Genomic DNA, 92,460 nt, shown 5'->3' on the forward strand with positions numbered 1-92,460 from the left:
GTACTGGATTAGGATGCAGGCTTGCTGTGGCCTCTGAATTGAGCTAGGTACCGTCTGTCATCCTGAGCAAAGCGAAGGACCTTCTCACTGCTGAACGAACCGTTGAGACAAGGGAAGGTCCTTCGCTTTGCTCAGGATGACGGGGTTAAGAAAAGGAAGAAAGTAGTTGTTTGCTCGTATAGCGGCCGAAACCCACAAGGCGGCGGGCTTGTTACCTTTGCCGCGCTCCAATTCCGCTGCCCTTGTCTCTGCTCCAGCCCGTTCACAACATCGCCGAAATCTGCGCCCGGCACGGCATTACCGATGTGGTTTTGTCGCCGGGGTCGCGCTCGGCACCGCTTACCATCGCCTTTGCCCGTCACCCCGGCTTGCGCGTGCGGGTGGTGCCCGATGAGCGGGCTGCGGCCTTCATTGCCCTCGGCATTGCGCAGGCGCAACGGCGGGCCGTGGCGCTGGTGTGCACCTCCGGCACAGCCGGCCTGAACTACGCGCCGGCCGTGGCCGAAGCCTATTTCCAGCACGTGCCGCTGGTGCTTTTCACCGCCGACCGCCCACCCGAATGGATTGACCAGCTCGACGGCCAGACCATTCGGCAAACCGATTTGTACGGCGGCCACGCCAAGGGCGCGTTCGAGTTTCCCGCCGACCTCTCCCACCCCGATGCCCGCTGGCACGCCGCCCGGCTGGTATCGGAAGCCATAAACCTGGCCGAGCAGTTTCCGGCCGGTCCGGTGCAAGTGAACGTGCCGTTGCGCGAACCGTTTTACCCGTCGGCCGGCGAAGAAATTCGGTACGACGACGTGCGGATTTTCCGCGAAACCGGTAGCAGTCCGCAACTTCTCCCTGCCGAGTTGAACGCGCTTCGTCAGCAACTGCGCGAGACGCGCCGCGCCTTGGTGGTAGCTGGCCAGCACCCCGCCGATGAGTCGTTGCTGTTGGCGTTGCGCCAGTTGGCCTCGGCTTACCAGATTCCGGTAGTCGGCGACCTGATTGCCAATGTGCACTTGCCCGTAGGTCCCGATTACGACATCCGGACTGCTCCGCTGGGCCGGCAGGACGTGTTTATGGCCGTGCCCGAAGTTGGTCTGAAAGAAGCCATGCGGCCTGAGCTGCTCATCACCTTCGGCCAGTCCTTGATATCGAAGGCGCTGAAAAACTACCTGCGCGAGTACGGCCCCAAACAGCACTGGCACGTGCAGCCCGCCGGGCCGGTGGCCGACACGTTTAAGTCGCTGACCCGCGTGATTCGCATGGAGCCGGCCGCGTTTTTCGAGGCCATGCAGGGTACTACAATACCGGAAGCCGCAGAGCCCGTTACGAACGCGAAGGCCAGTAAACAAGCGCCTAAAACGCAGCTGCGCCTTACCTGGCAAGGCCCCGGCTCGGCCCGCGACGAAGCAGCCGCGCCCAAAGATGCCTTTACCACGCCCTGGCAACGGGCCGAAGGCTGGGCCACGGAATTCCTGGCCGATTTCCTGAAGACGCCCGAGCAGCCGTTCAACGAATTTACGGCCACGCACCGCGCCCTGCGGCAGGTGCCCAACCGAGCCGCACTGCACCTGGCCAACAGCATGGCTGTGCGCTACGCCAACATCTTGGGCGTGCAGCCCGGCCGCGCCATTGAGGTGTTTGCCAACCGCGGCACCAGCGGCATCGATGGCTGCAACTCCACGGCCGTGGGCGCCGCCCTAGCCCAGCCCGAGCGCCCGGTGGTGCTGCTTACCGGCGACGTGGCGTTTTTCTACGACCGGAACGGCTTCTGGCACAACTACCCCACGCCCAACCTGCGCGTTATTCTGCTGAACAACCACGCCGGCGGCATTTTCCGGCTGATTGAAGGCCCCCGGCAACAGCCCGAACTGGAAGAGTTCTTTGAAACGCGCCAGCAGCTGACAGCCGAGAATACCGCCCGCGACTTCAACCTGCGCTACTTCCGCGCCCGCACGTTTGCCGAGCTGGATACGGTGCTACCGGCTTTCTTTGCACCCGCAAACCGCGGCAACGCGGCCTTGTTGGAAATTACCACCGACTCGGCCACCAACGCCGCTTTCTTCGAACAATACCGCGCCGCCGTGCGCACGTCTTTTTCCTCTTGAACCACCTCAGCGAACCTCTATCAGAAGACACTTGCAAGAGTTTCCACTAAGGTCCGCTGAGCTCAACCCCTCCTATATGTCCCAAGCCAACTGGACGCCCATCAAGGAATTCAAGGAGATACTTTTCTCCGAGTTCGAGGGCATTGCCAAAATCTCGATTAACCGCCCGCAGGTGCACAACGCCTTCACCCCGCTTACGGTGCAGGAAATGATTGAGGCCATGGATATCTGCCGCAACCGCACCGATATCGGCGTTATCATTCTCACCGGCGAAGGCGGCCGGGCCTTCTGCTCGGGCGGCGACCAGAGCGTACGCGGCCACGGCGGTTACGTGGGCGAGGATACCGTGCCCCGCCTGAACGTGCTGGATTTGCAGAAGCAGATTCGCTCCATTCCGAAGCCCGTGGTGGCCATGGTGGCCGGCTGGGCCATTGGGGGCGGCCACGTGCTGCACGTGGTGTGCGACCTGACCATTGCCGCTGACAACGCCCGTTTCGGCCAAACCGGACCGAATGTGGGTTCTTTCGACGGTGGCTTTGGGGCTTCGTACCTAGCGCGCATTGTGGGCCAGAAGAAGGCCCGCGAAATTTGGTACCTCTGCGACCAGTACGACGCGGAAGAAGCCCGCGAAATGGGTTTGGTAAACAAAGTAGTACCGCTGGAGAAACTAGAGGAAACTACTTTGGCCTGGTGCCGCAAAATTCTACAGAAAAGCCCGCTGGCGCTGCGCATGCTCAAGTCGTCGTTTAACGCTGAGCTGGACGGGCAGGCGGGTATTCAGGAGTTGGCCGGCAATGCCACGTTGCTGTACTACCTCTCGGAGGAAGCTAAAGAAGGCCGCAATGCTTTCATCGAAAAGCGTCAGCCGGACTTCTCGAAATTCCCCAAGTTCCCGTAACCAGTACTGCACTTTGCATCCGACCAAAGCCCGCACAACGTTGTTGTGCGGGCTTTGCTTTTTGGACTCCTGTTATCTGATTAAAACAGGAAAACAGTTCAAATCAGCCACTTTTCAAATGCTGCATCCAACCATCAATCATCTATCTATCACCCCTTCATGTGATTGTAGAATAGGCGGAAGAAATAAAACTTTGCATTGCTAACGAGCGGCTGCCTGAAGCCAAAGGCAACTGCCAAGTGGCGGCCCGTCCTGGTTTCACGTCTGCGTCACATTATTCTACACCCCGGCCATGCAAATACCACCCTACGACGACGTAACTGAGTTTTTGGAGCTCTTCGGCGGCCCCATAGCCATGGTAAGTGCCATTGCCTTTAGCACGGGCGTGGCATACCGCTGGAAGGAAGAGCGGCACGCAAGCACGCGCAAGCACATGGTGCCGGTGTTATACTGGGCACCGCTCTTTCTGATGACCTGCATGGTTATGCACTGCCTTCGAAACGCTTACGATTCCGTTACGCTCATTTCGGCAGGCAAAGCCACCTTCCAGTTCTATCATTATTCGCTGCAGCTGTTTGGAGCCGTGTTGTTCTACCAAGCCTATTTGCTATTGCAGCAGTGCCGCAAATACGTGCAGGGCCAAACCCGATTTAGCTTCGGGCTGTACCGCGCAATGTTCCTGGTTTTCGCAACGACATTCCCCACTTGGTTTTTCACGCCCATCGGAATTGTGCCCAGTGTGGTTTTAATCATTATGCTGCCTGTATCGTTACTGGTGCACAAATCGGCCTTCGCCGTTACCTTGCCCGTACCGCCGATGCAAGGGGAGCTTTCCGCCGAAGCCATGCTTGCTGAAACCGCCTGAGCGCAAATAGCTACCATCGGGTCTATGCATAAAAGAGGAGCCGGCAGCGGCTCCTCTTCGCGTTTAACACTTCGGGTCAGCTTATTCAGGTGGGCTACTGCGCCGCCCGCGCTGTAGCTTGCAGGGATGCTAAGCCGGTTGTTACTGAGTGCCGCCAGCGTGGCACTGCCATGGGTTATTACTGTCGGTTGTGTAGCAGCCGATTAGGTAGGTAGCAGTGCCCGGGTTCGACGAGGGCGGGTGATTTTCCGTATCGGGTATGTTCGTGCAGTTCCGTTATTTCCGGTTGTATGCCCATGACGCCCATTCGCCTCACGCAGCTTCTCCACGCGGGGCAGTTCCTGCTGCAAGCCCTGCTCATGGCGGGGCTGGTGCTCTGGACGGGCCGCGGACTGGGCAAGGCGGGGCCGGCACCTTCTTTGGGCCCTTACGTGGTGCTGACGGGGCTGCTGGTTGTGCTGGTGGGCAGCAGCCTTTACGCGTTGTCGCGCTACCTGCGGCCCGATTTACGCCGGCCCATCCGCGAAAACCGGCGGGTGTACAGGTGTCGGCAGCTGCTTCACAACAGCCTGCTGGGTTTGCTGAGTTTGCCGCCGCTTTTGCTCTACCAGCTTAGTGCCGAGGCGCTGCATTTATTCTACTTCGGGTTGCTATGTGCAAGCTTGGCTGCTTTAAGTTGGCCTACGCACAGCCGCTACCAACGCTGGCTGCTCTCCTGAAGCCAATGTGCCCGCTGCATCCTTTCTTTACCGCAGCCGGTATCAGATACCGTTCCACCTAGCTTCTCTGCATGCCCGCCCTCCAACTTCCCGACGCGCTGCTCCTCAACGGCCGGCGCTATGCTTACGCCGACCTGCAACAATACCCCGGCCACGCCGGCGGCGAAATCAACGGCTACGAGGCGCGCGTACTGGACTTTTGCCGGCAGTGGCTAAACGGGGCGCAGGAGTTCGTTCTTACCACCTCGGGCTCCACAGGCACCCCGCAAGCCATTACGCTGAAGCGCAGCCAGCTTACAGCCAGCGCCCAGCGCACCGTTGATTACCTGGGGCTGGGTCCCGGTCACCGCGTACTGGTTTGCCTGAATTGCGAGTTTATCGGGGGACTGATGATGCTGGTGCGCGCCTTCGAACACCAGATGCACGTGACCATAGTGGAGCCCGTAGCCGACCCATTTGCCCTGCTACCGCCCGACCTCGATTTCGACTTTGCCTCCTTTGTGCCGTTGCAGTTGCGGGCGGTGCTCGAGCAGGGCCACGCACCGCGGCTGGAAAGCATGAAGGCCATTCTCATTGGTGGTGCGCCTCTCGACCGTACGCTTTCGCAGGCCGTTCAAACCCTGGCGGTGCCACTGTACCACACCTACGGCATGACGGAAACCTGCTCCCACGTGGCCCTGCGCCGCCTGAATGGGCCCCAGGCTTCCGAGTATTACCGCCTGCTGCCTGGCCTGCACGCCGAGCAGGACGCGCGCGGCTGCCTGGCCCTGCGCGGCGACGTAACCCGGCAGGAGCTGGTGCAAACCAACGACCTCGTGCAGTTTCTGGATAACGACCACAGCCAGTTTCAATGGCTGGGCCGCGCCGATTTCATCATCAACTCAGGCGGCGTGAAGGTGCCCGCCGAAAAGGTGGAGCTGGTGCTGGAGGTAGCCCTGGCCGAGCTGAACCTCAACGGCCGACGCGCTTTCGTAACTGGCCTGCCCGACGAGCGACTGGGCCAGCAGGTAGCGGCTGTGGTGGAGGGCGAACCGCTGCCCGCCGAAGACGAACGGCAGCTTCTGGCGCTGCTCCGCGAACGACTAGGGCGCTACGAAATGCCACGGGCACTCCATTACGCGCCGCAGTTTGCGCAAACGGCCTCGGGTAAACTAGACCGCCGCCTTACGTTGCAGGCCTTGGGATTGTAGCAATTCCCAGCGCCAGTTGCGGCTTTCTCACTCGAAATGGCTGTGCTACCAGCCGACGAAGGGTAAAAGAGTTGGGATGATACCGCGCTGGCGCCACGGACTGGCCGCCCTGCCCTTATCATCCTGGATCGGCAGTGTTCAGATGCGTCGATGGCCATTTTAAACCTTGGATGCCACCGAATGGAATGCACAGGGGCCCAAAGGCGGCGCAAGTACCTCGTACTTGAGGCCCAGGTTTAGCGTGGGTTGAAGTGTGCGGCTTTGTACCTTAGCGGTTCCACTTGCCTCTTTCCCGTTAATGAATAAAATATATTTACGCCCCGCCGCAGCTGCCCTGCTGCTGGCCTCGGGCCTGAGTGGTTGCGCCGGTTCGGCGGCCACTACCACCACTACACCGTCGTCGGATACGGCCGCGGCTACCAAAGAAACCATTGGCGACACGCGTGCTCCGCAAACGCCGGCTCCGGCCGGTACGCTCACGGCCGCTCCGGCCGAAACGCCTACCGAAGCCGGGTTTCAGGTAGTAAGCGAGCAGTTTGCCGATTTGCGCATGCTGCGCTACCAGGTACCAGGTTTCGAAACTCTGACGCCTAAGCAAAAAGAGCTGCTGTACTACCTCTACGAGGCCGGCCTAAGCGGCCGCGACATCAGCTACGACCAGAATTACCGCCACAACCTGCGCGTGCGCCGCACCCTGGAAGCCCTCTGGGAAGCCAACCAGGAGCGCCGTTCCGCCACCACCAACACGCAGCAGGTGGATCAGGCGCAGAAGTTTAACGTGTACGCCAAACGTTTCTGGTTCTCGAACGGCCTACACCACCACTACAGCACCCGCAAGTTCGTGCCCGAATGCTCGCGTGAGTATTTCGCCGAGCTGGTACGCGCCGTGGATGCCAGCACCCTGCCCCTGCTGCCGAACGAAACCGTGGATCAGTTCCTGACCACCATGACGCCCGTTATCTTCGATCCGACCCTGGACGCCAAGCGCGTGAACCAGGAAGCCGGACAGGATTTGGTGAAGACCTCGGCTAATAACTTCTACCAAAACCTCACCCAAAAGGAAGTAGAAGATTACTACGCCAAAAAAATCGACAAAAAAGACCTCACGCCCATTTCCTACGGCCTGAACTCGCGCTTGGTGAAAGACAAGTCGGGCAAGATTGTGGAGCAAACTTGGAAAGTGGGCGGGCTTTACGGCAAGAGCATTACCCAGATTGTGTACTGGCTGGGCAAGGCCGTGGACGTGGCCGAAACCCCCGAGCAAAAACTGGCCCTGCAGCGCCTGATTAAATACTACAGCACCGGCGACCTGAAGGTGTGGGACGATTACAACATTGCCTGGGTACGCGACACCAAGTCGCGCACCGACGTGGTGAACGGCTTCATTGAAGTGTACGGCGACCCGCTGGGCTACCGTGCCTCCTACGAGTCGGTGGTGTCGTTCAAGGACCTGGAAGCCACCAAGCGCATCAAGGCCATCGGCGACCAGGCGCAGTGGTTCGAGGACAATTCGCCCATTTTGCCCAAGCACAAGAAAAAGAACGTGGTGGGCATCACGGCCAAGGTGATTACCGTGGTGGGCGAATCGGGCGACGCGGCTCCGGCCACGCCCATCGGCATTAACCTGCCCAACGCTACCTGGATTCGCAAGGAACACGGTTCGAAATCGGTGAACCTGGGCAACATTGTGGAAGCCTACGACCAGGCCAACGCCGGAGGTTCGCTCGACGAGTTTGCTTTCAGCGACGAAGAAAAACAGCGTGCCCGACAGTTCAGCTCGCTCGCCGGCAAGCTGCACACCGACATGCACGAGGTTATTGGCCATGCTTCGGGCCAGATTAACCCTGGCGTGGGCACCACCAAGGAAACCCTGAAAAGCTACGCGTCGGCCATTGAAGAAGGCCGCGCCGACTTGGTGGCGCTGTACTACGTGATGGACCCCAAACTGGTGCAAATGGGCGTGATGCCGAGCCTGGAAGTGGGCAAAACCGAGTACGACGGCTACATCCGCAACGGCCTGATGGTGCAGCTCACGCGCCTGCCGCTGGGCGAAACCGTGGAAGAGTCGCACATGCGCAACCGCCAAATGGTGGCCAAGTGGGCGTACGAGAAGGGTCAGAAGGACAAAGTGATTGAGAAGGTAACCCGCGACGGCAAAACCTTCTTCAAAATCAACGATTACGAAAAGTTGCGTGCCTTATTTGGCCAGCTGCTGCGCGAAACCCAGCGCATTACCAGTGAGGGCGACTACAACGGGGCCAAAAACCTCATCGAAACCTACGGCGTGAAAGTTGACCCGGTGCTGCACAAGGAAGTTTTGGCTCGCTACCAGAAGCTAAACATTGCGCCCTACCAAGGCTTTATTCAGCCGCGCCTGGTGCCGGTGGAAGCCAACGGCAAAATTACCGACGTGAAGCTGGAATATCCCACCGATTTTGCCCAGCAGATGCTGGAGTACGGGCGTAAGTATTCCTTCCTGCCAAACGTAAACTAGGTTTTTGTACTTTCGGCACTGAAAAGGCCGGCTGCACTTCGGATGCGGCCGGCCTTTTTGCTTTCTTCATACCCCGACTCTTTTCCTGCTTGTATGAAAAACCTCTCCACTTCTTTCTTTCTGCTGCTGCTGGTGGCTTTTGCGGCGCCGGCGGCGCACGCCCAAACCACCCCCACCCGCAACCTGGCGCAGCCCTCGCCCGAAACCGTGCGCTACGAATACTGCGAGGTGCGCGTAGCCGGCAAAAACGTATTTGCCGACTTCGGCTACGGCCCCGAGAAGTTGGGCGGCGGCGAGTTATCGAAGTTGGAAGTGGGCAAGCTGCAGGTGTTTGCCACGCCCATCAGCGCCCTGAACTACATGGGTTCTTTGGGCTGGGAGGTTATTCAGGTGTTCCAAGACCCCACCGCCTCCAACGACAAACGCTCCCTCACCGTGGGCGACCGGTATTACGTGATGCGCCGGCCGCGCTCGGCCACCGGCGTTACGGTAACGCGGCCTTAATCCGGTTTTACACACAGCTCAAACGCTCCGCATCGGTTTCGAAGCGGAGCGTTTTCTATTTATGCAGTTCTGTCTGCTTACTGTTTAGGAGCGAAATCTGCCCGGCGCAGGCCTTTTTGCGAAAACAGCCGCTCGTGGCCGCGCACCACCTTATACAAGTCGCCAAGGAACAGCTTTACCCGTCCGTAAAACACAACTCCGCTGATGTCGTCTTCCAGCTTATCCTCGACCAACAGGGCCTGGCGGTAGCCACCGCCAGCTCCTACTCCCAGCCAGCGAAATACCCGCATGTGCCCGCCTACGGTGGGCTCAATCAGCCAAATATTGCGCTTAGGCGAGCGGTACACCGATCCATCGGGGCTTTCGTAGCGGTGGTAATAGCGCCCAAACCCGACTTGCACGGGCGTGCTCAGCTCCCAGCGCGGGGTGCCCAAAAATACGTACTCCCCGTACAGCGCGGCGTAACGAAACCGCACCCGGTTTAGCGCCTCAGCCGGCACAGTAGGCGGTAGCGGGGCGTTGACGGGCACAGCGCTGCCCAGGAAATACAGGCCCAGACCGGTGCGTACTCGACCGCGCCATTCCACGGCTAGTTTCACGCCGTTAATACCTACCAGTTGGTTTTGTAGCAATGAATACCGTTGATCAAACTGAAACACCACGCGGCGGTGCGCCTGCCGCACCCGGCTGGAATCGGGCGGTGCGGGTATGGCATTGGCTGGCCAGCTGGCGGCGGTTAACCCGGCCAAAACGCAACTGCAAAAGAGCTTCTTTCCACTAGCCATTCGGAAGCAAATAACAGTACGAATAGTCTATACGCCGGAAAACAGTAAATGAGCTGGTACAGCAACCCGCGGTTATCGAGTTCCAAAAGTACTCCTTTGGTTGGCTGCCCGCAGCGCGCGGTGCCTGTGCCCAAGTACAGGGCCGCACCGGACGTACGCTTGGCTCGAAAATTTTGTTGGTTCACCCCTAGCGGTTACCGGTTCACCGCTATTTCCGGTTGACCGGGCGCTTCGGCCGCGTAGTTTTGAGCAGTATCAATCCTTGCTCCTGCTCGCCGATGGCTGCCCTGCTAACCCCCGATTTCCTGTTTAGCGTGGCCAACACGGCCGTGCTGCCGGCTTGGTTGCTGCTGGCCGCCGCGCCGCGCTGGCGCGTAACCAAGCTGCTGGTGCGCAGCGGCGCTTTACCCCTGCTGCTGGCTGCTGCTTACGCGGCGCTGTTGGTGGTGCACTACCTCGGGCCGCACGCTTCCGAGGGCGGTTTCAGCTCCCTGACCGAGGTGGCGGCGCTATTCCGCAGCCCGTGGGCGCTTACCGCCGGTTGGGTGCATTACTTGTGCTTTGACTTGCTGTTGGGCATTTGGGAAGTGCGCGACGCCGAACGCCGCGGCTTGCCGCATATGCTGCTGCTGCCCGCCCTGCTACTCACGTTTCTGGTGGGGCCCATCGGCCTGCTACTCTACGCTGGCCTGCGCCGGTTTCGGCCGGCCCCGGAGCCCGTTGCCAGTGCCTGATTGGCTTGTTGTCTGCTTTCGTTTTGGTTGTTTTTCACCGCTGAGTCATGAAAACGTCCTTTGCTTTTGCTTCCGAAAACGCTTCGCTGACCGCCGATTCCAACTCGTTCTTACGCCCCACCTGGTTGCGTGTACTGCACGGCTGCAACCCGGCCCTGGCCTGGGCCGGCTGGCTGAACGTGGCCATAATGGTGCTGGCGCTGCTGCTGTGGCCCATCGACGAGCGCACCGTAACCGGCCTGAACGTGTGGATCAAGCCCGCCAAGTTTGGGGCCTCCGGCGTGCTTTACCTCTGGACGCTGGCCTGGCTGCTGGCCGATTTGCCGGCCGCCGTGCAGCGGCAGGTGCGTTGGCTTAGCATTGGCGTGGGAATAAGCATGGCGGTGGAAATCCTATGCATTGCCGTGCAGGCGGCCCGCGGCACCACCTCGCACTTCAACATCGGCTCGGCTTTCGATGGCCTGTTGTTCGCCGTTATGGGCTGGTTTATCATGCTGAACACCATTATGCTGGTATGGGCCTTGTGGCTGACGCTGCGGCACCGGCCGTTCGGTTCGGCAGCCTGGGTGTGGGGCATTAGGCTGGGGCTGCTGTTGTTTTTGGTGGGCAGTGCCGTGGGCGGAAGCATGATCAGTAACATGGGCCATACCGTAGGGGCCGCCGACGGCGGCCCCGGCCTGCCCGTACTGGGCTGGAGTACCCGCCACGGCGACCTGCGCGCTGCTCACTTTCTGGGCCTGCATGCCCTGCAAGCTTTGCCGCTTTTTGCGCTGGGCCTGATGCGCGTGGCGCCGCGTTTGCGCCCAGCGTCACAAACCGCCGCTATGTGGGCCTTCGCGCTGCTGTACACCGGTGCGGTAGGTGGGCTGTACTGGCACGCGTTAAGCGGCTTGCCACTGCTGTCGCGCTAACCACATTGCTCGTTCTCCTTCGTTGTGCTATGCAAACGGTTCATTCTCTCCAGCAGTCCTTGCCCGCCGGCAGTCAGCTTCCCCTGGCCTTTTCAGGGGCCGATTTTACCGACGCGTACAGCATTGAGCTGCCACCCGACGCCCCTACCGATGCCAGTACGTTAACCCACGCTTTACTGGGGCAGGCGCCGGGCTGGGTTAGGCAGCTCATGCGCTTGCGCGATACGCTCGTACGGCCTTTGGGCTTGTATACTTTCCCCGGCGGACAGCAACCACCTGCTGTACTTGCCGTGCTTGAGCCGGGCATGCGGTTCGGGCCGTTTCGGGTATTTGACGTAAGGCCCGGCGAAGTGCTGCTCGGCGAGAACGACAAGCACCTGGACTTCCGGGTATCGGTGTTTGTGCAGCCGGGTGCCGCCGGCACCGAGGCCGTGGTTTCCACGGCTGTGCGCTACAATAACAGGTTCGGAAGGTTGTATTTTGCACTGGTTCGCCCATTTCACCAACTGGTGGTGCCGGCCATGCTGCGCCACGGCCGCCGGCAGTTGGCCGCTGCTGCCCCGGCCCGGTAACCGTTTTCTTCCCTACCCGTTTCCGCGGCCCGCTGCATGAACGACCGTCGCTTTCCCCTGCTGGGAATTCCGCTGCTGAGTTTGCTCATCATCCTGCTGGGCGGCGGCCGCCCCTTGGAAACGTGGCCCGGTTTCGCGCTCGACTGGGCGGTGTCGCTGCTGTTTACCACGGTGCTGTGGCTGGGCAACATTGCCCTGTGGGAGCTGCTGCTGCGCCGGTGGCCGCGGGTGGAGGATACCACGCGGCGGCTATGGTGGCTGGCCTTTAGCAGCCTGCTTTATACCAGTGTGGCCTCGGTGGCGCTGCGCGGCGTGTTGTATCTGCTGTTGCCCCCATATTTCTCGATGGAGCCGGCGGCTTTGGCGCAGCAAATCAAGTTCAACCTGATTCCCACCTGCTTCGTACAGCTGGTGTACGAAAGCCGGCACTTTTTCCGGCAATGGACGCTGAACGTGCGCCGCGCCGAGCAGCTTCAGAATGCCCACGAGCGCGCCCAGCTGGAAGCCTTGCAACAGCAGCTAGATCCGCATTTCCTGTTTAATAACCTGAACACGCTTTCGGCCCTCATCGAGCCCGGCAACGAGCCCGCCCAGCAGTTCGTGGATCAGTTTGCCGACGTGTACCGCTACGTGCTGCTGAGCCACAACCGGCCCACGGTGCCGCTGCGCGAAGAGCTGACCTTTGTGGATGCTTATGTGGCCCTACATAAAGCCCGCCTGCGCAACAACCTACAGGTACACATTTCAGTACCGCCCGACGTGCTCGATGCCCACATTGCGCCGCTAAGCGTGCAGCTGCTCATCGAAAACGCGCTGAAGCACAACGAAGCCTCGCGTCAGCACCCGCTGGAAGTGCGCGTAACGGCCACCGCCGGCTGGCTAACAGTGCAGAATGTGCGCCGTGCCCGCGCCGCAGGCTTTGCCGCCGGCACCGGCACAGGCCTGCGCAACATTCGGGAGCGGTACGCGCTGCTGGGAAGCGTGCCCCCCGAAATTCAGCAAACCGCCGAGCAGTTCACGGTGCGGCTGCCGCTGCTGCCGGCCCGCACCGAAGCAGCGGTTTCGCAGGCGTGAGTAGTTTGCAGCCGATGAAAACTGTTCCGTTGGTGATTATAGGCAGTGCCCGCCAGCCCGGCGACACGCACGCCTGGGTGGCGCGGGCCCTTGCCGGCATCGACCACCGCACGCTCGACCTGCACGACTACGTGCTCTACCCCTATAATTACGCCGAACAATACCCCGCCGATGACGCGTTTCCGCGCCTGATTCAACAGCTGCTCGAACACGAGGTACTTGTGCTGGCGACGCCCGTGTACTGGTACGCCATGAGCGCACCCATGAAGGTGTTCTTCGACCGCTTTACCGAGCTTACCAGCATCTACAAAACCGTTGGCAAGCAGCTGAAAGGCAAGCGCGTGCTGCTCCTTGCCGTGGGCTCCGACCGCGACCTGCCCCTGGGCTTCGAAGTGCCGTTTGCCTCTACGGCACGCTACTTTGGCATGGACTACCGCGGCTGCCTTTACCTTTCCATTAAACACCCACCTGCCCCAGACTTGCTCTCGGCTGCCGTGGCAGATTTCACCCGCAAACTGACCGATTAGCGCCGAAGCGGCTCGTATCGGTTCTGCCTGCTGCGCGTTTTCTAATTCGCTTTACCCCCGCCATGAAGGTCCTGTTGCTCGAAGATGAATACCCTGCGGCTGAACGGTTGCAGCGGCTCTTGGCCCAGGCCGCACCCGAGGCTCAGGTGGTAGCGCACCACGACACCGTAGCCGCTACCGTAGCCTGGCTTCAAACCAACCCTGCCCCCGACCTCATTCTGGCCGATATTCACCTCGCCGACGGCTTGAGCCTTGATGTGTTCGACCAGCTGGTGGTGAACAGCCCGGTGGTTTTTACCACCGCCTACGATGCCTACGCCTTACGTGCCTTCAAGGCCAATAGCGTAGATTATTTGCTTAAGCCCGTAAAGCTGGCGGAGTTACAGGCCGCGCTGCAAAAGCTGCGGCAGTGGCGCAGCCCCACCCCTGCCGCTTCAGAAGTTGCCCAGCGTTTAGAGCGGTTGCTCGACGGCCTTACCGAGCTGCCCGGCCGCCCCACCAAAACGCGGTTCTTAGTTCGCCACGGCGAACAGCTCCTGCCTGTACTTACCACCGACGTGGCCTGGTTTCAGAGCCGCAACGAAACCGTAACCCTGGTTACCCACGCCGGGCAGCGGTACCTAGTGGAATATACCTTGGAGCAACTGGAACAGCTTCTCGACCCCAAGCATTTTTTTCGCCTGAACCGGCAGTTTCTGGCGCAATTAGCGGCCGTGCAGCGTCTGCACCCGTGGTTTAATGGTAAACTGAAGCTGGATCTAATACCTGCGCCTGCGGAAGAAGTCCTTGTAAGCCGGGAAAAAGCCGCGGCCGTTAAAAGCTGGCTGGAAGGCTGACAACCGAGTGTTTACCTTATTGCCTATTGTTGTGCTATGCCCAAGACGTACTTCTTTTTGCTTTTTGGTGGCGTGTTCTTCAGCTGCCAGTCTCAGCCACCCGCCCCGGAGAAACCTGAAGTGACTTCTAGGCCCTTCCGCCTAGCGGGCAGTTGGGTTCAGCATAACAAAAGCATGTTTACCGTGGTCGAAATCGATTCCGACTCGAATGGCACTTACACCTTATTCCTCGATTACCGCCAAGAAATTCCGGAGTACTGGAAGCCCGGTGACGTTCCTTACTCCCTATACAAATCTCCCATACAGGTAAGAGTACCTGAGCCCAATCGTGTGCAGATCTATACCCAGCACTTTCGCTTCGACTATTACCTAGATGGCGACACGCTCCAGGAATTCGATAAAATGGGTCTGCAGAAAAAATTGGTTCGGATTGAGCCTTATAATTAACTACTGTTACGCAGTGCCTGCACGCAAGCGCGGGGGACGCAAACTTTCAGTTCGCGCTACACTCCGCTGCGTAACAGCACAAATTAAGTAGAGCGGCAGCCTCTGAAATACGGCTACCCATTCTCAGTCAATGCCGCTAGGTAAGCCGGCACCTGGCTCAGCGCTGTCACTTGGTGAAACGAAACACCTTCCAGCTGTTCTTCCGACACCCGTTCCATGGCCCACGTAGTGTGAAAGGGCACGTACACGGCGCGGGCGCCCAGCCGAGCAACGGGCAGGATGTCGGATTTTAGCGAATTGCCGATCATCACGAACTCTTCGGGCTGCACTTGGTAGCGGCGCAGGATCCGGCGGTAGGTTTCCTCGTTTTTCTCGCTCACAATTTCCACGTAGTCGAAGTAGTCGCCGAGGCCGGAACGCGCCAACTTGCTTTCCTGGTCGAATAGGTCGCCTTTGGTGAGCAGCATCAGCGGCTGGCCGCGTTCTTTCAGCGTTTCCAATACCTGTTCTACTTGCGGGAGCGGCTCGATGGGGAAGCTCAGCAGGCGTTTGCCCTGGTCGAGGATGTGCTGAATTTCGGTGCCGGTTACGCTGCCGGCCGTGAGCTGAATGACCGTCTCGATCATGGAAAGCATAAACGACTTGGCGCCGTAGCCGAACAGGTGCATGTTGTGTTGCTGCACCTGGTAGAACTGCTGCTCCAGCGTGCGGGCGTCGGCGTAGTGCGTGAGCAGGGCGTAGAGGTCGGCCTCGGCCTGGTCGAAGTGCGGCTGGTTGGGCCACAGGGTGTCGTCGGCGTCGAAGGCAATGAGGGCGGGCGCGGGCATGGTGGCGGTTGGTTGCAGCGGCTGTTTCGGGCGTAGCGGAAAGTAGTTTCGGCGCCCAAAACCCGGCCGAAGTTACGACCTTTGCCGGCCCATGAAGCAGCTGATTGACCTATCTACCTGGAACCGCCGCGAGCATTTCGAGTTCTTTTCCGGCTTCGACGAGCCCATTTACGGCCTGACAGCCGAGGTAGACGGCGCCCGCGCCTATACCCGGGCGAAGGAGTTGAACCTGCCCTTTTTTCAGCTGTACCTGCACGCCACGCTCCGGGCCGTGAACCAGGTGGAGGCGCTGCGCTACCGCATCGAAGACGGCGCGGTGTACTGCTATGACCGGATCAACGTATCGGCCACGCTCACCCGCCCCGATAACACCTTCGCCTTTTCCTTTATTCCCTTCACCGAATCGTTAGCCGATTTCGGCGAAGGACTGCGCGCCGAAATAGAAGCCGTGAATCAGTCCACCGGCTTGCGCCTAAACGAAAACGCGGCCCGCACCGACGTCATTCACTTCTCGGCCATTCCCTGGATTGCGTTTACCAGCCTCAGCCACGCCCGCCATTTTCAGCGCCCCGACAGCGTGCCCAAGATTTCGGTGGGCCGCTACCGCCGTCAGGGCAATACCCTGCTCATGCCCATATCGGTGCACGTGCACCACGGCCTAGCCGATGGCTACCACGTAGGTTTGTTTCTGGAGGCTTTGCAACAGGCGCTGGATTCGCCTGCGTAAGAGCCTTTACTTGACCGGTTGCTCCTGCACGTAAGCCTGCACCACCGGCAGCAGTAGCGGCAGGGAAGCTTCGATGTAGGCGTGCTCCTCGGGCGTCCAGTGGCGCGGGTGACCGAACACGCAGGGCTGGAGAATGCCCCAAAGCTGGCCTTCCGCATCGGTAATGTGTGCGTGCACCAGCGCCCGGTGCCCAAAAGTGCGCCGTTCAAATTCGCGGTTTAATACCTCGGGGCCGGCGGCTTCCACATCTTCCACATACACCGAAGGCTGGGCCGCCAGCGCCGCCCGAAACAACGGGTCTTGCTGGGGCAGTTCGCCGGTGTCGTCCTGCCAATCGTGACGCGGATCGGGAATGGCTTCGTCGAGGCGCCAAACGAGGGCAATACGGCCGCGGCCTCGCGCCGGGTCGCGCACGTAGAGGAAGCAGCGGTCGGCGCGCAGGTTGTGGCCGATGTGGGCCAAGGCTTCGGTGAGGGCGACTTCGGGCTCCTGGCGCGCAGTCAGGGACGTTTGGAGGTCAGATAGGTCGGGAGCAAACATGGCGGCGGTAAATTGGGTAAACCGAGTACGCGGTGTACCCTTGGCATGTTCGAGCGTCGCCCCAATCCGGCTTATCTGGCACCCGCCAGGAAAACAACCTCAGCCAAACATTCTGCTCAGCACGCCGCCGGTAGCCAAGCCAATGGCGGCCCCGACCACCAACTCCGCTACCGTGTGGCGCCCGAGCACCAAGCGAGAGGCAGCAATTAGCCCGGCCGCGCTTAACGCCACGATACCCCAGCCGGGATGCATTAGGTACACGGCGCTGGCCAGAAAAAACGACCACGCAGCGTGCAGGGAAACTTTCAGGTAGAAATTAACGGCAAAGCAGGCCACCAGCATTAGGCAAACCAGCCCCATGCCGTTGCGCAGCGCGGCGGCTGTAGGCAGTACCACTGTTAGTGCGGTGGCCGTGGCCAACAAGCCAATCAGGCGCGGGTAAAACGAACGGCGCTGCTCCCGCACCGACACGTCGAAATTGCTGTAGGCCCCCGTGCGCGTTTGGCGGTAGTTCCACAGCGCAATGGGCAAAATCACCCCGATAACTACACCACCGGCTATCCAAGTGGCCGTGCGGGCATCAAGCAGGTAGAAGGTCATTATCACCACAAACACGACTGCGGTGAGCAGCGGGTGCCCCAGCCCGGAAACCCAAGCGGCCAGGCGCAGCAGCGTTGCGTTGGTAGTGCGTAGCATGTGCTGATGTATTTATTAAGGCCCAGATTTACAATTGGGTACCAACGGTGGCCATAGGCCCCGGTAAAAGCCGCTACCGTTCCAGCCAGGCGCGAAAGGTTGATACCCGCTCCCGGCTCACCAGCACGTCGCCCTCGGGGGCAGCGGGTTGGAGCACGGTTTTCAGGCGGGAATTGGTGTAGTGAATAATGTCCTGAATGGCATCGTGGTGCACGAGGTAGGCACGGTTGAGGCGGAAGAACTGGCGCGGGTCGAGCAGCTTTTCCAGCTGCTCCAGGGTTTGATCGAGCACGAAGCGGCGGTTTTCCCGCGTCTGCACAAAGGTGGCTTTTTCGAGGCTGAAGAAGTAGCTGATCTGATCCACGGGAATCACTTTCAGGTGCTCCCCTACTTTCACCACAAACTGCTTTTTGTACTGGTTTTGCTGCGGCTGCAACTGTTGCAGCACCTGCGTCAGCAGGGCCGCATCGAAAGCCGGCGCGGCACTTGGGGCAGCGCTGTTACCGCGCAGGGCCTGTAGTTTTTGCAAGGCGGCAGCCAGCTCGTCCTCGTCGATGGGCTTGAGCAGGTAATCGATGCTGTTCACCTTGAAAGCGCGCAGGGCGTACCGGTCGTAGGCGGTGGTGAAAATTACCGGGCAGCGTACCGTGGTGCGCTCAAACACCTCGAAGCTGAGGCCGTCGGCGAGGTGAATGTCCAGAAACAGCACATCGGGCGGCACGGCGGCGTTTTCCAGCATTGCCACGGCGGCTTCTACCGAATCGGCGGTGGCACGCACCTCCACGGGTGGTTGCTGGCGGCGCAGCATATCGGCCAGGCGCTTGGCGGCCAGAGGTTCGTCTTCAACGATGAAGGCGGTCATGTTAAAGCGGTGTGGTTGGACTAGGGCAATGAGCAAATGAAAGGGCTGGCACTCGGCATCGGCCGATCGGTTTTGAGCCTCGAACCGGCTTAAGTTGTCAGCTCCAGCATGGGCAAGGTTACCACAAATTCCTGGTCGTGGGGTGCGGCCTGCACTGGCTCGCGGGTGAGGTGGCGGTAGCGGGCCGTTAGGTTAGCCAAGCCAATGCCGGGCGAGTCGCCGGGGGCCACACGGCGCGGGCGCAACGTGTTGCTCACGCGCAGCTGCCGGGTGGTTTCGTCTAGCTCAATGCGCAGGTGCAGGGGCTGTTCGGGGCTGGCGGCGTTGTGTTTGAGGGCGTTTTCAAGCAGCAGCTGCAGGCTCAGGGGCGGCACCACCACTTGCGGCGGCACCTCGTGGGGAGCGGGCATCTGCACTTTCAAGGCGTCGCCGTAGCGAATGCGCTGCAGAAAAAGGTACGATTCGGCAAAGGCCAGCTCATCGGCCAACGGCACCACGTCGCGGCCGCGGGCATCCAGCACGTAACGGTACACCAGCGAGAGTTGCCGAATGAAGCGCACCGCCTGCTTGGGCTCCTCTTCCACCAAGGAAGTCAGGGCGTTCAGGGCATTGAACATGAAGTGCGGATCGAGCTGCTGGCGTAGGGTTTCGGCTTCGGCCTGGGCCATTTCCTTTTGCAGCCGCTCGTTGCTCACCAAAGCCTCGCGCCAACCCAGCAGGAAGGCCCGGCTGTGCATGGCCAAGGAACAAATGACAGTGATGCTTAGGGGCAGCATAAAATTCCGCCAAACCCCGGTCGACAGCAGCACCCCGGGACCTTTACCGCTCAGAACAATTAGAATGAAGGCATTGATGAGCACAATAACCGCCAACGACCCGCCCAACGACACCAGCAGCGTTAGCACCAGCCGCTTCATCGGCTCGCGCTTCCAGTTGGCGTATTTGTCCAGCCAGTTCACGGCGTAACCGTTGGTTAGCCACAGGCCCATTGAGTAGGCGAAGGTGATGCCGAAGTTGATGGCTAGGTGGCGAGGGTCGCCCCAACAGTCGCTGCAGGTGAAACCCGTAATGGCCATCGACAAAACCATGATGGTCAGCAGCAGCCGCACCCAGCGGCGGCCGTCTTGCCGCGACCACCGCCGAACCGACGGAACAACTGGCTCGTGTCCGTCGGTAACGGTGTGCGGCCGGGTTCGAAATAGAGTAGACATGCTAGGAGGCTGATTAAACGGCTGAACCAGCCAGTGGCCGGGCGGGTGCGCGGCGCAACGCGTAGTACAAGATAAAGCTTACCCCCAATGCGGTGCCCACCATGGAAGGCAGAAACTGGCTGTAGGGCTGGTATTGCGCCAGCACGGTTCCGGTGAAAGCCGACACCAGCGCAAAGTACGAGCTGATCATCTTCCAGATGTGGTCGTAGAGCCAGAGCTTGCGGCGCCACAGCGGCACGAAAGCAAAGCGCGCCAAATCGTAAATCGTTAGCGCAATCAGGAAGCCAAGCGAGGAATAAATTACTACCGGCGACCAAACCAGGTCAATTAAGTGCAAGGTGAGCAGAAAGCCGATGCTGCCCAGCAGAAACACCGCGGAAAACGCGGCATCGGCGTGGGTGGGGCCGGTGGTGCGCGTACGCATCACCCGGTAACCCGACCACGCCTGGTACACCGTTAGCATCACCACAATGGCCAGAAACGGCCGAAAGTTGAATACCGCCAACCCCAGCACGGCCGTGGCCAGCACCACCGTCAGCACCCGCAGAAACCACCGCCCGAAGCGGATGTGCCGAGCCCCGCCGTGGCGGCTGAACATGGGTACCAGCCCCAGCAGCAACCCCACGCTGCCGAAGAGGATGTGGAGGCCAATATTGAGGTGGTGCAGCAGTTCCATTACGCAAGGTAGAAAGCGGAAAAAGAGCGGCCGCCGCTGCTACTGAGCCAGCGGCGGCCGTCGGAAGTAAGGCTATTTAGCAGCGGTCTGCGCAGCCGTCTTTTCGTAAGCAGCCAAACGGCTTATGGCCTGTTTTTCGCCCCAATTCGGGCTCAACGCGGTTGCCGGTTTGAAGGCCGCAAAGCGGGCTTTGGCTTGCTCGTACAAGGGCTTGGCAGCCTCGGGCCCACCGCCGAACATCTTGGGGGTGTAGTACACGTTATTAGCCTGCACGAGGTAAGCACGGGGGTTGGCGGGGTTGGCTTTTTTGGCTTGTTCTACCATCTCAGCACTCAGGCCAGAATACTTCATGGAGCGGGCCATGGGCGAAATGCCCAAGCGGGCCTGGTGGATGTAGGCCTGCAACGTCATCAACTCCGATTCGTCGCCGCGCAGCTTGCGGGCCTGCGCCAGGGCTGCTTCGGCTTGGTCGAGGTATTTGTCCTTCACGTCTCCTTCTTCCTTGCTCTGGAAGGTGGTAATCAGCAGCGCGTAAGCTTGGTAGTAGCGGGGCAGCCAGTCGGCGGGGGCTACGGCGGCAGCGCGCTCCAGCTTGCCCGAAATTTCCTTGAGCTGGGCGGGGTCGCCGGTGCGCATCAGGTCGGTAATGGTGGCGGCCAGCATGTCGGTGTAGCCTTCCGGAGCAGCTTGCGCAGCGGCCGGGGCAGGTACTTTTTGTTGGGCCGAAGCCGAGGTGAACGAGGCAGCAACTAGGGCAAGCAGGAGCAGTTGGGTTTTCATGGTCAGCAAGTGAAGAAGTGTGAAGTAGCGGTTGAGTGAGTCAAAGGTGCCGCAATGGGGCAGCGGCTGAAACTTTCTGTTACCGAAGCGTCGGATGAGGCAGATGAACTGTGGGCGGTGCTGGTTTGGACGTTTGGCGCGGTGCCCGGTTTCTGGCGGAGGCCCGCTGAACTAGGGGCATCAGTAGCCAAGCTTTCGAGGTTTGAGAGGCTCAGCAGGAAGGTCTTTTTGCTTTGGACGACTTTCCGGAAAGGCCCATTAATCCGGTGCCGTTTCGGTATCAGCGGGGCGCTTTTTGTTGATGGAAATCAGCAGGCCGACGAACAGCATGCGCGGGGCCGATGGTGTTACAGCCACGCCTTGGAAGAGCCCATTAGAGTCGGGAGTATTGGCGTAGCGGTAGCCGAACACGTTGTTGCGGCCCAATACGTTGGAGCACGACACGTGCACGATGGTCAGGTTTTTCCGGATGGTGGTGAGGTAGCTCAGGTTCAAACTCAGCTCCTGGAAGCTGGGCGTGCGGCCCAGGTTGTAGCCTTCGCGGTTGGGGTCGTTGAAAGCGCGGGGCGAGCCGTAGCTGAAGGTGCCGCCTACCTGCGTGTGCAGCTTGCTGATCCAGTATTTCCCCACTACCGAGAGGTTGTGGCGCGAGGCGAAGGGGGGCACGGCCAGCACCGGGTCGGTGCGCTGCTGGCGGCGGGTATCCACGAGGCCGTAGCTCACCCAGTAGTCGGTTTTCTTGAAGGTTTTTTTGTCACGCCAAAACACGTCGACCCCGCGGGCATAGCCGCTGCCGGTGCTCTGGTAATGCGTGGGGTTGAAGGGCGCATCGGCGGCAAAGCGCGTCAGGTGCGCGTAGTCCTTGTAGTAGGCTTCGGCGCGCAGGGTACGGTCGTTTTTGCTGTGCTGGTAAGTGAGCAGGTAGTGCGTGGCCCGCTCGAAGCGCAGGCTTTGGGCGTAGTGCGCCACGCGCAGCAAATCGTTGGCGGGCGTTTGGTAGAACAGACCGTAGGCGGCCGAAACCTGCGTGCCTTCGGCCAGCTGGTAGGCCAGGGCCAAACGCGGCGCGGCATTCCATCGGCCCAACACACCCGAGTACTCGGCGCGGGCGCCCACGCGGGCCACCAGCTCATTCGACAGCGAGATGTCCGACTCGGCGAAGGCCGAAGCACGCTGCTCCTCAAAGCCGGGGCGCTGCATGTCGGCTTCGGGCGAAGCCTGGTAGCGCATGCGGTAGCTCTGCAACAGGCCTTCGGTGCCCAGCTTCAGGTTCCAGTGGGCTCCGGCTGAGTCGTTGGTGAGTACCACGCGGCCCACCACGCTTTGCTCCAGTTCGCGCAGGTACTGCACATCGGGCCGAATGGTTTGGTCGTCGCGGGTGCCGGCCACGCCGGTTTGCAGGCTCCAGCCGCGCTTGAGGGGGCTGCGGAACGAGGCATTTACGTACTCGTTGTGGCTGCTAAGGGCCACCGGCCGGCGCCCACCTTCAAAGCTGGGGTCGGGTTGACTGAGGGCCATTTCCTGCCGCGTGAAAGCCCCGTAAATTTTCAGCATGCCCAGCTCGCCGGTGCGTTGGCGTAAGGCCACCGACCCGCCCGCGCTCTGCGGCGCCACCTGCCAGCCCCAGCTTTGCGGCACCAGTCGGTAGTAAGGCTGCAGGTTAAGGTAATCGCCGGTTACGGCCACCGAGCTGCGCTCAAACCGCTGCTGGTGCGAAAGGCTCAGGCCCACCGAGAGCAACGAAATGCCGGTTTGGGTTTCGGGCGCCAGGTCCGTCGAGTTCAGCCCCACTACGGCCGACAACGCCTGCCCGTACTCGGCCGAATACCCGCCGGTACTGAACACGGTGCCTTTGAAGAGCATGGGCGAAAAACGCCCCCGCGCCGGCACGCCCGACACGCTGGAATTGTACGGGCTCTGCAAGGGCAGGCCGTCGAGGTACTGCTTGGTTTCGCCGGCCGCGCCGCCACGCACAAACAGCTTGCCTTCTTCGCCGTTGCGCGAGGTGCCGGGCAAGGTGTTCAGCGCGCCCGCCACGTCGGCCAGGGCGCCGGCCGTGGTTACAATATCCAGCGGCTTGAGCACGGTGCTGCGCTTTTCGTCGCTGGCCTCGAATGCGCCCGAAGTGATGGTAACCGAGCCGAGCTGGTTGCGCACCGGTTTCAGCACCAGCGCCAGGCGTTTGGCGGTGCCATCCAGCACTATAGCTTGTTCCTGCTGCTCGTAGCCCATGAGCGTTACCAGCAGCGGCAGCGTGCCGGCTTTGCGGGTGCTGAAGCGGAAGCGCCCGAGCGAATCGGTGGTGGCACCATCGAAGGTGGTTTTCAGGAACACGTTGGCGCCGGGCAGCGGCTGGCCGCCGGCGTCGCGCACGGTGCCGCTGAGGGTAGTGGCCGCCGCGGTGGTTTGGGCCGATGCGTGCAGCAGCGCGGCGGTTAGCAGGCAGAGCAGGAGTAGCAAGCGTTTCATGGGGTAGCAGCTAAGTGACGACCCGAAGGTGGCCGGCTACCGGGCCCGCAAAAACTAAAGGTTACCGAAGCGTCGGATGGAGGGGATGAAGTGTAGGCGGGCGGACCTGAGCGAAAAGCGCTTCTGGCAGGTTTGTGCTTTTGGCGCCTGCGCATGTTTCCGCAATCAGTCGGCTCATTGAGCATTGTCTCAAGCCAAAATACCGGGCACGCGTTAGGGCTACCCAGAGTCAAACGCAAGCCGTTGCCGACCAACTCTAGCGCTATTGGCAGAACTAATTAGGCCCATGATCCGACAGCTGCTTGTCTTTAGCTCATCCGTGGGCTATGGCTAAAAACTTCTGTACTTAGTTTACTCTCAGGCCGATACCAAAAAACTTAAAACACAGACGCTTAGATGAGTATTCAAATAACCATTTTAATAACTATTCCAAGCTCAACCATAACAATGCATAGTTGGGGGCGTACCAATGCGACGTCTTCGGTATCGAATCCGACTCTTTTCTCCCACGCTCCGCCCCGCTTGGCCGGCGTTCATTTACTGCATCTGTATGCCGCATCCAGAAAACCAACCGTCCCAGCAGCCGCCTCGTGCCGAGGTAGTGGTGCCGGTAATTGCCGAGCAATTACGGGTGGAAAAAGAACGGGTAGAAACGGGCAAAGTGCGCGTTTCCAAACAGGTACACGAGGAGTACCAGGTAGTAGAAATGCCCTTGGTGCACGAGGAACTGAACGTGGAGCACGTGCCCATCAATCAATACGTGGAAACTCCGCCCCCACCGGTGCGCTACGAGGGCACCACCATGATTATGCCGGTGCTGCGCGAAGTACTGGTGGTGGAAAAACGCCTGCTGCTGGTGGAAGAAGTCCGCATCAGCCGGCGCGAAGTAACCACCCATACCGCCGAGCAGGTAACCCTACGCCACGAACAAATCAACACCGAACACCTGACGAAAGCCCAGCCGGGGGCCCCTAACGGCCCCACGACATCTACCCAGGCCTAGTCGTTTTACTCTCCTATTCCCAACCACCCACAACCAAAAAAGCCATGAATCAGACCGTAGTAGGAATGTTCGAAAGCGCCGCCCAGGCGCAACAAGCCGCCCAGCAACTTGCCGCTGCCGGCTTTGGAATGGAACACGTGGACGTATCGTCCAATAGCAATAGCAGCACCACCGGCAGCCTGAGCAACACCGCCAGCCAAGCCGCCCGCCCCGACCGCGACCCGTCGGATTACCGCAACAGCAGCGGCACTGCTACCGAAGGCGTAGCCGACGCTGCCGGCCGTACCGGTGACAGCATCGGTAACTTCTTCAGCAACCTGTTTGGCGGCTCCGATAGCGAAGACGCCCGCCGCTACTCGCACGTGGCCCGTAACTCGGGCTCTATTGTAACCGTGCACTGCCATTCGGCCGAAAACGCCCACCAGGCAGCGGCTATTCTGGACCGCGCCGGTGCCGTTGATGTAGACGAACGCGCTCAGCAAACTGGCTACGCCAGCAACAACTGGACGGGCAACAAGCTGAATACCGGTGACCAAAAAGGGCAGCAAGGCACGTCGGCCCAGGTAATCGAGGAAAACCTGCAGGTAGGCAAGCGCGTGGAGCAAACGGGCGGTGCGCGCCTGCGCAGCCGTATTGTGGAGCGCCCCGTGGAAGAGCACGTACGCTTGCGCGAAGAGCACGTAACCGTGCAGCGTAACCCCGTGAACCGCCCCGCAACCGAAGCTGATTTTAAAACCTTCAAGGAAGGCCAGATCGAAGTAACGGAATCGGCTGAGCGTGCCGTAGTGGGCAAAGAAGCCCGCGTGGTGGAAGAAGTTACGCTGGGCAAAGAAGTGACCGAGCGCGACGAAACCATTCGCGACACGGTGCGCAAAACCGAAGTAGACGTGGAGCGCATGGAAGGCCGTAACACAACGCGCCCCGACGGTACCACCAACCCCAACGACACGACCCGCAGCCGCTAACCCGGCGCCTAATTTTGCCTTCGGGCAGTTTGAACAGCGGCAACCGGCTAACCGGTTGCCGCTGTTCTGTTTACGGGTGTGGTGTTGAATTTAAGTCCAAGACTATTGTGTTATCAAACGGCTAACGTTAGTCCCGCACTGCAACGTTTGGCAGGCTTGCCGTGCCTTTGCGTTTCTTTGCTGCGCCGGGCCATTGCGGCAGGTAACGCCCCGGTGACCTTCCGCGTACGTGGTTAAAGCATTGCCTGCGTAGCCGAAGCCGTTCCTTTGGGTTCGACGTTTCTCCCGGTTTCGTTGTTTCCCCGGCAACGCCGCCGGATTTCTTCTGCCTCCCACCCCATCGTTCTAGTGTATCTTCATCACGTAGCCACTTACCTGCCCACTGCCGTTGTTTCCAACGACCATTTCACCCGCCGCAACGGCCTTTCCTCGGAGTGGATTGTTGAGCGCACCGGCATTCGGGAACGACGCCGGGCGGCCGCGGGCGAAAACACCAACACCATGGCCATCCTAGCCGCTCAGCGGGTTCTGGAGCAGGCTGCCGGTATCGACACGGCCGAAATCGACCTCATTATCGGGGCTACCTATACCCCGCACGATACCATTGTAACGCTGGCCCACGCCGTGCAGCACGCGCTGGGCGTGGCCGATATTCCGGTGGTGAGCATTTCCTCGGCCTGCTCCTCGTTGCTGAACGCAGTGGAAATTGTGCAGGGGTATTTTGCCATGGGAAAAGCCCGGCGGGCCCTGGTAATCACCTCCGAGCACAACACAGCCTACAACAACGAAGACGACACCGTAGCCGGCCACCTCTGGGGCGACGGCGCTGCGGCGCTGCTGTTCACCCCGGAGCGCCTCACCCCTACCGATTTGCGCGTGGTGGACGTAATTACCGGCGGTGCGGCCACTATGGGCAAAGCCACCACGGCCGTAACCCTGCAGCCGCTGAACCGGAGCATCATCATGCCCCACGGCCGCGACGTTTTTCAGTACGCCTGCCAGTACATGGCCCGTGTAACGGAGCAAATTCTCACCCGCCACCAACTCACGGTGCAGGATGTAACCTGGCTGATTCCGCATCAGGCCAATGGCCGCATCAGCGACAACGTGATGCGCGCCACCGGCCTGCCACCCGAACGCCTTGTGTCGAACGTGGAAGTACTGGGCAACACCGGTTGCGCCGGGGCCGCCATCGGGCTGGCCGATACCCTGCCTAAACTGGAGCCCGGCAACCGGGTAGTGGTAACCGTGTTCGGCGGCGGGTACTCGTATGGCGCAATGCTGCTGGTGCGCGAATAGGCGTTTCCGCAGAGCTTGGAATCCGGCTTTAACCAGTGAAGAATTGTTGGTTACTCTGAACCTATGGCCCGGGGCACGGTAGCAAGTAGTGGCTTCTGTTGAAACCCTGTTCAACCGGCACAGGTAAGGTTAAGCAAACCTAGCAGCCAGCGCGTTATGCAAAGCCCAGCCGATTCACCCAACCCGGAACCTACCGAAACCGATACCGCACGCCGGGACTTTATCCGAAAGCTTTCCGTGGGGTTGGGTGCCACACTCGTAGGCTCCACCGGCTTGCTGCAGCCGATTTCGCTGCTGGCGAATTCAGAAGCTGGTCCGACTGGCTTGGCGGCCTTGCAGCAGGGCCGAAAACTGGGCGTGGCCTTGGTGGGCCTGGGCAAATACAGCACCGGCCAGCTCGCGCCGGCACTTCAGCAGACCCAGCTTTGCCGCCTCGCGGGCATAGTTACCGGCACCCCCGCCAAAGCCAAGCAGTGGCAGCGGCAGTACAACTTGCCGGCTACCAGCGTGTACGACTACAAAACCATGGACCGTATGGCCGATAACCCGGCCATCGACATTGTGTACATCGTGCTGCCGAACGCCTTGCACGCCGAGTACACCATTCGGGCTCTGGAAGCGGGCAAGCACGTTATCTGCGAGAAGCCCATGGCCACCTCCGTTGCCGATTGCCGACGCATGCTGGCGGCAGCGCAAAAAGCCGGCAAACAGCTCAGCATCGGTTACCGCCTGCACTTCGAGCCGCACCACCACGAAATGATGCGCCTGGGCCAGCAGCAGGTATTCGGGCAGGTAAAGCAACTGGTAGCCGACAACGGTTTTCGCTTCGGCAACGATACGCCCTGGCGCGTAAACAAAGAGCTTAGCGGTGGCGGTCCGCTGCAGGATTTAGGTATTTACTGCGTGCAGGGCGTGGTGTACACCAAAGGCCAGGTACCGGTGTCGGTAACGGCGAAATACGGCCCGAAACCGGCCGGTAACCTGTTCAAAGAAGTGGAAGCTGCCATGAGCTGGCAGATGCAGTTTGCCGACGGCTCGGTGGCCGACTGCCGCACCAGCTACGCCGAAAACCTGAGCAGCCGCCTGCGCGCCGAAGCCGCTCGTGGCTGGATGGAGCTGCAGCCTGCTTTCGGCTACGGCGGCCTGCGCGGCAGCACCAGCCAGGGGCCCATGAACATCCAGAACGTAAACCAGCAGGCCCGCCAAATGGACGACTTCGCCGACTGCGTGCTCAACAACAAGCCCACCCGCGTACCCGGCGAAATGGGCTTGCGCGATGTGCAGCTCATCGAAGCCATTTACCGCGCCGCCAACACCGGCCAGAAGGTTTCGACCACCGATGTAAAGGCAGTGCTCGACAAAACATTGGGCAAGTAACTGGCCCAATACTGCATTCCCGAAAACCAACAGCTTCTGCCAAGCCGGCGCGTAGCGTACTTTTGCCGACCTACCCATACTCCGTGCCCGTGACGCTTACCTGGACCTGCAAGCCCTTCGACCACCTCGCCTTATCCGAACTGTACGCCCTGCTTCAGCTGCGCAGCGAAGTGTTTGTGGTGGAGCAAACCTGCCCCTTCCAAGACATCGATGGGCAAGACCAACCTGCCCTGCACCTGCTGGGCCACACGCCCGCCGGCGAGCTAGCCGCCTACGCCCGCCTGTTCGGGCCCGGGCAGTGTTACGACGAAGTTAGCATTGGCCGGGTGGTAGTTTCGCCCAAGTATCGGCGCTACGGGCTGGGCCAGGCACTTATGCGCGAGGCCATTGCCGCTTGCGAGCAGCAATACGGCCCACAGCCCATCAAAATTGGGGCGCAACAATACCTAACGCGGTTCTACCAGGGTTTTGGCTTCGAGCAGTGCAGCGACATGTACCTCGAAGACGGCATTCCGCACATTTACATGCGCCGCGCCTAGTTTAACGGCAGCGTAATCAAGAACTCGGTGCCTACCCCTTCGGCCGACTGCACGGTGAGCGTGCCGCCGTGGCCGCTGCTCACAATGTCGTGGCTCAGCGACAGGCCCAGGCCGGTGCCCTCGCCCACGGGCTTGGTGGTGAAAAAAGGCTGAAAGATCTTCGCCTTTACGGCGTCGGGAATACCGGTGCCGTTGTCGCGTACGCGTATTTCCACCGCGTCTTTCAGGCGGCGCGTGCTCACGTTCACTTCCGGCTGATACCCCGATTCCCCGTTCTGCAGCTGGCGTTGGCGCACGGCGTATAGGGCGTTGGTACACAGGTTCAGTAGCACGCGGCCCAGGTCGGGAGCCACCACCGCCACGGGCTGCAGGGAGTTATCGAAATCGGTGCCGCGCAGGGCGCTGAACGCAGGGTCGGTGAGTTGCAGGCCCTGGTAGGCGAGGTCCAGGTTTTCTTGGGCCAGGACATTCAGGTCGGTGGCTTCTCGCTCGGCCGTGCCGGTTCGCGAATGTTCCAGCATGCCCTTAATAATGGCCGTGGCCCGCTGCCCATGCTGGCTGATGTTGAGTAGGTTTTGCTTGAGTCCGTCCAGAATTTCGCGCTCCAGTTTTCCGTCGCGCGCCAAGCGTTGCGCCCCGTTTATCTCGTCGATCAAATCGGTGCTGACGGCCGCAAACTGCTTCACGAAGCCCAACGGGTTTTGTAGCTCGTGGGCCACGCCGGCCGTCAGCTCACCTAAAAACGCCATTTTTTCGCGCTGCACCAGCTGAAACTGCGTGCTTTTGAGCTCAGCCAACGAGGCCTCCAAAGCCGCGTTAACCTGCTGTTGCTGCCGGTCGTGGCGCACGAGCAAAGCCACCAGCAACAGCAGCGCCAGTACCCCGGCCACCAGGGCATAGGTGCGGTAGCGGGTTTTCAGCGCCGCCTGCTCGGCTTCGGCCTGCTGGGCGCGCTGCCGCTCGCGGTAGTCGATGCTTTGCAGGCGCATCACCTTTTCCTGCCCGAACAGAGTGTCCTTCATGGCCAGCACCAGGCTTTGGTATTTCAGGGCGCTGTCGGGCGGTCCGCTGGCCTTGAAGTTCTGCGTGAGCAGGGTACTGGCGTTCAGCACGCCGCGCAAAAAGCCGTTGTTTTGGCCGGCCTGGCACCCCAGCCGGGCATAGTAGGTGCTGGAATCGGGCTGGCCGAGCTGCTGGTAAAGCGTGGCCAGGCCCACGTAGGCAAAGTTGGCGCTGCGCTGGTGCTTGAGCGCGCGCGACTCAGCAATGCTGCGCCGGTAATAGTCGCGGGCTTCGGCGAAGCGGCCTTGCTTGCGTGCTACCTGGCCCAGGCCGTACAATATGTAGTTGGTTGAAGCATTCAGCCGCTTGGCCAGGGCATATGCCCGTTCCTGGTAGTAACTGGCCGAGTCAAGCTGATTGAACAGATCATAGCCCAGCCCGATGTTGCTGAGCTCAATAACAATGCGTCGCTCGTCGCCCAGCTCCTCGCCAATGCGCAGGGCCTGGAAGTAGTACGCCAGTCCTTGGCGCTTATCGCGCAGGTACACGTAAATGATGCCAATGCTGCGCAGGTTCTGTGCCTGCAGCGCCCGGTCGTTCATGGCCGTGGCCAGGCGCAACGACTCCTGAAACAGCTCCAAGGCGCGGGTCAGGTTGCTTTCGCGCAGGGCCGCACCCAGGCGGTTCAGCGCTTCGCCCTCGCCGTGGCGGTAGCCCGTACGCTGCGCCAGTGCCAGGGCCCGCCGGGCGTAAGCCTCGGCCGAGTCGGTGCGCAGGGCCCAATACTGGTCGCTGATGCGGCACAGCAACAGCACCCGACTGGTATCGGGTTGTGGCTGCTGCTCCTCCAGCAGCAGCTTATCCAGTGTGGACTGCTGGGCTGCGGCTCGGTGAGCTATACCGCTCAGCAGAAATATCAGCACCGGCAGCAACAGCGGGCGTAACCAAGCGGGCATGCAAAGAGAAATCAAAGACTCAGCAAACAAATACTAGACCCCGCACGGGAGGGGTTGGTTCGTTTGAACCCGTGAATATCGTTTGAATTCTATTCATTATCATCTTTCACCGATTTCCTCCCGTTAAGCAACCGTTTTTAAAGCCAATTCAGGGCAAAGCTTAACATTATCGAAATACACGTGGCCTTACCAGCACCTGAGAACCTGCCGGAAAACCCGCTACCACAAAAAAGCCCCGGCCGGAAGAGGCTGGGGCTTTCAAATCGGCCGGGATTGATTCTCCGGCACATTGGTTTGGACTACTCGCTACGGTCGCGCAGTTTCTTCTTTTCTTCCTTGGCGGCCTTCTTTTCCTGAGGCGTCTTGGTGGGCTCCTTCTTTTTTTCCTTGCGGGCGTCTTGGGCTTTTGCCATGGGTATGCGGTAGTAAGGTGAATGAACGTGGTATTAACGCAGCGCGCCAAACTGGTGTTGTGCAGCCGCAGCGGCACGGCAAGTAAGAAAATTCTGGCCTGACGTCCATGGTATCTGGCAGCCGGGTTGAGGCTTTGGTAAAATCCTGTAACTTTCCTGGGTAGCCCTACCGTAGTAAATGCGCCGGGCGGCGGCTTAGTGCCAGCACCATGGCCCCGGGCGTAAAGCCCGCTTAAACGGCGCCCGCAGCGCCCGTTCCCGGTGGACCCGCATCCTGTGGCGGGTCAGTAGCAAGTGCCTCACTTTCCTATTGCCCGGTCCCGGCCCAGCGCCGCGCTTTGGGCTGAAGCTCCTTCCTCCCACTTCCAGCACCGCGTTCCATGGTTCACGAACCCCACTCCGTCATTGGCCTGTTTTCCGACCCCAACACGGCCCAAGCCGCCGCCCGGCAACTCACCCAAAACGGCTTTGCCACCGACCACGTGGACGTGTCGGACCACGATACCGTAACCACCGAAAACCCTACCGGAGAATTTCCCGAGAACGACTCGCTTCACCATTTTATGCGTGTGATGTTCACCAGCGACAACAACGCCAAGCTGGACGCCGAAACTACGCACCGTGGCGGAGTGGTTTCGGTTCATCTGAAAACCCACGAGGAGGCCGTAAGGGCCCGCGAGCTGCTAAGCCAGCACGGCGCCGTGCGCATTCACGAGCTGGGCATTGGCGACCGGCTGTAAGCGCCGCCCGCGCCACATCTAAATTACCCTAGTCGAGCCCGGCTGGGAGCAAGTATGTGCCAGAAAAGCGCCGGCCGTGAGCCGGCGCTTTTTGCGTGTAAAAAGGCCGCTGCTGCAGCCCTAGGGAGCATTAATCAAAGGTGTAATTCCATAAAATTGATATTAAATGTAATTTTACTTTTTGCCCGGCGGCGCCCACCACGCCGGGTTCAGCAACTGCTTCTTTACCAGCTTTCTGCCGCATTATGGCTGATTACGTGAACCCGGTCGACTACCAGAAACTGTTCCGGGCGCTGCCCGATAATTTTTTGCTCATCGCGCCGAACGCGGAAGCCACCATCGTCGACAACACCGATGCCCACGTGGCCGTGTCGCTGAAAAGCCGGGAGGAAGTGGTAGGCAAGCCGTTTTTCGAGGCCTATCCGTCGGCCGACAAAAACGAGAGCGAGGTAATTCGCACCTCGCACGAGTACGTGCGGCAACACCTCGCGCCGCACACCATGCCCCTGATTCGGTACGACCTGGAAATGCCGGCCGCCCAGGGCGGTGGCTTCGAGGAAATGTACTGGCAGGCCACTCACTACCCTGTGCTCGACGAGGCCGGTCAACTGCAGTACATTTTGCAGCGCACCCGCAACGTAACCGAGCAATACCGCGCCGACCAGCAGCGCCTCGCCATTCAGCAGGAATTAACCGAGAGCCAGGAACGCATGCGCTTTGTGCTGGAGTCGCTGCCGGTGCTGATCTGGACCGCCCAGCCCAATGGCGAACGGGACTATTTCAATCCACGCTGGCTACAGTTCACGGGCCGCACCATGGAGCAGTCGTTGGGCCAACGCTGGACCGAAGACATTCACCCCGACGACCGCGCCCGCGTGCTGCAAACCTGGCAGGCCTGCATTGCCTCGGGTACCACCTACCAGGTAGAATACCGGCTGCGCCGCCACGACGGCCAGTACCGCTGGCTGCTGGTGCGCGGCATTCCGCGTCTGCACCCCGATGGCCACGTATCCATGTGGGTAGGCGGCGCCACCGACATTCACGACACCAAGCGCATGGTGCAGGAGCTGCTGGAAGCCAACGAAGCCCAGGCAGCAGTTACCGAGCAGGCCTACCAGGCATATTTGCTGGTGGAAAGCCAGCGCGAAACGCTGCACACCTTGCTCATGGATGCCCCGGCCATGATTTGCATCCTGCGCGGGCCCGAACACCGCTTCGACCTGGTGAACCCGCGCTACCAAAGCCTTTTCCCTCACCGGCAGCTGGAAGGCCGCACCGTAGCCGAAGCCCTGCCCGAAGTAGTGGGACAAGGTTTTATAGAGGTGCTCGACAAGGTGTACAACACCGGCGAAACCTTCTTTGGCAACGAGATGGAGCTGCGGCTAGAGCGTGATGCCAGCGGCGAGTTGCGCCCCACTTACTTCAACTTCACTTACCAGCAGTTCCGCGAGGGCAATGCCGTAGCCGGCATTCTGGTGTTTGCTTTTGATGTAACCGATTTGGTGAAAGCCCGCAAGGCCTTAGGCGGCCTGGGGTAACAATGCGCCACATTCCCTCTCTGTTTCTCGCATTGCTACACGTTATTCCTGCCGCCTCGTTTTTATGGACATAACCAGCCTCGATTTTCAGCAGGGGCGCATTAAGCTGGTGCTGTTCAAATCGCGCCTGCGCTCCGTGCTATACGGCGTGCGCGAAGCCGATGCGGACCTGTTCTCGCTTCCGCACAACCCAATCGGTCAGTGGTTGTACACGGTGGTAATGCCACGCTACAGCGCCCATGCCGAAGCGCGGGAGCTGGAGCGCGCCCTGCAGCGTATGCTGGATACCGGCCGTGACCTAGCCGCGCAGTACGCCCGCGGCCAGCTGGAAGAAGCCCGCGCCGGCCTCGAACGCATTGATGGCCACGCTGCGCAAGTTGAGCTGCTGCTGCAGCAACTGAGCCGCCGCGCCGCTTAACCTAGCCTTCCCTTTGCCAAAACGCCCCGGCTGTGGTTACAGTCGGGGCGTTTGCTTGCGCTTCCGAAGCCAGAGCCCTTTGCCCAGGCATACGGCAAGGTTAGCGGTAGTTGGGGTTCTGGATGAATTCCGATTTGTTCACCACCGCATCGAGCTGGCGCTGCGGAATGGGCCGCACTTTGTGGTGCTCCTGAATGTTGGGCCCGGCTTCGGGGTTAAAGCGGCGCACGCGGTCAAGGAGCTTATCAGTGCGCTTGAGGTCGAACCAGCGGAGCTGCTCGCCGGCCAGCTCGCGGGCCCGCTCGTCGAGAATGAAGTCCAAAGTCATGTCGGCGGGCGTTACTACCATTTGGGCTTCCTTGCCGGGAATAGCGGCGCGGCGGCGCACTACGTTTACCAGCTCAGCGGCTTTTACGGTATTACCCAGGCGTAGCTCGGCTTCGGCGGCCATCAGGTACACGTCGGCCAGCCGAATTACGTAGGCGTCGCGGGAGCTTTGTTCCTCGGCCACGGTGGCGCGGGTAGGGTCCTCAAACTTCTTGAGGCACACGTAGTGCAGCCGGTCGCCGCTTACGGTGCCGTTCGGGCGGTATACCTTGCTCAGGTCCCAAATGCGGTATTTTCTGGTAGCTTCCAGGGCATCGGGAAATTCCTTCTTGGTGGCCAGAATGGCGGTGTCGCCCACGGCCAGGCGGCCGGCCACGGCGGTATTGGCTTTCCACACGGTGCGGAACGAGGCGTCGTAACGGGAGTCCTTGGTTTCGTCGAAGAGGTTCAGCAGAAACAGCGAAGGCATGTAGCGGTTGAACGGGCGGCCGTTGGCAATGTCGCGGATCATGCCGGGCTGATCGTCGTACTTCATCAGCCACAGCAAGTGGCCGTTGTTGCCGCCGCGCGGGTGCCCGTCGGGGTACAGGGTGGCGTCTACCCGGTCGTTCAGGCTTAGGTCGCGGGAGTAGTTCACGGCCCACACGATTTCCTTATTCTCCAGGTTGGTCATCGACCACAAATCGGCGTAGCGCGGCACCAGCGAAAGACCGTAGCTGGTGGTTACCCGCTGGGCCAGCGTGGCAGCCTGCTGGTAATTGCCGCGGGTAAGGTGAATTTTAGCCAGGAAAGCCTCGGCGGCGGGCTTGGTAGCGCGGCCGTAGTTGCCGGTGGTAGCCGGCAGGTTAGCCACGGCAAAATCGAGGTCCTCAATAATCTGCTGGTAGAACGTGGCCACGGGTGTGCGGTTGGCAGTGGTAGGCACGCCCTGCAGCGGATCGGTGGGCTCGGTAGTGAAGTGCACACTGCCCCAGGTTTCCACAATGTGCCAGTAGTAAAAAGCGCGTAGGAAGCGCAGCTCGCCTTCGCGGGTTTTCTTGAGCGCATCGCTCAGGCCCGACTGCGGTACGCCTTTAATACCGGCGTTGCAGAGGTTCACGGCGGCGTACAGCTTGCCCCAGAGCACCTCCATGGCGCGCGAGTTGGACTGCAGGTTGTTGTTGTAATCGGTTAGCTCGGGGTTTACGTCGCCGGCCCCGCGCAGCCACAGGTCGGTGCCCAGTTCAGAGGCGCTGAAACCGTCTTCCTTGCCGTACCACCAGCGGTTGTAGGAGTAGGCGGCATTCACCAGGGTTTCGAAGCCGGCCGGCGTGGTGTACACGCCGGCCGGCGTAAGGCCCGAGGGGTTGTTTTCTTCCAGTTGCTTATCGCACGAAGGCAGCAGCAGGCTGAGGGCGCCGGCGGCCAGCAGGAGTTTAAACGAGGAGTATTTCATGACAGATCCGATTCGGTTGAGCGTGAGGAAAGGCGGCCTTAAAAGCCCAGGTTAATGCCCACGGTAACGACCCGCGGAATGGGGTTCGACAGGGGTGCGTTGCCGGTGCGCAGGCCGGTAGCGGCCGTGGTAGACGTGGTGAGCGTGCGCTCGGGCGAGGAGCTGGCGGCCGCGGCGCCCCGTTCGGGGTCGTAGTCGTGGATGTGGCTGAGGGTGACGAGGTTTTTGCCCTGCACGTAAATGCGGGCCGAGGCCACGGCCAGCTTGTCCATCCAGGCCTGGGGAAGGTTGTAGCCCAGCGTTACGGCGCGCAGCTTCACGTACGAGCCGTCGCGGTACGAGAGCGTGCTGAAGTACGGCAGGCTGGTTTTCGACACGCTCGCGTCGGGGCGCGGGTAGGCGTTGGTGGGGTTTTCGGGCGTCCAGTAATCCTGCTTCGAGCTGTTCTCAATGCCCTGCGGGTCCCAAATCTGGTCGTACTCGTAGTTGATCATCTGGCCGTAGCGGGCAAACACCTGCGCCGACAGGTCGAAGCCTTTGTAGCTGACATCGGTGCTGAAGCTGCTGCTCCACTTGGGCACGGCCGAACCCACGATAACGCGGTCGTCGGTGGCGGTGATTTTGCCGTCGCCGTTCTGGTCCTTCACCTTAATCTGGCCGGGTTTCTGACCGAAGGCACGGGCCGCGTCGGCTTCGTCGGCCTGCCAGATGCCGATTTTCTCGTAGTCGTAGAACACGCGCGTGGGCTGCCCGATAAACCAGCCGTTGTTGATGTCGTCGACGCCGTTGCTGAGGGCCAGAATCTTCTCCTGGTTTTTGTACCAGGTAAGGCCCACGTTCCACTTCAGGTCGCCGTTGTCTACGGCCAGCGCGTTCAGGCCCACTTCAATGCCGCGGTTGCGGGTTTCGCCCACGTTGCGGGTAATAAAGCCCACGCCCGCCGTCATCGGCAAAAAGGCATCGAGCAGCAGCTTGTCGGCCAGGGTATTGTACACGTCCACGGTACCCGAAAGGCGGTTCTGCAACAGGCCGAAGTCCAGGCCCAGGTTGGCCGTGCGCGAGGTTTCCCACTGCAGGTTGGGGTTGCCCAGGCGGCTGCTGAAAGCGTAGCCGGCAGCCCCGGTTTCCCCGAACGCAAACGGAATTTTAGTCAGCAACGACTGCGACGCGTAGGGCACGATATCGTAGTTGCCGGCCAAACCGTAGGACGCGCGCAGCTTCAGGTCGCTCAGACCGGGCACGTCGCGCATAAAGCCTTCGTCGATAACGCGCCAGGCCACGGCGGCCGAGGGGAAGAACGCCCAGCGGTTTTCGGGCAGCTTGGAGGAGCCGTCTTCGCGGCCCGTGAGCGTGAGCAGGTAGCGGCTTTTGTAGCCGTATTGCACCCGCCCGGTAAACGAGACCAGGCCGCTTTCCTGAAAGGCACTGCCGATAACCACTTGCTGGTTGGCGTTGCCGAGGGCGTAAAACGACTGGTAATTCAGCAACTGGTTTGCACCCTGGGCCCGGCTGGCCTCCGAGGTAAAGGTGAGCAGCGAGGTAACGCCGGTAACGCTGAGCGAATGGTCGCCGAAGTTTTTCTGGTAGTTGAGGATGTTTTCCCAGCTCCAGTTGGTGTCGAACTGCGTGCCGTACGCCGACAGCGGCACTGAGCCGGCGCGGTCCACGGTATTCGAGCCGAAGAACGTGCCGTTGCGGCCGTTGATGAGGGTGAGGCCCACGTTGGAACGCAGGTTCAGGCTGGGCAACAGCTGGTAGCTGGCGTAGGCCGTGAGAAAGGTGCGAATGGTACGCGTGTTGTTCACGTAGTTGCCTTTCTCCTCATCCGACAATGGGTTGATGTCTTTGCCGTTGTTGGGAAACACCATCACGTTGCCGTTGGCATCGAAGGGTGCGCCCAACGGGTCGATTTTGTTGGCAATGTTGAGCGGGTCGCGGCGCACGTTCTGGTTGTAATAGGTCAGCTGGTTTTGCGAGCCTATTTTCAGCTTGGGCGTAACGGCGTGCTCCAGGTTAAAGCGCGTGGAATATCGGTTAAGGTCGTCGAGGCGCAGGTTGCCCTTCTCGTTGTACAAGTCGGCCGAAACGTAAAACGTGGTTTTGTCGCCGCCGCCGGCCACGCTAACCTGGTGCTCCTGCTGCATGCCTTTGCGCAGGAACAGATCAGGCCACACGTAACCTTCGCCCTTGCCAATGGCATCGAGCTGCTGCGGCGTGAAAATCTTGCTGTCGTCGGCCGGTCCGGTCCAGAGGCCGGAGGCCCGGTTGGCTTCGCGTTTTTGGGCTACGTAACCGGCCGCGTCATTCACCAGCGGGTAGTAAACCACGTCGGTTTGCCCGATGTAGGAATTCACCGATACCCGCGTTTTGCCCGAAGCGCCCTTTTTCGTGTTCACGATGATAACGCCGTTGGCGCCGCGCGAGCCGTAAATGGCCGTGGAAGCGGCGTCCTTCAGCACTTCCATCGACTGAATGTCGTTGGGGTTGATGTCCTGAATGGAATTGTACTGCACACCGTCCACGATGAACAACGGGCCGTTATTGGCCGTGAGGGAGCGGTTGCCCCGCACCGTAATGTTCACGCCCGACGAAGCCGAGCCGCTGCTGCGCGTGATGTCGACGCCCGGCAAGCGCCCTTGCAAGGTTTCCATCACGTTGCCGGCCGGCACCTTCTTCAGGTCCTCCTCTTTCACCGACACGATGGCCCCGGTTACGTCGCTCTTTTTCACCGTGCCGTACCCAATAACCACCACCTCGTCGAGGGCTTTTTGGTCGGGGCGCAAACCCACACTGATTGCGCTTTTTAAGCCGGCGCTTACGGTTTCGGGCAGGTACCCCACGTAGCTGAACACCAAAGTCGCGTCGCCTTCGGGTACGTTTAGCGAGAAGCTGCCGCTTTCGTTGGTTACGGTACCAATGCTAGTGCCCTTCAGCACGACGTTTACGCCCGGCAGGGCTTCCCCGGTGGCGCTGTCCTGCACCTTGCCGGTCAGCGTTCGAGTTTGTTGCGCCTCGGCCAGCGTGGCCGTACAGGCCAGGGTGGCCGTCAGGAGTATGCCGTGTTTCATGGAAAAGAATTTGACTTTTTTATAGGAAGCCCGACCGGAGCCTCGCGGCCTTGCATCAGCCAAGGTGTTGGTAAATCCGGCATAGCATAGTAATTCGGCCATATTTTTTGCGCAATCGTTGCCGGGAACGTTGCCGGGAACTGACGTAACACAACCCGCTGATTATCAGAAAATGGACTCAACCACTTTGACTATAAATACCGCAGACGATATTCTGCCTCCCCGCTCGGGTGGAATTGCACGTTAAGCAGGCCGCGAAGGTCCCCCTTGGTTTCGCGGGTTACGTATGCAGCGCTACCCCACCCGCGTACGACTCTGCACTCAACCGCTGGCTTTACCTTTGCCGCTCATTCGCTCTACTCGCATGCGTTTTTTCCGTCTGCTGCTCACCGTGGGCAGCTTTACCACCGTATCGGCCGCCCTGGCTCCCGCTTTTGCCCAGTCGTCGGCCGCTGGCTTTACGCCCGATAAAAAAGTAGTGAAGGCGCTGGAGCACGTGCGCCCCGCCGATTTTAAGGCCCATATTCAGTACTTGGCCGATGACAAGCTGCTGGGCCGCCTGCCCGGTACGCCAGGCTACCAAATGGCCGTGGATTACGTGAGCCAGCAGCTGAAAGCGTTTGGCGTGCAGCCGGCCGGCGAAAACGGCACCTACGTGCAGAAAGTACGCCTGCGCCGCGCCTTTGTAAAGCCCGAAACCACCCTAAGCCTGCGCGACGCCCAGGGCCAGACGCTGCCGCTGGCGGCCGGCAAGGAATACGGCGTGTACCCCAATCCCGAAACGGCCAGCCAGCGCGTGGAAGCACCGCTGGTATTTGCCGGCTACGGCATTAGTGCCCCCGAGCTGGGGTACGACGACTACGCCGGCCTCGATGTGAAGGGCAAAATTGTGGTGGTGATAGGCGGGGCGCCGCGCCCGTTCCCGTCCACCGTTTCGGCGGCCAGCCAAAGTGCCGTGGCGGTGCTGCAAAACGCCTTGCATCACGGCGCCACGGGGGTAGTTATGGCTGCTACAAAGCCCACGGCCGGCATGCCCAACCTGAAGCGCGGGGCTTACAGCGTGCTGGGTGCCGATGGCAAAGTGGCCGCCTCGCGCAGCTACGTGCCGGGCGCGCAGCTTAAGCTGTTCGGCAACGTAAACGCCGCCACCCTGCACACGCTTTTGCGCGCGGCCGGCACCGATACCTCCCAGGTTTTTGCGGCCCTGCGCGGCGGCAAACCGGCTTCGGTGGCGTTGCGCCACACGGTTAGCGCCGCCGTGGAGTCGCGCTACGAAGACTTCGATTCCTACAACGTGGTGGGCAAGCTCACCGGCTCCGATGCCAAGCTGCGCGACGAGTACGTGGTTCACTCGGCCCACCTTGACCACCTCGGCGTTAGCACCCCGGTGCAGGGCGACTCCATTTACAACGGCGCCCACGACAACGCCTCGGGCGTGGCCTCGGTGCTGGAAATTGCGCGGGTGTACTCGCGGCTGAAAAAGATGCCGGCCCGCTCAATGCTGTTCGTGCTGCAAACCGGCGAGGAATTGGGCCTGCTCGGCTCAGCGTACTTCGCGGCGCAGCCCACGGTGCCCAAGCAGAGCATTGTGGCCAACGTGAACACCGACATGCCCACCATCATTGCGCCGCTGCTCTCGGTGGTGCCGCTGGGCGCGCAGCACTCCACGCTGGACGAGCCGGTGAACCGCGCCGCCGCTTACCTGAACCTGACCGTAGAAGCCGACCCCGAGCCCGAGCAAAACCGCTTCATCCGCTCCGACCAATACAGCTTCGTAACGCAGGGTATTCCGGCCTTGCACATCAAATACGGCAACAAAACCGCCGACGGCAAGAACGACCTGGCCAAGACCGTGCAGGCCTGGCGCGCCCTCACCTACCACAAACCGCAGGACGACATTAACGGCACCTTCGATTTTGAAGCTGGCAAGAAGTACGTGCAGCTGAACTTCCTGATCGGCTACCAAGTGGCCCAGAACCCGCAGCGCCCCACGTGGAAACCCGGCGACTTTTTTGGCGGGCGGTATGGGGCGAAGTAGGCCTGGTTTTTTAGCAATTTAAAAGCGCCTCTAGAACGCCTTGCTGAGCTTATCAAAGCATCTCAATCTTATTATCTGGCACACGGCAAAGTAGCAGAGATGCTTTGATAAAATGACGCAATATCAAGCCAAACTCTACACTACATACTAGGCCAACTCTTATGAGCAAATTTAAAACACCCAAAAATACATTCTATGTAAAATCAATACCAACTTTAATCTATTTTCTATTCTTTATAACAACAAGCCTGTTCGTGTTAATTAAATTAACACAAGTTATAAAGCAAAAAGATCCTCCAATACCAAGTATAACAGTAAGAATAACAAGCCTAGTACTTTTTGCTGATTCAACAGGCGAGGACATGGCACAAGCGACCTTTTCGGCCCAGCTTATAAATAACTATGATCGAGAATTAAACCTAACTCTTAAACACAATGAGTTCGAAAAATCTACTTGCAAAGGATTTGCACTTATATCAAGCGACAAAAAAGATACCATAGATTTATTGGTCAGGAGAACAGCTCAGACAGTAAATATAAGATCCAACAAGAAAGCATACATAAATTTTAACACTTCAAATTATTCATTGTTTAAAAACTTGAAAAACAATAAAATTAACACAAAATATTATTTAACAAAAGCTCTGAATGAATATAAATTCATATATTGCACACCCAGTAATATCAATTTCAATATTATCAGCATAAAACAAGACAGTATACGCATTTTTTGGCGAGAACATTAAAGTCAATTTTAAGAGTTTATCCATATTTTACAACCTACAATTCACTTGGAATTCTGATTTCTGCTTCAGTAAATTCATTATTAGCACTTGAACCCGTCCAAGAAGCCAGTTCGCGGCGGTGCTCGGCGTATACGGTATCCAAAATAGCCTTATCCGGCCGCGTCCCCAGCGTAATGCGCGTACCCTTTTCCCGGGCGTAGGGGTTCAGCACCTCGGCGCGGCGGCGGTAACTGCTGAAGTGGGCGGCTAGGCTGTCGGGCTCGTCGTCGACGATAATGATGTTTTGGAAGGATTGCCGGGGCGGAAACCAGAACAGGAAGCTGCCGTTCATGCTGGCCGCGTGGGGTATGTTGCGGTGGCGGTTGAAGTAGTTCACGGCGCTGGCCTGGCCGTAGTTGGCGCAGAGAATGAGGGTGCGGGCGCGAGTAGAATCGGGCAAGGACTGGTACACGGCGTAGGTTTTGTCGGCCATTTCCTGCCAGCCCACCATATCGGCGTAGTCCTGGGGTAAGGGGTGCAGCTGGCCGTCTTCCCAGCGGGTAATGCCGAGGTCTGCGTGCCGCTTGCTGAATTCCTCCATGTAGGCCGGCGGGTAGAGCGTGAAAAAGAACGGTGCCAGGGGTAGAATTACCAACACGGGTAGGGCCAACAACATGGGTTTCAGGAATGGAGCAATCCGCCAGCGGCTCAGCTGCTGCTCCAGCCACGCGGCCCCAAAGGCAAACAGAATGGGGTAATAGCCGAGCGCGTAATAGCTTTTGCCGTGCAGCACGGTAAGAATGAGCAGCCCCGCCAGCCACAAAAAGCCCAGGCTGCGGTAGGGCCGAAATGGACGGTACAGCAACAAAGCCAGCAGTCCCGGCACCCACACCCACAAAGCCGGAAAGCACATCAGCAGCTGGTCTTTCCAGAAATCGGCCAGCGACACATTCACCAGCTGCGACTCCTCCAGCTTGCGCATGTGCTGCAGGAACGGCACGCCGTGCGTAAGCTGCCACAAGGCACTGGGTAGAAACAGCAGCAGCGCAACGGCTACGCCGCCCCAAAAATGCTTGTGGGTAAACACGCGGCGCTGCTCCGTAAGCAGCAGCCCGACGCCAAGAGCAGCAATGAAAAAGAACGTGGTGTACTTGTTCAGCAGGCTCAGCCCCAAACAAGCGCCGATGTAGTACCACCACTTCGGCTGCGGCTGCTGGATGAAGCGCAGCAACAGGTAGCAAGTCAGCGTGAAACCGAAAACTTCGAGCGAGTTGGGTTGAAACAGGAAGTTCAGCCGCGAGTAGCCCGATACTATGTACACCACGCAGGCCAGCGCCTGCCCAAACCAGCCCGCGCCCAACCGCGCGGCAGCCCGCCCCACCACATAAACCGTGAGGGCACCCCACAAAAACGGCCAGAACTTCACCCAGAAATACCCGCCGCCCAGCAGGTGCGTGAGCCAGGCCTGCACGGCTATCAGCGGGGGCACTTCCAGGTAGCCCCAGGCGAGGTGTCGGCCTTGTTCGAGGTAGAGGTATTCGTCGCGGTGCAGCTCGTAGGCCGCGCTGGCCAACACAAAACCCGAGACAAATTTCAGAACCGAAAACAGCAGGGGAATCGGCGTGGGAGTGCGGCGCAAGAAAAGCAAAATAAGCGGACCGGAATTTTAGGTTGAGTTCAGCCCATTACCATTCGGCAGGCTATGCACAAAGCCCTTCAATTGCTCGCCCAATGTGCAGCTCACCACTCCGGCAGGCGCACGGCATCCAGCCAGGGCTGCAGCACGGCGGGCTTCTGAAACAGATGAATAAACAGCACCCGCTCCTCGCCTACCAGCCGCCACACCTCGGCGTAAAAATCCTCCAGCGCATACAGCTGTAGCCGACAGCCGTGCTCGGCGCGGTCGGCCAAATGGTGGCCGGTACGCAGCAGGTATTCGGTTTGCTGGCCGAGGGGCAGTTGAGTGAAAGAGGCGAAGTTCATGCGTGAGAGCCGACGTGCTGGGCGTCGGACTTCGAAGTTACGAAAACCGGCTGGCAGGTGCAGGTGCGTTTTGCTGGTTGGCGCCTCGTTATTCAACTATGCAGATGCAAGCGGCAGCAGGCCGGGCTTTCTTTTGTAACCTTTGCGCCCCAAGCTCATCGGTTTCTCCCTTTCTTCGCTGATGCCCACGTTTCGTTTTCCGCACCCTTTGGTGCTGCTGTTTGCCTTTATTCTGCTGGCCGTGGGCTTAAGCTACGTACTGCCGGCCGGCCGCTTCGACCGCCGCCTCGACGCCGCTACCGGCCGCGAAGTGGTGGTGCCCGGCTCTTACAAGCAGGTAGCGCCCACGCCGGTGTCGCCACTGGCGGCCCTTACGGCCATTCCCAAAGGCCTGCAAGACGCCGCCGACGTGATTTTCCTGGTGTTTCTGGCCGGTGGCGCGTTTACCGTGGTAGACCAAACCGGGGCCCTGCGGCGCGGCGTCGATTGGCTGCTGGCGAAACTCAGCGGCCGCGAAGCCTTGGTTATTCCGGTGGTGGCGCTGCTGTTTGCCACCATGGGCGCGCTCGAAAACATGCAGGAAGAAATCGTGCCGTTGGTGCCGGTGTTGCTGGTGCTCATGCGGCGCATGCGCTACCCCGTAATTACAGCGGCAGCCGTAAGTATTGGGTCCGCCGCTGTGGGTGCAGCATTCAGCCCACTGAACCCGTTTCAGGTGGGCATTGCTCAAAAACTGGCCGGCTTGCCGCTGCTGTCGGGCGCCGGTTTTCGGCTGGTTTTTCTGGCGTTGGCTCTGCTCATCTGGATTGGCGGCACCGTGCGCTACGCCCTCAAACACCGCGAAACCGCGCCGCTAATTGCTGATTCTCCCATAGAGGCTGAGGCCGACGCGGCCGGGCACGAAACTGGGCGCCGGCATGGCTTGGTACTGGCGCTGCTGTTCGTAACCTTTGCCGTTTTCACTTACGGCGTACTGAACCTGGGCTGGGATTTCAGCCAGATGGCAGCGCTGTTTTTGGGCCTGGGCATTGCCGCTGGTCTCGTGGGCGGGTTAGGCCTTACCGGCACGGCCGAGGGATTTATCACCGGCTTCCGCGACATGGCCTTTTCGGCCGTACTCATCGGGTTTGCCCGCGCCATTTTTGTGGTACTCGAACAAGGCCAGATCGTGGATACCGTGGTGAACGGGCTTTCGGCGCCGCTGGCGCATTTGCCCGTGGTGCTGTCGGCGCTGGGCATGCTGGGCGTGCACACGGCCCTGCACATACCCGTGCCTAGTGTGAGCGGACAGGCCGTGCTAACCATGCCCATTCTCACGCCGCTGTCGGATTTACTGGGCCTTTCGCGTCAGGTTACTGTGCTGGCCTTCCAGTACGGCGCCGGCCTCTGCGAACTGCTAACGCCCACCAATGGTGCCCTCATGGCCATAGTAGCGGCCTGCGGCGTGCGTTTCGACCAGTGGTGGAAATTCGCGCTGCCGCTTTACCTGATGCTGCTGGGTTTGGCCGTGGTGGCCATTGTGCTGGGTATTGCCCTCGGCGTGTAGCAAACCCCTATTTTCAGTCTGCAGCTAGAACCAGTTCCCCTCCTCAGATGAGGAGGGGAACTAGCTGCTAACCTTGGATTCTGGTTACGCGCTGCACCTTGGGTAGCAGCGCGTAAGTAACCCCTTAGCCCCGTCGCAGCTCGTCGGCTTCAAACACTTGCGGCACCTTTTTCTTGCGCACCACCATCTGGTAACGGGCGCGGTGGCCGCTTTCGTCCCAGAAAATATCCGACACCACTCCGCGCAAACGCGGCTGGCCCGGCTCCCACTGCACGGCTTCCACGGCGTCGCCGAAGCCGAACGGGGGCCGCTCGATGGGCCGGAACAGCTCGGGCCGCACCAGGTAGTTGCGCTCATCGTAGCGCAGGGTAATCCAGTCCTCGTCTTCGCTTATCTTCTCGAACACCTTGTCCAGCGGCTCCACCCACTCAAACGAGCGGCGGTTGGCGGGGTGAATGTAGGTATAACCGTAATCGGGTGACCAGCCGTAAAGGCCGTATTGCAGCATGGGACGGGGCACAGGCAACGAAGCTTGGGTATGGGTTGAAAACACCTAAACCGGCAGGTGAGTTCGGCCGCGAAAGTAGCACGGTTGGGCTGCCGGGCCAGTTTCCGCCGCGAGCTGAACGTTTCGGCAAGGGGAAATTGCGGGGTTATTCCACCCCATACTTTACTGCTCGAATTCGGTTAACCCGAAGTTTTAGCTTCCGGTGAGCATGTTACAAGCTCGACAACCCCGGCACTGAAAACGCAGTTAAATAACCCGTGCAGCCGCTTGCACCCCGTTTACTTCTTGCATGCCCACCACTACCAAAGCCCCGCGCCGTAAATCGGCTGCGGCGCCCGTGGCCGCCCTTTCCGCTGGAATGGGCGCCATTCTGCATTCTAATGGCACCACGTTTCGCGTATGGGCCCCGCACGCTACTGCCGTGGCGGTGGTCGGACCCTTTAACGACTGGAACCCGCAGCTGAACCCGCTCCAGGCCGAAGAAAACGGCTATTGGGCTGCCGATGTGCCCGGCTTACCGGCCGGCACCGAGTATAAATTCTGGCTGAAAACCGAGGCCGGCCACGAGCTAACCCGCCACGACCCCTACGCCCGCGAAGTCACCCACTCGAACGGCAACTCCGTGGTCCACAACCCGTCTTTCGATTGGGAAGACGACCAGTTTCAGATGCCTGCGTGGAACGAACTGGTTATTTACGAGCTGCACGTGGGCACCTTCCACGCCCCCGACCCCGAGCGGCCCGGCACGTTTCTGGACGTTATCGACAAGCTGCCTTATCTGCAGGACCTGGGCATCAACTGCATTGAGGTGATGCCAGCCACCGAGTTTCCCGGCAGCCGCTCCTGGGGCTACAACCCGGCCCACCCGTTCGCCCTCGAAACCGATTACGGCGGGCCCGTAGCCTTCAAGCAACTCGTGAAAGCCGCCCACCGGCACGGCATTGCGGTGGTGCTGGATGTAGTGTACAACCACTTCGGCCCCGGCGACCTGGATTTGTGGCAGTTCGACGGCTGGCACGAAAACGACGGCGGCGGGATTTACTTCTACAACGACTGGCGCGCCGAAACGCCCTGGGGCTTTAACCGCCCCGATTACGGCCGCGAGGAAGTGCGCCGCTACATCCGCGACAACGCCCTGATGTGGCTCGACGAGTTCCGTGTGGACGGCCTGCGTGCCGACGCCATTGCCCACGTGCGCAACGTGGACGGCTCCACCGACCCCACCCGCGACCTGCCCGAAGGCTGGGCGCTGATGAAGTGGATCAACGAGGAAATCCGGGAACGGATGCCCTGGAAAATCACCATTGCCGAAGACCTGCTCGGCAATGAGTTCATTACCAAGGCACCCGAAGACGGCGGCCAGGGCTTTGCCGCGCAATGGGACGCCGCTTTCGTGCACCCCGTGCGCGAGGCCCTCACCACGCCACACGACGCCGACCGTTCCATGGCCGCCGTGGCCGCAGCGGTGCAGCTCGCCTACAACGCCGACGCGTTTCAGCGCGTCATTTACACCGAGTCGCACGACGAAGTGGCCAACGGCAAATCGCGCGTGCCAGAGGAAATCATGCCCGGCGACGCGGCCCACTGGTTTCCGAAAAAACGCGCCACGCTGGGCGCCGCGCTGGTGTTTACCGCGCCCGGCATCCCCATGCTTTTTCAGGGCCAGGAGTTCCTCACTAACGGCTTCTTCTCCGATGAACAGGCCCTCGATTGGGCCGGCGCCGAGCAGCACGGCGGCCTCGTACACCTCTACCGCGACCTGATTGCCCTGCGCCGCAACCTGCACGGCCACACCCGCGGCTTGCTGGGCCAGCACACGCGAATTCTGCACCAGAACGACGAGCAGAAAGTACTGGCCTACCAACGCTGGGCCGACGGCGACGGCGGCCCCGGCGACACGGTGGTGGTGCTCCTGAACTTCGCCGACCAGGCCCACGAGGCCTACCGCTTTGGGCTGCCCGCTGCCGGTCACTGGCGCGTGCGCTTTAACAGCGACTGGCAGGGCTACGCTCACGACTTCGGCAACTTCGAAAGCGTGGATACCGAGGCCCAGGAAGGCGAGTACGACGATTTGCCGTTTCACGGAGTCGTTGGCATGGCGCCGTATTCGGTTTTAATTCTGTCGCAGGAGCCTGGTTAAACGCGCTTGCAGAGGCTCGTGGCGTTTTCGCTTGAGTTGCTGAACGCTCAGCCTACCTCCGGGAAAACCTCGGCGCACCTCAGCGAGAAATGCCGCCGGGGCCTATATCTTGCCGATGCCTCGCTAAACCCGCCCTGCATGCAATTACCCACCTCCTCACCCGATACCGTTGCCTCCGATGCTTTGCTCGTTGAAGTTGCCTGGGAAGTCTGCAATCAGGTAGGCGGTATCTATACCGTTATTCGCTCCAAGGTGCCCGCCACCGTAGCCGGCTGGGGCGAGCGGTACTGTCTGCTTGGCCCGTATTTTCCGCAGGCAGCTCAAGCCGAGTTCGAGCCCTTCACCGATACCCAGATTGCCGCCGGCCGCGACCCAATAGCCCGCGCCGTACGCCAACTCCGCCAGCAGGGCTACGAGGTGCACTACGGGCAGTGGTTGGTAACGGGCAAGCCCCGCGTGGCGCTGCTGTCCCCGTTTCAGGCATATCCGCGCCTGGGCCAACTGAAAACCGATCTGTGGCAGGACCACGGCATCCCCTCGCCCGACCACGACGATTTGCTGCACCAGGTCATTGCCTTTGGGCACCTGGCCAAGGTTTTCGTGCAGGCCGTGGCCACCGAAACCGCCGCCGCCGAGCAGCCGCTGCAAACGCTGGCACACTTTCACGAGTGGATGACGGGCGCCGCCATTCCGGCCCTGCGCCGCGAGCAAACCACGGCGCGCATCGTGTTTACCACCCACGCCACGCTGCTGGGCCGCTACCTGGCCATGAACGACGCCAGCTTCTACGAAAACCTACTGCACGTAAATTGGGAGCAGGAAGCGCGGCACTTCAACATTGAAACGGCCGTGCGCATGGAGCGCGCCGCCGCCCACGGCGCCCACGTGTTTACCACCGTGAGCGAGCTAACCGTGCGCGAGTGCATGTATCTGCTCGACCGCATCCCCGATGCCGTGCTGCCCAACGGCCTGAACATTGAGCGGTTTGTGGCCCTGCACGAGTTCCAGAACCTACACCAGCAGTACAAGGCCAAGATTCACGAGTTCGTGATGGCGCACTTCTTCCAGTCGTACTCCTTCGACTTGGATCAGACACTGTACCTCTTCACCTCGGGCCGCTACGAGTACCACAACAAAGGCTTCGATTTAACCTTAGAAGCCCTGGCCCGCCTGAATTACCGCATTCAACAAAGCGGCATGGAAGGCCAGGTGGTGATGTTTTTCATTACCAAACGGCCCTACCACAGCATTAACCCCGACGTGCTGCAAAGCCGGGCCATGCTGGACGAAGTACAGGACACCTGCCGCGCCATCGAGCAGCAGTTGGGCGAGCGGCTGTTCTATAAAGCCGCCAGCAGCACCAGCTACCAGCTCCCCGACCTCACCGACCTGGTGGACGACTACTGGAAGCTGCGCTACCGCCGCACGCTGCAAAGCTGGAAAACCTCGCGCCTGCCGCCGGTCATTACCCACAACCTCGTTGACGACGCGAACGACGAAATCCTGGGCTTTGTGCGCCGCGCCAACCTGGTGAACAACCGCCACGACCGCGTGAAAATCGTGTACCACCCCGATTTTGTGTCCAGCACCTCACCCCTATTTGGCCTCGATTACGGCCAGTTCGTGCGCGGCTGCCACCTGGGCGTGTTCCCCTCCTACTACGAGCCGTGGGGCTACACCCCGCTGGAATGCGTGGCCCGCGGCGTACCCGCCGTTACCTCCGACCTGTCTGGCTTTGGCGACTACGTGCAGCAAAACGTACCCGACCACGAGCAGAAGGGCATTTTTGTGGTGCAGCGTCAGGAAAAGAGCTTCGATGAATCGGCGGAGGAGCTGACCAATATGCTCTGGCAGTTTGTCATTCAAAACCGCCGCGAACGTATTACCCAGCGCAACCAGGTAGAAAGCTCCTCCGAGCAATTTGACTGGCGCCACCTGCGTCAGCACTACGACCGCGCCTACGCCTTGGCGCTGGAGCGCGACGCAGTTTCGGTTAAATAAATCCCGTTAACGCAGCGGGCCCCGCGAGCAGCACCGGCTACCATGCCGGTGCTGCTCGCGGGGCCCGCGTTGGTAATTCAGCCGCCGCTTAGTTGGGGCGAATTACCTGGTCGATGACGTGAACCACGCCGTTTGTGGCCAATATGTTGGCCGCCGTGATGTTAGCCGCCGTGCCGCTGGCCCCGCGCACGGTAAAGCCAGTACCGGCCGCCGCAATCGTTACGTTACCACCGAGCGTAGCCACCGTACCCGGCGCTAAATCCGTGGAGAATACCCGGCCTGTACCAATTACGTGGCGCGAGAGAATGGCCGTCAGGTCGGCATCCGATACCGAGCTAAGCTGGGCATTGCCCAACAAAGCGCGGAATGCTGCATCGGTGGGGGCAAAAACCGTTACGTTACCCGTTTGCGAGGCAGCTGCGGTTAGGATTGGCGCTGCTGCGGGCCGCTGCAGGGCCTGAAGTAGCAGGGTGAATTCGGGGTTGGTGCTAGCCGAAGCGCGGGCCGTTACAATTTGCGCGATGCTCTGCGAAGGCGGCATCAGCACGCGGTCGATGACGTGTACCACCCCGTTGCTGGCGTCCACATCGGCAGTGGTTACGCGGGTGTTGCCGTTGATGAACACTCCGCCTGCGGCGGGCTTGCTCACGTAAATGTTGTTGTTGGGCGCAGCAGCCTGCGTGGTGTAGGCCTGGGCGCGCAAATCGGCAGCTTTCACGTCGCCGGCCGTTACGTGGTAGAGCAGAATGTTTCGCAGCGTGGCAATATCGGCCGTGTTGGTAATGGCCGTGATATTTTGGGCGTTGTTAAACGGAGCCGGCAACTGGCTAAAAGCATCGTTGGTGGGGGCAAACACAGTCAGTTGGGTGGTGCCGCTCAAGGTGGTGACCAAATCAGCCTTCTGCACGGCTGCTACCAGCGTCGAGAGGTTGGCGTTGCCCTGAGCAAGTTGCACGATGTTCTGCTGGGTCGGCTGCGCCACCGATTCATCGTCGTCGTTGCAGGCCGTCAGGCCCAAGCCGGCCACTAACGCGCAGACTGTCAGGGCCCGGCTTACCATTCGTGAAAAAAGGTTTGCGGATGCTTTCATTGTTTAACTTTTTGGTGTGAAACATTAAACAACCCTATTACCCTAAACTTTGCCGAAAGTTTTTAAAACGGTGCATATTTGTTGGATGCACCCCCGCTTACTTGCCGTCTTTGCCGTCATTCTTTTGACTTGGTCCGCTACGGCGCACGAGTTTTGGCTGGCTCCCATTCGCTTCGTGGTGGCGCCGGGCAGCCGGGTGTACCTCGGCCGCTGGGTAGGGCTGGACTTTGCCGGCAAACGGTGGCCCGGTAACAGCCAGCGGGTAGAGCACTTGTTGCATTTCGAACCCGGCGGCCAGCGCACCGATCTTACGTCCGCCGCCACCCAGACCGACTCGCTGCAAACCACCGTGGTCCTGGAGCGCGCCGGCACGCACTTACTGGCCCTGGGTACCACCGACGCCTTCATCAGCATGAGTGGCCCGGAGTTTACCGCCTACCTCCGGCAGGAAGGACTGGAAGACGTGCTGTACCTGCGCACCCGGCGCAAGCAGCAAGACAAGCCCGCCAAAGAGGCCTACCGCCGTTGCGCCAAAACCCTTCTGCAAGCCGGGGCCGTTTCTAAAACCGATACCACTTGGCGTACTCGTGTGGGTCACCCGCTCGAAATAGTGCCCGAGCAAAATCCCTACACCCTGCCCGTGGGCGGCTCGCTCACGGTGCGCGTGTTCGATGCGGGCGTACCGGCCAACCGGCAGCTGGTGCAAGCCTGGGTACGGCCGCTGGATGGCAGCCCCACACAAAAATTGCAGCTGCACACAAACATTAATGGGCGGGTCCTGTTACGCCTTTCCAAACCCGCTACGGTATTGCTGGCGGCGGTTAGAATGGTGCCCCACCCGGTGCCGGCCACCGCAGATTGGCAAAGTACTTGGGCGTCGCTTACGTTTGCCTTTACGGGGCAAATCAGGTAGTTTTAGCGTAAGTCCGTGCAACTACTGAAAAGCTTTGCGGGCCTTTCCTTCCCGAATTGAAAAACTTTTTTTTCTTTACCTTCGCATCTCGCCCATCCGACTGAACTTGCCTGGCATGAAGTACTCCATCGATAAAAAAGAAAACTACACGATCATCACGATTGACGAGAAAAAGCTCGACACGACTGTTGCGCCTGACTTGAAATCGGAGTTCGTGAAGCTGAATGCAGAAGGCATCAACAACCTGATCTTGGATCTACAGAATGTGAAGTACACCGACTCGTCGGGCCTGAGCTCCATTCTGATTGCCAACCGCCTCTGCAACTCCACTGGCGGCCTGCTGGTTCTCACCGGCTTGCAAGACCACGTGATGAAGCTCATCACCATTTCCAAGCTCGAATCGGTACTGCACATTCTGCCCACCGTGGAAGAAGGCATCGACCGCATTTTCCTGCACGCCATCGAGCGTGACTTGACGAGCAAAGAGTAACAAACAGCCAGGCCGCGGTTTCCGCGCCAGTAGCCGTTGGCCGTCAGTATTCCCTACTGACGGCCAACGGCTAACTTTTTTGCGTTGGGCCGCACAGTAGTCCGGCTTCGGCTGGGTTGCTTGCGTACACCGACGAACGCCGCGCCTTTTCCTTCTCCCCTGTTTCCCGCTTTCTGCCGTTTCGTGGAATTTGAGCTAAAAATTCTGGGCAGCGCATCGGCCACCCCCATGCTTGGGCGCCACCACACGGCGCAGGTGTTAACCGTGGGCCGGCAGCAGTATTTAATTGACTGCGGCGAAAGCACGCAGGAGCGGCTGATCGAGCACCGAATCCGTTTCGGCCGCATCGACCACATTTTTATTTCACACCTGCACGGCGACCATTTCTTCGGCCTGTTTGGCTTGCTGGGCACGTTGCACCTGCAGGGCCGCACCGAGCCCTTGCGCTTGTTTGGTCCCGCTGGCCTTGATGAAATCCTCACCACGCAGCTGCGCTGCTCCGGCACGCCACTCTCCTTCGACGTACAGTTCACGCGGGTAGACACCACCCAGCACGCCCTGGTACACGAAGACAAGTACGTGAGCGTACACACGCTGCCCATGCGGCACCGCATTCCGTGCTGCGGCTACCTGTTTCGGGAAAAGCCCGGCCGCCCTCGCCTGATAAAGGAAAAGCTGCCAGCAGGTCTTACCCCCGAGCAGCTTCAAACCTTGGCGCGGGGCGAAGACCTGCGCGACGAGTTGGGCCACGTGCACCTGCGCCACCTCGACGTAACCGAGCCGCCTCCGGCCCCTCGCAGCTACGCTTACTGCTCCGACACCCTGTATACCGAAACTCTGGCCGACCTGGTGCGCGGCGTGAGCCTGCTGTACCACGAGTGTACCTTTCTGCATGAAATGCTGGAACGCGCCGTGCAAACCGGCCATTCCACGGCAAGGCAAGCCGGTCAGCTGGCCCGTTTAGCCGGCGTGCAGCAGCTGCTGATCGGCCATTTCTCATCGCGCTACCGCGACTTGCAGCCGCTGCTGGATGAGGCCCGGCAGGAATTCACCGAAACAAATCTGGCTCTGGAAGGTCTGTCGGTCGGGCTTTAATTGCCCGCGGCTAATATCTTTCGCCCTGCCCCGGCCACCCGCACGGCCGGGCAGTATTTCTCTTGCATGGACCTTACTACGCCCAACGCGCGCTTCGCCCATAAAAAGCAACAGCTCTACCTGGTACTGAGCGCCATTTTCATTGTGAATGCGCTGCTGGCCGAAATCATCGGCGTCAAGATTTTCTCCGTCGATGAGCTGATGGGCCTACCCGGCAACCTCACGGCAGGCGTGCTCATTTGGCCGGTGGTGTTCGTAACCACTGATATTCTGAACGAGTACTTCGGCCGGGCCGGCGTTATCCGGGTAAGCCTGCTTACGGCCGGGCTTATTTCGTATGCCTTTGTGGTTATTCTGGCCACCACGGAGCTGCCTCCGGCTGCTTTCTGGCTCGATGTGAACAAAGTGGATGCGCAAGGCCGCCCGTTCGATATTGAGTTTGCCTACCGCAGCATCTTCCGCCAGGGGCTGGGCATTATCATCGGCTCGTTGGTGGCATTTTTAGTCGGTCAGATTTTGGATGCTACGGTGTTTCAGGCCCTGCGCCGGGTAACGGGCAGCCGCCTGATCTGGCTGCGTGCCACCGGCTCCACACTCGTTTCGCAGCTCGTGGACTCGTTTGTGGTGTTGTTTGTGGCGTTCTACTTGTTCGGCAACTGGTCGTTTGATCAGGTGCTGAGCGTGGCCAACACCAATTACTGGTATAAATTCGCCGCTGCTATTCTGCTCACGCCGGTGCTCTACCTCGCCCACGCGCTCATTGATCGGTACCTCGGGCAAGAGGAAACCGTGGAGCTGCAGCAAGAAGCGGCGGCTGATGTAAGCGTGTAAGCCTTTTCTCTATTTCTCTCTGCTTATTTTTTGGTTTTCTGATGAAAAAGCTACTCATCAGTTTTTCCCTGTTGTTACTAAGCACCTTGGCTTCCCACACGGCCCAAGCCCAGATGACAGTTTCGACTCCGGGTGGCAATGTAACTTTACCTAACACTCGTCCTGCGGCACCCCAAATGCCCATGATGATGCACCAGGCCATCGTTCAGACAGGCACTTGTGTACTCACCGATAGTTCTCGTGTGAGTGGTAGCATTGACTTTGAGGCCGATGACGATGGCAACCTTCAGTTAAAAGTAAAAACCAGCGACGGGCAAAAGCTCAAGTACGCGTACACGCAGATGGCTTATTTGTTGATGAACAAGGGCCGCTACATTCCAGTGACCGACAACTCGCCGGAAGCCTTTGCAACCTTTGCCAGAGTACACACCTGGGGCAAATTACAGGCCGTGCAAAGCGGGAACACGCTCCTGGTTCGGCAGCAGGGCACCACCTCTTGGGTAGCGGTACCGGCCGAGGGCGGCCCGTTTGAAAACCTAAAGAAATTGCGCGCCGCGGTTGGCCCAATGGTAGCAGATCAGCCCGCCTACGCGGCCGCCCTGGCCGACGGCCGCATCACGCATAACAACCTGCTGCAGTTCATCAAATCCTACAACGCTTACGTAACGAAGCAGCCTTAACTACACCTAATGTCCCGCATCCTCACCGGCATTCAGAGCACCGGCCGCCCGCATTTGGGCAACCTGCTCGGCGCCATTTTGCCCGCCATCGAGCTGTCGAAAAGCAGCACCAACGACTCGTTGCTGTTCATTGCCGATCTGCACTCGCTTACCCAAGTGCGCGACGCCGAAGCGCTGCGTCACAACACTTACTCGGTGGCCGCGGCCTGGCTGGCCTGCGGCTTCGACACCGACAAGAACCTGTTCTACCGGCAGTCCGATGTGCCCCAGGTAACCGAGCTGGCGTGGTACCTCTCGTGCTTCACGCCGTTCCCGATGCTGGCCAACGCGCACTCGTTCAAGGACAAATCGGATCGGTTGGCGGACGTTAATGCGGGGCTGTTTACCTACCCGGTGCTCATGGCGGCCGACATTCTGCTCTACGACGCCGACGTGGTGCCCGTGGGCAAAGACCAGATTCAGCATCTGGAAATTACCCGCGACATAGCCTCCGCGTTCAACAACCGCTATGGCGAAACCTTTGTGCTGCCCCAGGCCCGCGTGGATGAGCAGCTGATGACCGTGCCCGGCCTCGACGGGCAAAAGATGAGCAAGAGCTACGGCAACATCATCGATATTTTCCTCGACGATAAAGCCCTGCTCAAAAACATCAAGCTCATCGTATCGGACAGCACGCCGCTGGAAGCGCCCAAAAACCCCGATACCGACACCACTTTCAAGCTGTTCTCGCTGCTGGCCTCGCCCGCCGAGGTGGAAGAAATGCGCCAGAACTACCTGAATGGCGGTTATGGTTACGGCCACGCCAAGCAGGCTTTGTTTGAGGTAATCCGTACGCGCTTCGCTCAGGAGCGGGAGCAGTTCAACTACTTCATGACCAACCTGCCCGAAATAGATGCCCGCCTGGCCGAAGGTGCCCGCAAAGCCCAAGCGTATGGCACCACGGTACTCAACAAAGTGCGCGAAAAAGTGGGCTACTCGCCCCGGTAGGCACTGGTAAAGCAAAAAGGCAGGGCCGCCGGCGTATTGGCACGCCGGCGGCCCTGCCTTTTTGCTTTACACTGGTTAGCTCGATATGCTCTCGAAGCCGCCGCGCTGCTCGTTACGGAAACTGAAGCCGACTTTGCTGCCGCGGCTCACCTGCTGGTTCTCCACCTTTTGCTTCACGCTGATTTTCTGAATGTCCTGAATCGGCGGCGCTATCAGGTCATTGTTCACGGCCGCAATCATGGCGCTTTCCACAAAAATGCGCATTGCCTCGTGGGTTACGGGGTCGTTGGCCATGTCGTGGTTGGGCATTTCCAGCTGCTTCACCCCCTCGATGAAATAGTGGTTGTCGATGTTAATTAACAGACGACCAACCAGGTAGCCCGGGTCGTTCATGCGCTGGTACTTGATACTGTCGGCCATGAAGTTGTAGGCCATGATATGCCCGAAAAAACGCCGCCGGAAGTCGTCCTGCACGAACTTGGTGTTGAAAAGCGGGAAGTCGTCGGGAAAGGTGATGATGTTCGAGTGCATCACAAACACCAGCAAGTCACCCGAAAACTTGATGTGAAACTCCAGCTCGTTAATGGGCCGGTACTCGATGAGCACACTTGAATCGAGCGGCGAGAGGCGGCGCGTGAGCTCCACCACCAGTTCCTGCGACACCTTGCGCAGGCAATCGAACGTGGCCTCGGTGTTGCGGAATATGGCTTGCTTCGCCGAGGATTTTTGCTTCAGACCCTCAAAAATGATGTCGAGCTTATCCTCCGGCTCCGGCATATGCGCGCCGTCGGTGTTGGGCTCCGGTGAATTATAGGGTTCTGAGGCTTTGTTATTTACGGAACCCTGGCTCCCCTCGGCCTGCTTGGCGGCTTTGGGTTTGCGGGTTGTTTTGGGCTTGGCCGGCTTGGCCCCGGCCTCGGTTTGTTCCGCTGCACCCGTGTTTGCAGCCGCGGTGGGCTGTTCCGAAGGTTGCGAAGCGGCTATGGTCCAGGAAGTGCTGTCGTCTGCCATGCAAAAGGGCCCGGCAGGGCCGTTAGAATACCAACGTATTGAAAGGCCACAGGGCTCCGAAAAAGTAGATTTCGGTACCAGCGGCAGCCTAATGGTACGCAGCTTTAATCAGCCGTGGTTGAGTTTTCGCTAGAAAAGCTGTTCCTGTCTGCGAATTGACCTGATTCCTCGCCCAACGCCGGCGGCGACCCCAGCCGGGAAACCGCAGGCCATTGCGGGCTCCGGAACGCCACTGTGCGCAAACCCGGATGCGGGAAATCCGCACCCGGGGGCAGCAGCATTGCCGCCGCGGCGACCTGACTCAGCGCCTCGCCGGCGGTGCGCACTGCCCCGGCCGGCACGCTCAGCTGCTCCAACTCGATTAGCAGGTTCTCGCCGCTGATTTCGGCAATGCGGGCGGCCAGCAAATCCTCTAAAGCGACTCGGTTCTGCACGCGGCGGCCGTTGGTCTGAAACCGTGCGTCCAGGGCCCATTCGGTTCGATCCAGAGCCTTGCACAACTCCTGAAACTGCCGATCGGACCCCACGGCTAGCACGAGCTGGCGGCCGTCGGCGGCGCGGTACACGGTGCCATACGGCACGATGCTGGGGTGGCCCGAACCGAGGGGCTGCGGGTCGTGGCCGGTGACGAGGTAGGTGCTGGCTTGGTTGGCCAAGGAAGCCAAAGCTGCCTCGTGCAGCGACACGTGCACCTGCGCGCCCCGGCCGGTTCGCTCGCGGCGGTACAGCGCCGTTAAAATGCCTTCTTTGAGCTGGTGCGCGGCGAGCAAATCCATGAGGGCCACGGGCATTTTCAGCGGACCGCTTTTTGGCAGGCCGTTGAGGTGCATGAAACCGGTTTCGGCTTGAAGCACGGCATCGTAGCCGGCGCGCGGGGTGTGGGGGCCGTAGCCTGTTATCTGGCCGTAAATCAGGCGCGGGTTGTGGTTGCTGAGGGTAGCGTAGTCCATGCCTAGTCGCTCGGCGTCGCCGGGTTTGTAGCTGACCAGTACGATATCAGCCATAGCCACCAAGCGGTGCACGGCGGCCCGACCGGCTTCGGTGCGTAAATCGGCCACAACAGACTGCTTACCCCAATTGGCGCAGGCGAAGTACGCCGACACGTTGCCCTCCGTCGGTTCGGCAGGCGTTTTCCAGCTGCGCGTTACGTCGCCGCCGGGTGCCTCTACTTTGATTACCTGGGCACCCAGTTCAGCTAAAAACTGGCCTACTTGCGGCCCGGCCAGTACACTGGCCAGCTCTACCACCCGCAAACCTTGCAGCGGCAAATCATCGTCGGCAGCGGCGTTGGATTCAGACATAATACACTTACTCAGAAAAGAAATTTCAGCGACTGGTGTTGATTAAACGGGCTTTTTTCGGCTCCAACCCTACGACGGAATCAGCAGCAGCCTTACGCTTAAACACCGACAGGATTTTGACGCCGCCAGCCCTGATGCTGTACACTTCCCGCCCCACACTATCGGCGTAGGATTGCGGATGCCAGCGGTAGCCCGTGAGGAAGTAACGGTGGTTGTTGCTTTTGCGAGTTACCGGCTGCAGCCTTTCGCGCTCGGCAGCCGGCAAAACAAAAATATTGTTGCTGACCGGGGTTAGAAACGGGGCGGCTACGGGGATGCGCGGGCTTGCATCGTGCGCAGCAATCCACTCCAACCCTTGCCGGTAAGCCAGGCCCCAATAGTCGCGCTCAAACTGCTGTTCCACTACCGCAGCGGGGAGAAAGCTGAAGTATACGTTTTGGTAAGGGTGCATTTGCACCATGCGTACCGCGGTGCGCACGGTTTCGGCTGCCATCAGCACCAAGACGGCCAGCGCAAACCACCGCCCCTTTGCGGGCTGACGGGTAGCCTGCCACAGTGCGTGCAGGCCCCTGCCCGCCCACAGCAGGAAAGCAGGGTACACAAAATACAAGTGCCGCCAGCCGTCGTAGAGCGAGGGGCGCAAGGCCAGCACAAACACCAGCGGCCCCAGCAGCCACAGCAGCAGCAGCGCATCGAGGCGGCCGGCTGGCGTACGCAGCACCCCTAAGCCCGTCCGAACCAAGTGCCGCAGGCCGGCGGCCAAGCCCAGCAGCGCAGCTAATGTGTAGGGCAGCGGCGTGGTAATGCTCAGCCATACGAAAACGTAGTGCCAGGGCAGTTGATTGGCCGGCACAAAGCGCCCGAAATAGAGGTTGGCGTGGGGCCAGGCGTAGGAGCGTAGCCCTTCACTGGCTTGTGCCAGATCAGACCAAGCGGCCGTCCATAGGTAAGGCCAGCCGGCTACTGCAAAAGCTAACGCCGCGGCCAGGTATAGCAAAAACAACCACCCCCACCCCCACCGCGGCCGGAGGCTACCGGTTTCGCGCTGAGCCAGGGCAGCCTCCAGCGCCAGTCCGATAGCCGTTAGCAACAGCAACTGCAGCCCTTGGGCACGCAAGTCGATGGCGGCGGCTGTGGTAATGGCGTGCAGAATAGCGCGCTGCCAACTGGGACGGCGTAGTAACTCAACCAGCGTGTACATGGCCAAAGCGTATAGAGCCATGAATACAAGGTCTTTGCCGTTGTAAAACGCCTCGGCAAACAGGCGGGGCGACAACACCAACATCCCCGCTGCAATCAAAGCTAGCCGCCAGTTTGCGAAGCGTACCCAGGCCAAGCGGTACAATGCCCACACGCCCAGCATAAACACTAGAAACACGCACAGGTGACGCCAGAAGTAGAATGCACGCGAATCGTGGGCGCCTAGCACCTGACCCGAAACCGTGACCAGCATTTCGAACAGGGCGCCGTGGTCACGGTCTTTGTAGGTAGCCAACGCGGGCACCCAGGCCGGATTTAATGACGGGTTCTGCGCCATGGAAGCGGGCAGCAGGCGCTGAGCCACGTACTTCAGGTTCACGAGGCCGTTCAGGTGGTTGTTCACCTCATCCCACGACATGCCATAGTCGCGGTGCAGCCCCAAGCCCAACGCCAGCAATGCGCCGAAAAACAAGGCAACTGCCATGCGCTGGTTACGCCCCGCGCGTTGTGGGGCGCGTGCAGAAGTATCGGGAGCCGAAAGAGCCTCGGGAGGTTTCACGCCGGAAGGTAGCGCCAAAGGCTTTTACTGACGTTTTCCGCTTGAAGAACCAGTCCGTTTATCGAAGTCCCATCAACATCCTTTTAAAACCCTCTTGCGGTTAGCTTTGCTTTATGACGACTCCCATCCAAACCGGCTTGCTGGCCTACGGCATGTCGGGCCAGATTTTTCAGGCGCCGTTTTTATCCGCGCACCCCGGGTTTACCCTGCGGGCAGTGGTGGAACGCAGCCAGAAACGCGTGCAGCAGCGTTACCCCGAGGTTAGCAGTTACGACACTGTAGACGCGCTATTGGCCGATTCGGACATAGAACTGGTGGTGGTGAACACCCCCAACGATACCCACGTGGCCTTAGCCCGGCAAGCCCTGCAAGCCGGAAAGCACGTGCTGCTCGAAAAGCCCGTGGCCACCAACGTGGCCGAAGCCGAAAGCCTGTGGCAGCTGGCGCGTTCGGTAAACCGGCAGATTTTCGCCTACCAAAACCGCCGCTGGGACTCCGACTTTCAGCTGGTTCGGCAAGTGGTGGAAAGTGGGCAACTGGGCCCACTGGTAGAAGTTACGTTCCGATTCGACCGCTACAAGCTGCCGCTGCACCACAAGGTGTTCAAGGAAACGCCCGGCCTGCCCGGCAGCGGCTTGCTCTTCGACTTAGGCCCGCACATTATCGACCAAGCCCTGAGTTTATTTGGTCGGCCGCAACACTCGCGCCTTACATTGGGCAGCTTCCGGCCCGGCTCGCAGGTCAACGATTACTTTCAGCTGCAGCTGCTGTACCCCAAAGGCCCGCTGGTAACGCTGGTTTCGGGGCTTGTTATTGCGCAGCCATTGCCCTCGTTTGTGCTGCACGGCACGCAGGGCAGCTTCAGCAAGACGCGGGCCGATGTGCAGGAGGCCCAACTCGGGGAAGGCATGTCGCCGCTGGATGCGGCCTATGGCCTGGAGCCTACGGACCAAGCCGGGCAGCTAACGTTAGTAGCCAATGATGGACAAAAGACGACTGCGCTACTTCCCGCTCCGAAAGGAGATTATATGCACTTATTTGAAGCGGTGTACCAAGCCCTGCGCCACGGCGTGCCCTACCCTATTCGGGAAGAACACATTATTTGGCAGCTGCAAGCCCTGGCCGAACCGGGCGAGCAATGGCAAATGAGCCGCTAGTGCGCTGAATGGGCCACCCGAGCTGAACCGTTGCCCGAGTCGAACCATCCAACGCCGCACCCTGTTGATTTCGCGTACCTTTGGTACAAAGCTGTTAGTGCTGACCAATTAGAAACGCCGGGTCAGCCTCTTGTTCACTTCATCTCGCTGAACCCTTGACGTTCGAAGAATTCCAGTTGCACCCCGACGTACTCGACGGCGTGCACATGATGGGCTACACCAAGCCCTCCCCCATTCAGGAGCAGGCCATTCCCTCGGCCCTGCAAGGCAAAGACCTCATTGCCTGCGCCCAAACCGGCACCGGCAAAACGGCCGCCTACCTCCTCCCCATTCTCGACCACATTGCCTACGACCGCCCGGCCCACACCGTGGCCCTGGTGCTCTGCCCCACGCGTGAGCTGGCCAAGCAGATCGACGAGCAAGTGGAAGGCTTCGGTTATTACGCCGGCGCCAGCAGCATTGCTATTTACGGCGGCGGCAAAAGCGAAAACTGGGAGCAACAGAAACGCGCCCTAACGCAAGGTGCCGATATCATTGTGGCCACGCCCGGCCGCCTGATTGCGCACATGCAGTTGGGCTACGTGAAGCTCGATCAGATCGACTTTCTGGTGCTCGACGAAGCTGACAAAATGCTGGACATGGGCTTCTCCGACGACATCCTGCAAATCGTCAGCCATCTGCCCACGCACCGCCAAACGCTGCTCTTTTCGGCCACCATGCCGAACAAGATCCGCGACTTCTCGAAGAAGATTCTGCATGAGCCCGACGAAATTCGTTTGGCCGTTTCGAAGCCCGCCGAGAACATCAATCAGCAGCTTTACATGGTGTACGACACCATGAAAATTGCCCTGCTCGAACACCTCATGGGCCAGCTCGACGTGCAGAGCATGATTCTTTTTACCTCGCGCAAAATGAACGTTGGGCCCATTGAGCGTGCCCTGCGCAAGAAAGGCTTTAATGCCCGCGGCATTACCTCCGACCGCACCCAGGAGGAGCGCGAACAGGTGCTGCGCGAATTCAAAAACAAGCAGTTCCAGATTCTCGTTGCTACCGACGTGATGAGCCGGGGTATCGACGTGAGCGAGCTGAGCCATGTGGTGAACTTCGACCTCCCGCGCGACGCCGAGGACTACGTGCACCGCATTGGCCGCACGGCCCGAGCCGGCGCCGATGGCATGGCCATTACCTTCGTCTCGGACCACGACCAGGACGCGGTGGTGAAAATCGAGAAGCTGATTGAGAAGGAGCTGGTGAAGAACCCCACACCCGAGGAAATTGGCCCGTCGCCGGAGTTCGACCCGAAAAAGTACCGCGGCAAGCCCCACGGCAGCAAGCCCGCCGGCCGTGGTGGCCGCTCGCCCTACGCGTCGGCCCCGGCCGAACGCAGCCATGACAACAATCGTCCGGTTCGGCCTGCCCAGCAACGACCCGCAGCCCCGGTAGCCGAAGGCGAGGCTGCTCCGACCACCGTGGCCGCCGAAGGCCAGGAAACGCAGGAAGCCAAGCGCCGCAAAAAGCGCCGTAGCAGCAAACCGCGTTCAGAACGCCCGGAAGGCTCCGTTGCAGCTCCCGCTACCGATGCTCTGGCAACAGGTGAAAATGCTGCCCCTGCGTCGGCGGAGGGTGGTGAAGGTGCTACTGGTGAAGCAGCCAAGCGCCGTCGTAAGCGCGGCGGACGAAACCGTAGCGGCCGTGGCCCGAAGCCAGAAGGCATTGCCAGCGGCGAGGTAAACGTATCGGCGCCGGCTGCTGAGTAAGCGCCACGATGATATTAGTAACAACAAAGGCCGCTGAATCAGCGGCCTTTGTTGTTTGCAGGCAGAACATAATCAGGTCGTTTTCTGAACAGCAAGAGCCTGTCTTATCTTTTCATTTTCTTGCTTTCTACGGCCTGAGCTATGATTTCCGCAATGCGTTTGGCCTTGGTTTCGGGCTGCTTGGCGCTATCCAAACGGTAAAGCAGGTTCTTTTTCACCGACGGACTGAAGGCTTCGAAACCTTGTTTCGCTGCCGGTACTTCTGCCAACGCTTTTTCCAGCTCGGGCGGTACAATGAGGTTATCGGACGAATCGAGGGTGTTCCACGAGCCGTTTTGCTTGGCCAAATCAATTTTTGCCTGACCTGCGGGCGTCATCAGGCCCGCTTGCACGAGTTGCTCAATGCGCTGCTTGTTGACCTTCGACCACACGCTGCGCGGCTTGCGCGGTGTGAAGAGCAACATAGTTCGGTCGGCGTCGAGCTTGCGCGGCAACGAGTCGATCCAGCCGAAACACAGCGCTTCTTCCACGGCCTCGGCGTAGCTGACGCTGGGTTGGCCGCTGGCTTTCTTATTATAAATCAGCCAGATTCCCGGCTCCGACGCATGGTTATGGGCCAGCCACTGCCGCCATTCGGCCCGGCTGAGCGGATGATAAGAAGCATATTGGTCAATTACGCGTGGCATGATATGGGTAGATTTTACAGCAGTTGCCCAATGCCAAATAGTAGCACAAACAGCAGCGTGCTCATGGCCATCTGTTTCAGCAGCGGGTCAAGCTGCATGGATTGCTGCCGCTTCCACACCTGCACGCCGTTGAAGACGAGCAGCGGCACAGCCCCTAAGAACAGCCACTGCCAGGGTGAGCGGTAATTCTGCAACACGAAGACGACAGCCGCGCCCAAACCCAGCAGAATCAGCAGCCAGTGGTAAAGCCGGGCGCGGCGCGGCCCCAAGCGTACGGGTACCGTAATTTTACCAGCTAATTCATCGGAGCGGATGTCACGGATGTTGTTCACGTTCAGCACCGCTGCCGAGAAGCAGCCGAGGCTGGCGGCGGGCAACAGCACTTCCAGCGGCAGGGACTGGCTTAGCTCATGGCTGTGCGAGTAGGCTTGCAGGAAATATGTACCGCATACGCCCACCAGACCAAAAAACAGGAACACCGATAGGTCACCTAGGCCCGCATAGCCATAGGGCTTAGAGCCGGCGGTATAGTTAACGGCCGCCCAAATGGCCGCGAGGCCTAGCACCAGAAACGTACCGAACACCCACAGGCCCGCGAAACCCAGCGCCACCCACAGCAGCGCCACGCCCACCACAAACGAGGCCGCGCCGAACACCACCATGCCCTGTTTCATTTGGTCGGCCGCAATGGCCCCGCTCTGCACGGCGCGTTGCGGCCCTTCGCGGTGCACGCTGTCGGCGCCGTTTTGGGAGTCGCCGTAGTCGTTGGCGAGGTTGCTCAAGATTTGGAGCAGCACGGTGGTGAGGGCTGCTAGGCCCACTACAGTACCGTTGAATTGCCCGCGACTGGCGGCCAAAAAGGCGCCCATCAGAATACTGGCCAGGGCCAGCGGCAGCGTGCGCGGTCGAAACGCCGAAACCCAGGCCTTAATAGGGCTTGGGTTGGCGGAGGGTAGGTTAGAAGAAGTCATTGCGCAGGCAATGGAAATGGATAAAAACGAGCATCCTGAGCAACAGCGCCGAACTTCTCCGCAACTGACTGATAATTCAGAAGGGCACAGGTCCGGCGCTGGCGCTCAGGATGATAAAGAAACGAGCTTGCGCAATGGCAAGGCTATTTCATAATGGCAGCCACCAGTTCGTCGCTCATGGGCTTCACCTTGGAGGGGTAAAAGGCCATAACGTGGCCTTGCTCGTCGATAAGGTATTTGCAGAAGTTCCAGGTGGGTTTTTCATCGGTTACGCCGTTTTTCGACTTGTCGCCGAGGAATTGAAACAGCGGAGCCGTATCGGAGCCGGTTACCGAAACTTTGGCAAAGAGCGGGAAGGTCACGCCGTAGTTTTTCTCGCAGAAAGAGGCAATCTGCGCGTTGGTGCCGGGTTCCTGCCCGCCAAAGTTGTTGGCCGGAAAGCCCAGCACGGTTACCCGGTCGCCGTGCTTTTTATAAAGCTCTTCCAACTCTTTGTACTGCGGCGTGTAGCCGCACTCCGAAGCCGTATTCACGATGAGCAGCTTCTTGCCCTTGTACTGGCTCAAGGGCATAGGTTTGCCATCGATGCTGGTTAGGTTGAAGTCGTACACAGAGCCGCGGGCAGCGGATGTTTCGGTAGTAGCGGTTTCGGCCATAGCGTTGGGTTGAGCGGGAGAAGGTTTGGTGAGCCCGCCGCAGGCGGCAAGCAAAAGGGCAAGCGGAAACAGGGTCATAGAGTTCATGGCGAACGGTGGGTTAACCGTCGGCGCTGGGCTAACAGCGGGCGAAGGCGTTTGTTCGGGAGCAGCGGGGGAAGGGAAGCGGCTCCCAAGCGGAGCTAGGTAAGCGGAGGCGTGAGCCATTTTTCCACGCGGGGCGGCTGCCAGGCGTGCATCTGGGTCAGGAGTTCGTCGATGGTGGTGGCCACCAGCAGCATCTGGCGGTTTTCGGGGCGCAAAAGGCCTTGCTGGGTCATGTGGTCGAGCAGGTGCAGCAGGCCGTCGTAAAAACCGGCTACGTTCAGCACGCCCACGGGCTTGTGGTGCAGGCCCAGTTGGCCCCAGGTCAGTACTTCAAAGAGCTCTTCTAAGGTACCAAATCCGCCGGGCAAGGCAATGAAACCGTCGGAGAGGTCGGCCATGCGCAGCTTGCGCTGGTGCATGGTTTCCACCACTTCCAGCTCGGTGAGGCCCATGTGGGCTACTTCTTTCTGCTTTAGAAAATCGGGGATGACGCCGATGGCCCGGCCGCCGTTTTGCATCACGGCATCGGCCACAGCGCCCATCAGGCCCACTTTGCCGCCGCCAAACACCAGCGTAATGCCGCGCTGGGCAAATGCCTGGCCCGTAAAAGTAGCCTGCTCGGTAAAGCGAGGGTCGAGGCCGGCGCTAGAGCCACAATACACTGCAATGCTGTTCATTATGCTTTTGTTAAAGACCAAGAAGAGAGCTTTTCGAAGCAAAAAAGAAAGCGCCGGTGGCGCTTTCTTGTGAGGTTTACATGCGTTCCGGAGCTGCCATGCCCAGCAGGCGTAAGCCCGCTCGCAAGGTGTCGGCTACTTGCGCCGACAGGGCCACGCGCAGCCCGCGTTTGGCTTCGTCGGTTTCGGCCAGCACGGGCACCTCGGTGTAGAAGCGGTTGTAGGTTTTGGCCAGGTCGTACACGTACTGCGCCACCACGGCGGGCGAGTAGGCGCGCGCGGCATCGGCCACGGCGGTGCGGTAACCGGCCAAGGCCTGCACCACTTCCTGCTCGGTTTCGTGCAGTTCCGTCAAGCCGGCGCTTACTTCTTCAGCCACGCCCATTTCGGCGGCCTTGCGCCGCAGCTGCTGAATGCGGGCGTGGGTGTACTGTATGAACGGGCCGGTGTGGCCGTGGAAGTTGATGCTTTCCTGGGGGTCGAAGAGCATACGCTTCTTGGGGTCGACTTTCAGCAGGAAGTACTTAAGCGCGCCTAAGCCGAGGGTGTGATAGAGCTGCGCGGCTTCGTCTTCCGAAAGGCCTTCGATTTTGCCCAGTTCCTGGGTGGTTTGGCGGGCGGTGTCCATCATTTCGCGCACCAGCTCGTCGGCGTCTACCACTGTGCCTTCGCGGCTTTTCATCTTGCCCGAGGGCAAATCCACCATGCCGTAGCTGAGGTGGTGAATGGCGTCGGCGTAGGGCTTGTCGAGCTTTTTAAGCACGGCCTTGAGCACCTGCATGTGGTAGTTCTGCTCGTCGGCAATAACGTACACCGAGGAATCGTAGCCAAAGTCTTGGTACTTCAGCTCGGCCGTACCCAGGTCCTGGGTGATATACACCGAAGTACCGTCGGCGCGCAGCAACAGCTTCTCGTCGAGGCCTTCTTCTTTCAAATCAACCCACACCGAACCGTTTTCCTTGCGGAAAAACACGCCCTTCTGCAGGCCTTCCTCCACGCGCTCCTTGCCCAGCAGGTAGGTTTCGGACTCGTAGTAGAATTTATCGAAATCGACGCCGATGGTGCGGTAGGTTTCGTCGAAGCCCTCGTACACCCAGCCGTTCATCTGGCGCCAGAGGCCCACTACTTCTTCGTCGCCGGCTTCCCACTGCTGCAGCATTTCCTGCGCGTGGCGCATCAGCGGCGCTTCGCGCTTGGCCACGTCGTTGGCTACGCCTTCGGCTTCCAGCTGCTTGATTTGCTCGCGGTAGTGCTTCTCAAACAGCACGTAGTACTTGCCAATGAGATGGTCGCCTTTGATGCCGGCGCTCTGCGGCGTTTCGCCCTGCCCGTATTGCTGGTAGGCCAGCATGGACTTGCAGATGTGAATGCCGCGGTCGTTTACCAGGTTGGCCTTGGTAACGGTAGCACCGGCGGCTTTCAAAATCTCGGCCACCGAGTAGCCGAGGAAGTTGTTGCGCAGGTGGCCCAGGTGCAGGGGCTTGTTGGTGTTCGGCGAGGAGTACTCCACCACCACGCGCTGCGGACCGCCCGCGTTCTGGGGCTGGTTTACATCCTGGGTGCGCAACTCGCGCAGCAGGCGCAGCCACTCGGCATCGGCAATTTCCAGGTTCAGGAAGCCTTTCACCACGTTAAAGCCCTTCACGTGGGGCTCGTTGGCGGTGAGCCACTCCCCTAGCGCTTGCCCAATTTGCTCGGGACCTTTGCCCAGGGGTTTGGTGAGCGGAAACGTAACGAGCGTAAACGAACCCGCGAAATCCTTGCGCGTGGGCTGAATGGTGAGCTGTTCGGCGGGCACGGCGGCGCCAAAAGCCTGCTGGATAGCGGTGCTCAGGGCCGCTTTGAGGTCTTGTTCTAACTGTTGCACGCGGCAAAGGTACGCAGCCAACGGGCACGGCGCAGCCTTACTTTTGGGCCCGCACAAGCACCAGATCGGCAGCCGAGGGCTGACTTTGCGTTAGCACTGGGTACGCCTTGTCGGTTACGAAAAGCAATTGCGTAGCGGCCGGCTCACCGTAGCGGATGCGCGCCTGCACCCCGTAGCGGCGGTTCTGCTGAATAGAATCGGGGTGGTAAGCAATGCGGTAGGCAAACGGCACCTGTTTGCCGGCCGCCTGCCAACGCTGCTGGGCCAGCACCCGCACCTGCGCGTCGCCTCCCGACATATCAACCAATTCCACCTCGATTACGGCGTCGTCGGGCAGCGCTATCCGCTCGCGGTAAGTGAGGGTGCCGGCCACTTCGGCCATTGCGGATTGGCTGGATGCGGCTGTGGGAGCTTCGGTAACGGGCGGCTGCGAGGAACTGCTGCAACTCAGTAACAACACGCTCAGCAAGGAAAGCAGGTTCGTTTTCATAGCGCACGGGAAACAGGTACAACACGTAGCAGAGGCCCGGTTTCGGGGCTTCTGCTACGTGTTGTACGTTGGTAACGCCTTAGCCGGTGTATTCTGGACTTACCGCCCGGCCACAGTATCCAGCCGCAGGCGCTCCTGAATGGCTTCCGTGGCCACTTCCAGAATCTCGAAGGCGTTACCGGCCATGGTGTTTTCGGAGTCCAGCGTGGGATTGATTTCCACCATTTCGAAGCACACCACGCGGTCGTTTTCGAGCAGGGCGCGGCATAAGGCCTGCGCTTCGGGCACGTCGAGGCCCAGCTCTACGGGGGTGCCGGTGCCTTTGCTGAAGCGCGAATCGAGGGAATCCACGTCGAAGCTGATGTACACCAGGTCGCAGAAACGCAGCTGCTCGTAAATCTCGCGGGCTACCTGGCGCGGGCCTTTGGCGCGAAACTCGTCGAGCTTGAAATTCTTGATGCCTTTCTGGGCAATGATGAGGTCCTCCTCCACTTCGGTGTCGCGCACCACCACGTATACGAGGTGCTCGGGCGTGACTTTGGGGCCTTCTTCGCCCAGGTTTTTCAGGCGGCGCCAGAAAAATTCGGTTTCGGGCTCTACCTCGTTGCGCTGCAAATTGAGGTGGTCGGCGCCGAGGGCCATTGCCAAGGGCATGCCGTGCACGTTGCCCGAAGGCGTGGTGTAGGGCGAGTGGATGTCGGCGTGGGCATCGATCCACACCACACCGATGGTTTTGTGCGGATAGGCTGCTTTAATGCCCGCCAAGGTTGCGGCGGCGTTGGAATGGTCGCCGGCCAGCACCAGGGGAAATTCGCCGAAGCGCAACGTTTGCTCTACCGTGTTGGCAATGGCCTTTTGCACGGTGTAGATGGCGTCGATGTGCTTGGCGTAAGGGAAATGGTTTTTGTCGAACAGTACGTGGTTCTGGTCGGGCACCACCACCGAGTTAAACCGGCGGAAATAGTCCGAGCCTTTGTTCAGACAAGCTACTTTGAGGGCATCGATGCCCAAGCTGGCCCCGCGGGTGCCAGCACCGAGTTCCGACCGAACTTCGATCAGCTTAATGCGTCGCATATCTACTACATCGCAGAAAAATTTAAGGTGTTGTATGCCGATTGAAGGGGGCCGGCGGGGTCTCCCGGAGCGGACTCGACGGGGGACGCGGCGCGGTTACGCCCAGCTAGGCTCGGCACGCGGTGGACCTTCCACGGCGCGCCGACGAACAATCAACAACCAAAACACCCCCGAGGGGGTATCTTTGTTGGCTGCAAGATCAGAAAAAATAGCCGTAAATCGGCCCGAGTTGCAGTAATTCTCCCTTTTTCAGCCGTTTGTCCACGCGCTTTGCCGCGCGCCATTCCCACCCTTTTGCCCGCCGATGGACACGTACCACGACCTGATTAGCCAAACCTTTGATTTTCCGACGCAGGAGTTTACCGTTCAGGACAACGAACTGCGTTTCCACGACATTCCCCTGATGGACTTGGTGGAGAAGCACGGTACCCCGTTGCGCCTCACCTATCTGCCCAAAATCACCACGCAAATTCAACGGGCCCGCGAGTGGTTTGCGCAAGGCATCGAGAAAACCGGGTACCAGGGCCAGTACACCTACGCGTACTGCACCAAGGCTTCGCACTTTGCCTTTGTGGTGGAAGAAGCCCTGAAAAACAACGTGGAGCTCGAAACGTCGTCGGGCTACGACATGTACATCATTCGGGCGCTGTACAACCAGGGCAAGATTGACAAGAACAAGTACATCATTGCCAACGGCTTCAAGCGGGAGCGGTACAAGCGTTACCTAACGGAGTTCATCAACGACGGCTTCGTGAACTGCATGCCGATTCTCGACCACCTGACAGAAATCGACTACTACGCCGAGCATGTAAACCAGGACGCCCGCGCCAACCTGGGTATCCGCTTGGCTTCGGACGAGGAGCCGCGCTTTCAGTTCTACACCTCGCGCCTGGGCGTGCGTTACGCCGATGCCATTCCGCTATACGAGGAGCGCATCAAGAACGACCCGCGCTTCGAGCTGACGATGCTGCATTACTTCATCAACACGGGCATCAAGGACACGTCGTACTACTGGTCGGAGCTGCGCCGCTTCGTGCACAAGTACTGCGAGCTGCGCAAGGTGTGCCCTACCCTGCACACTATTGACATCGGTGGCGGCCTGCCCATCCAGACTTCCATTCAGAAGGAGTACGATTACCCATACATGATTGAGGAAGTGCTGCGTACCATCCAGCGGATTTGCCGCGAGGAAGGCGTGCCGGAACCGCACATCTTCACCGAGTTCGGCATTTTCACGGTGGGCGAATCCGGCGCGCACGTGTACAAGATTCTCGACGAGAAGCTGCAGAACGACAAGGAGCTGTGGTACATGATTGACGGCTCGTTCATTACCAACCTGCCCGATACCTGGGCCCTGAACCAGCGCTTCATTATGCTGGCCCTGAACGGCTGGAACAAGGGCTACAAGAAAATTCAGCTCGGCGGCATGACCTGCGACTCGCAGGACTACTATAACGCCGAGAAGCACATTTACCAGGTGTTTCTGCCCGAGCAGGCGCCCGAAAAACCGCTGTACGTGGGCTTCTTCCACACCGGCGCTTACCAGGAAAGCCTATCGGGCTACGGCGGCGTGAAGCACTGCCTGATTCCGGCGCCCAAGCACATCATCATCGATAAAGACGCCGACGGCACCTTGCGGGACTGGGAATTTGCCCCCGAACAGGACCCCGAGTCGATGATGCGGATTCTGGGTTACGTGTAGGAGGCTATTAACCGGCCTTGTCAGCAGCCCGCGTGGTGGTTTCGGCCGCCGCGCGGGCTGTTTGGCTGTTGGTTTTGCTTGTTACGCTAGAGCTTCTGACGGTCAACCCGTTGTACTTTGCTAGGGCTCCGGTGCAGCTTTGCCGGCTGAAGCCAAAAACAAGAAGCAATCTGCCTGATACTCGGCTTACTTCGTTAAGTTTGTACTTCGTTCACTACACAAGTTCTAGCCTCCATGAAACGAGTTGTACTCCTTGCCGCTGCTGTGGCAACCCTGGGCCTTGGCGCCTGCAACCGCACCCAGTGCCCGGCCTACGCCAAAGCCGCCAACACCACTTCAGAGCCGGTGGCTTCGTCGGCCACGGCTGCTCCGGAGCGCCAGTAAGCCTTCCCGCTACGGGTTTCGCGGCCCGCTTTGCCTAACTGGCAAAGCGGGCCGCGCTGCGTTCAGGCGTATTTAATTAAAGTAAATAAATATAACTAAAGCAATATTATTTAAATTATACCGTGACTGAGCAAACTAAGCGGAGGTCGGTTGTCGTTTGTACGAAAACGCATTGCCCTGATTCCCCTTTGCCTTTTTGCACGAATACCATGAAAAAGCTTCTCGTTTTGGCCGCTGCCAGCCTTACTGTAGGCTTTGGAGCCTGCCGCACGAAATGCCCGGCTTACTCTCAGCTCAAGCCTGCCACGCAACAAGCTACCAGCGTAACGGCCAGCGCTGAATCGACAGCGCCGGCCCGTCAGTAATTTCTTCCAACTTCCCTTTAACCACAGCGCCCCGTCGGCTGACTGCCGGCGAGGCGCTGTGCTGTTTATAAAGCTTCCTATCAGACTAAGCCTGGTTCAGAATAAAAGCAGCGGCGGCCGGTAAATCGGCGAAGCTTGGCTGGTGCGGGTGTTGTTCAGTGTCGCCGACCAGGATGCCGCGCACGCCCACCTTGGCGCCGGCTTCCAGGTCGCGCATTCGGTCGCCAATGATCCAGCACTGCGCCGCATCGAGGCGGAAACGAGCCATGGCGCGCTCCAGCATCAGTGAACCGGGCTTACGCATAAGCGACTCCGACATCGACGGGTGGCCCGGCGCGAAATACAAAGCATCGATTATGCCGCCGCAGGCTTCCTGCAGCTTCTGGTGGCAGGCCTGCACCTCGGCGGATGTGTAGAGGCCCTTGGCAATGCCAGCCTGGTTGGTCACCACCACCAAAATATAGCCGGCCGCGTGCAAGGCCTGCAGGGCCGCCGGCACGCCGGGCAGCACCACAAAGTCCTGAGGCTGCCACACGTAGTTTCCAATTTCGGCGTTCAGAACACCGTCGCGGTCCAGAAAAACCGCTTTGTGGGTTGCAGCTTGATTCATCGGCGCGAAGGTAGCGGGTTTGTTAAGGCAGGCATTCACGGCTCGTTTCCGGTTCTAACTGCGGCGGGCACCGTACTTTTGCAACTCGGCAGTATTTCAGGACACATGAACGTAGCAATTCTGGGCGGCGGCATTACGGGTTTGGCCACGGCGTGGCGCTTGCAGCAAAGCGGCGCCACGGTGCACGTTTTTGAAGCCGGTCCCGTGGCGGGCGGTAACATGCGCACCCAGCACCACCCCGCGGGCTATGTGCTGGAACTGGGCCCTAACTCGTTGCAGCTGAGCCCCGAGCTCGACGAACTCATTCAGGAATTAGGCCTGAGCGGGGTCGTGCAAGAGCCTGCGGCCGTGAGCAGCCGCCGTTACGTGGTGCGCAATGGCCAACCCCGTGAGTTGCCCGGTAAGCCCCAACAGCTGCTCTTCGGCTCGTTTTTCAGCTGGAAAACCAAGCTGACCCTGCTGCGGGAACTGCGCAAACCCGCCGCTCCTTCGGACGCGCACGAAACCATCGGCCACTTTTTCCAACGCCGCTTCGGGCAGGAAATCGTCGATTACGCGGTCAATCCGTTCGTATCGGGTATTTACGCCGGCGACCCAGACCAGCTGCTGCTGCACAAAACTTTTCCGCAGCTGGCAGCGCTGGAACAAACCCACGGCTCGGTGCTGAAGGGTTTTGCTCGCGCGAACAAGGGCGTGGCCCGGCGGCGCATCATTTCGTTCCGCGGCGGCCTGCAGGTGCTTATCGATGCGTTGGTCTCACGCCTCTCCCACCTGCACCTGAGCACGCCCGTAACGGCCCTGCTGCCCACTACCGACGGCCGTTACCAGCTGCAAATCAGCGGCGCTGATTCCCCTTCCGAGGCCTTCGACGCCGTGGTGCTGGCCCTGCCCAGCTACGCCACCGCGCCACTCGTGCAGCCACTCGACGCCGCCGGCGCCGCAGCCCTAACAGCCGTGCACTACCCGCCCATGACGGCTGTGCACACGGCATACCGCCGCGCCGACGTAGCGCACCCGCTTAACGGCTTTGGGGCCCTCAGCCCCAAGGCCGAGCAACCGGTGGCGGCGGGCACGTTGTGGAGCAGTTCGTTGTTTCCCGATAGAAGCCCCGCCGACCAGGTTTTGCTTACCACGTTTGTGGGCGGGGCCCAATACGAACAAGCGGCCCGCCAACCCGATGAGCCGCTCCTGGCGGCCCTACGGGATGAGCAGGCCCGCCACTACGGCATTCGGGCCGGGGCGATGCCGTGCTTTCAGCAGGTGTACCGTTGGGAGCGGAGCATTCCGCAATTCGATGAGCGCATTGAGGCCGCGCACGCTACGGCCGACGCGCTGGAGCAGCGCGGCATTTGGACGGTGGCCAACTGGCGTGCCGGGGTAGGCATTCCCGACTGCCTGCGGCGTGCCAAGCTCGTCGCCGAAAAAATTCACGCAGCCCGCCGGGTGTAATTGTTACTTTTGAGTTAATGAACGATTCGCTCGTCATCATACCGACTTACAACGAGCGGGAAAACGCCGAACTGATTATCCGTAAGGTTTTTTCGCTGCCCAAGCCTTTCGACGTGCTCATCATTGACGATGGCTCGCCGGACGGCACAGCCGGTATTGTGCGCGGCCTGATGGCGGAATTTCCCGGCCGCCTGCACCTGGAGGAGCGCCACGGCAAGCTGGGTTTGGGCACGGCCTACATCCACGGTTTTAAATGGGCTTTGGCGCACGGCTACGGCTACATCTTTGAGATGGATGCCGACTTCTCGCACAACCCCGACGACTTGATTCGCCTGTACAGCGCCTGCGCCACCGATGGTTACGACATGGCCATTGGCTCGCGCTACATCACCGGGGTTAACGTGGTGAACTGGCCCATGGACCGCGTCCTGATGTCGTGGTTTGCGTCGGCCTACGTGCGCATGGTTACCGGCATGCCTATTATGGACGCCACGGCCGGCTTCAAGTGCTACACGGCGCGGGTGCTGCGCACCATTTTGCAGGAACGGATTCGTTTTGTGGGCTACGCGTTCCAGATCGAGATGAAATGGCTGGCCTACAAGTACGGCTTCCGGCTGCAGGAAGTCCCCATCATCTTCACCGACCGCACGCGCGGCGCTTCCAAAATGTCGAAGGGTATTTTCAAGGAGGCGTTGCTGGGCGTGATTCAGATGAAGGTTAGTAGTTGGTTCCGACACTTCGAGCAACCGGCCGCGTCGGTATCCTCGTCGGAGACGACCTACCCGGCGGCCTCCTCGGCAACCCCGGCCTCCGAAACTCGGTAAGGCCTCCTACGGCCCTCCCCTTGAGCTTACCCGGGCCGCTCTGCTTCCAGTTCGCACTGCATGAACAATACTTGGTTTTGGGTCGGCTTCAACGTGTTTGTGCTGGCCATGTTGCTGCTCGACCTGTTGGTATTTAACCGCAAGGCGCACGTGGTGCGCATGCGGGAAGCTTTAACGTGGAGCGCCTTCTGGATTCTCCTTTCGCTTGGATTCAACTACCTGGTATACCACTACATGGGGCGCGAAGCCGGCATGAATTTCCTGACCGGTTATTTGCTGGAGAAGGCGCTGAGCGTGGACAACCTGTTCGTTTTCCTTCTCATTTTCACCTACTTCAAGGTTCCGCCCGAGTACCAGCACCGGATACTGTTTTGGGGCGTGATAGGCGCCTTGGTCCTGCGCGCCATTTTTATTGTGGTGGGAGCCGCGCTCATTGCCAAGTTCACCTGGACGCTTTACCTGCTGGGCGCATTTTTAGTGTACACCGGCGTGAAAATGGCCACCAGCGCCGGCGACCCTAGCATAGACCCGGAAAACAACCCGGTAGTAAAGTTCCTCAGCCGCCACCTGCCCATTACCAGTAAGTTCGAGGGCGGCAAGTTTTTCGTGCGCAAAGAGAAGCTGCTGTTTGCCACGCCGTTGTTCGTGGTGCTGGTGATGGTGGAAACCACCGACGTGGTTTTTGCCGCCGACTCCATTCCCGCCATTCTGGCCGTGACCCAGGACAAATTCATTGTGTATACCTCCAACGTGTTTGCTCTGCTGGGGCTGCGCGCACTGTATTTTGCCTTGGCGGGGCTTATGCAGCTGTTTCACTACCTGCACTACGGCCTCGCCCTCATCCTAATCTTCATCGGCGGCAAATTGCTGGTACACGACTTTGTGCAGGTACCTACCGAATGGGCTTTGCTGGTCGTGGCTTTTTTGCTTGGCGCTTCCGTGGTCTTGTCGCTGCTGATGCCCAAGAAAGAGCCCGCCGACGACCTGCCAGCTTAACTGCAAACCGCAAACCCACGCAAAAGCCAAAGGCCCGCGCAATAGCGCGGGCCTTTGGCTTTTGCGTGGGTCGTTATCGGCTTAAACGCTCCTAGCGTTGCTGGTTTTCCCGCTCCCGTTCCCGCCGACGCCGTTCGCGGCGGGTTTCGTTTTCGGCGGGCTCTTCGTCCTGGCGAGGAGCCGTCGTGTTTACTCCTTCGTCGGCGGCTGGGTCGAGGTCGGGGCCGCCAACGTTCAGCAGGTCAATCAGGTTGATGGGGTCGAACTGGCTGCTGTCGGTTGCCGCTACCCGGGTGGTGTCGGGGCGGGCCGCGAAGTTCATGAACTGCCGGGCCGGACCGCGCAGGCTTACGGCGCGGTTCAGGCCTTCGGCTTCGCCCTCGGGGATGTAGCCGCGTCGCGCCATGATGTCGGCGATGAGGCGGAAGAAATAGCGGGTACTGCGGCGCAGGTCGCCGTAAGCATCAAAGGAGTAGCGGGCGTACTTAGGCTTGGGAATGATGCTGGCCAGGTACAGGCTTTCCTCCAGGTTAAGGTTGGCGGGCTGCTTGTCGTAGTAGAACCGAGCTGCCTCTTTCACGCCGTACACGCCCCGCTCGCCCGAAGGCCAGCGGTACCGACTCGGGCCCCACTCGATGATGTTCAGGTACACTTCCATCATGCGCTGCTTGCTCACGAGGCCGGTGTTTTCGATCAGCCACACAATGAGGGCCTCTTCGATTTTGCGCGCTACCACCTTCTCACGGGTCAGGAACACGTTTTTCACCAGCTGCATGGAAAGCGTGCTGCCGCCGCGGGCAAAGCGCTTTTCCTTGATGTTCTGGATGGCCGATTTCACAAAGGCCTTTTCCATAAAGCCTTTATGGGTGAAAAAGCGCGGGTCCTCGGCCGTAATAATGGCGTACTTCAGGTAGCTCGACACCTGATCGAAGGGCACGAAATCGGGGTTCGATGGGCCTACGGGGAAGGTTTTCACCGTGTCGCCTTTGTCGTTGAAGGCCGTGTATTCGAATTCGGTGTTGAGCTTGCGCAGGTCTACCCGGCCAAAGCGCGTGATGCGGAAATCGGAGCTTTTCTTCAGGCCGGAGTTAAACTTCAGGCTGTCGATGCGGGTCATGTCGAGGGCCGCGCTCATGCTGTATTTCAGCGTGCCCGTGCCCTGCATGCCTTCCAGTGCCTCGAACATGCCCTCGGGCAGGGCGTCGAAAAAGTCGTTGGCCTTGGTTTCGGCCGATTCCACTTGCATGGCCACCAGCAGGCCAGCCAGCTTGCCGGTATACGCTTTGGCCGATGGCATGGCCGGATCGGGGCGTACCCGCTTGATTTCGGGCCGCAGGCGCACGCTCAATTGCGGGTACAGCTCCATGCGGTTCAGGCGTACCACGCTGCCTTTGTCGAGCGAGGCGCTGTTTTGGCCCAGCGTGGCCACGAAATCCATGCCGCCGCGGCGCACCCGGATGTCGGAAGTCGCCAGTTTAGGATGATTCACGGCGAAGTTGCTGGCCGAAGCCGAGCCCCGCACCGTTAGGTCGTCTTTGTCAAGATCCTTGCCCGTCAGGCTCAGGCGCAGGGTATCAAACTGCACGCGGGCGCCGTAGCGCCGTTGCACGTAAGGCAGCTGCACCGGCCGGCGCTGGGCCCCGAAAACCTGCACGTTGGCCTCGTAGTCGCTGGCTTCTACATGGCCGCTCAGGCCTATTTCATTGGCTACCGAATCCACCACTACCGACAAGCGGCCGGCAATGTCGCCGTCTTCGATGCTGAACTGCGGCATGGTGAGGCGGGCGCGGTGGCGCGGGCTTTCGTACGTCACCAGGAAGTCGCGGAAATCGGCTTCTTCGGGAAGGTTATCGAAGGCCGCTTCCAGCAGCTGGTTGGCCAGCAGGCCGTAGTTGGTGCCCTTGGTGGTATCACGTTGCACGGCTGTCTGGCCGCGTTTTTTCAGCAGGAAACCGTAGTTATCGGAAGTAGCGGTTTTACGAGCCGTGAGCCGGGCGCGCACAATTTGCAGGTTGCTGAACACCGGGCGGCGCGCAAACAACGAGCGGAGGCTGATGCTGGCGTTCAGGCTGCGGGCCGTAAGCAAGGTATCGGCCGATCCGGTGGGGACCAACGACACGCCTTCGATCTGCACCGAGTTCAGGTCGGTAAAGCGGGCCGGGCCGAGCGTGAGCGTAACCGGGTAGCGCTTTTCTACCTTCTGCTTGGTTTGGCGCAGCGCATACTGCAGCAACTCCTGGCGTTTGATTAAAAACACCCCCAGGCCTACCAGCAGCAGCACGGCTACGGTACCCAGGGTCCAGAATAACACTTTTTTGGCAGTCGGATTCACTCGCAAAACGGTAGGTAAGCGCGGGTTGCAGGCCACTTTCGTGCCGAACCCCAAGCGCGCATGCTACAAAAGTACCACAATATGCCCCTACGCCGCTGCCGAGTTAGCGTTGCCGGCGCGCGGAGGCATTCGCTACCTTTGGCCTCCCGACCAACTTCCGCTTTCCGCCGATGGTTCACGACGCCCTCACCCCGCTTACCGCCCTCTCGCCACTCGACGGCCGTTACCGCCGCCACACTGCCCCGCTGGCGGCCTACTTCTCTGAGCTGGCCCTTATTCGCTACCGCGTGCTGGTGGAAGTGGAATATTTCATTGCCCTGTGCGAGTTGCCCCTGCCCCAGCTCCAAGGCGTGGATACCGCCGTATTTGAGAGCTTGCGCCGCATCTACCAGGACTTCACCGAGGCCGACGCCGACGCTGTAAAGGCTCATGAGCGCGTAACCAACCACGACGTAAAAGCCGTGGAATATTTTTTACGCGACCGGCTTGCCGTGCTGGAGCTAAGTCAGTACCAGGAGTTCATTCATTTCGGCCTGACTTCGCAGGACATTAACAACACGGCTGTGCCGCTGAGCCTGCGTGAGGCCCTGCACCGCGAGTTGCAGCCGGCATACGAGCAGCTGGCCGACCAGTTGCGGGCTTTGGCCGCGCAGTGGGCAGCCGTACCCATGCTGGCCCGCACCCACGGACAGCCGGCTTCGCCCACGCGCCTGGGCAAGGAAATTCAGGTGTTTGTGGCCCGGCTGGAACAGCAGTTGGTTTTGCTGAAGCAGGTGCCGTTTGGCGCGAAATTCGGGGGCGCCACGGGCAACTTTAACGCTCACCACGTGGCCTATCCCGGCATCGACTGGCACGCGTTCGGCCAGCAGTTTGTAAACGAGCAGTTGGGGCTTCACCGCTCCTTTCCCACCACTCAAATTGAGCACTACGACCACCTGGCGGCTACCTGCGACGGACTGAAACGGCTCAACACCATTCTCATCGACCTTGCCCGCGACGTGTGGCAATACATTTCATTGGGGTACTTCCGCCAAACGGTTAAAGCCGGCGAAGTAGGTTCTTCGGCCATGCCACACAAGGTAAACCCCATCGATTTCGAAAATGCGGAGGGCAACCTGGGCCTGGCCAACGCCGTGCTGGAGCACCTGGCGGCCAAGCTGCCCATTTCCCGCCTGCAGCGCGACCTTACAGACTCCACCGTGCTGCGCAACCTGGGCGTGCCGCTGGCCCATACCCTTATTGCCCTGAACGCCCTGCAGCGCGGTCTGCAAAAGCTGGCCCTCGACGAAGCGGCCCTGCAACGCGACCTGGAAGCCAACTGGGCCGTGGTGGCCGAAGCCATCCAAACGATACTGCGGCGCGAGAACTACCCCGACCCTTACAACGCCCTGAAAGCCCTGACTCGCACCGGCGAAGCCATTTCGCAAACAACCATTCGGGAGTTCGTGAACGGCCTGAATGTATCCGATCAGGTTAAGGCTGAATTACTTGCTATTTCTCCCAGCAACTATTTCGGAGTATAGGATATAGCAGACTATATTTAGAAGTTTTATAAGAAGTTTGGATGCCACCTGCTTCTTATAAAACTCTGGTACACTGTGCGAAGTGGGTTCTAATGAACAGGTGATGGTGGATGGTGAGCCGGAAAGCGCCGCGCTTACCTACTGCACCGCCCACCCATTACATGCCCGAGCAAGAACGCGTTCAAGCCAAGATTGCCCAAATAGCTGCCACTGCCGAAGAATACCCTGGAGTCGTTATTATCCACAACATCCGCACTGCCTCGGTGGTGTACATGTCTCAACGAGGCATGGCGTTGCTGTGCACCAGCATGGAGGAGTTACGGGCGCTGGGCCCCGATTACCACCTCCGTTTCTTTAATCCTGAGGAATCGATTGAGTACGTGCCCAAGATAATGGGCTTGCTGGCCCAGAACAGTTTAGACCAGATAACCTCCTTTTTTCAGCAGGTACGCACCACCGAAAGCCCCGATTGGAGCCTTTATCAGACCAGCATGCGGCTCCTGCTGCACGGCGACGATGGCCTGCCCTTGCTGTTTATTTGCTTTGCCTGCCCCGTGGATGCGGCCAGCGCCATCAGTATTAAAGTGCAGCGGCTGCTGGAAGAAAACCGCTTTCTGCGCAAGCATTATCATCAGTTTGAGCAGCTCACGCGGCGCGAGCGGGAGGTATTGCGGCTCTTGGCCCTGGGGCATAGCGCGCCCGAAATAGCCGATGTCCTTGGCATATCGGTGCAAACCGCCGAAACCCACCGGCGGAACCTACGCCATAAGCTAAACGCCGATTCGGGCTTTGAACTGGGGCAGTATGCCCGTGCATTCGACCTGATATAGCAGTCCTATTGCTTCTTGCTTTTTGTACAAATACCCGAAAGTAGGTATTGCCCATGCTACGGTACGAAGTGACATTTGTGGTTGGAAAATTACCCCCGGCGCATGAAGCATAATCTACTCGTTACCAATAGTTCATTGACGGAGGCAAACCCTTCGTTTAACCCTGGCGGATTTATTCCCTGCGGTAGTTCTCCTCGCCTGATGGCGCCATTATAACCGAAGTGTGCCGCCTGCTCCGTTGCCGGAACAGGGGGCACATACCGCCTTGGATCTGCTGGCCTTGCCCAAGTCGGCAGCCTCTTTTTCCTGCCCTTATCAAAGCAGCCTACGGCCGCTAACCCATTGGTTCTGGCCAGTTGGCAGGACTAGGCGTTAGCCTCGGGTCCAACGGGGTCCGTCTCCGGCGCTGACCTACCACTACTCTACCACCCGCCTGGCGGAACCGGATTTGGTACGCATACCACCAATCCTACTGAAAGCACCTCGAACGCAGACACACAAAGCTTACTAACTCTTTGCCCTTTTTCTATTGTGAAAATCTCTCCTCTTTTTCGTCTCAGTTCCTGGCGTAAAGCCGGCAGCTGGGCGTTTGGCCTGTGGCTACTTGGTACACCGGGAACCACAGAGGCCCAAACCACCTACAACTTTACCGGTGCCCCCCAAACCTACACCGTACCGGCCGGCGTAACGCGCCTGCAGGTAACGGCGCGGGGCGCTGGGGTTGCTAATTTTAGTCCTCAGGTGCCAGGCAGTACCGGCGCCATTGTAGCAGCTACCATTAATGTGACGCCTAACGAGGTGCTCAGTGTAGTAGTGGGAGGCACTCCTCTCGGTCCTACGGGCGGCTACAATGGTGGTGGCAATGGTAACGGCTTTGCTTATCCGAATGGTAGCGAAGGCGGCGGCGGCGCTACTGACATTAGACGCGGCGGAACAGCCTTATCTAATCGTATACTAGTGGCTGGAGGCGGCGGCGGTGCCGGCGGTTGGGGCGCCGGGGGTATGAGTGGACAGGTACCCGGAGGCGCGGGTGGTAGCAGCAGTCAGGATGGCTCCTCCGGAGCCGGCTTCGGCGGTGGCGGCGGCTCTGCAACGGCAGGCGGTCCTGGAGGCGGTTTTCCGGGGCATTCAGGCAACGGCACGGCTGGGTTGTTAGGCCAAGGCGGTAATGGAGGTGCCGCTGGCAACCCGTCCGGCGGCGGCGGCGGCGGCGGCTACTACGGCGGCGGCGGCGGCAGCGCCGGCACCTTTCCCAACGGCGGTGGTGGCGGCGGCGGCGGTAGCAGCTATGTAGCTTCAACAGCATTGGCGACGGGCAGCACGCCCGCGTACAGCACTGGTAATACCGGAGCAGGCAGCATTACCCTGACGCCCCTGGCGGCCCCCACCTTGGCCACCATCAGTCCCATTAGCGGCGTGGTGGGTACCACGGTAAGCTTTACCGGCACCAACCTGACCGGCGCCACCACCATCACTTTTGCCGGTGCAAGCAACAACACGGTTACCTCCGGCTTCACGGTGAGTGCCGATGGCAACCAGATTTCGGGTATCATCATTCCGGCCGGAGCGCAAACCGGCAACGTAACGGTTACCACGCCCGGCGGCACCAGCAACGGCGTGAGCTTCACGGTGGTGCCCAATGCGGTAGTACTCTCGTTTACACCGGGCAGTGGCCCGGTGGGCACTTCGGTAATTATTACCGGCCAGAACTTCATCAACGTTAACCGCGTCACCTTTAACCAGCCCACCAGCACGGCTAGCTTCACGGTAAATTCCCCGACGCAGATTACGGCCATCGTGCCGGCCAGCGCTACTACCGGCCCCATCGGGGTAAACAACGGTGGCAGCACGGCTTTCAGCCCGACTTCCTTTACCGTTACCTCCATCGTACCTACGCTTGCCAGCTTTAGCCCCGGCAGCGGCCCGGTGGGCACCAGCGTAACGCTTACAGGTACCAATTTCACGGCTGTAATGGCTGTGGCTTTTAATGGCACGGCTGCTTCGTTCACCGTGAACAGCGCCACCCAAATCACGGCCATCGTTCCAGCCGGAGCCGGTAGCGGCACCATTTCGGTAACGACGCCCGGTGGCACGGCTACCAGCAGCACGAGCTTCACGGTAACCACCCTGCCCACCATCGCGTCGTTCACGCCCACTAGTGGGCCGGCCGGCACCAGTGTTACGGTAACGGGAACCAACCTTTCCAACATTACGGGCGTGACCGTTAACGGCACGGCGGTTACCAGTCCTTTCATCAGCAGCGGCACCGCCGTTTCGTTTGCGGTGCCCAGCGGAGCTACTACCGGTCCTATCAGCATCACCACGACCAGCGGTACGGCTACGTCGACGAGCAACTTCACGGTTACGGCTTCTCCTGTGGCCGACTCACCGGTACTGAGCGCCAGCAGCTTCCCCGAAAACGCCCAACCGGGCCGTTTCATTGGCCTGTTCTCCACGCCCACGGCCGGTGCCGTAGCGCCGTTTAGCTACGGGCTGGTTAACGGCACGGGCGACGTCGACAATTTCTCCTTCTTCGTCAGCAACGACTCGCTCTTTACGGCCAGCCGTTTTGACTTCGAAACCCGCAGCAGCTATAGCATTCGGGTGCGGAGCACCGGCTCTAATGGGCAGCAGTACGAGCGCGCCATTTCGCTCACGGTAACCGATGTGAACGATGTGCCTACCATTGCATCGTTCACGCCCACCAGCGGCCTAACGGGTACCCGCGTATCGGTGACTGGTACCAACTTCTTCAACGTGACGAGCGTGTCTGTTAACAACGTTGTTGTAACCGGCATCATCGACATCGACCAGATAGGCGGCAGCTCCCTGCAGTTCCCGGTTCCGGCCGGAGCCACTACGGGGCTCATTCGCATCGTAACCACGGCGGGCACGGCTACTTCCGCCAGCAACTTCACCGTTACGGCTTCTACTCAGGTTACCATCAGCGGCATTTCGCCGAGCAGCGGCCCGGTGGGCACGGTGGTAACCGTTACCGGTACCAACCTCAACAACGCAACCAACGTGTTCTTCATTCCGGGCACAGCGGCCACGTTTACCATCGTTTCGCCCACGCAGCTCCGCACTACCGTGCCGGCCTCGCTCACGGTTGGCAACAAGCAGTTGACCATCATTGGTGGCGGCGGATCGGCTAATGCGCCGGGCGGCTTTACCGTTACTACTGGTAGCACTGCCCCCGACCTGGTGGTAAGCACTACCCAGAGCATTCAGGGTACGTACAATAACGTAACGGTAACCGGCACTGGCATTGCCAACCTGGCTGGCAACCTTACCGTGAACGGCCGCATGCTGGTGCAAAGCGGCGGTATTCTCGACAACGGCACCGCGGTAGTAGACGGTCCAGGCTCATTTGTGCTGGCAGCCGGAGGTACGCTCGTTATTCGTTCGGCCCAAGGCATTAGCGCCAGCGGCAGCAGCGGCGCCATTCAGGTTAACGGCAGCCACACGTTCTCGCGTGGGGCGCGTTACCTGTACAACGCCAGCACTGCTCAGAATACCGGTTCGGGCCTGCCCAACCAGGTGCGCGACCTGTTGGTGTTCAACAACAACAACGTCACGCTTACCCAACCCGTGGCCATTCGGGGCGTACTTACGCTGGCCAACGCCGGCAATCTGGTACTCGGTGCCCAGCCGCTAACGCTGCTTTCCGATGCCGACACCACTGCCCTGGTAGTTAACGCGGCCTCGGGTCAGGTGCTTGGCACAGCTACGGTGCAGCGCTACATCAGCCCTGCGCTGAATGCTGGCCCAGGTTACCGCCATTTCTCGGCCCCGGTAAGCAACACTTCGGTGGCTGATTTGACTACCAGCGCCAACACGCCGGTGGTAAACCCGCAGTACAACACCTCCGCTGCCCCGAATTTGGTGCAGCCGTTCCCCACGGTGTTCGGTTACGACCAGGCACGCGTGGCTACCAGTCCTGCTACCTCCTACTCGGGTTTCGACAAAGGCTGGTTCTCGCCTGCTGCTTTGTCGGACGCGCTGCTCGTGGCCCGTGGTTACACGGTTAACCTGAATGCTAACCAGACCGTCGATTTCAACGGCACGCTTAACAACGGCACCCAGACCCTGAGCCTGAGCCGGACCACGGGTCCCGATGCGGGCTGGCAGTTGGTAGGCAACCCCTTCCCGGCACCACTCGACTGGAGCTTGGTGACTCCCGCCGACCGCGTCGGCCTGAACGCCGCCATGTACGTGTACGAAAGCACCAGCCAGTACGCCGGCCGCTTCCGCAGCTACACGAACGGTATCGGTGGCTCACCCATCGTACCGCTGGGCCAGGGCTTCTTTGTTCGCGTATCGGACAGCACGAGCGTGGGCAACCTTTCCCTGCGCAATTCGCACCGCCTCACTACTCCCGATGCCACACCGCTGCTGCGTGGCGCCGCCGACACCCGCACGCAAGTGCAGTTGCAGGTGCGCGGAGCTGGCACTACCGATGCAACTTATGTGTACTTTGAGGCCGGTGCTACCGCCGGTGTCGATGCCAATTACGATGCACTGAAGCTGAGCAACCCCAACGGCTTGAATCTGGCTTCGTTGGTTGGCACTACCCAACTGGCTGTTTCGGGCTTGCCCCTGTTAACGGCCGCTACGGTGGTTCCCCTGCATCTGCAGGTACCCGCTGCCGGTGCTTACTCGTTACATGCTGCCCAGCTGCTGAACTTCGCGCCCGGCGCGGAGGTATTGCTGCGCGATGCTCAAACGGGCCAGGAAATCAACCTGCAACAGCAGCCCAGCTACGGGTTCGTGCTAAACAACACGCTGGCAACGGGTCGCTTTACGTTGGTCTTCCGCCCCGGCAGTGTTACCACTACGAGTGCTGCGCAGCTTGCCAGCTTGGTTTCGGTGTACCCGAATCCGGCCCGCCACAGCTTCACGCTGCATTTACCCGAAGCGGTTCTGGGCAAAGGTCCTGTGGCGGCTTCGCTCTGCAACAGCCTGGGCCAGGTAGTTCAGCACCGCACGCTGCTGTTAAACACCACCAACGGCTACGCTCAGTTTGATGTGAGCACCTTGCCGAAGGGCGTGTACGTGCTCCGCCTCACGACGGGCAGCCAGCAAATCAGCAAGCGGGTGGTTGTCGACTAATCCTCCTGGGACCTTTCTCTTCATCAGGTGGTCTTGGCTGCCTTACATTTCGAACACATGCGTAAAGCCTATTTCTTCTGTATCTGCTGCGTGGGCTTGGTTACCTACTCAGCTACCTCGGCGCTGGCCCAGGGCCCGGGCTCGGGTGGTCCCCAACCGGGCGGTTCGCCCACGGTAATCCCCATCGACGGCGGTGCTTCGCTGCTGCTGGCCGGCGGTGCGGCTTTCGCCCTTAGAAAACTGCGCCGCCAAAAAGCCCCCCAGTAACACGCCCCGCATAATGTTATCAAAAAGCCGCACTCAGTTTTGGGTGCGGCTTTTTCATTCTTCGTCGCTCACGCGACTTTATGGCCCTACTGGCTGGCTTTTGATGCCGGGAAGCTACTTTTGACTTTCAGCTCGTCTTATTCCATGCCCGACCTTAACGGCGTTACCGTTCATCCCGACTGCCGCCATTTTCGCGGCGACCTGCCCTGCCGCCCGAACAAGGAGCACGGCTATGTATGCCAGGGCTGCCCGGTGTATAGTCCCGTGCAACAGCGCATTCTCATCATCAAGCTGGGAGCCATCGGCGACGTTATTCGTACCACGCCGCTGCTGCGTCGTCTGCGCCAGGAATACCCAAACGCATTCATCACCTGGCTGACCCACACACCGGCTATTTTGCCAGCGACAGACGGCCCCGACGAGGTTCTTAAGTTCGAGCTGAGCAGCATCGTGCAGTTGCAGGGCCGACAGTTCGATCTGCTCTTTAACCTTGATAAAGACAAAGAAGCCGGTGCCCTCCTCAATAGCATTTCGGCTACTCAAAAGTTCGGCTACGCCCTGCGCCCACACGACGGCGTGGTGTGGCCCCAAAACGAGCTGGCCAACCACAAGTTTCTCACCGGCGTTTTCGATCAGCTTAGCCTGGAAAACCAGAAGCCTTACGTGCAGGAAATCTTCGAACTGTGCGGCTTCGAGTTTCAGGGCGAAGAATACGTATTTGACACCCACGCCGACAAAGGCTACCAGTGGCCCATGCTCCCTGCTGCCGGCCGCCGCATAGGCTTGAACACCGGCTGCGGCGACCGGTGGACTACGCGTCTGTGGTCCGATGAAAAGTGGGTTTCCCTCATCCAGCAACTGCAACACGCCGGCTACCAGCCCGTGCTACTCGGCGGCACGGCCGAAGATGAGCGCAACCAGCGCCTGCACACCGCCACCGGCGCCGTGTACCCCGGCACGTTTCCGTTGCCGCAGTTCATCAACCTGGTTTATCAGATGGACCTCGTGGTAACGCAGGTAACCATGGCCATGCACATCAGCATTGCCCTGCGCAAACCCACCGTGCTGATGAACAACATTTTTAATCCCTACGAATTCGACCTCTACGGTCGCGGCCAGATTGTGCAGCCCAATCGGGAGTGCGTATGCTTCTACCGCGGCACCTGCAAGCTCGGCACCAGCTGTATGGAGGAATTATCGGCTGAAAAAGTATTTGCGGCCGTGCAGGAAAGCCTGTCGGTATAGCTCATACCGTGGCAAAACCCCGTCGTTTCCGTGCTCGGTAAAGGATAGCCGAGCACGGAAACGACGGGGTTTGCCTTCGTGGAATTAGCACAAACCCACAAACCGTGGAACCTGCCCTTGGTGAGGTTCCCACTAGCCCGAAATCAAGCGGATTGGCTTGCCCCGGCCACGGTTTTCAGTGCCTTCACCATCTCAGCCCACGAGAACTGCTGTTTGTAGTGGCGCGTGCCCTCCTCGAATTGGGCTTGCCGCTCGGGGTGCGAAGCAAAATCGACCAACGCATCGGCAATGGCCTGAGGGGAAGGCTGAACCACGTAGCCCACCTCGCCGTCGGGGATGAGTTCGGCCAGGCCGCCTACGTCGGTTACCAGCATAGGCCGCTCGAAGTGATAGGCAATTTGGGAAACGCCGCTTTGGGTAGCGGTTTTATAGGGCTGCACAATAAGGTCGGCGGCGCAGAAGTAATCGGCTACCCGTTCATTCGGGATGAAATCGGTGGCGCGTACCAGCCGGCTTTCCAGGTTGTGCTGCCGAATCAGGGCTTCGTAAGGCGCGGCGTCTTCGTAGTACTCGCCGGCTACTATCAGCTTAAGCGGCAATTGGACCAGCCGCTTGTCGGCAAAGGCTTCGAGCAGTACATCGAGGCCCTTGTAGGCCCGAATGAAGCCAAAAAAAAGCAGGTAACGGCACTGCGGATCAAGCTGCAAAGCCCGCAACGCCTGCTCCTGCGGCCGAATGGGGCCGAAATTATCGTACAAGGGATGCGGCTGGTACTGCGCGGGCTGGCGGAAACGCAGGCGGCGCAGATCGGCCAATACCGAGCGGCTCATGGTTACAAAGCCGTGGCAGGCACTCAGGAAGTAGCGCGTGAGTGGCCGGTCGCCGGGCCGTTTCTCATGCGGAATAACGTTATCGGTAATGGCCACCACGCGAGTATGGCCGTTACCACGCACCAAGTGGGCAATGGTGCCCAGCGCCGGGCCCATGAACGGTAGCCAGAAGCGAAAAATGACCAAGTCGGGCCGTTCTTGGCGCAGGCGGCGGCCCACGCTCAGCCACGTCAGCGGGTTCACGGAGTTGATGCTGACGTCGATGTCGAGGTCGGTCGGGCCGGGTTCGGTGCTGAATTGGGTTTCGCCCGGAAACAGGAACCCAGGGTACTGCAGCGAAAACGTAACGAGGCGCACCTCGTCGCCGGCTTCGCGGAAGGCCCGCGCTAACCGCTCATTATACGTGGCCAAACCGCCGCGCAGCGGATAAGCCGGCCCAATGATGACCACTTTCATTTAATTAATAATTACGAATTCATAATTATTAATTGATCGAATCGCGCACCAAGTACTGGTTCTTTTTCCGCCCCGTTAACGTTACCATTTCGGCCAGGAAACCCGTCAGAAACAGCTGTACGCCCACTACTACGGCCACCAGCGCCAGGAAAAACAGTGGCTGATCGGTAACGTCGCGGGTCCGCAGGCCGTGGGCTACCAGCCAGGCTTTGTCGTGCGCCGCCAGCCATAGCTTTTCTCCTACCAGCCACAGCGTAATTACCGCGCCCAGCAGGAACGAAAGCGTGCCCATGGTACCAAAAAAGTGCATAGGCCGCTGCCGGAACCGGCTCACGAAGGTGATGCTGAGCAAGTCCAGAAAGCCGTATACGAACCGCTCCAAGCCAAACTTGGTGGTGCCGTACTTCCGCTCTTGGTGCTGCACCACTTTCTCACCAATGCGGCGGAAACCCGCCCACTTGGCAATAACCGGAATGTAGCGGTGCATTTCGCCGTACACCTCAATGCTCTTGACCACGCGGTGGTCGTAGGCTTTCAGCCCGCAGTTAAAGTCGTGCAGTTGAATGCCCGATAGCTTGCGCGTAACGCCGTTGAAGAGCTTGGTGGGAATGGTTTTCGACAGCGGGTCGAAGCGCTTCTTCTTCCAGCCGCTCACCAAGTCGTACTTCTCCTCCGTAATGAGGCGGTAGAGTTCGGGAAGTTCCTCTGGCGAGTCCTGTAGGTCGGCATCCATGGTACACACCACGCGCCCCTGTGCGGCCTTAAAGCCCGTATCGAGCGCCGCCGACTTTCCGTAGTTGCGGTTAAAGCGAATACCACGCACATAAGGCTCGGTATCGGCAATGTCTTCGATAACGTCCCAGGAGTTGTCCGTCGAACCGTCGTCAATCAGAATGATTTCGTACGACAAGCCGTGCTCCTTCAGCACGCGCCGAATCCAGGCGGTTAATTCCGGCAACGACTCAGCTTCGTTAAGCAGCGGAATAACCACCGACAGCTCAACCGGGAACGAATGCGGTGTGCGTTTACTCAAACTCTGGTTGCTTGCGCTTGGTGATGGCCGAAATAATGAGGCCTGTTAGCAAACTAACAAAGGCTCCAAATAGAATGGCACTACCTATACTTGTGGGAGAACCAATTTTTTCAGGAGTAATATCCGCCAAAGACTTATCCATTTGCTCTTCTGGAACATTCATTTTGATTAACCATGCTTCCATATCGGCACGCATTGCCTCGGCATAATTAGGATCAATAAAATTGACATAAACGTAATTAAAAACGCCAGTCATCAATCCGCCGATACTGCCCATTATAACAGCAATGATTATGCCTTGCCCGTATGACATGAACCCTCCATTGTGTGCTTTGAAATAGCGGTGAGCTACAATTATTCCAACAACCCATATAATTAGGGATGCGGAAAGCGTTACGGAGAATTTAAATGATAAACCCGTCGCTTTCAGCACAAAATCAACTATAATGCTGATGACTCCAAAGATAAGCCCGTAGCGGATGCCTGCGGAGCTGGGCGAAACAGAAGGAGTAGCGGTGTTTTCCATGATTGTTGAGAGTTAGGGTGCAGCAAGAAAAGACTTATTTGCGAAAGAAGATGCCGCCGGGTATGCTTAACAACAGGCCCAGCAACATTTTCTTCTGAAAGTCAACGTTTGCCACTCCTTGCGGAGTGCCAGCCGTAAGCGGCAGGCTGCGCTTGGCTTGGGCGTAAACCTCTTGGTTGAGTTGGTCTGTTCCGAACTCTTTGCGTGCCGCGTCCAGCAAGCGAGACTCCTCGGCCAAGTTGCGCTGCAACAGTTTTGTCCCACCCATGCGTCCAACTCCATACACTCCTATGGCTGACAAGCTGGCCGCCACCAAAACCGTTGCCAGCCCCGTGCCCCATGCTTTTAATAAGCCAGGACCTTCACTGTAGTATCGCCGAACAAACCACTGGCTCGCCAGCGCGGCAACGGGGGGCACCAAATAGGCAACCGTACGCTTCGGGCCTAACGGGTTCTGGCCTGTCCAGTACAAAAACAGCACCCACAGCACGCCCAGTGCCGCAGCACCAATACCAAAGCGCAATGCTGTCAAAAAAACCGGGTTTCTTTTCATGCAGAAGAAGTCCTTTTGCGGACCCAAGCGGCAAGTTAGGCAATTGCTTGCGCCAAGACCGGCCCTCTACGCGGCTACGGCCTCTTTTGCCTGGGTTTGCTGCCGCCCAAATCGCAGCACCAATACCTCGCCTAACAGCCCCAGCAACGCCAGAGCAAGGCAGTAACGCCAAAGCGACGTACCAATGCTTTGTTGTTGGAACTGCGCAGCTAAGGTTTGGGCATTGCTTGCATCGTACACGTGCAGGTTGCTCCGTCCAGCCGTCATCTGCTGAAGTTCTGCCAACGAGTAGCAGGCCAGCTCTGACTCCCGCTTATCCAGGTTGAATGCTAACGTGGTGACGGGTTTATCATTTAGTGTTAGGGCATAAAAACCGGCCTGCTGCATGGCAGTCGGCACTTGCAGCACTAACTGCCCACCTTGTTGCTGCTGAGTAGGTACATACGTAGCACTATCACTTACTAGCTTATACACTGCTTCCCGTCCTTCTTCCTCTCGCCCCTGCTGAAACTCAATGGCACGCTCGGTTAGTCGGTAAGCCGGCGCGTGCATGGCCTCGTAGCTCATCGTAGCCAGCCGGTAGAGCACGGGCACAAACAATGCGTTATCCTGGAAGGTGGAATAGCTCGCGTTAAAAGGCGCCGCAAATACATACACCGTTCCCCGCCCACTACTAAAACCCGATAAGAAGGCCTCCCCATCACGGAAAGTCATAATATCAGTCGTGGCCCGGCTCCAGGTTAACAAAGGAACGGCCTTGGGCATATCAGGCTGACGAGTTTGTTCAGCAAAAACATCCCGAAAGAAAGGATGCTGACGACTGGGAATAGCCAATTCCCGCGGCTCCATAGGCGTGGCCTTAACTTGAAATCGTACCGTTGCTAAACCCAAGTCGGCAAAAAGCTGCTGATAATCGGACTTAGCCGCGCCATCTGCAGCAGGTGTAATAACCAGCTTGCCCCCTCTGCGCACGAACTGAACCAATTGTGTACGCAAACCAGCATTAATCCTGGGCAATTCCTGCAACAGAACCAGATCAGAATTTGCCACTCTGCTGTCACTTATTGCCGCTGCATTGGTCGTGGTATAAGTAAAAGTTGGTTCGTTGGGATACACCCGCAGCGTTGCCGACTGTCTACTTATAATATCGGTAATGGCGATTTTGCCAGCTGGTTTCAGAATAAAGTAATACGCATTGTCAAACCGCACGTCGTCATCCTGCAACTCCACGCGACAGCGCTGCTCATTATCAGTATCAAGACGAACCTTAACTATTGTATTGACAGCCTCCCCAGGAGGAATCGTCTCCTGAAAGCTAGCTACCTGCTTATCTCCAACCAGCAACCGAATTCGGCAGTTTCGTGCTTCTGAAGCTCCGCCATTGCGCAACCTTACAGTAACCGACACATCATTTCCTGCTCGCAGAAACCTGTCGTTCAATGCTACAGTATCGACATAAACATTGGCTAGTGGTTTCGTCAACGAGCGCACCAAAAAAACCTCGTTTAGTTTCCCCAACCTATTCAGCTCGCGAGCAGGAAATGCCGTGCGCTGAAAATCAGAAAACACGAAGGAAATGCCATTTGATCCAAACCTTCCCTGCTGCAATACCTTCGTTACTGCATTACTAACGCTCCCCTCTGAACCGATTTGAACTCGATCTAATGCATCAGCTAAGCTCAGATTAGATGAGGAAGATATATTAGTAGACCACAAGTTAAATCGGGTTACACTTGGCAATACCTTCTGTAACTCCAATGCTTCGCGCTCTGCTATATCGAATGCCGTTCGACCATCAGTAGTCAAGGACTGCATGCTGTGCGTTGCATCCAATAAAATATTTACTACAGATAACTTCCCAATCTTATTTTCAGCAGCGGGAATAAAAGGTTGAGCGAAACAAAGGGCCAGACCAATGATAAAGGCACATCGGCAAAACAGGACTAATAAATGCTGTAAACGCCTTTGCCGAGCTGTCACTAATTTTACGTTCCTCAAAAACTGTATGTTAGTAAACAGCAGTTTTTGAGCCTTCTTCAATTCAAATAGGTGCAGGATTATCGGAATAGATACGGCTAAAAGCCCCAATAAAGCCCAAGGATATGTGAAGCGCATGTACAATTACGAAGGTCTATACAAGGTAACACCAACCAAGGTCAAAAAGCTGCATCTGGGTTTAAATCCGTTTTATACCTGAGCATCTAAATGCCTTCACTAATAGAATGCTCCGATAAAAATATAATTATTAAATGGCCTAGTATTTTAATTACGTACCGGCTGAAGTGCTATCCAAAGTACACCCGAGGGGAATGCGCGGGGGCTGGTTCTAAACGACGCGCGCCCCCCGCGGCGGCTCCGGTGGGGAGCCCGCGGGGGGCGCGGC

The 92,460-nt window shown here is 59.4% G+C and carries 81 protein-coding genes (1 of these 81 running past the window's edge); 48 read left to right on the forward strand and 33 right to left on the reverse strand.

The window, feature by feature from the left end; all coding sequences use genetic code 11:
* From ABD903_RS13455 to ABD903_RS13490, 8 genes are all read left to right on the forward strand, one after another.
* On the forward strand, positions 1-12 hold the 3' end of the coding sequence (locus ABD903_RS13455; RefSeq protein ID WP_345225030.1) for a chorismate-binding protein. Its footprint begins 1,185 nt before the window's first position; the window shows 12 of its 1,197 coding nt (coding positions 1,186-1,197); the start codon falls outside the window, past its left edge; its stop codon occupies positions 10-12.
* Positions 13-242: 230 nt separating this feature from the next.
* The gene (gene menD / locus ABD903_RS13460) at positions 243-2,096 is read left to right on the forward strand and encodes a 2-succinyl-5-enolpyruvyl-6-hydroxy-3-cyclohexene-1-carboxylic-acid synthase (protein ID WP_345225032.1); all 1,854 of its coding nucleotides are present in this window, start codon (positions 243-245) and stop codon (positions 2,094-2,096) included.
* A gap of 76 nt (positions 2,097-2,172) precedes the next feature.
* Positions 2,173-2,994 (forward strand): 1,4-dihydroxy-2-naphthoyl-CoA synthase, encoded by an 822-nt coding sequence (menB, locus tag ABD903_RS13465; protein WP_345225034.1) that lies wholly within the window; start codon positions 2,173-2,175, stop codon positions 2,992-2,994.
* 292 nt (positions 2,995-3,286) lie between these two features.
* The gene (locus tag ABD903_RS13470) at positions 3,287-3,859 is read left to right on the forward strand and encodes a hypothetical protein (RefSeq protein WP_345225036.1); all 573 of its coding nucleotides are present in this window, start codon (positions 3,287-3,289) and stop codon (positions 3,857-3,859) included.
* A 296-nt stretch (positions 3,860-4,155) separates the two neighbouring features.
* Positions 4,156-4,578, forward strand: a complete 423-nt coding sequence (locus ABD903_RS13475; protein WP_345225038.1) for a hypothetical protein — start codon at positions 4,156-4,158, stop codon at positions 4,576-4,578.
* A gap of 71 nt (positions 4,579-4,649) precedes the next feature.
* Positions 4,650-5,768, forward strand: coding sequence for an AMP-binding protein (locus tag ABD903_RS13480; RefSeq protein ID WP_345225039.1), 1,119 nt, complete (start codon positions 4,650-4,652; stop codon positions 5,766-5,768).
* Positions 5,769-6,066: 298 nt separating this feature from the next.
* A complete protein-coding gene (locus tag ABD903_RS13485; RefSeq protein ID WP_345225041.1) occupies positions 6,067-8,262 on the forward strand; it encodes a dipeptidyl-peptidase 3 family protein in 2,196 nt (731 codons plus the stop codon).
* A gap of 93 nt (positions 8,263-8,355) precedes the next feature.
* Entirely contained in the window at positions 8,356-8,766 is a 411-nt protein-coding gene (locus ABD903_RS13490; protein WP_345225043.1) for a hypothetical protein, read from the forward strand.
* Between the two features lie 77 nt (positions 8,767-8,843).
* On the opposite strand, the gene ABD903_RS13495 is transcribed toward ABD903_RS13490, so the two are convergent.
* Positions 8,844-9,515 carry a hypothetical protein gene (locus ABD903_RS13495; protein WP_345225044.1) on the reverse strand — a complete coding sequence of 224 codons (672 nt, stop codon included), beginning with the start codon at positions 9,513-9,515 and terminating at the stop codon, positions 8,844-8,846.
* Positions 9,516-9,829: 314 nt separating this feature from the next.
* Here ABD903_RS13495 and ABD903_RS13500 point away from each other — a divergent pair, with 314 nt between their 5' ends.
* From ABD903_RS13500 to ABD903_RS13530, 7 genes are all read left to right on the forward strand, one after another.
* A complete protein-coding gene (locus ABD903_RS13500) occupies positions 9,830-10,285 on the forward strand; it encodes an ABA4-like family protein (protein WP_345225046.1) in 456 nt (151 codons plus the stop codon).
* 47 nt (positions 10,286-10,332) lie between these two features.
* Positions 10,333-11,196, forward strand: coding sequence for a hypothetical protein (locus tag ABD903_RS13505; RefSeq protein ID WP_345225048.1), 864 nt, complete (start codon positions 10,333-10,335; stop codon positions 11,194-11,196).
* Positions 11,197-11,225: 29 nt separating this feature from the next.
* Positions 11,226-11,768, forward strand: a complete 543-nt coding sequence (locus ABD903_RS13510) for a DUF2867 domain-containing protein (protein WP_345225050.1) — start codon at positions 11,226-11,228, stop codon at positions 11,766-11,768.
* 36 nt (positions 11,769-11,804) lie between these two features.
* A complete protein-coding gene (locus ABD903_RS13515) occupies positions 11,805-12,842 on the forward strand; it encodes a sensor histidine kinase (protein WP_345225052.1) in 1,038 nt (345 codons plus the stop codon).
* Positions 12,843-12,856: 14 nt separating this feature from the next.
* A complete protein-coding gene (locus ABD903_RS13520; RefSeq protein ID WP_345225054.1) occupies positions 12,857-13,369 on the forward strand; it encodes a flavodoxin family protein in 513 nt (170 codons plus the stop codon).
* 62 nt (positions 13,370-13,431) lie between these two features.
* The gene (locus tag ABD903_RS13525) at positions 13,432-14,205 is read left to right on the forward strand and encodes a LytR/AlgR family response regulator transcription factor (protein ID WP_345225056.1); all 774 of its coding nucleotides are present in this window, start codon (positions 13,432-13,434) and stop codon (positions 14,203-14,205) included.
* 36 nt (positions 14,206-14,241) lie between these two features.
* Positions 14,242-14,652 (forward strand): hypothetical protein, encoded by a 411-nt coding sequence (locus tag ABD903_RS13530; RefSeq protein ID WP_345225058.1) that lies wholly within the window; start codon positions 14,242-14,244, stop codon positions 14,650-14,652.
* A 113-nt stretch (positions 14,653-14,765) separates the two neighbouring features.
* On the opposite strand, the gene ABD903_RS13535 is transcribed toward ABD903_RS13530, so the two are convergent.
* Positions 14,766-15,479 carry an HAD family hydrolase gene (locus ABD903_RS13535; RefSeq protein WP_345225060.1) on the reverse strand — a complete coding sequence of 238 codons (714 nt, stop codon included), beginning with the start codon at positions 15,477-15,479 and terminating at the stop codon, positions 14,766-14,768.
* 91 nt (positions 15,480-15,570) lie between these two features.
* Here ABD903_RS13535 and ABD903_RS13540 point away from each other — a divergent pair, with 91 nt between their 5' ends.
* Positions 15,571-16,206, forward strand: a complete 636-nt coding sequence (locus tag ABD903_RS13540) for a CatA-like O-acetyltransferase (RefSeq protein WP_345225061.1) — start codon at positions 15,571-15,573, stop codon at positions 16,204-16,206.
* A 6-nt stretch (positions 16,207-16,212) separates the two neighbouring features.
* Here ABD903_RS13540 and ABD903_RS13545 read toward each other — a convergent pair whose 3' ends face one another.
* The 7 genes from ABD903_RS13545 to ABD903_RS13575 all read right to left on the reverse strand — a co-directional run bounded on the left by ABD903_RS13545 (position 16,213) and on the right by ABD903_RS13575 (position 23,440).
* Positions 16,213-16,746: a GAF domain-containing protein gene (locus ABD903_RS13545; protein WP_345225063.1), complete on the reverse strand. Its 534-nt coding sequence runs from the start codon at positions 16,744-16,746 to the stop codon at positions 16,213-16,215.
* Between the two features lie 99 nt (positions 16,747-16,845).
* Positions 16,846-17,442 carry a phosphatase PAP2 family protein gene (locus ABD903_RS13550; RefSeq protein ID WP_345225065.1) on the reverse strand — a complete coding sequence of 199 codons (597 nt, stop codon included), beginning with the start codon at positions 17,440-17,442 and terminating at the stop codon, positions 16,846-16,848.
* A gap of 73 nt (positions 17,443-17,515) precedes the next feature.
* Complete coding sequence (locus ABD903_RS13555; protein ID WP_345225067.1) at positions 17,516-18,304, reverse strand: LytR/AlgR family response regulator transcription factor; 789 nt, start codon at positions 18,302-18,304, stop codon at positions 17,516-17,518.
* Positions 18,305-18,393: 89 nt separating this feature from the next.
* Complete coding sequence (locus ABD903_RS13560; RefSeq protein WP_345225069.1) at positions 18,394-19,515, reverse strand: sensor histidine kinase; 1,122 nt, start codon at positions 19,513-19,515, stop codon at positions 18,394-18,396.
* A gap of 13 nt (positions 19,516-19,528) precedes the next feature.
* Positions 19,529-20,191 carry a hypothetical protein gene (locus ABD903_RS13565; protein WP_345225071.1) on the reverse strand — a complete coding sequence of 221 codons (663 nt, stop codon included), beginning with the start codon at positions 20,189-20,191 and terminating at the stop codon, positions 19,529-19,531.
* A gap of 72 nt (positions 20,192-20,263) precedes the next feature.
* The gene (locus ABD903_RS13570) at positions 20,264-20,971 is read right to left on the reverse strand and encodes a hypothetical protein (protein ID WP_345225073.1); all 708 of its coding nucleotides are present in this window, start codon (positions 20,969-20,971) and stop codon (positions 20,264-20,266) included.
* A gap of 258 nt (positions 20,972-21,229) precedes the next feature.
* Positions 21,230-23,440 (reverse strand): TonB-dependent receptor, encoded by a 2,211-nt coding sequence (locus ABD903_RS13575; RefSeq protein WP_345225075.1) that lies wholly within the window; start codon positions 23,438-23,440, stop codon positions 21,230-21,232.
* Between the two features lie 550 nt (positions 23,441-23,990).
* On the opposite strand from ABD903_RS13575, the gene ABD903_RS13580 reads away from it, so the two are divergent.
* The 5 genes from ABD903_RS13580 (at position 23,991) to ABD903_RS13600 (ending at position 28,623) form a co-directional block, all read left to right on the forward strand.
* On the forward strand, positions 23,991-24,443 hold the full coding sequence (locus ABD903_RS13580) for a YsnF/AvaK domain-containing protein (RefSeq protein WP_345225076.1): 453 nt from the start codon (positions 23,991-23,993) through the stop codon (positions 24,441-24,443).
* A 44-nt stretch (positions 24,444-24,487) separates the two neighbouring features.
* Positions 24,488-25,408, forward strand: a complete 921-nt coding sequence (locus ABD903_RS13585; RefSeq protein WP_345225078.1) for a YsnF/AvaK domain-containing protein — start codon at positions 24,488-24,490, stop codon at positions 25,406-25,408.
* A gap of 348 nt (positions 25,409-25,756) precedes the next feature.
* On the forward strand, positions 25,757-26,707 hold the full coding sequence (locus ABD903_RS13590; protein ID WP_345225079.1) for a 3-oxoacyl-ACP synthase III family protein: 951 nt from the start codon (positions 25,757-25,759) through the stop codon (positions 26,705-26,707).
* Between the two features lie 156 nt (positions 26,708-26,863).
* The gene (locus ABD903_RS13595) at positions 26,864-28,084 is read left to right on the forward strand and encodes a Gfo/Idh/MocA family protein (protein ID WP_345225080.1); all 1,221 of its coding nucleotides are present in this window, start codon (positions 26,864-26,866) and stop codon (positions 28,082-28,084) included.
* An 83-nt stretch (positions 28,085-28,167) separates the two neighbouring features.
* Positions 28,168-28,623 carry a GNAT family N-acetyltransferase gene (locus ABD903_RS13600; RefSeq protein ID WP_345225082.1) on the forward strand — a complete coding sequence of 152 codons (456 nt, stop codon included), beginning with the start codon at positions 28,168-28,170 and terminating at the stop codon, positions 28,621-28,623.
* Here the strand turns inward: ABD903_RS13600 and ABD903_RS13605 are convergent.
* The gene (locus ABD903_RS13605; RefSeq protein ID WP_345225084.1) at positions 28,620-30,581 is read right to left on the reverse strand and encodes a tetratricopeptide repeat-containing sensor histidine kinase; all 1,962 of its coding nucleotides are present in this window, start codon (positions 30,579-30,581) and stop codon (positions 28,620-28,622) included. The two genes, ABD903_RS13600 and ABD903_RS13605, sit on opposite strands and share 4 nt — an antisense overlap.
* Before the next feature lie 793 nt (positions 30,582-31,374).
* On the opposite strand from ABD903_RS13605, the gene ABD903_RS13610 reads away from it, so the two are divergent.
* From ABD903_RS13610 to ABD903_RS13620, 3 genes are all read left to right on the forward strand, one after another.
* Positions 31,375-31,734 carry a hypothetical protein gene (locus ABD903_RS13610; RefSeq protein WP_345225085.1) on the forward strand — a complete coding sequence of 120 codons (360 nt, stop codon included), beginning with the start codon at positions 31,375-31,377 and terminating at the stop codon, positions 31,732-31,734.
* A 245-nt stretch (positions 31,735-31,979) separates the two neighbouring features.
* Positions 31,980-33,272 (forward strand): PAS domain-containing protein, encoded by a 1,293-nt coding sequence (locus tag ABD903_RS13615; protein WP_345225087.1) that lies wholly within the window; start codon positions 31,980-31,982, stop codon positions 33,270-33,272.
* 64 nt (positions 33,273-33,336) lie between these two features.
* Complete coding sequence (locus ABD903_RS13620; protein WP_345225090.1) at positions 33,337-33,690, forward strand: hypothetical protein; 354 nt, start codon at positions 33,337-33,339, stop codon at positions 33,688-33,690.
* 100 nt (positions 33,691-33,790) lie between these two features.
* On the opposite strand, the gene ABD903_RS13625 is transcribed toward ABD903_RS13620, so the two are convergent.
* Positions 33,791-35,452, reverse strand: a complete 1,662-nt coding sequence (locus tag ABD903_RS13625) for a RagB/SusD family nutrient uptake outer membrane protein (protein WP_345225092.1) — start codon at positions 35,450-35,452, stop codon at positions 33,791-33,793.
* Between the two features lie 38 nt (positions 35,453-35,490).
* Complete coding sequence (locus tag ABD903_RS13630; protein ID WP_425555480.1) at positions 35,491-38,622, reverse strand: SusC/RagA family TonB-linked outer membrane protein; 3,132 nt, start codon at positions 38,620-38,622, stop codon at positions 35,491-35,493.
* A 262-nt stretch (positions 38,623-38,884) separates the two neighbouring features.
* Here ABD903_RS13630 and ABD903_RS13635 point away from each other — a divergent pair, with 262 nt between their 5' ends.
* Together ABD903_RS13635 and ABD903_RS13640 are read left to right on the forward strand one after the other, a co-directional pair.
* Positions 38,885-40,558 carry a M28 family peptidase gene (locus ABD903_RS13635; RefSeq protein ID WP_345225096.1) on the forward strand — a complete coding sequence of 558 codons (1,674 nt, stop codon included), beginning with the start codon at positions 38,885-38,887 and terminating at the stop codon, positions 40,556-40,558.
* 161 nt (positions 40,559-40,719) lie between these two features.
* Entirely contained in the window at positions 40,720-41,304 is a 585-nt protein-coding gene (locus tag ABD903_RS13640; protein WP_345225098.1) for a hypothetical protein, read from the forward strand.
* A 34-nt stretch (positions 41,305-41,338) separates the two neighbouring features.
* Here ABD903_RS13640 and ABD903_RS13645 read toward each other — a convergent pair whose 3' ends face one another.
* Both ABD903_RS13645 and ABD903_RS13650 read right to left on the reverse strand, forming a co-directional pair.
* Entirely contained in the window at positions 41,339-42,922 is a 1,584-nt protein-coding gene (locus tag ABD903_RS13645; protein ID WP_345225099.1) for an ArnT family glycosyltransferase, read from the reverse strand.
* A 101-nt stretch (positions 42,923-43,023) separates the two neighbouring features.
* Positions 43,024-43,266 carry a hypothetical protein gene (locus ABD903_RS13650; RefSeq protein ID WP_345225101.1) on the reverse strand — a complete coding sequence of 81 codons (243 nt, stop codon included), beginning with the start codon at positions 43,264-43,266 and terminating at the stop codon, positions 43,024-43,026.
* A gap of 181 nt (positions 43,267-43,447) precedes the next feature.
* On the opposite strand from ABD903_RS13650, the gene ABD903_RS13655 reads away from it, so the two are divergent.
* A complete protein-coding gene (locus ABD903_RS13655; RefSeq protein WP_345225103.1) occupies positions 43,448-44,812 on the forward strand; it encodes a YfcC family protein in 1,365 nt (454 codons plus the stop codon).
* A 124-nt stretch (positions 44,813-44,936) separates the two neighbouring features.
* Here ABD903_RS13655 and ABD903_RS13660 read toward each other — a convergent pair whose 3' ends face one another.
* On the reverse strand, positions 44,937-45,332 hold the full coding sequence (locus ABD903_RS13660; protein WP_345225105.1) for a DUF6960 family protein: 396 nt from the start codon (positions 45,330-45,332) through the stop codon (positions 44,937-44,939).
* Between the two features lie 277 nt (positions 45,333-45,609).
* On the opposite strand from ABD903_RS13660, the gene ABD903_RS13665 reads away from it, so the two are divergent.
* Together ABD903_RS13665 and ABD903_RS13670 are read left to right on the forward strand one after the other, a co-directional pair.
* The gene (locus tag ABD903_RS13665) at positions 45,610-47,460 is read left to right on the forward strand and encodes an alpha-amylase family glycosyl hydrolase (protein ID WP_345225107.1); all 1,851 of its coding nucleotides are present in this window, start codon (positions 45,610-45,612) and stop codon (positions 47,458-47,460) included.
* A 138-nt stretch (positions 47,461-47,598) separates the two neighbouring features.
* The gene (locus ABD903_RS13670; RefSeq protein WP_345225109.1) at positions 47,599-49,461 is read left to right on the forward strand and encodes a glycosyltransferase; all 1,863 of its coding nucleotides are present in this window, start codon (positions 47,599-47,601) and stop codon (positions 49,459-49,461) included.
* An 88-nt stretch (positions 49,462-49,549) separates the two neighbouring features.
* Here ABD903_RS13670 and ABD903_RS13675 read toward each other — a convergent pair whose 3' ends face one another.
* Positions 49,550-50,551, reverse strand: a complete 1,002-nt coding sequence (locus ABD903_RS13675) for a fasciclin domain-containing protein (RefSeq protein WP_345225111.1) — start codon at positions 50,549-50,551, stop codon at positions 49,550-49,552.
* A gap of 124 nt (positions 50,552-50,675) precedes the next feature.
* On the opposite strand from ABD903_RS13675, the gene ABD903_RS13680 reads away from it, so the two are divergent.
* From ABD903_RS13680 to trpS, 6 genes are all read left to right on the forward strand, one after another.
* On the forward strand, positions 50,676-51,464 hold the full coding sequence (locus ABD903_RS13680; RefSeq protein WP_345225113.1) for a DUF4198 domain-containing protein: 789 nt from the start codon (positions 50,676-50,678) through the stop codon (positions 51,462-51,464).
* A 115-nt stretch (positions 51,465-51,579) separates the two neighbouring features.
* Positions 51,580-51,954: an STAS domain-containing protein gene (locus tag ABD903_RS13685; protein ID WP_078012567.1), complete on the forward strand. Its 375-nt coding sequence runs from the start codon at positions 51,580-51,582 to the stop codon at positions 51,952-51,954.
* A gap of 183 nt (positions 51,955-52,137) precedes the next feature.
* Positions 52,138-53,049: a ribonuclease Z gene (locus ABD903_RS13690; RefSeq protein WP_345225120.1), complete on the forward strand. Its 912-nt coding sequence runs from the start codon at positions 52,138-52,140 to the stop codon at positions 53,047-53,049.
* A 66-nt stretch (positions 53,050-53,115) separates the two neighbouring features.
* Positions 53,116-53,880: a queuosine precursor transporter gene (locus tag ABD903_RS13695; RefSeq protein WP_345225122.1), complete on the forward strand. Its 765-nt coding sequence runs from the start codon at positions 53,116-53,118 to the stop codon at positions 53,878-53,880.
* Positions 53,881-53,921: 41 nt separating this feature from the next.
* The gene (locus tag ABD903_RS13700; RefSeq protein WP_345225124.1) at positions 53,922-54,560 is read left to right on the forward strand and encodes a hypothetical protein; all 639 of its coding nucleotides are present in this window, start codon (positions 53,922-53,924) and stop codon (positions 54,558-54,560) included.
* A gap of 9 nt (positions 54,561-54,569) precedes the next feature.
* Positions 54,570-55,547, forward strand: a complete 978-nt coding sequence (gene trpS / locus ABD903_RS13705; RefSeq protein WP_345225126.1) for a tryptophan--tRNA ligase — start codon at positions 54,570-54,572, stop codon at positions 55,545-55,547.
* Between the two features lie 75 nt (positions 55,548-55,622).
* Here trpS and ABD903_RS13710 read toward each other — a convergent pair whose 3' ends face one another.
* The 3 genes from ABD903_RS13710 to ABD903_RS13720 form a co-directional block, all read right to left on the reverse strand.
* A complete protein-coding gene (locus ABD903_RS13710; protein WP_345225128.1) occupies positions 55,623-56,558 on the reverse strand; it encodes a hypothetical protein in 936 nt (311 codons plus the stop codon).
* 104 nt (positions 56,559-56,662) lie between these two features.
* Entirely contained in the window at positions 56,663-57,859 is a 1,197-nt protein-coding gene (locus tag ABD903_RS13715; protein WP_345225130.1) for a CaiB/BaiF CoA transferase family protein, read from the reverse strand.
* A 25-nt stretch (positions 57,860-57,884) separates the two neighbouring features.
* Positions 57,885-59,618: a hypothetical protein gene (locus tag ABD903_RS13720; RefSeq protein ID WP_345225132.1), complete on the reverse strand. Its 1,734-nt coding sequence runs from the start codon at positions 59,616-59,618 to the stop codon at positions 57,885-57,887.
* Between the two features lie 113 nt (positions 59,619-59,731).
* Between ABD903_RS13720 and ABD903_RS13725 the strand changes: the two genes are divergently transcribed.
* Together ABD903_RS13725 and ABD903_RS13730 are read left to right on the forward strand one after the other, a co-directional pair.
* Positions 59,732-60,775, forward strand: a complete 1,044-nt coding sequence (locus ABD903_RS13725) for a Gfo/Idh/MocA family oxidoreductase (RefSeq protein WP_345225134.1) — start codon at positions 59,732-59,734, stop codon at positions 60,773-60,775.
* A gap of 155 nt (positions 60,776-60,930) precedes the next feature.
* Positions 60,931-62,532, forward strand: coding sequence for a DEAD/DEAH box helicase (locus ABD903_RS13730; protein WP_345225135.1), 1,602 nt, complete (start codon positions 60,931-60,933; stop codon positions 62,530-62,532).
* A gap of 104 nt (positions 62,533-62,636) precedes the next feature.
* On the opposite strand, the gene ABD903_RS13735 is transcribed toward ABD903_RS13730, so the two are convergent.
* The 7 genes from ABD903_RS13735 to ABD903_RS13765 all read right to left on the reverse strand — a co-directional run bounded on the left by ABD903_RS13735 (position 62,637) and on the right by ABD903_RS13765 (position 69,040).
* The gene (locus tag ABD903_RS13735; protein ID WP_345225136.1) at positions 62,637-63,218 is read right to left on the reverse strand and encodes a YdeI/OmpD-associated family protein; all 582 of its coding nucleotides are present in this window, start codon (positions 63,216-63,218) and stop codon (positions 62,637-62,639) included.
* A 14-nt stretch (positions 63,219-63,232) separates the two neighbouring features.
* The gene (locus ABD903_RS13740; protein WP_345225138.1) at positions 63,233-64,189 is read right to left on the reverse strand and encodes a 1,4-dihydroxy-2-naphthoate polyprenyltransferase; all 957 of its coding nucleotides are present in this window, start codon (positions 64,187-64,189) and stop codon (positions 63,233-63,235) included.
* Between the two features lie 143 nt (positions 64,190-64,332).
* Positions 64,333-64,932 carry a glutathione peroxidase gene (locus tag ABD903_RS13745; protein WP_345225139.1) on the reverse strand — a complete coding sequence of 200 codons (600 nt, stop codon included), beginning with the start codon at positions 64,930-64,932 and terminating at the stop codon, positions 64,333-64,335.
* Between the two features lie 95 nt (positions 64,933-65,027).
* The gene (locus ABD903_RS13750) at positions 65,028-65,609 is read right to left on the reverse strand and encodes an LOG family protein (RefSeq protein WP_345225141.1); all 582 of its coding nucleotides are present in this window, start codon (positions 65,607-65,609) and stop codon (positions 65,028-65,030) included.
* A 76-nt stretch (positions 65,610-65,685) separates the two neighbouring features.
* The gene (gene argS / locus ABD903_RS13755) at positions 65,686-67,476 is read right to left on the reverse strand and encodes an arginine--tRNA ligase (RefSeq protein WP_345225143.1); all 1,791 of its coding nucleotides are present in this window, start codon (positions 67,474-67,476) and stop codon (positions 65,686-65,688) included.
* Positions 67,477-67,513: 37 nt separating this feature from the next.
* Positions 67,514-67,966 (reverse strand): YbaY family lipoprotein, encoded by a 453-nt coding sequence (locus tag ABD903_RS13760; RefSeq protein ID WP_345225145.1) that lies wholly within the window; start codon positions 67,964-67,966, stop codon positions 67,514-67,516.
* A gap of 99 nt (positions 67,967-68,065) precedes the next feature.
* The gene (locus ABD903_RS13765) at positions 68,066-69,040 is read right to left on the reverse strand and encodes an arginase (RefSeq protein WP_345225147.1); all 975 of its coding nucleotides are present in this window, start codon (positions 69,038-69,040) and stop codon (positions 68,066-68,068) included.
* A 304-nt stretch (positions 69,041-69,344) separates the two neighbouring features.
* Between ABD903_RS13765 and ABD903_RS13770 the strand changes: the two genes are divergently transcribed.
* The 3 genes from ABD903_RS13770 (at position 69,345) to ABD903_RS13780 (ending at position 71,491) form a co-directional block, all read left to right on the forward strand.
* Complete coding sequence (locus ABD903_RS13770) at positions 69,345-70,742, forward strand: type III PLP-dependent enzyme domain-containing protein (RefSeq protein ID WP_345225148.1); 1,398 nt, start codon at positions 69,345-69,347, stop codon at positions 70,740-70,742.
* Between the two features lie 234 nt (positions 70,743-70,976).
* Positions 70,977-71,126 carry a hypothetical protein gene (locus ABD903_RS13775; RefSeq protein ID WP_345225150.1) on the forward strand — a complete coding sequence of 50 codons (150 nt, stop codon included), beginning with the start codon at positions 70,977-70,979 and terminating at the stop codon, positions 71,124-71,126.
* Positions 71,127-71,335: 209 nt separating this feature from the next.
* The gene (locus ABD903_RS13780; protein WP_345225152.1) at positions 71,336-71,491 is read left to right on the forward strand and encodes a hypothetical protein; all 156 of its coding nucleotides are present in this window, start codon (positions 71,336-71,338) and stop codon (positions 71,489-71,491) included.
* 85 nt (positions 71,492-71,576) lie between these two features.
* Here ABD903_RS13780 and ABD903_RS13785 read toward each other — a convergent pair whose 3' ends face one another.
* Positions 71,577-72,101, reverse strand: a complete 525-nt coding sequence (locus ABD903_RS13785; RefSeq protein WP_345225153.1) for a D-glycero-alpha-D-manno-heptose-1,7-bisphosphate 7-phosphatase — start codon at positions 72,099-72,101, stop codon at positions 71,577-71,579.
* Positions 72,102-72,206: 105 nt separating this feature from the next.
* Here ABD903_RS13785 and hemG point away from each other — a divergent pair, with 105 nt between their 5' ends.
* From hemG to ABD903_RS13800, 3 genes are read left to right on the forward strand one after another with little or no spacing between them, the layout of a single operon-like run.
* A complete protein-coding gene (gene hemG / locus ABD903_RS13790) occupies positions 72,207-73,550 on the forward strand; it encodes a protoporphyrinogen oxidase (protein ID WP_345225154.1) in 1,344 nt (447 codons plus the stop codon).
* A 17-nt stretch (positions 73,551-73,567) separates the two neighbouring features.
* Complete coding sequence (locus ABD903_RS13795) at positions 73,568-74,374, forward strand: polyprenol monophosphomannose synthase (RefSeq protein WP_345225156.1); 807 nt, start codon at positions 73,568-73,570, stop codon at positions 74,372-74,374.
* A gap of 60 nt (positions 74,375-74,434) precedes the next feature.
* Positions 74,435-75,370, forward strand: a complete 936-nt coding sequence (locus tag ABD903_RS13800; RefSeq protein ID WP_345225157.1) for a TerC family protein — start codon at positions 74,435-74,437, stop codon at positions 75,368-75,370.
* Between the two features lie 91 nt (positions 75,371-75,461).
* Here ABD903_RS13800 and ABD903_RS13805 read toward each other — a convergent pair whose 3' ends face one another.
* On the reverse strand, positions 75,462-77,702 hold the full coding sequence (locus ABD903_RS13805; RefSeq protein ID WP_345225159.1) for a transglycosylase domain-containing protein: 2,241 nt from the start codon (positions 77,700-77,702) through the stop codon (positions 75,462-75,464).
* Positions 77,703-77,872: 170 nt separating this feature from the next.
* Here ABD903_RS13805 and purB point away from each other — a divergent pair, with 170 nt between their 5' ends.
* From purB to ABD903_RS13830, 5 genes are all read left to right on the forward strand, one after another.
* Entirely contained in the window at positions 77,873-79,225 is a 1,353-nt protein-coding gene (gene purB / locus ABD903_RS13810) for an adenylosuccinate lyase (RefSeq protein WP_345225162.1), read from the forward strand.
* A gap of 161 nt (positions 79,226-79,386) precedes the next feature.
* A complete protein-coding gene (locus ABD903_RS13815; RefSeq protein ID WP_345225164.1) occupies positions 79,387-80,055 on the forward strand; it encodes a LuxR C-terminal-related transcriptional regulator in 669 nt (222 codons plus the stop codon).
* 531 nt (positions 80,056-80,586) lie between these two features.
* Positions 80,587-85,167 carry a T9SS type A sorting domain-containing protein gene (locus ABD903_RS13820; RefSeq protein WP_345225166.1) on the forward strand — a complete coding sequence of 1,527 codons (4,581 nt, stop codon included), beginning with the start codon at positions 80,587-80,589 and terminating at the stop codon, positions 85,165-85,167.
* A gap of 57 nt (positions 85,168-85,224) precedes the next feature.
* Complete coding sequence (mprA, locus tag ABD903_RS13825; RefSeq protein WP_345225168.1) at positions 85,225-85,434, forward strand: MprA protease, GlyGly-CTERM protein-sorting domain-containing form; 210 nt, start codon at positions 85,225-85,227, stop codon at positions 85,432-85,434.
* A 144-nt stretch (positions 85,435-85,578) separates the two neighbouring features.
* Entirely contained in the window at positions 85,579-86,679 is a 1,101-nt protein-coding gene (locus ABD903_RS13830; RefSeq protein WP_345225170.1) for a glycosyltransferase family 9 protein, read from the forward strand.
* A gap of 143 nt (positions 86,680-86,822) precedes the next feature.
* On the opposite strand, the gene ABD903_RS13835 is transcribed toward ABD903_RS13830, so the two are convergent.
* The 5 genes from ABD903_RS13835 to ABD903_RS13855 all read right to left on the reverse strand — a co-directional run bounded on the left by ABD903_RS13835 (position 86,823) and on the right by ABD903_RS13855 (position 92,192).
* Positions 86,823-87,965: a glycosyltransferase gene (locus tag ABD903_RS13835; RefSeq protein ID WP_345225172.1), complete on the reverse strand. Its 1,143-nt coding sequence runs from the start codon at positions 87,963-87,965 to the stop codon at positions 86,823-86,825.
* A gap of 28 nt (positions 87,966-87,993) precedes the next feature.
* A complete protein-coding gene (locus ABD903_RS13840) occupies positions 87,994-88,998 on the reverse strand; it encodes a glycosyltransferase family 2 protein (RefSeq protein ID WP_345225174.1) in 1,005 nt (334 codons plus the stop codon).
* On the reverse strand, positions 88,991-89,524 hold the full coding sequence (locus tag ABD903_RS13845; RefSeq protein WP_345225175.1) for a DUF4199 domain-containing protein: 534 nt from the start codon (positions 89,522-89,524) through the stop codon (positions 88,991-88,993). Before ABD903_RS13845 ends, ABD903_RS13840 begins: the two co-directional genes overlap by 8 nt.
* Positions 89,525-89,558: 34 nt before the next feature.
* On the reverse strand, positions 89,559-90,077 hold the full coding sequence (locus ABD903_RS13850; RefSeq protein WP_345225177.1) for a DUF4199 domain-containing protein: 519 nt from the start codon (positions 90,075-90,077) through the stop codon (positions 89,559-89,561).
* Positions 90,078-90,143: 66 nt separating this feature from the next.
* The gene (locus ABD903_RS13855) at positions 90,144-92,192 is read right to left on the reverse strand and encodes a BatA domain-containing protein (protein WP_345225178.1); all 2,049 of its coding nucleotides are present in this window, start codon (positions 92,190-92,192) and stop codon (positions 90,144-90,146) included.
* Positions 92,193-92,460: the final 268 nt, after the last annotated feature.

Origin of the sequence: Hymenobacter koreensis, from assembly GCF_039541855.1 — a bacterium.
In the GTDB taxonomy this organism is placed as follows: Bacteria; Bacteroidota; Bacteroidia; order Cytophagales; family Hymenobacteraceae; genus Solirubrum; species Solirubrum koreensis.

Excerpts from the sequence above, each read along its gene's own strand:
- menB (WP_345225034.1), top strand. The coding sequence starts at position 2,173 with ATGTCCCAAGCCAACTGGACGCCCATCAAGGAATTCAAGGAGATACTT.
- ABD903_RS13470 (WP_345225036.1), top strand. The coding sequence starts at position 3,287 with ATGCAAATACCACCCTACGACGACGTAACTGAGTTTTTGGAGCTCTTC.
- ABD903_RS13475 (WP_345225038.1), top strand. The coding sequence starts at position 4,156 with ATGACGCCCATTCGCCTCACGCAGCTTCTCCACGCGGGGCAGTTCCTG.
- ABD903_RS13480 (WP_345225039.1), top strand. The coding sequence starts at position 4,650 with ATGCCCGCCCTCCAACTTCCCGACGCGCTGCTCCTCAACGGCCGGCGC.
- ABD903_RS13485 (WP_345225041.1), top strand. The coding sequence starts at position 6,067 with ATGAATAAAATATATTTACGCCCCGCCGCAGCTGCCCTGCTGCTGGCC.
- ABD903_RS13490 (WP_345225043.1), top strand. The coding sequence starts at position 8,356 with ATGAAAAACCTCTCCACTTCTTTCTTTCTGCTGCTGCTGGTGGCTTTT.
- ABD903_RS13500 (WP_345225046.1), top strand. The coding sequence starts at position 9,830 with ATGGCTGCCCTGCTAACCCCCGATTTCCTGTTTAGCGTGGCCAACACG.
- ABD903_RS13505 (WP_345225048.1), top strand. The coding sequence starts at position 10,333 with ATGAAAACGTCCTTTGCTTTTGCTTCCGAAAACGCTTCGCTGACCGCC.
- ABD903_RS13510 (WP_345225050.1), top strand. The coding sequence starts at position 11,226 with ATGCAAACGGTTCATTCTCTCCAGCAGTCCTTGCCCGCCGGCAGTCAG.
- ABD903_RS13515 (WP_345225052.1), top strand. The coding sequence starts at position 11,805 with ATGAACGACCGTCGCTTTCCCCTGCTGGGAATTCCGCTGCTGAGTTTG.
- ABD903_RS13520 (WP_345225054.1), top strand. The coding sequence starts at position 12,857 with ATGAAAACTGTTCCGTTGGTGATTATAGGCAGTGCCCGCCAGCCCGGC.
- ABD903_RS13525 (WP_345225056.1), top strand. The coding sequence starts at position 13,432 with ATGAAGGTCCTGTTGCTCGAAGATGAATACCCTGCGGCTGAACGGTTG.
- ABD903_RS13530 (WP_345225058.1), top strand. The coding sequence starts at position 14,242 with ATGCCCAAGACGTACTTCTTTTTGCTTTTTGGTGGCGTGTTCTTCAGC.
- ABD903_RS13535 (WP_345225060.1), bottom strand. The coding sequence starts at position 15,479 with ATGCCCGCGCCCGCCCTCATTGCCTTCGACGCCGACGACACCCTGTGG.
- ABD903_RS13540 (WP_345225061.1), top strand. The coding sequence starts at position 15,571 with ATGAAGCAGCTGATTGACCTATCTACCTGGAACCGCCGCGAGCATTTC.
- ABD903_RS13545 (WP_345225063.1), bottom strand. The coding sequence starts at position 16,746 with ATGTTTGCTCCCGACCTATCTGACCTCCAAACGTCCCTGACTGCGCGC.
- ABD903_RS13550 (WP_345225065.1), bottom strand. The coding sequence starts at position 17,442 with ATGCTACGCACTACCAACGCAACGCTGCTGCGCCTGGCCGCTTGGGTT.
- ABD903_RS13555 (WP_345225067.1), bottom strand. The coding sequence starts at position 18,304 with ATGACCGCCTTCATCGTTGAAGACGAACCTCTGGCCGCCAAGCGCCTG.
- ABD903_RS13560 (WP_345225069.1), bottom strand. The coding sequence starts at position 19,515 with ATGTCTACTCTATTTCGAACCCGGCCGCACACCGTTACCGACGGACAC.
- ABD903_RS13565 (WP_345225071.1), bottom strand. The coding sequence starts at position 20,191 with ATGGAACTGCTGCACCACCTCAATATTGGCCTCCACATCCTCTTCGGC.
- ABD903_RS13570 (WP_345225073.1), bottom strand. The coding sequence starts at position 20,971 with ATGAAAACCCAACTGCTCCTGCTTGCCCTAGTTGCTGCCTCGTTCACC.
- ABD903_RS13575 (WP_345225075.1), bottom strand. The coding sequence starts at position 23,440 with ATGAAACGCTTGCTACTCCTGCTCTGCCTGCTAACCGCCGCGCTGCTG.
- ABD903_RS13580 (WP_345225076.1), top strand. The coding sequence starts at position 23,991 with ATGCCGCATCCAGAAAACCAACCGTCCCAGCAGCCGCCTCGTGCCGAG.
- ABD903_RS13585 (WP_345225078.1), top strand. The coding sequence starts at position 24,488 with ATGAATCAGACCGTAGTAGGAATGTTCGAAAGCGCCGCCCAGGCGCAA.
- ABD903_RS13595 (WP_345225080.1), top strand. The coding sequence starts at position 26,864 with ATGCAAAGCCCAGCCGATTCACCCAACCCGGAACCTACCGAAACCGAT.
- ABD903_RS13605 (WP_345225084.1), bottom strand. The coding sequence starts at position 30,581 with ATGCCCGCTTGGTTACGCCCGCTGTTGCTGCCGGTGCTGATATTTCTG.
- ABD903_RS13610 (WP_345225085.1), top strand. The coding sequence starts at position 31,375 with ATGGTTCACGAACCCCACTCCGTCATTGGCCTGTTTTCCGACCCCAAC.
- ABD903_RS13615 (WP_345225087.1), top strand. The coding sequence starts at position 31,980 with ATGGCTGATTACGTGAACCCGGTCGACTACCAGAAACTGTTCCGGGCG.
- ABD903_RS13620 (WP_345225090.1), top strand. The coding sequence starts at position 33,337 with ATGGACATAACCAGCCTCGATTTTCAGCAGGGGCGCATTAAGCTGGTG.
- ABD903_RS13625 (WP_345225092.1), bottom strand. The coding sequence starts at position 35,452 with ATGAAATACTCCTCGTTTAAACTCCTGCTGGCCGCCGGCGCCCTCAGC.
- ABD903_RS13630 (WP_425555480.1), bottom strand. The coding sequence starts at position 38,622 with ATGGCCGAATTACTATGCTATGCCGGATTTACCAACACCTTGGCTGAT.
- ABD903_RS13635 (WP_345225096.1), top strand. The coding sequence starts at position 38,885 with ATGCGTTTTTTCCGTCTGCTGCTCACCGTGGGCAGCTTTACCACCGTA.
- ABD903_RS13640 (WP_345225098.1), top strand. The coding sequence starts at position 40,720 with ATGAGCAAATTTAAAACACCCAAAAATACATTCTATGTAAAATCAATA.
- ABD903_RS13650 (WP_345225101.1), bottom strand. The coding sequence starts at position 43,266 with ATGAACTTCGCCTCTTTCACTCAACTGCCCCTCGGCCAGCAAACCGAA.
- ABD903_RS13655 (WP_345225103.1), top strand. The coding sequence starts at position 43,448 with ATGCCCACGTTTCGTTTTCCGCACCCTTTGGTGCTGCTGTTTGCCTTT.
- ABD903_RS13665 (WP_345225107.1), top strand. The coding sequence starts at position 45,610 with ATGCCCACCACTACCAAAGCCCCGCGCCGTAAATCGGCTGCGGCGCCC.
- ABD903_RS13670 (WP_345225109.1), top strand. The coding sequence starts at position 47,599 with ATGCAATTACCCACCTCCTCACCCGATACCGTTGCCTCCGATGCTTTG.
- ABD903_RS13675 (WP_345225111.1), bottom strand. The coding sequence starts at position 50,551 with ATGAAAGCATCCGCAAACCTTTTTTCACGAATGGTAAGCCGGGCCCTG.
- ABD903_RS13685 (WP_078012567.1), top strand. The coding sequence starts at position 51,580 with ATGAAGTACTCCATCGATAAAAAAGAAAACTACACGATCATCACGATT.
- ABD903_RS13695 (WP_345225122.1), top strand. The coding sequence starts at position 53,116 with ATGGACCTTACTACGCCCAACGCGCGCTTCGCCCATAAAAAGCAACAG.
- ABD903_RS13700 (WP_345225124.1), top strand. The coding sequence starts at position 53,922 with ATGAAAAAGCTACTCATCAGTTTTTCCCTGTTGTTACTAAGCACCTTG.
- trpS (WP_345225126.1), top strand. The coding sequence starts at position 54,570 with ATGTCCCGCATCCTCACCGGCATTCAGAGCACCGGCCGCCCGCATTTG.
- ABD903_RS13710 (WP_345225128.1), bottom strand. The coding sequence starts at position 56,558 with ATGGCAGACGACAGCACTTCCTGGACCATAGCCGCTTCGCAACCTTCG.
- ABD903_RS13715 (WP_345225130.1), bottom strand. The coding sequence starts at position 57,859 with ATGTCTGAATCCAACGCCGCTGCCGACGATGATTTGCCGCTGCAAGGT.
- ABD903_RS13725 (WP_345225134.1), top strand. The coding sequence starts at position 59,732 with ATGACGACTCCCATCCAAACCGGCTTGCTGGCCTACGGCATGTCGGGC.
- ABD903_RS13735 (WP_345225136.1), bottom strand. The coding sequence starts at position 63,218 with ATGCCACGCGTAATTGACCAATATGCTTCTTATCATCCGCTCAGCCGG.
- ABD903_RS13740 (WP_345225138.1), bottom strand. The coding sequence starts at position 64,189 with ATGACTTCTTCTAACCTACCCTCCGCCAACCCAAGCCCTATTAAGGCC.
- ABD903_RS13745 (WP_345225139.1), bottom strand. The coding sequence starts at position 64,932 with ATGAACTCTATGACCCTGTTTCCGCTTGCCCTTTTGCTTGCCGCCTGC.
- ABD903_RS13750 (WP_345225141.1), bottom strand. The coding sequence starts at position 65,609 with ATGAACAGCATTGCAGTGTATTGTGGCTCTAGCGCCGGCCTCGACCCT.
- ABD903_RS13760 (WP_345225145.1), bottom strand. The coding sequence starts at position 67,966 with ATGAAAACGAACCTGCTTTCCTTGCTGAGCGTGTTGTTACTGAGTTGC.
- ABD903_RS13765 (WP_345225147.1), bottom strand. The coding sequence starts at position 69,040 with ATGCGACGCATTAAGCTGATCGAAGTTCGGTCGGAACTCGGTGCTGGC.
- ABD903_RS13770 (WP_345225148.1), top strand. The coding sequence starts at position 69,345 with ATGGACACGTACCACGACCTGATTAGCCAAACCTTTGATTTTCCGACG.
- ABD903_RS13775 (WP_345225150.1), top strand. The coding sequence starts at position 70,977 with ATGAAACGAGTTGTACTCCTTGCCGCTGCTGTGGCAACCCTGGGCCTT.
- ABD903_RS13780 (WP_345225152.1), top strand. The coding sequence starts at position 71,336 with ATGAAAAAGCTTCTCGTTTTGGCCGCTGCCAGCCTTACTGTAGGCTTT.
- ABD903_RS13785 (WP_345225153.1), bottom strand. The coding sequence starts at position 72,101 with ATGAATCAAGCTGCAACCCACAAAGCGGTTTTTCTGGACCGCGACGGT.
- hemG (WP_345225154.1), top strand. The coding sequence starts at position 72,207 with ATGAACGTAGCAATTCTGGGCGGCGGCATTACGGGTTTGGCCACGGCG.
- ABD903_RS13795 (WP_345225156.1), top strand. The coding sequence starts at position 73,568 with ATGAACGATTCGCTCGTCATCATACCGACTTACAACGAGCGGGAAAAC.
- ABD903_RS13800 (WP_345225157.1), top strand. The coding sequence starts at position 74,435 with ATGAACAATACTTGGTTTTGGGTCGGCTTCAACGTGTTTGTGCTGGCC.
- purB (WP_345225162.1), top strand. The coding sequence starts at position 77,873 with ATGGTTCACGACGCCCTCACCCCGCTTACCGCCCTCTCGCCACTCGAC.
- ABD903_RS13815 (WP_345225164.1), top strand. The coding sequence starts at position 79,387 with ATGCCCGAGCAAGAACGCGTTCAAGCCAAGATTGCCCAAATAGCTGCC.
- mprA (WP_345225168.1), top strand. The coding sequence starts at position 85,225 with ATGCGTAAAGCCTATTTCTTCTGTATCTGCTGCGTGGGCTTGGTTACC.
- ABD903_RS13830 (WP_345225170.1), top strand. The coding sequence starts at position 85,579 with ATGCCCGACCTTAACGGCGTTACCGTTCATCCCGACTGCCGCCATTTT.
- ABD903_RS13835 (WP_345225172.1), bottom strand. The coding sequence starts at position 87,965 with ATGAAAGTGGTCATCATTGGGCCGGCTTATCCGCTGCGCGGCGGTTTG.
- ABD903_RS13845 (WP_345225175.1), bottom strand. The coding sequence starts at position 89,524 with ATGGAAAACACCGCTACTCCTTCTGTTTCGCCCAGCTCCGCAGGCATC.
- ABD903_RS13850 (WP_345225177.1), bottom strand. The coding sequence starts at position 90,077 with ATGAAAAGAAACCCGGTTTTTTTGACAGCATTGCGCTTTGGTATTGGT.
- ABD903_RS13855 (WP_345225178.1), bottom strand. The coding sequence starts at position 92,192 with ATGCGCTTCACATATCCTTGGGCTTTATTGGGGCTTTTAGCCGTATCT.